This window comes from Sapientia aquatica (genome assembly GCF_004358105.1).
GTDB classification, from domain to species: domain Bacteria; phylum Pseudomonadota; class Gammaproteobacteria; order Burkholderiales; family Burkholderiaceae_D; genus Solimicrobium; species Solimicrobium aquaticum.
Map to the genome: position 1 here is coordinate 57,672 of NZ_SMYL01000003.1, position 115,343 is coordinate 173,014.

At 47.3% G+C, this 115,343-nt stretch carries 95 protein-coding genes (1 of these 95 only partly in view); 49 read left to right on the plus strand and 46 right to left on the minus strand.

Annotation, left to right across the window (positions count from 1 at the left end; translation table 11 throughout):
* Positions 1 to 460: 460 nt before the first annotated feature.
* The 7 genes from E2I14_RS08020 to E2I14_RS08050 are packed head-to-tail and all read right to left on the minus strand — an operon-like array spanning position 461 to position 8,372.
* Positions 461 to 769, minus strand: coding sequence for an ArsR/SmtB family transcription factor (locus E2I14_RS08020; RefSeq protein WP_133327268.1), 309 nt, complete (start codon positions 767 to 769; stop codon positions 461 to 463).
* A gap of 34 nt (positions 770 to 803) precedes the next feature.
* Positions 804 to 1,136, minus strand: a complete 333-nt coding sequence (locus E2I14_RS08025) for a rhodanese-like domain-containing protein (protein ID WP_206105603.1) — start codon at positions 1,134 to 1,136, stop codon at positions 804 to 806.
* Between the two features lie 18 nt (positions 1,137 to 1,154).
* Complete coding sequence (locus E2I14_RS08030) at positions 1,155 to 2,426, minus strand: NAD(P)/FAD-dependent oxidoreductase (protein WP_133327270.1); 1,272 nt, start codon at positions 2,424 to 2,426, stop codon at positions 1,155 to 1,157.
* A gap of 30 nt (positions 2,427 to 2,456) precedes the next feature.
* A complete protein-coding gene (locus tag E2I14_RS08035) occupies positions 2,457 to 3,842 on the minus strand; it encodes a TolC family protein (RefSeq protein ID WP_133327272.1) in 1,386 nt (461 codons plus the stop codon).
* A gap of 47 nt (positions 3,843 to 3,889) precedes the next feature.
* Positions 3,890 to 4,099, minus strand: a complete 210-nt coding sequence (locus E2I14_RS08040; protein ID WP_133327274.1) for a YgaP family membrane protein — start codon at positions 4,097 to 4,099, stop codon at positions 3,890 to 3,892.
* On the minus strand, positions 4,096 to 7,323 hold the full coding sequence (locus E2I14_RS08045; protein WP_133327276.1) for an efflux RND transporter permease subunit: 3,228 nt from the start codon (positions 7,321 to 7,323) through the stop codon (positions 4,096 to 4,098). Before E2I14_RS08045 ends, E2I14_RS08040 begins: the two co-directional genes overlap by 4 nt.
* Positions 7,320 to 8,372, minus strand: coding sequence for an efflux RND transporter periplasmic adaptor subunit (locus E2I14_RS08050; RefSeq protein ID WP_133327278.1), 1,053 nt, complete (start codon positions 8,370 to 8,372; stop codon positions 7,320 to 7,322). Before E2I14_RS08050 ends, E2I14_RS08045 begins: the two co-directional genes overlap by 4 nt.
* Positions 8,373 to 8,532: 160 nt before the next feature.
* On the opposite strand from E2I14_RS08050, the gene E2I14_RS08055 reads away from it, so the two are divergent.
* The 4 genes from E2I14_RS08055 to E2I14_RS08070 all read left to right on the plus strand — a co-directional run bounded on the left by E2I14_RS08055 (position 8,533) and on the right by E2I14_RS08070 (position 12,455).
* Positions 8,533 to 8,886: an ArsR/SmtB family transcription factor gene (locus E2I14_RS08055; RefSeq protein WP_133327281.1), complete on the plus strand. Its 354-nt coding sequence runs from the start codon at positions 8,533 to 8,535 to the stop codon at positions 8,884 to 8,886.
* 24 nt (positions 8,887 to 8,910) lie between these two features.
* A complete protein-coding gene (locus E2I14_RS08060) occupies positions 8,911 to 9,102 on the plus strand; it encodes a YgaP family membrane protein (RefSeq protein ID WP_133327283.1) in 192 nt (63 codons plus the stop codon).
* 102 nt (positions 9,103 to 9,204) lie between these two features.
* Positions 9,205 to 9,831 (plus strand): class I SAM-dependent methyltransferase, encoded by a 627-nt coding sequence (locus E2I14_RS08065; protein ID WP_133327285.1) that lies wholly within the window; start codon positions 9,205 to 9,207, stop codon positions 9,829 to 9,831.
* A gap of 290 nt (positions 9,832 to 10,121) precedes the next feature.
* A complete protein-coding gene (locus E2I14_RS08070) occupies positions 10,122 to 12,455 on the plus strand; it encodes a methyl-accepting chemotaxis protein (protein WP_133327287.1) in 2,334 nt (777 codons plus the stop codon).
* Between the two features lie 28 nt (positions 12,456 to 12,483).
* Here the strand turns inward: E2I14_RS08070 and E2I14_RS08075 are convergent, their stop codons facing one another.
* The 9 genes from E2I14_RS08075 to cydP form a co-directional block, all read right to left on the minus strand.
* A complete protein-coding gene (locus E2I14_RS08075; protein WP_133327289.1) occupies positions 12,484 to 12,879 on the minus strand; it encodes a rhodanese-like domain-containing protein in 396 nt (131 codons plus the stop codon).
* Positions 12,880 to 12,964: 85 nt separating this feature from the next.
* On the minus strand, positions 12,965 to 13,327 hold the full coding sequence (locus tag E2I14_RS08080) for a carboxymuconolactone decarboxylase family protein (RefSeq protein ID WP_133327291.1): 363 nt from the start codon (positions 13,325 to 13,327) through the stop codon (positions 12,965 to 12,967).
* Positions 13,328 to 13,424: 97 nt separating this feature from the next.
* Positions 13,425 to 13,805: a rhodanese-like domain-containing protein gene (locus tag E2I14_RS08085; protein WP_133327293.1), complete on the minus strand. Its 381-nt coding sequence runs from the start codon at positions 13,803 to 13,805 to the stop codon at positions 13,425 to 13,427.
* Between the two features lie 115 nt (positions 13,806 to 13,920).
* A complete protein-coding gene (locus E2I14_RS08090; protein ID WP_133327295.1) occupies positions 13,921 to 14,565 on the minus strand; it encodes an MBL fold metallo-hydrolase in 645 nt (214 codons plus the stop codon).
* A gap of 5 nt (positions 14,566 to 14,570) precedes the next feature.
* Complete coding sequence (locus E2I14_RS08095; RefSeq protein ID WP_227544660.1) at positions 14,571 to 14,855, minus strand: cyd operon YbgE family protein; 285 nt, start codon at positions 14,853 to 14,855, stop codon at positions 14,571 to 14,573.
* On the minus strand, positions 14,852 to 14,974 hold the full coding sequence (cydX, locus tag E2I14_RS08100) for a cytochrome bd-I oxidase subunit CydX (RefSeq protein WP_133327297.1): 123 nt from the start codon (positions 14,972 to 14,974) through the stop codon (positions 14,852 to 14,854). Before cydX ends, E2I14_RS08095 begins: the two co-directional genes overlap by 4 nt.
* A gap of 23 nt (positions 14,975 to 14,997) precedes the next feature.
* Positions 14,998 to 16,134 (minus strand): cytochrome d ubiquinol oxidase subunit II, encoded by a 1,137-nt coding sequence (cydB, locus tag E2I14_RS08105; RefSeq protein ID WP_133327299.1) that lies wholly within the window; start codon positions 16,132 to 16,134, stop codon positions 14,998 to 15,000.
* Positions 16,131 to 17,714: a cytochrome ubiquinol oxidase subunit I gene (locus E2I14_RS08110; protein ID WP_133327301.1), complete on the minus strand. Its 1,584-nt coding sequence runs from the start codon at positions 17,712 to 17,714 to the stop codon at positions 16,131 to 16,133. Before E2I14_RS08110 ends, cydB begins: the two co-directional genes overlap by 4 nt.
* Positions 17,711 to 17,911 (minus strand): cytochrome oxidase putative small subunit CydP, encoded by a 201-nt coding sequence (gene cydP, locus E2I14_RS19965; protein WP_133327303.1) that lies wholly within the window; start codon positions 17,909 to 17,911, stop codon positions 17,711 to 17,713. Before cydP ends, E2I14_RS08110 begins: the two co-directional genes overlap by 4 nt.
* 159 nt (positions 17,912 to 18,070) lie before the next feature.
* Here cydP and E2I14_RS08120 point away from each other — a divergent pair, with 159 nt between their 5' ends.
* From E2I14_RS08120 to E2I14_RS08130, 3 genes are all read left to right on the plus strand, one after another.
* Entirely contained in the window at positions 18,071 to 19,390 is a 1,320-nt protein-coding gene (locus E2I14_RS08120) for a sigma-54 interaction domain-containing protein (RefSeq protein WP_133327305.1), read from the plus strand.
* A gap of 377 nt (positions 19,391 to 19,767) precedes the next feature.
* A complete protein-coding gene (locus E2I14_RS08125; RefSeq protein ID WP_165967793.1) occupies positions 19,768 to 20,793 on the plus strand; it encodes a catalase family peroxidase in 1,026 nt (341 codons plus the stop codon).
* 312 nt (positions 20,794 to 21,105) lie between these two features.
* On the plus strand, positions 21,106 to 21,294 hold the full coding sequence (locus E2I14_RS08130) for a hypothetical protein (RefSeq protein ID WP_133327309.1): 189 nt from the start codon (positions 21,106 to 21,108) through the stop codon (positions 21,292 to 21,294).
* Between the two features lie 305 nt (positions 21,295 to 21,599).
* On the opposite strand, the gene E2I14_RS08135 is transcribed toward E2I14_RS08130, so the two are convergent.
* The 4 genes from E2I14_RS08135 to E2I14_RS08155 form a co-directional block, all read right to left on the minus strand.
* Positions 21,600 to 22,442: a hypothetical protein gene (locus E2I14_RS08135; protein WP_133327311.1), complete on the minus strand. Its 843-nt coding sequence runs from the start codon at positions 22,440 to 22,442 to the stop codon at positions 21,600 to 21,602.
* A 119-nt stretch (positions 22,443 to 22,561) separates the two neighbouring features.
* On the minus strand, positions 22,562 to 23,470 hold the full coding sequence (locus E2I14_RS08140) for a hypothetical protein (RefSeq protein WP_133327313.1): 909 nt from the start codon (positions 23,468 to 23,470) through the stop codon (positions 22,562 to 22,564).
* Between the two features lie 453 nt (positions 23,471 to 23,923).
* Positions 23,924 to 24,427 (minus strand): hypothetical protein, encoded by a 504-nt coding sequence (locus E2I14_RS08150; protein ID WP_133327317.1) that lies wholly within the window; start codon positions 24,425 to 24,427, stop codon positions 23,924 to 23,926.
* Between the two features lie 130 nt (positions 24,428 to 24,557).
* Entirely contained in the window at positions 24,558 to 25,604 is a 1,047-nt protein-coding gene (locus tag E2I14_RS08155) for a site-specific integrase (protein WP_133327319.1), read from the minus strand.
* Positions 25,605 to 26,312: 708 nt separating this feature from the next.
* On the opposite strand from E2I14_RS08155, the gene E2I14_RS08160 reads away from it, so the two are divergent.
* The 4 genes from E2I14_RS08160 to E2I14_RS08175 are packed head-to-tail and all read left to right on the plus strand — an operon-like array spanning position 26,313 to position 34,259.
* Positions 26,313 to 28,667 (plus strand): type I restriction-modification system subunit M, encoded by a 2,355-nt coding sequence (locus E2I14_RS08160; RefSeq protein WP_133327321.1) that lies wholly within the window; start codon positions 26,313 to 26,315, stop codon positions 28,665 to 28,667.
* Positions 28,664 to 29,683, plus strand: a complete 1,020-nt coding sequence (locus tag E2I14_RS08165; protein WP_133327323.1) for a PDDEXK nuclease domain-containing protein — start codon at positions 28,664 to 28,666, stop codon at positions 29,681 to 29,683. Before E2I14_RS08160 ends, E2I14_RS08165 begins: the two co-directional genes overlap by 4 nt.
* Positions 29,680 to 30,996 carry a restriction endonuclease subunit S gene (locus E2I14_RS08170; RefSeq protein WP_133327325.1) on the plus strand — a complete coding sequence of 439 codons (1,317 nt, stop codon included), beginning with the start codon at positions 29,680 to 29,682 and terminating at the stop codon, positions 30,994 to 30,996. The genes E2I14_RS08165 and E2I14_RS08170 overlap by 4 nt, the downstream gene beginning before the upstream one ends.
* On the plus strand, positions 30,993 to 34,259 hold the full coding sequence (locus tag E2I14_RS08175; protein ID WP_133327327.1) for a type I restriction endonuclease subunit R: 3,267 nt from the start codon (positions 30,993 to 30,995) through the stop codon (positions 34,257 to 34,259). Before E2I14_RS08170 ends, E2I14_RS08175 begins: the two co-directional genes overlap by 4 nt.
* A 399-nt stretch (positions 34,260 to 34,658) precedes the next feature.
* On the opposite strand, the gene E2I14_RS08180 is transcribed toward E2I14_RS08175, so the two are convergent.
* From E2I14_RS08180 to E2I14_RS08190, 3 genes are read right to left on the minus strand one after another with little or no spacing between them, the layout of a single operon-like run.
* Positions 34,659 to 35,528 (minus strand): transporter substrate-binding domain-containing protein, encoded by an 870-nt coding sequence (locus tag E2I14_RS08180; RefSeq protein ID WP_133327329.1) that lies wholly within the window; start codon positions 35,526 to 35,528, stop codon positions 34,659 to 34,661.
* A 45-nt stretch (positions 35,529 to 35,573) separates the two neighbouring features.
* Complete coding sequence (locus tag E2I14_RS08185) at positions 35,574 to 37,619, minus strand: methyl-accepting chemotaxis protein (protein WP_133327331.1); 2,046 nt, start codon at positions 37,617 to 37,619, stop codon at positions 35,574 to 35,576.
* Between the two features lie 39 nt (positions 37,620 to 37,658).
* Positions 37,659 to 38,105, minus strand: a complete 447-nt coding sequence (locus tag E2I14_RS08190) for a response regulator (protein WP_133327333.1) — start codon at positions 38,103 to 38,105, stop codon at positions 37,659 to 37,661.
* A gap of 570 nt (positions 38,106 to 38,675) precedes the next feature.
* Here E2I14_RS08190 and E2I14_RS08195 point away from each other — a divergent pair.
* Together E2I14_RS08195 and E2I14_RS08200 are read left to right on the plus strand one after the other, a co-directional pair.
* Positions 38,676 to 40,724 (plus strand): SPFH domain-containing protein, encoded by a 2,049-nt coding sequence (locus E2I14_RS08195; RefSeq protein WP_133327335.1) that lies wholly within the window; start codon positions 38,676 to 38,678, stop codon positions 40,722 to 40,724.
* 262 nt (positions 40,725 to 40,986) lie between these two features.
* Positions 40,987 to 41,379: a response regulator gene (locus E2I14_RS08200; RefSeq protein WP_133327337.1), complete on the plus strand. Its 393-nt coding sequence runs from the start codon at positions 40,987 to 40,989 to the stop codon at positions 41,377 to 41,379.
* 27 nt (positions 41,380 to 41,406) lie between these two features.
* Here E2I14_RS08200 and E2I14_RS08205 read toward each other — a convergent pair whose 3' ends face one another.
* From E2I14_RS08205 to E2I14_RS08215, 3 genes are read right to left on the minus strand one after another with little or no spacing between them, the layout of a single operon-like run.
* The gene (locus E2I14_RS08205; RefSeq protein WP_133327339.1) at positions 41,407 to 43,353 is read right to left on the minus strand and encodes a methyl-accepting chemotaxis protein; all 1,947 of its coding nucleotides are present in this window, start codon (positions 43,351 to 43,353) and stop codon (positions 41,407 to 41,409) included.
* An 8-nt stretch (positions 43,354 to 43,361) separates the two neighbouring features.
* On the minus strand, positions 43,362 to 43,760 hold the full coding sequence (locus E2I14_RS08210) for a c-type cytochrome (protein WP_206105604.1): 399 nt from the start codon (positions 43,758 to 43,760) through the stop codon (positions 43,362 to 43,364).
* A complete protein-coding gene (locus E2I14_RS08215) occupies positions 43,757 to 44,092 on the minus strand; it encodes a cupredoxin domain-containing protein (RefSeq protein WP_227544662.1) in 336 nt (111 codons plus the stop codon). Before E2I14_RS08215 ends, E2I14_RS08210 begins: the two co-directional genes overlap by 4 nt.
* Positions 44,093 to 44,289: 197 nt before the next feature.
* Between E2I14_RS08215 and E2I14_RS08220 the strand changes: the two genes are divergently transcribed.
* Genes E2I14_RS08220 through E2I14_RS08230 form a run of 3 tightly spaced genes read left to right on the plus strand, consistent with a single transcriptional unit; the run spans position 44,290 to position 46,972 of the window.
* Positions 44,290 to 45,366 carry a cytochrome-c peroxidase gene (locus E2I14_RS08220; RefSeq protein WP_133327341.1) on the plus strand — a complete coding sequence of 359 codons (1,077 nt, stop codon included), beginning with the start codon at positions 44,290 to 44,292 and terminating at the stop codon, positions 45,364 to 45,366.
* A gap of 2 nt (positions 45,367 to 45,368) precedes the next feature.
* Entirely contained in the window at positions 45,369 to 46,241 is an 873-nt protein-coding gene (msrP, locus tag E2I14_RS08225; RefSeq protein WP_406675701.1) for a protein-methionine-sulfoxide reductase catalytic subunit MsrP, read from the plus strand.
* Positions 46,241 to 46,972 (plus strand): protein-methionine-sulfoxide reductase heme-binding subunit MsrQ, encoded by a 732-nt coding sequence (locus E2I14_RS08230; protein WP_133327345.1) that lies wholly within the window; start codon positions 46,241 to 46,243, stop codon positions 46,970 to 46,972. Before msrP ends, E2I14_RS08230 begins: the two co-directional genes overlap by 1 nt.
* A 28-nt stretch (positions 46,973 to 47,000) precedes the next feature.
* On the opposite strand, the gene E2I14_RS08235 is transcribed toward E2I14_RS08230, so the two are convergent.
* The 9 genes from E2I14_RS08235 to E2I14_RS19650 form a co-directional block, all read right to left on the minus strand.
* Positions 47,001 to 48,050: an ABC transporter ATP-binding protein gene (locus E2I14_RS08235; protein ID WP_133327347.1), complete on the minus strand. Its 1,050-nt coding sequence runs from the start codon at positions 48,048 to 48,050 to the stop codon at positions 47,001 to 47,003.
* Position 48,051: 1 nt separating this feature from the next.
* Positions 48,052 to 49,413: a GH1 family beta-glucosidase gene (locus tag E2I14_RS08240; protein WP_133327349.1), complete on the minus strand. Its 1,362-nt coding sequence runs from the start codon at positions 49,411 to 49,413 to the stop codon at positions 48,052 to 48,054.
* 25 nt (positions 49,414 to 49,438) lie between these two features.
* Entirely contained in the window at positions 49,439 to 50,263 is an 825-nt protein-coding gene (locus E2I14_RS08245) for a carbohydrate ABC transporter permease (protein WP_133327351.1), read from the minus strand.
* Between the two features lie 2 nt (positions 50,264 to 50,265).
* Entirely contained in the window at positions 50,266 to 51,231 is a 966-nt protein-coding gene (locus E2I14_RS08250) for a carbohydrate ABC transporter permease (RefSeq protein ID WP_165967795.1), read from the minus strand.
* Positions 51,228 to 52,535 carry an ABC transporter substrate-binding protein gene (locus E2I14_RS08255; protein WP_133327353.1) on the minus strand — a complete coding sequence of 436 codons (1,308 nt, stop codon included), beginning with the start codon at positions 52,533 to 52,535 and terminating at the stop codon, positions 51,228 to 51,230. Before E2I14_RS08255 ends, E2I14_RS08250 begins: the two co-directional genes overlap by 4 nt.
* 384 nt (positions 52,536 to 52,919) lie before the next feature.
* Entirely contained in the window at positions 52,920 to 54,509 is a 1,590-nt protein-coding gene (locus E2I14_RS08260) for a GMC family oxidoreductase (RefSeq protein ID WP_133327789.1), read from the minus strand.
* A 54-nt stretch (positions 54,510 to 54,563) separates the two neighbouring features.
* Positions 54,564 to 55,334 carry an SDR family oxidoreductase gene (locus E2I14_RS08265; protein WP_133327355.1) on the minus strand — a complete coding sequence of 257 codons (771 nt, stop codon included), beginning with the start codon at positions 55,332 to 55,334 and terminating at the stop codon, positions 54,564 to 54,566.
* The gene (locus E2I14_RS19645; protein WP_227544664.1) at positions 55,331 to 56,257 is read right to left on the minus strand and encodes an alpha/beta hydrolase; all 927 of its coding nucleotides are present in this window, start codon (positions 56,255 to 56,257) and stop codon (positions 55,331 to 55,333) included. The genes E2I14_RS08265 and E2I14_RS19645 overlap by 4 nt, the downstream gene beginning before the upstream one ends.
* On the minus strand, positions 56,254 to 57,792 hold the full coding sequence (locus E2I14_RS19650; RefSeq protein WP_227544666.1) for a flavin-containing monooxygenase: 1,539 nt from the start codon (positions 57,790 to 57,792) through the stop codon (positions 56,254 to 56,256). Before E2I14_RS19650 ends, E2I14_RS19645 begins: the two co-directional genes overlap by 4 nt.
* A gap of 185 nt (positions 57,793 to 57,977) precedes the next feature.
* Here E2I14_RS19650 and E2I14_RS08275 point away from each other — a divergent pair, with 185 nt between their 5' ends.
* From E2I14_RS08275 to E2I14_RS08325, 11 genes are all read left to right on the plus strand, one after another.
* Complete coding sequence (locus tag E2I14_RS08275) at positions 57,978 to 59,003, plus strand: AraC family transcriptional regulator (RefSeq protein ID WP_133327357.1); 1,026 nt, start codon at positions 57,978 to 57,980, stop codon at positions 59,001 to 59,003.
* 261 nt (positions 59,004 to 59,264) lie between these two features.
* A complete protein-coding gene (locus tag E2I14_RS08280) occupies positions 59,265 to 61,547 on the plus strand; it encodes a putative bifunctional diguanylate cyclase/phosphodiesterase (RefSeq protein ID WP_133327359.1) in 2,283 nt (760 codons plus the stop codon).
* Between the two features lie 525 nt (positions 61,548 to 62,072).
* The gene (gene pulA / locus E2I14_RS08285; RefSeq protein WP_133327361.1) at positions 62,073 to 65,381 is read left to right on the plus strand and encodes a pullulanase-type alpha-1,6-glucosidase; all 3,309 of its coding nucleotides are present in this window, start codon (positions 62,073 to 62,075) and stop codon (positions 65,379 to 65,381) included.
* 154 nt (positions 65,382 to 65,535) lie between these two features.
* Positions 65,536 to 65,721 carry a hypothetical protein gene (locus E2I14_RS08290; protein ID WP_133327363.1) on the plus strand — a complete coding sequence of 62 codons (186 nt, stop codon included), beginning with the start codon at positions 65,536 to 65,538 and terminating at the stop codon, positions 65,719 to 65,721.
* A 450-nt stretch (positions 65,722 to 66,171) separates the two neighbouring features.
* The gene (locus E2I14_RS08295; RefSeq protein WP_133327365.1) at positions 66,172 to 67,317 is read left to right on the plus strand and encodes a hypothetical protein; all 1,146 of its coding nucleotides are present in this window, start codon (positions 66,172 to 66,174) and stop codon (positions 67,315 to 67,317) included.
* Between the two features lie 91 nt (positions 67,318 to 67,408).
* A complete protein-coding gene (locus E2I14_RS08300; RefSeq protein WP_133327367.1) occupies positions 67,409 to 68,269 on the plus strand; it encodes an ATP-binding cassette domain-containing protein in 861 nt (286 codons plus the stop codon).
* On the plus strand, positions 68,266 to 69,093 hold the full coding sequence (locus E2I14_RS08305; RefSeq protein WP_133327369.1) for a hypothetical protein: 828 nt from the start codon (positions 68,266 to 68,268) through the stop codon (positions 69,091 to 69,093). The genes E2I14_RS08300 and E2I14_RS08305 overlap by 4 nt, the downstream gene beginning before the upstream one ends.
* Complete coding sequence (locus E2I14_RS08310) at positions 69,090 to 69,863, plus strand: hypothetical protein (RefSeq protein ID WP_133327371.1); 774 nt, start codon at positions 69,090 to 69,092, stop codon at positions 69,861 to 69,863. Before E2I14_RS08305 ends, E2I14_RS08310 begins: the two co-directional genes overlap by 4 nt.
* A 53-nt stretch (positions 69,864 to 69,916) precedes the next feature.
* Positions 69,917 to 70,447 carry a DUF1453 family protein gene (locus tag E2I14_RS08315; protein WP_133327373.1) on the plus strand — a complete coding sequence of 177 codons (531 nt, stop codon included), beginning with the start codon at positions 69,917 to 69,919 and terminating at the stop codon, positions 70,445 to 70,447.
* A gap of 290 nt (positions 70,448 to 70,737) precedes the next feature.
* Positions 70,738 to 71,313: a peroxiredoxin gene (locus E2I14_RS08320; RefSeq protein ID WP_133327375.1), complete on the plus strand. Its 576-nt coding sequence runs from the start codon at positions 70,738 to 70,740 to the stop codon at positions 71,311 to 71,313.
* Between the two features lie 92 nt (positions 71,314 to 71,405).
* Positions 71,406 to 71,822, plus strand: coding sequence for a BLUF domain-containing protein (locus E2I14_RS08325; RefSeq protein WP_133327377.1), 417 nt, complete (start codon positions 71,406 to 71,408; stop codon positions 71,820 to 71,822).
* A gap of 127 nt (positions 71,823 to 71,949) precedes the next feature.
* Here the strand turns inward: E2I14_RS08325 and E2I14_RS08330 are convergent, their stop codons facing one another.
* The 3 genes from E2I14_RS08330 to E2I14_RS08340 form a co-directional block, all read right to left on the minus strand.
* Positions 71,950 to 74,142 (minus strand): TonB-dependent siderophore receptor, encoded by a 2,193-nt coding sequence (locus tag E2I14_RS08330; protein ID WP_133327379.1) that lies wholly within the window; start codon positions 74,140 to 74,142, stop codon positions 71,950 to 71,952.
* A 450-nt stretch (positions 74,143 to 74,592) separates the two neighbouring features.
* Positions 74,593 to 75,813, minus strand: coding sequence for a saccharopine dehydrogenase family protein (locus E2I14_RS08335; protein WP_133327381.1), 1,221 nt, complete (start codon positions 75,811 to 75,813; stop codon positions 74,593 to 74,595).
* Positions 75,814 to 75,949: 136 nt separating this feature from the next.
* The gene (locus tag E2I14_RS08340; protein ID WP_133327383.1) at positions 75,950 to 77,011 is read right to left on the minus strand and encodes a proline iminopeptidase-family hydrolase; all 1,062 of its coding nucleotides are present in this window, start codon (positions 77,009 to 77,011) and stop codon (positions 75,950 to 75,952) included.
* Positions 77,012 to 77,354: 343 nt separating this feature from the next.
* Between E2I14_RS08340 and E2I14_RS08345 the strand changes: the two genes are divergently transcribed.
* Entirely contained in the window at positions 77,355 to 78,623 is a 1,269-nt protein-coding gene (locus E2I14_RS08345) for an EAL and HDOD domain-containing protein (RefSeq protein WP_133327385.1), read from the plus strand.
* Positions 78,624 to 78,673: 50 nt separating this feature from the next.
* Here the strand turns inward: E2I14_RS08345 and E2I14_RS08350 are convergent, their stop codons facing one another.
* The 8 genes from E2I14_RS08350 to E2I14_RS08385 form a co-directional block, all read right to left on the minus strand.
* Positions 78,674 to 80,971 (minus strand): ATP-binding protein, encoded by a 2,298-nt coding sequence (locus tag E2I14_RS08350; protein WP_133327387.1) that lies wholly within the window; start codon positions 80,969 to 80,971, stop codon positions 78,674 to 78,676.
* A 450-nt stretch (positions 80,972 to 81,421) separates the two neighbouring features.
* On the minus strand, positions 81,422 to 83,677 hold the full coding sequence (locus tag E2I14_RS08355) for a putative bifunctional diguanylate cyclase/phosphodiesterase (protein ID WP_133327389.1): 2,256 nt from the start codon (positions 83,675 to 83,677) through the stop codon (positions 81,422 to 81,424).
* 714 nt (positions 83,678 to 84,391) lie between these two features.
* The gene (locus tag E2I14_RS08360) at positions 84,392 to 84,802 is read right to left on the minus strand and encodes an ExbD/TolR family protein (protein ID WP_133327391.1); all 411 of its coding nucleotides are present in this window, start codon (positions 84,800 to 84,802) and stop codon (positions 84,392 to 84,394) included.
* Complete coding sequence (locus E2I14_RS08365; RefSeq protein ID WP_133327393.1) at positions 84,802 to 85,539, minus strand: MotA/TolQ/ExbB proton channel family protein; 738 nt, start codon at positions 85,537 to 85,539, stop codon at positions 84,802 to 84,804. The genes E2I14_RS08360 and E2I14_RS08365 overlap by 1 nt, the downstream gene beginning before the upstream one ends.
* A 99-nt stretch (positions 85,540 to 85,638) precedes the next feature.
* On the minus strand, positions 85,639 to 86,418 hold the full coding sequence (locus E2I14_RS08370) for an energy transducer TonB (protein WP_133327395.1): 780 nt from the start codon (positions 86,416 to 86,418) through the stop codon (positions 85,639 to 85,641).
* 259 nt (positions 86,419 to 86,677) lie between these two features.
* Positions 86,678 to 89,494, minus strand: coding sequence for a TonB-dependent receptor (locus tag E2I14_RS08375; RefSeq protein ID WP_133327397.1), 2,817 nt, complete (start codon positions 89,492 to 89,494; stop codon positions 86,678 to 86,680).
* Positions 89,495 to 89,951: 457 nt separating this feature from the next.
* A complete protein-coding gene (locus E2I14_RS08380) occupies positions 89,952 to 90,878 on the minus strand; it encodes a cytochrome b/b6 domain-containing protein (protein ID WP_133327399.1) in 927 nt (308 codons plus the stop codon).
* 132 nt (positions 90,879 to 91,010) lie between these two features.
* Positions 91,011 to 91,550 carry a rhodanese-like domain-containing protein gene (locus E2I14_RS08385; RefSeq protein ID WP_227544668.1) on the minus strand — a complete coding sequence of 180 codons (540 nt, stop codon included), beginning with the start codon at positions 91,548 to 91,550 and terminating at the stop codon, positions 91,011 to 91,013.
* A 788-nt stretch (positions 91,551 to 92,338) separates the two neighbouring features.
* Here E2I14_RS08385 and E2I14_RS08390 point away from each other — a divergent pair.
* From E2I14_RS08390 to E2I14_RS08490, 21 genes are all read left to right on the plus strand, one after another.
* Positions 92,339 to 94,678 carry a DUF1549 and DUF1553 domain-containing protein gene (locus E2I14_RS08390; RefSeq protein ID WP_206105605.1) on the plus strand — a complete coding sequence of 780 codons (2,340 nt, stop codon included), beginning with the start codon at positions 92,339 to 92,341 and terminating at the stop codon, positions 94,676 to 94,678.
* Between the two features lie 30 nt (positions 94,679 to 94,708).
* A complete protein-coding gene (locus E2I14_RS08395) occupies positions 94,709 to 96,154 on the plus strand; it encodes a DUF1501 domain-containing protein (RefSeq protein WP_133327401.1) in 1,446 nt (481 codons plus the stop codon).
* A gap of 108 nt (positions 96,155 to 96,262) precedes the next feature.
* Positions 96,263 to 96,652, plus strand: coding sequence for a hypothetical protein (locus tag E2I14_RS08400; protein WP_133327403.1), 390 nt, complete (start codon positions 96,263 to 96,265; stop codon positions 96,650 to 96,652).
* 69 nt (positions 96,653 to 96,721) lie between these two features.
* Positions 96,722 to 97,360, plus strand: coding sequence for a c-type cytochrome (locus E2I14_RS08405; RefSeq protein ID WP_227544669.1), 639 nt, complete (start codon positions 96,722 to 96,724; stop codon positions 97,358 to 97,360).
* A 34-nt stretch (positions 97,361 to 97,394) separates the two neighbouring features.
* Positions 97,395 to 97,988, plus strand: a complete 594-nt coding sequence (locus E2I14_RS08410) for a peroxiredoxin (protein WP_206105606.1) — start codon at positions 97,395 to 97,397, stop codon at positions 97,986 to 97,988.
* Positions 97,989 to 98,067: 79 nt separating this feature from the next.
* Complete coding sequence (locus E2I14_RS08415; RefSeq protein WP_133327405.1) at positions 98,068 to 98,958, plus strand: dienelactone hydrolase family protein; 891 nt, start codon at positions 98,068 to 98,070, stop codon at positions 98,956 to 98,958.
* Positions 98,959 to 99,053: 95 nt separating this feature from the next.
* Entirely contained in the window at positions 99,054 to 99,533 is a 480-nt protein-coding gene (locus E2I14_RS08420) for a c-type cytochrome (protein WP_133327407.1), read from the plus strand.
* Positions 99,534 to 99,679: 146 nt separating this feature from the next.
* Positions 99,680 to 100,456, plus strand: a complete 777-nt coding sequence (locus E2I14_RS08425) for a lectin (RefSeq protein WP_227544670.1) — start codon at positions 99,680 to 99,682, stop codon at positions 100,454 to 100,456.
* Between the two features lie 509 nt (positions 100,457 to 100,965).
* Positions 100,966 to 102,129 (plus strand): sigma-54 interaction domain-containing protein, encoded by a 1,164-nt coding sequence (locus E2I14_RS08430; protein ID WP_133327409.1) that lies wholly within the window; start codon positions 100,966 to 100,968, stop codon positions 102,127 to 102,129.
* Positions 102,130 to 102,405: 276 nt separating this feature from the next.
* Positions 102,406 to 103,413 carry a sulfate ABC transporter substrate-binding protein gene (locus tag E2I14_RS08435; RefSeq protein WP_133327411.1) on the plus strand — a complete coding sequence of 336 codons (1,008 nt, stop codon included), beginning with the start codon at positions 102,406 to 102,408 and terminating at the stop codon, positions 103,411 to 103,413.
* Positions 103,414 to 103,651: 238 nt separating this feature from the next.
* On the plus strand, positions 103,652 to 104,509 hold the full coding sequence (cysT, locus tag E2I14_RS08440) for a sulfate ABC transporter permease subunit CysT (protein WP_133327413.1): 858 nt from the start codon (positions 103,652 to 103,654) through the stop codon (positions 104,507 to 104,509).
* A complete protein-coding gene (cysW, locus tag E2I14_RS08445) occupies positions 104,510 to 105,421 on the plus strand; it encodes a sulfate ABC transporter permease subunit CysW (RefSeq protein WP_133327415.1) in 912 nt (303 codons plus the stop codon).
* A 2-nt stretch (positions 105,422 to 105,423) separates the two neighbouring features.
* Positions 105,424 to 106,494 (plus strand): sulfate/molybdate ABC transporter ATP-binding protein, encoded by a 1,071-nt coding sequence (locus tag E2I14_RS08450; protein WP_133327417.1) that lies wholly within the window; start codon positions 105,424 to 105,426, stop codon positions 106,492 to 106,494.
* Positions 106,495 to 106,864: 370 nt separating this feature from the next.
* The gene (locus E2I14_RS08455) at positions 106,865 to 107,401 is read left to right on the plus strand and encodes a rhodanese-like domain-containing protein (protein ID WP_133327419.1); all 537 of its coding nucleotides are present in this window, start codon (positions 106,865 to 106,867) and stop codon (positions 107,399 to 107,401) included.
* 18 nt (positions 107,402 to 107,419) lie between these two features.
* The gene (epsC, locus tag E2I14_RS08460) at positions 107,420 to 108,376 is read left to right on the plus strand and encodes a serine O-acetyltransferase EpsC (protein WP_133327421.1); all 957 of its coding nucleotides are present in this window, start codon (positions 107,420 to 107,422) and stop codon (positions 108,374 to 108,376) included.
* A gap of 173 nt (positions 108,377 to 108,549) precedes the next feature.
* Positions 108,550 to 109,479 (plus strand): family 2A encapsulin nanocompartment shell protein, encoded by a 930-nt coding sequence (locus E2I14_RS08465; protein ID WP_133327423.1) that lies wholly within the window; start codon positions 108,550 to 108,552, stop codon positions 109,477 to 109,479.
* Positions 109,454 to 111,295 carry a family 2A encapsulin nanocompartment cargo protein cysteine desulfurase gene (locus E2I14_RS08470; RefSeq protein ID WP_133327425.1) on the plus strand — a complete coding sequence of 614 codons (1,842 nt, stop codon included), beginning with the start codon at positions 109,454 to 109,456 and terminating at the stop codon, positions 111,293 to 111,295. Before E2I14_RS08465 ends, E2I14_RS08470 begins: the two co-directional genes overlap by 26 nt.
* A 210-nt stretch (positions 111,296 to 111,505) precedes the next feature.
* Positions 111,506 to 112,696 (plus strand): NupC/NupG family nucleoside CNT transporter, encoded by a 1,191-nt coding sequence (locus E2I14_RS08475; protein WP_133327427.1) that lies wholly within the window; start codon positions 111,506 to 111,508, stop codon positions 112,694 to 112,696.
* A 219-nt stretch (positions 112,697 to 112,915) separates the two neighbouring features.
* Entirely contained in the window at positions 112,916 to 113,539 is a 624-nt protein-coding gene (locus tag E2I14_RS08480) for a PEP-CTERM sorting domain-containing protein (RefSeq protein ID WP_133327429.1), read from the plus strand.
* Between the two features lie 742 nt (positions 113,540 to 114,281).
* Positions 114,282 to 115,199: an SAM hydrolase/SAM-dependent halogenase family protein gene (locus E2I14_RS08485; RefSeq protein WP_133327431.1), complete on the plus strand. Its 918-nt coding sequence runs from the start codon at positions 114,282 to 114,284 to the stop codon at positions 115,197 to 115,199.
* Positions 115,200 to 115,271: 72 nt separating this feature from the next.
* Positions 115,272 to 115,343: the 5' end (the start) of a TonB-dependent receptor plug domain-containing protein gene (locus tag E2I14_RS08490; RefSeq protein WP_133327433.1), read on the plus strand. 2,334 nt of this gene lie beyond the right edge of the window; the window shows 72 of its 2,406 coding nt (coding positions 1–72); it begins with the start codon at positions 115,272 to 115,274; its stop codon lies off the right edge, out of view.

Consider the following 115,343-nt stretch of genomic DNA (forward strand, 5'->3'; position numbering starts at 1 on the left):
GGGGCGTGCCTTACGCTATTCGGCTGGACGCCGAATTTAACTTGATTTTTTGCCTTCGACACTCCGTGTCTCCGCTTCCATCTTCGATGTCATTGGGGTGTGCCGCTAAAGCGCGGCTAAAATCCTTTTTGCCCCTGCCGTTCGGCTGGGTCGCTGCGGGCTGCGCCTTCGCTCAAAAACGATTTTAGCCGCGCTTCGCGGGCACACGGGCTTCGCCCCCAAATCCAACCGTGCCGTGGGCGGCACTATTTCCCGTAGGCGGGAAATTTGAATTCGGCTCCCCCCAGCCCAGCTTGTCCAATTTGTTTTCTTTGTGCGATAAATCGCACTCGAAAAAAATAGGCGAGCTGGGTGCAGCTGCCGCTGCACTTTGCGTCCTCCGGCGTAAAGCACAAATGAAGTGGACTAAATTTATTCCCGCCGAATTAAACAATATCACCCTTGGGTAACTTTATTTTTATCAGATTAACCCTGTGTTAAAAATAGACCTTATTACTGCAATCAGAAATTGATCTTCGACGCTATAGTAGATGTTCTTTCCTTCACGCCGAGTTGACACAAAATTAGCTCCACGCAATACTGATAACTGTTGCGATAACGTCGGCTGATGAATATCCAAAACTTCCTCTAACTCACTAACGCAAAATTCCCCAGTCAATAGCTGCACCAATATTATCAATCGATCTTCGTTCCCTAAAAGACGAAGCAATTGTGCAATCTTTGCGCTATTTTTTTTCATTCGATTGATATTAATCGGCACGGTCGACATACGATTTTCTCAAAATTAAATTCAACATAGCAACTCAATTGTTATTAATAGCAATAGCCAATCGCTGAGATAATACAAATAAGCCACCCCCATTGATCACGTTGCTATAGCCTAATCGAAGTAATGTATTCTTTGCCGAGGCAGATCGCATCCCACTTTGGCAATAAACAATAATAGGGCTCGCCTTGTCAGGAACTAAGTTAGCAATTGTCATGCTGATTTGATCCAACGGAATTGAAATGGCACCTTGCAAGCGACCAGTGTTGAACTCCAACGATGATCTAACGTCGATCAATATGGCATTGGCAGGCAGATTTTGGTTTGGCTTATCGGATAAAAAATGGCATATGGTTCTAACGATGCTCATCGCAATCCCTCCTTTATATTAACGATCAAGTCGCTCTATTCCCAACATTTTCAAAACGTATTTTTCGTAAATTGGCTCAGATGTACCGTTTTTCATTTTGTACATAAAATACTTTTCGAACGCGACCTTGGCGGTATGTACCCATTTTCCTTTTTTGAACCAGTTCACATTGCGGGGAGGGATTTGTGGGAGAGCAACAAAGGCAACACCGGTATCACCGAGGTCAGCGAGGCAAATTGCATTCCAACTTCCTTTAGCGGTGGCAACTTCACCTTTTAGATCAGATGCGATGTTGTGTACTAAAGCAGTGACCATCGTTTCAATCATGTAGCCTGTCTTGGGTGCACCGGTTGGAACCGGCGTAACCTCGATCGGAGGAATGGCGATACACACACCGGCAGAGTAAATATTTTTATATTTTTTACTACGCTGCTGATCGTCCACAATCACGAAACCGCGCGGGTTGCATAAGCCATCAACTGCGGCGACTGGATCAACACCTTTGAACGCCGGCAACATCATGCTGTATTTAAACGGTAGTTCATGCTCTTTTTTTACATTACCGTTATCGTCTAATTCGGTGACAAACATTTTGTCTTTTTCAACGCGTGTTACTTTGGCGTTAGTAATCCACTTAATGTCATTGTTGCGCAATTCGCTCTCAAGCATTGACCTCGAATCGCCTACTCCACCGAGGCCCATATGCCCAATATAAGGCTCACTGGTGATATATGTCATAGGAACTTTATTGCGAATTTTGCGGCGGCGTAAATCGGTATTTACAATAAATGAAAATTCATACGCCGGCCCAAAGCAGGAGGCAAAGGGCATGGCACCTATAATTACCGGACCGGGATCTTTGATTAACTCTTGATATGCGGTGTAAGCGGTTTCTGCGTGATCAATTGAGCAGATCGAGTGCGTGAAGCCAGACGGACCCGCTCCGGGGACTTCATCAAAAGCTAACTTTGGTCCCGTAGTAATCACTAAATAATCGTAAAAAATCTGGCGCCCGTCTGCTAAATCTACCGAGGATTGTTCGGCATTTATACGAGCAACTGGCTGCGCAATAAAATCGATATTCTTTTTTTCCAAATATGGACGAATCGGAAAAGTAATCGCCTCGCGCTCGCGCCAGCCGACCGCCACCCATGGATTTGAGGGAACAAATTGAAAATAATCTACGGCATTAATCACCGTGATCGTATGGCTTTTATCCAACAGATTTCGTAATTCATAAGCTGCCGGCATTCCACCTGTACCAGCGCCAAGAATAATAATGTGTGCCATGTTGCGTCTCCCTTTTTTAAGTTTTGTCTATTATTTTGTAACTTGTTGAGTCAATACTCGGTTCATTACTTGCAAGGTACTATCATCCAAACTGCCATTTAACTGTGCCAGTTTGAGTCGATTCATTGCTACGGCGATTTGCGCTTGCACGACCGCTAACTCCGAACTTGTGGCGTCATTTTCTGCATTGAGAAGTTCTAAGGTTGTGCGATCACCTTCAGAGTGTCCTAAACGGGTAGCATCAAGTCGTGCCATGCTCGCTTTGTAGGCCTGAATTAAGGCGGCAACCCGGCTTTCTCCAACGGTAATACCTAGCCAAGCAGCGCGTGTTTGCAACAGCAATTGTTGACGCAATAGCTCGCCCTCAGATTTAGCTTTGTCGATTAAATGAACTGACTCGGTATATTTGGAACTACGAATGCCACCAGTAAATAAAGGAATGGTGAGCTGAATTCCGATCATGCGATTGTTCGCGGAATTTTCAGCCGGTCCGAAATCACCGTTACCATGAACCTTGTCGTAGCCCGTCTGAGCAACGACGTCAATTGTTGGGGTTGCATAGAGGCGGTGTTTTTCTGCTTCCTCTTTCGCACTGCTGAGCTTGGTTTCTTGAATTAATAATGCAGGATTATTCTGCGTCGTTTCATCGAGGCTTTTTTCTATTGAAGGCAAAGCGATCGAGTTGGTATTGTTTGGCAAAACGATCAATGCCAAGTCCTGCGAACTAATGCCAGTTAAGTCAGCAAACGTAGATTGCTTAATCTGCACATCCATTTCTGCCGCCATAATTTGGGCTTTAATAGTTTCGACACGTGCTTGCGCTTCAAATGTATCGGTCACTGGAATGCTGCCGAGTTTAAAACTATCTTTGGTTTGATTGAATGCTAGCTCAACAGCTACTTGCTGTTGCTTTAGAAGCCGCAGGGTTTCATTGGCGATGGTTAAATCAAAATAGCGTTCGGCGACACGCAAGGCCAATTGTTGTTTGGCCTCTTTCCAGGCTATTTCAGCCATATCAGCAGATAAATCTAGCTGCCGTGTTTGACTTAGCAAAGCGCGATTTAAAACGGGTTGCCGGGCGACCAAGGCATATTGTTCCGCTTTACCGTTGTTGATCGAGGTATCAAATGCCACCCCGTTGGTTTGAGTGAAGCCTGGAGCGGAAAACTGCGCTCCGCTTGTCTTAGTTGCACTATCTTGAACCCCAACTCCCGCCGTCAGTTTCACCGTAGGTAACCACATTCCGCGCGATTGATCACGGTGCGTCATCGTTGCTTCGTAACTAGCTTGCGCGGCTGCAAATTCAGGATCATGTAGTTGCGCCGCTTGCCACGCTTGCACTAAATCCGTTGCAAAAGAAAATGGTGCGATTAGCACAAAGGCCAAAGCGGGAATAACGGAAGTAAGGAGTTTCATAATCTACTTTTTTTAAAATAGGGGTAACGACTTTACTAATTTAGTGACTAGTTGCCAGAACGCAGACCAAGCTTGCGCAGAATGGATTCCATCAAACACCATTTGGTCAATCCGCTCTGCAGCAAATTGATTCCGACAAATCCGGTGAAGGCTAACCACCATTGACTAACAAATAGCGGACTACCTGGGATGCCTAGTGCTAACGAAAGTAAAATAAATGTGCCCGCGATTACGCGCACTAATTGCCATGAGCTCATGCTGTTTCTCCTTTGTTGGTAATAAAATCAATCCGATTTCGGTAAGCCATAAAATAAAGTAGTGGAATAATGAGTAGCGTCAGCAGCGTTGAGACCAGAATTCCAAAAATTAAGGAGATGGCCAGGCCATTAAAAATTGGATCGTCTAAAATGAAGAAGGCACCAAGCATTGCCGCCAGACCAGTCAAAACAATCGGCTGAGCACGGGTGATCGCTGACTGAACTACGGCCCGCTTTAATTCGACTCCTGAACGTACTTGTAGATTAATGAAATCGACTAATAGGATTGAATTGCGGACAATAATCCCGGCCAGTGCGATCATTCCAATCATGCTTGTGGCCGTATATTGCGCGCCCAACAAAGCATGTCCTGGCATGACACCTATGATAGTTAGTGGGATCGGGGCCATAATAATTAACGGTGTCAGGTACGAACCAAATTGGGCCACCACCAATAAGTAAATTAAGATTAAACCCACACCATATGCCATCCCCATGTCACGGAACGTGTCATAGGTAATTTGTGATTCACCATCCCATTTAATGGAATAGCCACGATAGGGATCAGTCGGTTGGTGGATAAAATACTCGGTTAGTGTGCCACCATTGGGTGTGTTTATCGCATTAATGTCGCGGCGCATTGAGAACATGCCATACAGAGGACTATCGATTTTCCCCGCCATATCGGCTACAACATAGTTCACCGGTAAGAGGTCTTTGTGGTAAATCGGTTGTTCACGCGTACTGTCGGTGAGCGTAACTAACTCACGAATTGGTACAAGCTTGCCGGTACCGCTGCGCGCCGATAATTGCAATAGTGCATTCAAATCTCCTTGAAGTTCTGAAGGTAACTGCAAAATTGCGGCGGCTGGATATTTACTCTCATCATGCAAATAGGTGACCGATTCACCGGATAAGCCAGCACGCAAGGTCATCACAATTTCTTGTTGCGAAACACCAAGTAACGCGGCTTTCCGTCGATCAACAATCAACATTGTTTTTGGGGCTGCCGTAATACTGCTGTCGTCGACATCCACCACTCCGGCGGTTTTATTGAAAACCGCTCGCACGGATTTGGCAACTTGAATTCGCCCTTCTGCTTCTGGTCCATAGATTTCAGCCACTATCGGCGCCAATACTGGCGGACCTGGGGGCACTTCTACAATCTTAACGTTCGCATCAAAGCGCTTTCCAATTATCTGCAAAGCTGGGCGCAAACGAGTAGCGATTACATGACTTTGGTCGCTACGATGATGCTTATCGACTAGGTTGACTTGAATATCACCGACCTCACCGCCACTACGCAAATAATATTGGCGAACTAAGCCATTAAAATTAATGGGTGCAGCGGTTCCCGCATAAGCTTGGTAATCAACGACCTCAGGAACAGTCGTTAAATAGGCGCCCATTTCGTGCAGTACGGCAGCAGTCTTTTCAGCCGGTGTGCCAGCTGGCATATCCACAATAATTTGGAATTCCGATTTATTGTCGAACGGAAGCATTTTCAATAAAACCAAACCAGTTGCTGGTAAAAGCAATGAGATAGCTATTAACCCTGCAATACCTAAGCCCAAAAAGCCACGATTGCGCTTTCCATGAACGTCAGCTAAAAACGGTTTAAAAAGAGTTTCAAATAAAGGTGCTAAGCGAGCAGAAAATCCGTGCGGTTTGTCGCTAACATGATGCTCACTTTTATCCTTCATCCAAATACGCGCTAGCCAAGGAGTGACTGCGAAGGCAATCGCGAGCGACAACAACATCCCCATGCTGGCATTGATTGGAATTGGGCTCATGTATGGTCCCATCAGGCCTGATACAAATGCCATTGGTAACAGAGCAGCGATAACGGTTAAAGTCGCCAGGATGGTTGGCCCCCCGACTTCGTCTACTGCCCCGGGAATAATTTCTCTCAGTGATTTATTGGGCGATAGACCTTGATGACGGTGAATGTTTTCGACGACGACGATAGCGTCATCCACCAAAATACCGATCGAAAAAATTAGGGCGAAAAGTGAAACACGATTAAGCGTAAAGCCCCAGGCCCATGAGGCGAATAGAGTCACCGTTAAGGTAAGAATTACCGCTGCACCGACAATAGCCGCCTCACGCAAACCAAGCGCAAAAAATACTAGCACCACAACCGATAATGTTGCAAATAATAATTTTTGAATCAGCTTTTGCGCTTTGTCGTTGGCAGCATTTCCGTAGTTACGAGTTTCCGCAACAAGAACATCCGATGGAATGACCGTATTTTTTAATTCGGTCACGCGGTGCATGATCGCGTTGGCCACGTCGATTGCATTCTCGCCAGACTTTTTCGTAATCGCGATGGTAACCGCTGGGTATTCCCCTCCATCTTTTCCGGCAATGCCCTGCCATACATAGCGCGCCATAGGTAATGGGCCATCACGAACGGTAGCGACATCTTGCAAAAAGACAGGTTTGCCTTGCCGAACCGCCACAACTAGCTCACCTAATTCTGATGCGTTTTTGAGATACGGTCCTGCTTCAACGGCAATCGCTCGATTACCCTGCAGCAGATCACCAATCGGCATACCTAGATTGCTGGAGGACAACGCGTTGCGCAAATCGCTAACGGTAACACCCGAACCTTGCATTCGAGCGGGATCTAGTTCAATCAAAATACCTCGACCAGGCCCACCTATGGTGCTCACATCGCGCGTTCCGGGAACACGTTTAAGATCGGTTTCAACACTGTGGGCAACTCGCTCCAAGTCGTACGAACCAGTTTGATTATTTTTGCTAAATAAGGTCAGGCTCACAATGGGCACATCATCAATGCCTTTCGGCTTGACCAAAGGAGCTAAAACTCCCAACCCTTTTGGCAACCAATCTGCATTTGAATTGACACTGTCATATAGACGGACAAGCGCCTCAGTTCGCGCTACCCCAACCTTAAATTGCACTGTCATGATCACAATACCGGGACGTGACATCGACGTGACGTGCTCGACACCTGCAATTTGGGATAGCACTTGCTCCGCAGGGGTTGCGACCATTTGCTCAACATCGCGCGACGACGCACCGGGAAAGGGAATTAATACATTTGCCATCGTCACGTTAATTTGCGGCTCTTCTTCGCGCGGAGTCACAAGTACCGCAAAAACGCCTAGCAATAGTGCTGCTAGTGCCAATAATGGCGTAATTCGGGCCGTTTGGAAAAAGGCGGCGATACGTCCCGAGACACCTAATCGAGCATTCATCTTGCCTCCTTCGCCGCTGCTTGTGCATCAGTGGCTATGCGGTCGCCGGCGCTGATGCCGGATAAGATCTCAATCGTATCGCGCTGCGCTTTGCCAAGACGAACTTGCCGCAATAATGGTTTGTTATTTGCATCGATAACATACACGCCAGTCATTTCAGCGCGACGAACCACAGCGCTGGCAGGAATACTTAACTGGCCGGACATGCCTACAACATTTTTTGGAATTGGCAGCCAAACTCGAGCAAACATGCCTGGAGTTACCTCTTTCAAGGTGTGGGGTAAATCAATTCGAACTTGGGTCGAGTGAGTGCCTGCATCAACCGTTGGCAAAATTTGTAATTCAGTGCGCGCTAACCATTGGTGACCATTACTCAGATTGGGGAATTCAAGAGTAAACGACTGATTTGGCGCATAACTCCCAATACTAGCTTGTGGAATAGAGGCTGTCACACGCAGCGAGGAAGGGTCGTACAACGTCACCAACGGCTTACCTGGCAATGCCATGTCGCCCAATGCGATCGGAACGTCGGACACAATGCCCGCATAGGGTGCTTTGATCACATAGAAGTCGGATTGAATATGGGCAATACTTGCTTGAGCAATTTGGGCACTCAGTTGCGCCGATGTCGCGTGAAACTGGGCTTCAGCTCGCTCCATAGCTGATTGACTAATATAATTTTTTTCAAAAAGATGACGTTGGCGTTGATAGTCTTTACTCGCTAAATCTAACGCTGTTCGCGCTGCCGCAGTCTCAGCCTGGCTCGCAACAGCGGCTTGCGCGGCGGAACGCGCATCAATGCGCGCCAACAATTGCCCCTCTTTGACCGTATCACCGGTCTTCACTGCAAGATCAACAACCGCTCCCGAAACCTGAGAGCTAATCACAGTCTGGCGAATTGCTTCAACCACCCCGTCGTAACTGGCTGCATTTGCCTGTCCATTAGCCTGAACCACGATAGTGGCTAATTTGGTATCAGCCACAGCATTACCGGACATGTGCAATAGAGCGGCTAACATCACCGCACTTAATTGAGCTGAGCTTCGCATCCGTCTTCTCCCAAGATTAAATATTTTTAGCAAGTTGCTTGAATAAGCTTCATTATGTAACTAATCAATTAAATATGCAAGTACCTAAATAATTAAATATGTGGACATTCAGTGTATCCTTGCCCATAATCTGCAAGTTATATGTTTTAAAGAGAGAGTTATGGAAGGCTTAACAAAAGATGCGCTAGATCAAGTTGCCGCCTATTTTTTGGCGTTGTCGGAACCCACACGCCTAAACATTTTGAGTTTTTTGCGCGAAGGCGAAAAAAATGTGGGCGAATTGGCAAATCTATGCGACTACACTTCGGCGAATATTTCGCGTCATTTGGCTATTCTGAGCAAGCATGGTCTAGTTGCGCGCGAAAATCGCGGCACGAGCGTGTACTACCGCATCGCCGATGAATCGGTCTACACGCTGTGTGATCTAGTTTGTGGCAGTTTGGTACGTCAATTTGAAGAGCAAGCCTTAACTCAAAAAGCATTTGCACGCAGCAGCAGTTCGAGTAAAAAGTAGTTCGTCATTTAAAGGGAGAACAACATGAAAGCAAACGTAGGAACCATTGATCGTGCCATCCGTATCGTTTTTGGACTCAGTTTAATTCTAGCGACCGTATCAGGAATGATCGGTATCTGGGGCTGGATTGGGATCGTTCCATTGGCAACCGGCACCTTCCGGTTCTGCCCCGCGTATCTACCGTTTGGATTAAGCACTTGTAAGATGAAGCAATAAGTTTGAGCGAACATTTAATCAAAAAGCCTAAGCAACGGCGTTATCCCATTTCGGCGATAGCGCCGTTTTTATATCTCCACAGCAGTTAACCGAGGTAACCCCATGAACCCTAACGCAGCGCAAGAAGCAGAACAATTTTGGAACGAACGCTTTGATGTTGATGAATTTATCTTCGGAAAAGACCCGAATTTGTTTCTGGTCGAATCGACCAAAAAATACGCGACTGGTGGCAGCCGAGTTCTGTGTGTTGCCGATGGTGAGGGAAGAAATAGTGTTTGGCTGGCTCAACAAGGGATGCAAGTTGATGCGTTCGATGTATCGGCGGTCGCCATTAAAAAGGCCAAGAAATTTGCAAGCGACAACCAAGTTGATATCGCTTTCCATCACAGCGATTGCGATAGTTATCCTTGGCAGCCCAATCAGTATGACGCTATCGCAGCAATATTTATCCAGTTCGCGGACCCTGAACTAAGAGCCAGGCTATTCGACAACATGATCAATGGACTAAAACCCGGTGGACTACTTATCGTCCAAGGGTACACTCCCAAGCAGCTAGAATACAAAACCGGAGGCCCCGGACAGCTCTCGCATCTCTATACCGAAGAATTAATGACCGAATTATTAGCCGGGATGAACATACTCGAGATACGTTCCTATGAAACCGAACTAAAAGAAGGGGCGCGGCATTTGGGCATGTCTGCTCTAATCGGCGTGGTAGCAAAAAAATAATAACTATTACGGGCTCTTGCTCTCTGAACTATGAAACGCTCAGGAGACTGGATGGCGCTTTTTTTCGCTAACTGAGTACTCAATTTTAAATCAGCCGCAATGACGTCCCTCGCAATGAGCGGATTTTAGTACTTAATCGAAACTTTGCGTCACAATTAGTATATTCACGCTAGCTATTTTGTTTCTATCGCCTAATCTGAAATAGTCAACCACTTTAAAAACTTACGCCGTCACTAGCTAAATGTTTGGTCGATCCACGTTAGTTCAATTGATACCGCTGGGATAGGTTCATGAAAAAAATTATTGCACGACTGCTTAATCTGCCCATTTGGAACCCCAGCATCAAGGTGATGCAAGGGATTTACTTCCCAACTAAATCTCTGTTAATCGCAGTTGCTTTCATTCTTCCACTTATTTGGTTACTGACGATATTTTTTAGCTCGAAGTGCCAAGACCTCAATACAGTTCAACAAGAGTTGAATGGAGTACGGTATGCAACCGTAATCTATCCAGCCCTTGATTCAGCCGGCATTTGGCGCTACCAAGCCCGAAATGCAGCGTTAGGTGAAACAGATGCTCAAGTCGCGGAAGCCCGACAAAATTTTGAAAAAAAATTCAAAACTCTTGAAGATGTCGATGCCGAATTAGGTAATTTAATTGGCACCACTCAGAGGCTAAATGACGTCCGAGCGGCATTAAAATCCGCACAATCAGCGCAAGGAAATCCTAACGAAATATTTGCAACGATGACCAATCTCACTACCAGTCTACTGGCGGTATTAGATCAATGCATTGATGGATCAGGGTTAATACTTGACCCAGAGCTGCCTTCATACTACCTGGTTAGCGCTACATTGATGCACGACTCGGAGATTATTCGAAGCACAGCCGAGCTGCGGGGATTAGGATATGCTGCAATTAAACTTGAACAACTAACGCCTGATATCTCAGCACGAATCCAACAGCGTCTGGCTGTCATCGACAATGAGCAAGCGCTTGCGATACACGACTTAAACAAAGTACAAAAGGCCGAACCAGCATATTCGAATGCACTAGCGTTCTCCGCAGCAGAGAGTACTAAAAATTTTGAAGGCCTTGTTCGTACAACATTCCCAATCGGTGTAGCCGACATTAAAGGAGATAGGAAGACTTATTTAGACAACGCGAACCAGGCTATGCACGCCCAATTTGCACAGGTTTCAACTAATCTTGGTGTACTAGAAAAAATGTTAAGCGAGCGTCGCGCCGGCATCATGCAAGATCTTTGGAAAACAGTTTTGATTGTTTTGATTGGACTATTTTTCGCCTTCTATCTATTCATTGGCTTCTATTGTTCAATGATGGCTGCACTAAAAAATCTACGCCAACATCTCATTCGTATTTCGATGGGGGATTTAAGAGCGGACATTGGGATTATTGGGAATGACGAAATATCTTCACTATTAAAAGAAGTAGGGAAAATGCAGAGATCGCTTGGAGAAACGGTCAAGCAAGTTCAAGAAGCCAGTGACATGATCGTTCATTCAAGCTTGGAAATGGCGCAAGGCACTCAAGATCTATCAGCCCGCACGGAGGCAGCCGCGGCTGCGCTAGAAGAAACCGCCGCATCATTAGAGGAAACGACCTCTACAGTTCAAATCACAGCGGACTCAGTCAAACAAGCCTCCGAAATCGCAGTTGAAAATGCACAAACTGCCGAACGGGGTGGCTCTGTGATGCTGGATGTAATAGAAACTATGGAAGGGATTCAAGTTTCGTCTCAAAAGATTAGCGACATTATCGGCGTAATTGATGGGATCGCTTTCCAAACTAATATTTTGGCATTAAATGCGGCGGTTGAAGCTGCGCGCGCGGGGGAGCAAGGTCGCGGATTCGCAGTCGTGGCTACTGAAGTTAGAGCTCTCGCGGGGCGAAGCGCAGATGCCGCAAAGGAGATCAAATTACTCATCACAAGCAGCACCGACCAAATCAAATCAGGTACAGGAATTGTGAGAAAGGCGGGCGACGCAATGAGAGAGATTGTAGAAAACGCGGAAAAAATTAAACATCTCCTCGATGATGTCGCCAACGGCGCAAGAGAACAAAGCATGGGTATCAACCAAATCGGTAATGCGGTACAAGAATTGGACCAAAATACTCAAGCAAATGCGACCTTAGTCGAACAGACTGCAGAAGTCGCGACAGCACAATGCCAAATGGCAGTGCGTATGGCGGCTCATGTAGATGAATTCCGTATAACTGGGGCAGCTAAAGCGGGAGCAATCGTTGAGGGGATTGATGTTGATTCAATCATTGATGCGCACCGCCAATGGAAGGTGAAACTGCGCGATGCGATTGAAAATAATGAGACAGTTGATGCAAAAACGTTAGCTCGTGATAACTGTTGTGCACTTGGAAAATGGATTTATTCGGACGGACAGCGTTTTGGCGAGCGCGGATTATTTCAAGAACTCGTTGTTAAACACGCGAATTTTCACCATGTGGCGGGCCAAGTAGGTGAGCTAATTAACGATAAAAAATACGCTCAGGCAGAAGATGCTCTTGATTCCGGGACATCCTTTTCAAGAGCTACGAGCGAAGTAGTGCTCGTACTCTCAACTGCTAAGCGCCTCGGATTTACCTAATATCTGTCCATACAGCATCTGGTTGAGGTCATTTTTTTACAACATCAAAACCCGCTTTTTCCCAAGCGACCATCCCGCCAGTTACGCTGGTAGCTTGGGGGAAACCAGCTTCTCTTAGTGCCTTTACAGCCACTTGGGAACGTTTTCCGGAATGGCAAATGACCACGATAGGTTGATCTTTGAATTTGGCAATTTCATTCATACGGGCGCCTAACCGATCCAATGGAATTAGCGTCGAACGAGGCGCATGAATTTCGTCGTATTCAGATTGCTCCCTAACATCCAAGAATAACGTCCCCTTAACAACCATTTTGTTTGCCTGAGCTACTTCAATCACTGCAGTTGAACCTAACTCTGCGGCATTGAGCATCGATGCCGAAAAAATCGCTACTAGGATTGCAATAAATACGAATTTAATTTTCATGAAAATATTTTTCTAAAGAATAAAGTAAATAAATGACTACAAGGCTAACAGCGGCTGCAGGCTAAATCTTGATTGGGACAAATCACTATTCCACAACAGGATTAGAAAACTCATTGAATGCGGCCAATGCATTCGCAGAATACATCAACGAAGGTCCACCTCCCATATAAACCGCCATCCCTAACGCTTCTTCTAGCTCGATTTTAGTCACGCCAAGTCCGACTAACGCCTTTACATGGAAGCCAATGCACGCATCACAATGGGCGGCAACACCCAATGTAAGTGCAATAAGTTCTTTCGTTTTTTTATCCAGCGCGCCATCCGCCGTCGCAGCCCGCGCCATTTCACTAAAGCCCTTCATGACATCGGGAATATCCTTGCGCAGCTCGGCGAGATTTTTTGATACTGATTGAGTTAATTCTTGATAATTAGGAATAGCTGTTGACATAATTTATTTACTCACAGTGTGGATTTAAATTGGAAGTTATAAGTAAAGGAAATATTTTATTCAGACTTTACTTGGCAAACGTTTTACTGATCCGACCTCATTCAAATGCGATAATTTCGGGCTTTACGACAGCTCTTCCCGACTCTACCCACGCATCAATGCCGCCAGCGATTGAACTAACTTTGAGATATCCCATTTCCTGTAACGCTAATGCACAGAGTGCTGCGCGGCCGCCAGATTTGCAATACAAAACAATATTGAGATCACGCGTGCCGAATTCTGGTGTGGCACTAAGTTTAAATTCAAGCAAGCCGCGTGGAATATGAACAGCACCAGCTATATGGCCGTTAAGAAATTCATCTTTTTCGCGAACATCAATCAAAATGTCGGCTCTGAGGATGTCTGATTGCGCTAAATCGAGTGGGATTTCTTGGATATGAGATTTGGCAGCGGTTACAAGATCGTGGGCAGTTTTCATATAGGGCTTATGTAAGTTGAGGTTGAATGAATTAACATCTGTTTTTGGATATATCAAAAAATGATCCAGTCTTGATATTCAATTTGGTATATCCGCCATATCAGTAAGGATTAGATTACATCGCTAGATCAATATTACTTTTATCGGAAACGCGCGCTAAAAATATATCGCGCGTAGCACCTGAAAACCAAGGATGCCAAAGCCGTTGTTCAAGCACAGAACTGAGAAATCTCGCCTGCTTTGTGTGTCCGCTGAATAGCAGCACTTCGGACGGTAAAGTGAAAATCTTCTGATTTACACTATTCCATAAGTGGTCCGCAGAGATTGGCCGGGGCTGATGCGGACAACTATCAACCGTTAATACATCGCCACAAAATAATCGATCTCGCCACAAAAAACTTCGACAATTTAAGGTGTGACCTGGCGTTTTTATGATCCTAAGATGTTCATCACCAAAAGTTAGCAAGTCAGTGTCCAGCCGATTCAATCTTTGACCGCCGCCGTCACCAACAGACCCGTATGCAGCTAACACTGCCGAGTTGACAGAGGGTTCATTATGTGATGACTCGTCCTCTAGCAGTCCATGATCATGGCTAAATAGAATCGCGCTCAAGCGGAGTCGTTGATCTTTCAGAATCGCGCGTGTCACGGCCACATCATCAATCCGTGGATCAATTAACACCGCTTCATTACGTGTGGCATCACCAAGTAAGTAGCTGGTGAAGCCACTTGCTTGGTTATGAAGGACTCGAAAATACATAGTATCTACAGAAAAAGTTTTAGTAGCCCGGCAACTAATAATCCCACCAAGCAAGCCCAAAACGAAAGTAGCCAACGCGCCACTATATTCTTTGGTACAAAACCAACACCATAAACAAATCCTGCGCTCATCGACCAAAAAACCAGCGTCGCCAATCCATGATCGACCTTACCCGATGTCGTCATCAACAACGGCGGATAAGCGGTGCCACCGACCATAATACTTAGCGCAATTAGCAAGCACAGGATCTGCATACCAAGCGCGCCACGGCTTGTTGACTGGGCTTTCATAATCCAGCATCGTCCTGATGACCATCACGTCGAGCCGCTTCGTTTTCGCCCCACATGGCGTTCAATACAGCAAGCAGCAGTGCAAAACCGACACCTAAAATCCAAGCGAAATACCACATATTTTTACTCCTTCTGCGTACCGTTAATAAGCACTGTGCTCGTTAGCTTTAATCTGCTCGATAGTGACCTTGCCACGCATAACGCGATAAGCCCATGATGTATAGAAAATAATTAGCGGCATAAAGATCAACGTCGCCCAAAACATGATACCCAAGGTAAGGTGACTCGATACGCTATCCCACACCGTCAAACTGGCATTTGGCATGCTAGAGGACGGCATTAAAAATGGGAACATTGACGCGCCAGCTGTACCGATAACACCCAACAAAGCGAGCGATGATGTGACGAATCCGATTAATGCCCGACGCGCCAACAGCAAAACAGTCGTCAATAATGCGCCTGCAATGGCTAATAGAGGCAAAATCCACAACAACGGCTGCAAGCGATAATTGTTCATCCATGCGCCCGATTCATGGACTACGGTTTTACTCATTGGGTCCGACAATGCCGCAGTATCGATCAAAGAGCTGATACGATACCCAGGAATAACTTGCAACCAAACACCCGCAGCAATGAACGCAACGATCATTATCACGGCTGCCCCAATGGCACCCTTGATCGCACGTTGTTGAACCGCGCCCTCAGTGCGGTGCGCCAAATAGGTACCGCCCTGCATTGTGATCATCGCACTGCTTACAACACCAGCAAGCAGGGCAAACGGATTAAGTAATTGCCAGAATGTTCCTGTGTAGGTCGAAGCCATGTAATTATCGAATTGAAACGGAACACCTTCCAATAAATTACCGAAAGCCACACCAAAAATAAATGGAGGAACCGCACCACCAACAAATAGGCCCCAATCCCACACGCTACGCCAAGTTGGATTATGGATTTTGCTACGATAGTCAAATCCGACCGGCCGTAAAAATAACGCCCACAAAACGGCCAATAATGCCCAATAAAATCCACTAAATGCGGTGGCATATACCAACGGCCACGCGGCAAAAATCGCACCGCCACCAGTAATAAACCAAACTTGGTTTCCTTCCCAATGCGGGCCCACTGTGTTGAGCACGACCCGGCGTTCTAAATCGGTTTTACCCACGAAAGGTAACAAAGTCCCCACGCCCATATCGTGTCCATCCATGATCGCAAAGCCGATCAATAAGACACCGACTAATACCCACCAAATAATCTTAAGTGTTGGATAGTCAATCATTTTGCCGCTCCTAAAAGATTGTCTGCACCATGTGTTGTTTCAAACTGATATCGCCCTGTTCCCAAACTACCCGGTCCTTGGCGTGCAAACTTCACCATCAAATACATTTCCACGATCAATAACACGGTGTAAAAGGTGACGAATCCGGCAAGCGATCCATACAAACTATTGACGCTCAATGTGGATACACTTAAATGCGTTGGTAACACACCATAAATCGTCCAAGGCTGACGACCATACTCGGCCACAAACCAACCTAATTCGCAGGCAATCCACGGCGCCGGTAGCATCCAAAGCGCCCATTTGAGCAACCAAGGACTTTTTTCTTTGCTGGCTTTAATCGTGCTAAAAAAGGCAATTCCAAATAGAGCCAACATCGCAAAGCCAAGACCAACCATAATTCGGAAGCCCCAGAACATTGGTGTCACACGCGGTATCGTGTCATTCACGGCGCGGTCAATTAATTCTGGCGTTACTTGATCCATGTCACTGACATACCTTTTGAGAAGCAAACCAAAACCAAGATCGTTTTTGTTGACATTGAATATGGCTAACGCTTGCTCGTCATGGCGATTTTTTCTCAATGCTTCCAGAGCTTTAACCGCGACGATACCGCGCAGCACCCGTTCATGATTTTTGATTTTAATGTCGTGGATGCCGGGAATCTGTTTGCTTACCGAGCGCGTTCCGATCAGACCCATTACCCAAGGGACTTCCACTTCCCAGTTATTTTTTTGTTCGGCTTCGTTAATATCGGCAATCAGTGTTAATCCAGCCGGTGCTGGCTTGGTTTCCCACATCGCTTCGATCGCGGCCATTTTGGTTTGCTGCGCTTCACCGACGGTGTAACCGGATTCGTCACCAAGCACGATCACACTCAACGCAGACGCTAGGCCAAACGCCGCAGCAACGCCGAAACTGCGCTTCGCAAATTCAACATCGCGCTTGCGCAATAAATACCAACTCGAAATCGATAAAACAAACATCGAGCCAGTCAAGTAACCTGCGGAGACAGTATGCACAAACTTAGCTTGTGCATCAGGGTTAAAAACAACCGCCCAAAAATCGACCATCTCCATACGCATGGTGAGATAACTAAACTCAGAGCCAACCGGGTTCTGCATCCAACCATTAGCAATCAAAATCCATAACGCTGATAAGTTAGTTCCAACGGCCATTAACATAGTAACCAACAGATGTTTTGGTTTGCTTAAGCGACTCCAACCAAAAAAGAACAATCCAATTAAGGTAGATTCTAAAAAGAACGCCATCAGGCCTTCAATCGCAAGCGGTGCGCCAAAAATATCACCGACATAATGCGAGTAATAGGCCCAGTTAGTTCCAAACTGAAATTCCAGCGTGATACCAGTAGTGACGCCTAAGGCAAAGTTAATACCGAATAATTTCCCCCAAAATTGGGTCATATCGCGCCAAATTACTTTGCCCGTCATTACATAGACGCTTTCCATGATCAGCAGCAGCCAAACCATGCCAATCGTAAGAGGGACAAACAGGAAATGGTATAAGGCAGTAGCGGCAAACTGTAGCCGCGAAAGATCAACCAATTGTTCTGAAATCACTTCGATACTCCTTGAGAATTTGCGGGGACACCAATGTGTGTAGCCATGAAATCAGCATTAACCACAACGCTACTATCACGAATAAAAAACCACCATAAACCCACCAACACAATGAGCTTAATTAGCACGGCGATGGCTAAATGGAGAAAAAGGGAACGAGGTTTATGGGTCATGACTTTTCTGATTGCATGTTTCATGCCAAGGGACGCCTGAAAGAAAAGTGATTTAAATTCAGTTACCTAGAAGAAATTTGAAACGAGTTACGCCAACTTCATGGAATGTTCTATGCCAAATTGGCAGAAGCTGCCATAATGGCAGTCAGTAAATCGTGTCATATCTTAGTTGGATACTTACTTATGTCCCATGCTATACCCGAACTCATCTCCTATCTAGAAGAATTAGCCGAGCCGCATATCCTGTTCGACGATCAGTACCGAATCATCGCCGCCAATGCCGCCTACCAGCGTCAGTTTGGGCAGCACTTCTCCGTAATCGGACGAACATGCTATGACGTTTCACATCACTTTAGCGCGCCTTGCGATCAATCAGGGGAAGTTTGCCCTATAGCACAAGCCCGCAGCTCAGGCCACCGCGAGCGAGTCTTGCATGTGCATCACACGCCAAAAGGCGAAAGCTACGTAAATATTGAGTTAGTTCCAATTAAAAATGAGCAAGGTCAGCAGGTCTATTTTGTCGAAAAAATGGAACCGCTGCGAGTTAAGCAAGGTAACCATTTGCGCCAAGGGTTGATTGGACGTTCACCTGATTTTTTACATATGCTTGAAATGGTGGCGCGAGTTGGTCCATCGACTGCCAACGTTTTATTGCTTGGAGAATCCGGCACCGGAAAAGAACTAGTAGCACAAGCGCTGCACGACGCCAGCGAAAGGGCTAAAGCACCTTTTGTGGTAGTGGAATGCGCCAGTCTGACCGAGACATTATTTGAGAGTGAATTATTTGGTCACGAACGTGGAGCATTCACTGGTGCCAATGCAACCCGAATTGGACTGGTTGAATCAGCCAGCGGCGGAACACTATTTTTAGACGAGGTTGGCGATATTCCACTGCCAATGCAAGTGAAATTATTGCGTATGTTAGAGAGCGGCACCTACCGCCGCGTCGGCAGTACTGAGCTACGCCGTACCGATGTGCGCTTTGTATCGGCAACCCATCGCGATTTACAAGCCATGGTCGCAGATGGCTTATTTCGCGAAGATCTGTATTACCGACTATGTACATTCCCAATTCAACTCCCGCCTCTCCGGCATCGAGCAGAGGATATAAAGCTGCTTGCAATTGCTTTACTTGAGAGGGTCGCGCCACAGCGACAATTAACTTTATCCGACGAAGCCCTACAGTATTTAAGTGCCTATTCCTTTCCTGGTAACGTCAGAGAATTACGCAATATCATGGAGCGCGCAGCACTGCTTTGCGACGGCCTATTAATCGAGCGATCTCATGTTGAGCGTTCTGTAGCGTCTAACCCAATCAAACGAATACAAACACTGACCTCACCGTCACCGAGCGACACGGAAGATAGATCCTTGCGCGAAATCGAACGTAATGAGTTACGCACTCAACTTGAAACTCACACCGGAAGCCGAGCCGAATTAGCAAAAAAATTAGGAATTAGTGAACGGTCTCTGTATCGGAAATTGCGGGCACTAGATAAATAAAATCACCCCTATTTAGGATGGAAATCTGATCAGATAAATATCCTCCTCTCGGCCACTACAGCATAAAGAGTAATGTGTGCCAAAAATAACTTCGATGAAATTCGAAATATAACTCAGCTTTTAAATGTGATTAATCAATCTAAGCTTAGACTGATTATTTTGTGCTGAGGCTTTGTACAACAAAATCAACGCTATGATTTTATCGACCCGACTGCGGTTACATCGCTGGCATTCATCCGCACTAACTTCCCCAACCCCCAAAAGCAATGAGTTTCCCCAGTTTTGGTAGAATGAATTTCCTTAATTTTCTTGAGTGCTCCATTCCTATGAACTCTATTCATTACGGTTTTCTTAGCCCTAAAGCAGCTTGTAAGGGCATGAACAGGCATCATCCTGCCAATCAGTTTGTGCAACGCACCAAAACATTGCTGGCAAGCGTACTCATTACAGTTAGTACCGTAGTTCCAGCGCAAGAGCAAAATACAGATCAAACGCCCCTTCCGGTAGCTCTGGTTAATCAACTCAATAAACTCTCTAGTGGCCCGCATGATGGATTTCGGGCTAACCACGCTAAAGGCGTAATGGTAACCGGCACATTTACACCTGCTGCTAGCGCCTCATCTATTAGCCGCGCACCGCATTTCTTGCACCCAGTACCTGTCACGGTGAGGTTCTCCAACGGTACTGGTGTGCCTACCTTGCCGGATGCATCGCCCAAAGCCAGCCCGCATGGAATGGCAATTCGATTTGACCTAGGAGATGGGGCTTCGACCGATATTGTCAGTATTTCAGCAAGCGCTTTTCCTGTAGCGACTCCCGAAGACTTCTTGGCCATGTTGACCGCTGTTGGGGCTAGTGGTACTGACGCGGCGAAGCCAACTCCCATCGAGAAGTTCTTGGCTAGCCATCCAGCTGCGTTGAAATTTGTAACAACTCCACGCCCAGCGCCAGAAAGTTTTGCGACGCTACCTTTTTATGGGATCAACGCATTTAAATTTACTAACAGCAAAGGAGAAAGTAATTTCATTCGCTACCGCATCGTTCCCGCAGCAGGTATGCATTCATTGACGGATGAAGCAAGCGCCAAAATGAGCCCAAATTATCTGATGGAAGAATTGCCGTCTCGAATTAACATCGCACCAGTAAGCTTCACCGTATTTGCTCAGCTTGCAAACGCCAATGACAACATTGTCGATCCAACCGTATCTTGGTCGGAGTCTAACCCTTTAGTCCAACTTGGGACCATCACGCTAACTAAGGCCATTACTGATCAGGTTCCTGAGCAGCGAAAAATTCTCTTTAATCCTGTTTCTTTGCCCGATGGAATTGAACCCTCAGCCGACCCAATTCTCGCTATACGTTTCCCAACCTATGCCGTAAGTTATGGGCAACGTGCTCAGTGAACAGACTGACCCATCTGTGTCTGCCCCCCACTTCTCTCTTATCGAGATTTGGGGGGTGAGTTGGTGTATTCTGTGAAGAACGGAGCGCTCCTATCGGCACGATTCACGTCAAATTCAAGGAGCTGCCATCAGTCAACTTAACGCGTCGATCCGACTAATACTGACTTCAAAATAATTACAAATCTAAATCTGAAATATCTGCGCAGTTCACAAACAATGTGTCCGATCAAGATCTAAATGTGAACTATAGTTTAAAAAGGATGCTGGTTGAATGTGGGAATTTTGGCCTAGAAGCGGAAAGTGGACTTTAATATGAAAAAATTAACTCAGTCGAAAGAAGATAAGATTGCTTTGATTGAATTAGCGGCGTTTCTTAATCAATCCAGAGATTTGCTAGTTGATCTGTCGAGTTTATTGCAAGATGTGCTCTGCGAGCTGGATTCAGATGAGAAGTTGCGCGCTGAAAACTTATCTTCAGAACTCGTTAAGAAGCTGCGTTAAAGTTTAGGCCGGAAAACCCCGGACGAAATCTAATGTGTGTGACAGGGAACAAATTTATTATCTTATTTTTTGCGCCTACCAAGCACAACTAGGAAGAAATTCAACAACCCTTATTCGATTTTGCTCGGCCAAAGCCCTAAGAAGCGGTGTCATTTTTCGAATAATCCAACATTTTTAGCACTTACGAAATCGAGTAGCGAACTATAGGAAATTTTGCAGATCCATTGGCCGATAGAATGATGCAACAATAACCGACATAGCCGTCTTCACCTTTCCTCATGCGTGCAACTAATTAATTTTGCCAATTATTGATTTACCTCTTCAACGGCAAATTGTTCACAGGCTTGCATGATGCTAGTAAGGTCACCCAGCAAATTTTCTTCTTGCATAAAAAATACCTTATCAAGGAGCCAATCAGGAATGACCTCCAACTTATTAGTGTCTTTTACCCACCTATTTTGGTCATTTTTTATATAACTATGAATATGACGACCGCCCTTCATGGCATCAATGTAATTAGTTTTGATAACATTTGATCGGACAAAAAAATAATAGTAATGGAACTCACCCGCAACCAGAGATTGAATAATTGCGGACAATGTTTCATCTAAGATTCGCCCAAATTTCTGGGAGTATTCGATTTCAACGGCGATTTTAAAAATATTTTTATGAATCCAGAGTGCATCTGGAATTTTCGTTCCCTTAACGTGTCGGGTCGCCATTTGGGCTTGGGACAGGTATTTAACTCCAAATTTCTGGATTGCTAATAAGCTCAATTTTTGAACAGAGAAATCGTGCTCAAATTTTGTCTGGCTAATTTTTTGAGGTGATAAATATTTATTATAGTCAATAAAATTGGGGGAATAGGAAGTTGCCAAATCCAACCCTGCTTGAGAAAGTGTGTAAAAGAATCTCGGCCAGCCAGATACTGTTTTATTTTCAATCAATAATCCTTTTTTTATCATCTGTTTTGGCAACGAATTGTTCTGCTGATGTGCCACATTCTTAATTATCTCCGCACTTACCACCCCATGGCAAAGTGCCCATTTACAAACTCTGAGTAATTTTTTCCTATGTCTTTCAACCGGCGACTCAGCATTCAAGTATTTTTTTGCAATTGGCATGCGCTTTTTTGTAATCGGTATCATTATTTTCCATTCTAAAAAATATTAGTTTATAAAATTGAGATTTGAAATAGTTTGTTGATTTCATCCGTCTATAGGACTAGTCGAAAGTTAATGCTACTTTCCAACTAGTCCGTAAATTTCTACTCAAGATTTTTCTTGCCTAGCGCATTTTTCATTTTGGAAATGTGAGCTTGGGCAACTGCCTTAGATGTTGGTGAATCAGCGCTCAGTTTTCCAATTTGCTGCTTCATCTCTGCGTCGCGTTGATCCTTTGACATTGCCACATCGATTGCCTTTATAACTGCGGACACGTAGGGAGCTAAATGTCCTGCTGCTGGGGTAAGTGAAGCAGCGACACCTTCAACCCGCGCAACTCCAAATTTGGCGATGAGGCTTTTAAGTCTCGCGATATCACCGTCGGTCCAAATTTCGACACCGTGCTCAATAGTCTCATCGCCGCGACGTCGGCGTGATTGAGTCAAATGGCTATAAGGTGTAGCAGCATTTTGGAGATTTCCATCCTGCTGCTTCTCTTTTTCTATACCCTTACAGTTCATTGAATACCTTACCGTCCGATTGTTCGAGTCTCGCGGTTGTCGACTATCGGCATCACCGACAGGCGGAAAACCAGCAACTCGGCTTTGCTCCTTTCGTTTTTTTGTCAATGATTGTTCAATTGCCCAAAGTTTAGGATCAGCCAAAACCCACCTAGTCCCAACTACATGCCCGGCTCGATAACACTTGGAATCCCGCGCATTTAACGCCGCAGCCTCCTTATCCGAAAGTCGAATCGGTTCAACCCTCAAACCTCCCACGCCTTCCAATTCTTTTCGGTAGGTCGACAGCAAGTGCTTCCCCGTTTTTGTAAACTCAGCTATGTGGGATGGACGAGCTCCCCAATTATCTGGTAGGTCCATAATCAAAACAAACAAACCTTTGGCTCCCAGAGAAATGCGATCATCGCGCAAAACGGCGCGAATATTTCGCATGCGGTGCATGGCCTTTTTGGGTAGCTCAATTACAAGTGGAATATGTGCTTGTTCGCTCATGATTCTCTCTCTCTCAATTTTGCCTTCGCAGGTTCATGCTTTCGAGGGCGGCCCGTTTTCCGTTTTAAACCGCATTGATCGTTTGAGGCGATTGGTAATCTTTTTGTGGTTGAGCATTGGCGTTGATCGGATATCCAACGCTCGACCTCTGCTTTATCGTAAAGCCAATTCCTTCCTATTTTTACCCCGCATTGGGGCAATTTTTGTGGATTTCGGCATCGCCACGACCTGATAGTGGCGACCTTTAATTGCATTCTTGTTGCTAGCCCCTCATCGTTGAGGTCCGGTTGATCTGGTTGATTCGCGACAAGCCCAGTAGTAACTGATTTAGTCGAAATTAAATGGCGCATTTGCATTCCTCTAAAATGGAAAAATGCAGGTTTTTTTTTAGGTTTTCAGGCTGTCAAAATGCGAGCAAGTTGACTGTAGTGGCTCCTGCCGCCGCTTCGCGCCTTAGCGCAGAACGACAGGGATAGGGGAAAGACGAGGGGAAAGAGAGATATGAGAAATGCCGCCAAGGGCAGAGAACAAAACTTCACGAGCAATGAATGCTCTGGAAAACGACAACTTTATTGCAAATTTAAATTTACTACATATAAAACGAAAAGTTTGCCTTATCGAAAAACTGAGCAAATCGGAAATTTCGTAAAAACTATTCAGGCGAATTTCACTCTTTTTTTGGGCAACCAGTGAATCCTGACCCAAGCAAAATATTGACCATCCCAAAGTGACCGACATCAGCAATACAAATACGCCGCAAAGGCCATCAATTTTAAACGCCCATAAGGCAAACATGATTGATGCAAACAAGATTGTTCGCCCAACTTTTTGATGTCGATCACCAGCTTCTATACACGCGTTCTTTCCACCACTTAGAAGACGAGCGAACCACTGCGCGAAGGTTTCAAACCTCGCTGGCATGCGTGAATTCACTAAATTTTTACCTGATATTTTCATGATTAAAAGGTAGCACGATTGCAGTGAATATATGTGAATTTATCGTGAACACATGGAATATTGTTGCTAAAAATCAACATATTTCGTAATTGTTGGATTAAATAATCGAATTACGGTTACTGAATATTGCCTAATTGGGAAAAGCTGCCATTTTTTCTGCAAGTTTTGACGCTTGTAAATGTGTATACCTTTTGAGCATTTGAAGCGTTTTATGGCCAGATACAGCAGCAAGTTCCAAAACATTAAAATCTCCGCGCTCAGCAAGCCGGGAAATCGCTTCATGTCGTAAATCATGAAAAGTATAATTACTAATCCCAGCGCGATCGCAAGCATATTGAAACGCCCTATACAGAGTTTGCCGCTCGACCTTCAAGACTAAACCATCACTTTTTATACCCGTCGATAAAGCATTTAATGTATCCAAAGCAAGCGGCGAAAGAGGAACCGCTCGGGGTTCCTCATTCTTAAGTTTTTTTGAATCCAACAGCATTGCAATGCTATGTTTTTTATTGATGTCACTCCAACTCAAGCTTAAAAGTTCACCTTGCCGCATTGAAGTCTCTAGCGCCAACGAAACTGCTGGCCATAACCAAAGGTTTCTAGAGTTTTTGCATTCGGTTTCCAATTTAGCCCACTCTTCATTTGTTAATCGCCTATCCCGCCCAGATGGCTCAGATGGCTTCCGAATTTTATCAACCGGATTTCCCCTCGGTAAGGTAATTCCTTTCTCATTCTGAGCAAAACCAAGCAATTTACTTATCATGTAAAGTTCTTTTCGAACTGTACCCTCATTCACCTTAACTCTGGTTGAACTACCTCTAAGACGTAGGTCACGATAACTGGCAATTAATTTCTGATCGATCGCTGCTAAGCTATATTTACCTAGTACCTCATTTATTCTGTCTAGCTGGAAACGCCAAGCCTCTTTATTGTCTGGCCTTGAACGATAATGAAGAGGAGCAAAATCAATTTTAAAATCTTCAATTACGTTACCCAGTGTGATATGTTCTGATGCATTTGAAGACTGAAACATGCCCCGCCGCATATCGGCTTCAACCGACCTCCCCCAATCCTGCGCTTCAGTCTTTGTACGAAAAGTACGACTTTCATCCGGATAACCTTTTTTCCGCACAATTGCTTGCCAATAGCCGCTTGCACGTTGTCGAACTGTCGCCATAATTATCCCCAAGTGTGACCGTTTTGTGCCCAAAAATGAAAAAATCTTTCAAAACTATGCCACAACCCATATTTTAAGCCAACTAATTTACTAAATTAACGCGCCTGGAAAGCGTGTGTAGGTTCATAGCCTACCGGGGGTTCGAATCCCCCTTTCTCCGCCACGAACAACGTTGAAACCCGCACGGCTTATGGCTTTGCGGGTTTTTTTCTTTTTCGGAAGGTCGCCACCGAAGTTTCTAATTTGAAACAAAAACACAATATCTTTACTGTGCCCAAATCAATTTAACCAAGCAATTACAACTTGCACGAGTTATTCTGCAACGAACGCCAATACAGCTTTAGATTCAATCTGCTCTGATTTACGAAGCAAAACTAATTCACTAATTCAATACTCTTGGATTACCATAATCGCGACCGCTCTCGTCACGTCCATTCTTGCCAGCGTCGTCCCAACCTTCATAACGAAATGATTTCTTAATAATAAGCACAAAGTGACCGGATATTAATTTATTCAAATGCAATCAATTGAACGAATTTAAAAATATTTCCGAAATCATTTATTGCTGAGTAGCCATTTTTATTGAGAAAAAACACGTCAAAACGTTGTCAATGGAGTAATATGCAACTCGTATTATTGCTATTGAGAACTCATCTTAATCCATAGCGCACTGCCTGCATAATGCTTACTTGCTTATAGAAATAACCAATGACCCAAACACCTAACAACCTCGCTTCCGATTCCTGGGCAATCGCCGACCTACTTCGCGGTGATTTTAGACAAAGCCAATATGGCCGAATTATTTTACCGTTCTGCTTGTTGCGTCGTCTTGAATGCGTATTGGAAGCTAGCAAAGAGGCCGTACTTGCTGAACAGCAAAAAGTTCAAGACATGAATTTGCCGGAAGAAGCGCAAGAAAAATTATTACTACGTGCCACCGGTGGACTATCGTTTTTTAACACATCAAAAATGGACTTGAGCAAGTTGGGCGAGTCCGGTATCAAAGCGAACTTAGAAACCTATATCCAAAGTTTCTCCAAAGATGCCCGTGAAATTTTTGATTACTTTAACTTCGCCGAATTTATCGGTCAGTTAAATGACGCTAATCTGTTATACAAAGTCGTGCAGAAAGTACGCACCATTGATCTGAGTCCAACGGCTGTCTCTAACCATGATATGGGCCTGGTGTTTGAAGAACTCATTCGTCGATTCGCTGAGGGTTCTAATGAAACCGCGGGTGAACACTTTACCCCACGCGATATCGTGCGTTTGACAACAGCACTAGTATTTATGGAAGACGATGAAGCGCTGACCAAGCCCGGGATCATACGCACCATTTATGATCCAACAGCGGGAACTGGCGGGTTTCTATCTTCGGGGATGGAATATGTGCATGAACTCAATCCGAAAAGCGTCATGCGCGCCTACGGGCAAGAGCTAAACCCTGAAAGCTACGCAATTTGCAAAGCCGATATGCTCATTAAAGGCCAAGATGTGAGCAATATTAAGCTAGGTAATACGCTCTCCAACGACCAACTATATTCAACCGAGTTTGATTACATGCTTTCTAATCCGCCGTTTGGTGTTGATTGGAAAAAAATTGAACAAGAAATTATTGATGAACATAACCATAAAGGTTTTGATGGTCGTTTTGGCCCCGGTTTGCCACGAGTTTCAGATGGATCGTTGCTATTCCTTTTGCACCTGATTCGTAAAATGCGCGACCCGTCCAAGGGTGGTGCGCGTATTGGGATTATTTTGAATGGCTCTCCATTGTTTACCGGCGGCGCAGGTTCAGGCGAATCTGAAATCCGTCGTTATATTTTGGAAGCCGATTTGCTGGAAGCCATTGTCGCCCTGCCGACAGACATGTTTTATAACACTGGCATTTCTACTTACATCTGGATTCTTTCCAATAAAAAGGCCAAAGAACGTAAAGGACAAGTGCTATTGATCAATGGCGTCAATTTATGTGGAAAAATGCGCAAATCGTTGGGCAGCAAACGGAATGTGATGGATGAAGAAGACATCGCCACTATCACCCGTTGCTTTGGCAATTATGAAATCATCGATGCACGTGAACTGGATAAGCCAACCGAACAAAAAAGTAACCGTGGGAGACAATCTGCCAACCCAAAAACAGAACCCACCAAAACTTTCGCAGCCAAAATATTTAAATCACATGAATTCGGGTACCGCCGCATCACCATAGAGCGCCCGTTGCGCCTGTCCTACCAATTCAGCGATGAACGTTTAGCTACCTTGCGTTTTGAATCTGGTGCACTCAACGCGGTGATGAAATGGGCCTATGCCGAATACTGCAATGGCAGTGTCGCCTGGAGCGATACAGCCGACTGCCCGCATTATGGCGATTTAAGTGCCCATCAGGATGAAATCCGCCGTTATATCAAATTGCATTTTTCTGACCTCAAAGAAAAGCAAATTAAAGATTTACTTGAGCGCAGCACTTGGACAACACAAAAAACCATCTTGCTCAAAGCGCGCCAACTGCAACAGAGCATCGGCACAGAACAACAAAACGACATGAATGATTTTGACGATGTGTTGGCCACAGCCGTCAAAGCGCAGCAGATCACGTTAGATGCCAAAGAGAAAAAAGCTATCGGCGATGCGGTAAGCTGGAAAAATCCTGAGGCCGAAAAAATCATCAAAAAAATCCACAAAGCCAAAGCCGATCCGATCTATGGCCTGTTTGATGGCAGCAAAGAGAGCAACGGCGCACACAAAGGCAAAGTAATCGAATACAAAGCCGATGGCGATCTGCGTGATTTTGAAAACGTCGCGCTCGACCCAAGCAAAACCGTCAACGCCATTAACGAAGCCTATTTCAACAAAGAAGTGCTGCCGCATGTGCCCGATGCGTGGATCGATGCCAGCAAAAAAGACAACAAAGACCAGCAGATTGGCATCGTCGGCTATGAGATACCGTTTAACCGGCATTTTTACCAATACCAACCACCGCGCGATTTAGCCGAGATTGACGCCGATCTGGATGCTGTCAGTGCAGAAATTATGAAGCTGCTGCAAGAGGTGCATTCATGAAAAAAACAACCGTAACAAAAACAGATCCGCCTGATTTCTCTGAAGTCGTCCATCTGATATCGGCAGCGCGGCAACATGCTTACCAAGCCGTCAACACCACCTTGATTGAGCTGTATTGGCAAGTCGGCGCTTACATCAGCAATAAAATCAAGGCGGCAGAATGGGGTGATGGCGTGGTGAACGCCTTAGCTCAGCATCTGGCAATTACCCAGCCGAATTTAAAAGGCTTTACACGCCCTAATCTGTTTCGTATGCGCCAGTTTTACGAAACCTACCAAGATGACCAAATTGTCTCAGCACTGCTGAGACAATTACCGTGGACGCACAATCTGACCATTCTTAGCCGCAGCAAACATCCTGAAGAGCGCGAGTTCTATATCAAGATGTCCATTAAAGAGAAATGGTCCAGTCGTGAACTCGAACGCCAGTTTAAGACGGCATTGTTTGAGCGCATGGTGCTAAACCCGGCAAAAGTGTCAGCAGTGCTGACACAAACTCATCCTGAGGCGTTAAGCGTCTTTAAAGACAGTTATGTCGTCGATTTTTTAAATCTGCAAGAACATCATAGCGAAGCCGATTTGCATCACAGTCTGTTAGCTAAATTAAAGCATTTTTTGTTAGAACTCGGTCGCGATTTTTGTTTTGTCGGCAGTGAATTTCCTATTCAGGTCGGCACGCAGGATTTTGCGCTGGATCTGCTATTTTTTCATCGTGGCTTAAATGCCTTGGTCGCCATTGAACTGAAGGTAGATCGGTTTGAGCCAGAGCATTTAGGTAAACTCAATTTTTATCTGGAAGCGCTGGACCGTGATCACCGCAAACCGCATGAAAATCCTTCCATCGGTGTACTGCTGTGTGCCAGCAAAAATGATGAAGTGGTGGAATATGCCTTAAGCCGTACCTTGTCACCCGCGATGATTGCCGAGTACCAAACGCAACTGCCGGATAAGAAATTATTGCAGGCGAAATTGCATGAGTTTTATATGCTGAATCTAGCGCAGGGGGAAGGGGAATGAGTCGGTATAAAGCGTATGCGGAATATAAGGATTCTGGGGTTGAACTGTTAGAGAAAATTCCTTTAGAGTGGAATGCGACAAGAATTAAATTTATTTCAACATTGAATTCATCTAAAGCTGAACTAAGAAATTTAACTCCGGAAACTGAAGTCACATTTTTACCAATGGAAGCAATTGGTGAGCAGGGGTTATTAGATACATCTAGAACAAAACGACTTGGTGATGTGCTTGATGGTTATACATATATCGGAGAGGGAGATGTTTGCATTGCAAAGATAACGCCTTGTTTTGAAAATGGAAAAGGGGCTGTTGTAACAGGTTTGCGTAATGGGATCGCATTTGCAACTACTGAGGTAATTCCTCTTCGATGTCACTTAAAGACGGATTCCAAATTTTTATATTACATATTAACTTCCGCACCGTTTAATAAAAATGCTGAAGGTTCTATGTATGGTGCGGGAGGACAAAAAAGAGTCTCCGATAATTTTGTGGCAAATTATCATGTAGCAATGCCGCCTGAAGCAATACGACCAAAAATCGCAAAATTCCTCGATCATGAAACCGCCAAGATTGATGCGCTGATTGAAAAACAGCAGGAACTCATTAAGCTGCTAAAAGAAAAACGTCAGGCAGTGATTAGTCATGCCGTGACCAAAGGCTTAAACCCCAACGCACCCATGCGCCACTCAGGAGTTGAGTGGTTAGGCGAAGTACCAGTACATTGGAAAGTCAGTCCAATAAAGTGGTACGCGAGCATCAAAAGCGGCGAGAATTTGCCAGTGAATGAAATTGAATCCATTAAAGATGAAAACTTTTTTTACCCGGTATATGGCGGCAATGGCATTTGGGGATACTCGAAGGAGTTTAATCTTAAAAATGCGGCAATCATAATAGGTAGGGTTGGAGCGCTCTGTGGCAATGTCCATGCAGTTAAAGATTTATCTTGGATCAGCGATAATGCGCTTATATTGAACCTTAATATTTCAGTTTTGAGCCTTGATTATATTGCCTTATGTCTGGGGGCTAGAGACCTAAATAGATTAGCGGATAAAAATGCTCAACCATTGATTACTGGAACCAAAGTTATGAACGAATGTGTTCCGATTCCACCAATTGATGAGCAACATCAAATTGAAGGCCGTATTAGCGCAATGATGAAGCAATTTGAAATGCTATCTATTCAAGCCGAATCTGGCATAGCTTTACTCCAAGAACGCCGCACAGCCCTAATTTCCGCCGCCGTCACCGGAAAAATCGATGTCCGTGATTGGCAACCTTCCAGCACTTCAACCCAACCCAAAGCCGCCGCATGAGTACAATTTCTGGTCAAGATAAAGCGAAAGAATTCGCCTTTCAACACGACATGATTCAACAGTTGTTAGCCAATGGTTGGTTACTGGGTCAGCCTGATAAATACAACCGTGAACTGGCCTTGTATCCAGAGGATGTACTGGGTTTTATTCAAGACACGCAAGACGAGCAATGGCAACAGTTTTGCGTTTTGTATCCTAACGATCCAGAACAAAAATTCTTAGAACGCGTTGCCAGCCAACTCAATAAATCTGATCCCAATGCAGCTAATAAAGAGATGCGCACTTTTGGCACCTTGGGCGTGTTGCGGCATGAGATTCGTGATCGCGGTACGCGCTTTAGTTTGTGCCAATTTAAACCTGAGCATGATCTCAATCCCGACACCTTGGCGCGTTATAAACAGAACCGTTTGCGCGTTGTGCCAGAGCTGGTCTACAGCCCGTGGGCGACCGAGGTGCATTTGGCAGAAACCGGCAGCAAGGCTAAAAACTGGCGGATTGATCTGGTGTTGTTTGTCAACGGCTTGCCGGTGGCGACCTTGGAATTGAAATCCGAATTTAAACAGGCGGTGCATAACGCGATGAAGCAATACCGCACTACCCGCTTGCCAGTTGATCCGATTACTAAAAAATCAGAACCCTTACTCACCTTTAAACGCGGTGCGCTGGTGCATTTTGCTGTAAGCCAGTATGAAGTGTATATGGCGACCCGATTGGAAGGTGACGATACTTTCTTTTTGCCTTTCAACAAAGGAACAGCCGAAGGTGGCGCGGGCAACGATGCGCCTGCTGATGTGAATCAATACGCCACCGATTATTTATGGAATGAAGTGCTCTCGCCTGCTAACTTGCTCAATATTTTGGCGCGCTTTGTACATTTGCAGATTGAAGAAAAAGAAGATTGGCAAGGTCGCAAATTTAAGAAAGAAAGCCTGATTTTTCCGCGTTATCACCAATGGGATGTGGTGAATAAATTAGTCGATGCAGCACGCACCGAAGGCGCAGGTCATAAGTATTTAATCCAACATAGCGCTGGATCAGGTAAATCCAATTCTATCGCTTGGGCAGCGCATCAATTATCGTCGCTGTATGACGCGCAAGGTAACAAGCAATTTCATTCGGTGATTGTGGTGACCGACCGCACCGTATTGGATGCGCAGTTACAAGACACGATTGCTCAATTTGAACACACCGATGGCGTGGTCGGTCGGATTAATAATCAAGAAGGCGATGGCTCTAAATCCGAGAAGCTCGCTAAAGCGCTAGAAAATTCGCAGCCAATTATTATTGTGACGATTCAAACCTTCCCGTTTGTGTTGAAAGCGATTGAAAACAGCGTGAGCTTAAAAGAACGCAATTATGTGGTGATTGCCGATGAGGCGCATTCCTCACAAACCGGTTCTACTGCCAGACAGTTGAAAGAAGTGTTGATGGTGGAAGGCAGTGACGGTGAGGATGAAGAACTTAGCACCGACGATATACTGGATGCAGCAGTCGCATCGCGCCGCGCTTCTAAAAATCTTAGTTATCTGGCTTTTACCGCTACGCCAAAAACAAAAACCCTAGAGTTATTTGGTCGCCTACCCCATCCTGATGAGCAACCATCCAAAACCAATAAACCTGCCGCCTTCCATGTGTACAGCATGCGTCAGGCGATTGAAGAAGGTTTTATTTTGGATGTATTGAAAAACTACACCAATTACAAAGTCGCTTATAACTTGGCGATGAAGATGAAGGACGCCGACCAGGAAGTAGAAAGTAAAAAGGCGAAGGTCAAACTCAATCAATGGGTTAGGCTGCACGACTACAACATAAGCCAAAAAGTACAAGTCATTGTCGAGCACTTTAAAACACATATTATGGGCCTCTTAGGTGGTCAAGCGAAGGCAATGGTCGTGACCAGTTCACGCAAAGAAGCGGTGCGTTATAAGCTGGCTTTTGATAAATACATTACTGAGCAAGGCTATCAAAAAATTCATGCGATGGTGGCGTTTTCGGGTGAAGTTGAATTTACCGATAAGGACCCGAATTCCGAAGCGCAGCTAGGTCAAAAATTCACTGAGACCAATATGAACCCGAAGTTGTTGGGGCGCGATATGCGTAAGGCTTTTGATACCGACGACTATCAGGTAATGATCGTGGCCAATAAATTTCAGACTGGCTTTGATCAACCCAAACTATGCGCGATGTATGTGGATAAAAAGCTTGGCGGTGTGGAATGCGTCCAAACTTTATCACGTTTAAATCGCACCTATCCAGGCAAAGCCGAAACGGGCACGTTCATCCTCGACTTCTTTAATGACCCTCAAGAGATTTTGGCTTCGTTCCAACCGTATTACCAAACAGCGGAGTTGGCTGACGTTTCTGATCCTGATTTAATCTTTGATTTGTCCGATAAATTGCGGGCTTCCGGGATATTCAATTGGAATGAAGTTGATCAGTTTTGCGATGCCTTTTATGTTAAGAGTAAGAGTAACGCTGCACTAGCCAATATTTGCAAACCTGCTGTGGAGCGCTGGCAAAAGCGCTATAAATTGGCGGTGGAAGCGTATAAGCAAACGAGGGAAATTTTTGAACGCACCAAGAAAACGAATGATGCGGTGTTGATTGCCAACGCGGATAACAGTTTTAAAGAGTGCAAAAAAGCAAAAGATGCATTGGAAATATTCAAAAAAGATTTGGGCACCTTTGTACGCTTTTATGAATTCATGTCGCAGATTGTGGATTACAACGATAAAGACTTAGAAAAGCTGAGTCTGTATTCGCGCAATCTACGCCCGATGCTACGCGAAACTATTCTGGATGAAGATGACATTGATTTAAACAGCATAGTCTTGAGTCACTACCGCTTATCAAAGCTCTATCAACAGCATTTGGTACTGAGACAAGATGCGGAAGATGATCAATTGGAACCCGGCGATGCAGTTGGTACGGCAAAGGCGAAGGATAAAAAAGTAGAATTTTTATCCCAAATTGTTTATCGGCTAAATGAATTGTTCGTTACTGATAATTTGACCGACAGTGACATGGTGAATTACGCCAATACGATTAGCGATAAAGTCCGTGAAAATAATATCGTGATGCAGCAATTGGCCAACAATAGCCCAGAGCAAGCGATGCTCGGTGACTTTTCTAAGGCAGTTGACGATGCGATTCTCGATAGCAGTGATGCACATCGAAATCAGATGATGCAGTTGTTATCTGATCCAAGAAAAGCTGCTGGCTTTGCTAAGATTGTTTTTGATATTTTGCGTGTAACCAAATAGGTCTTTTCAAAATCCAAGAACTCACCTGCGTTTGCGGTCGATTTTATAAATCGAATTGCAGCGCTTTTCAAAAACCACTCTGTATTTTTCCCTGTTGCAGGGAAAGTTGGCTAGAGACCGGTTCGCTGCGAGCTGCCCCCGCCAAGAACTGCTGCGTTTTAGAAGCACCTCCGAAATCGCAAATCAAAGAGCCCTGAAGGTCAATCAGCTAGATTGACCTTCAGGGCTCTTTTTCATTTCCGCTGACCAGATTAAAGCGCAAGCTGAAATCGGCACATTGGCTGTAAAAGTATTAATTCACGCGGAAGCTAAATACATTTAGCGGTGAATTAACACTTCACCGTATTTGACACTTCGCCCTAACTGATGGGCGTGTAAGGAATGCGATTCGGTGACTCGTTAGAACGCATACGGGGAGCGCGGATTGATCCAATATTTTGGCTCGACTTCAAACTCTTCTTTTGTGATGTGAAAATTTCGCAATAAAATCACGCGTCGCTTTTCTAATTTTAAGTCTTTCAGACCGGCGAATTCTGGGTGGTTTAGAAATAGGGTTTTGTACGATCCATCCGCGTAGGCTTTCTTCAAACCCGATTCGATTAAGTCGTGCAATTTTTGATTATCTCTATGAACAAAGAAAAAATAATCGTAGTAGGGATAGACCAGCACAATGTGATTTTCGATCACTAGATCGGGATTTTCTTTCACCGACTGGTTCCAGTAATTGTGAATATTACCGGCCCCAAAGGGAACATAATCAACGCGCGCGGCTTGGGTCATTTTAAACAGCGATTCAAACGTTCCTACGGTGCTGATCGGCAAATCATTTTCGTGCCACGCGGCGGCAATTGGCCAGCCCACGCCAAGGCCCGCTTGCAGATTTTTGAGGCCAGCGACATCATTGACCAGTGCAAATGCATTCTGCTTGTCGGCACGAATTAAGGGGATTCTGTAGCCCAATAAGCCGCGTGAAATCGGAATCATGACGGGCAATAAGTCGGTTTCTGATTGGGAGGAATTGCCCAACCAAGCGACGTCGACATTTTTATTCATAATCTCAACCACCGCCCGAGCATCCGTCATCGGGTAGGGAGATTTCACCAACTCAAACGGCGTGCCAGACTTTTCTAATGCGAGTTTAAGTACCGCAAAACTAAATTGCAGTGCAGGATCACGGCCCTGTAAGTTGGCGTACACAATTCTTATCGGGGCGGCCGAGACGCAAACTAGGTGCGATAACAATAAAATGGCGAAGATGAATTTTTTCATTTCCAATATCGTCGTTGATTAAGCAATGCTAAAAAAACCAATACGTTAGGCTACCCTAAAATTAGCAATCTCACGTTGAAGCGTATCGGCCTGTTGGGTTAAGGCGCCGGACGCGGCGGACGTTTCTTCGACCAACGCCGCATTCTGTTGAGTTTGCTCATCAAGTGATTGAATGGATTGACCGACTTGCCCAACTCCTGCGGCTTGCTCGTTGGCCGAATTGGCAATATCGCTCAAGAACAAATTGATTTGCTTCGCATTTGTCACCATGGTCTGCATCGTAATGCCGGCTTGCTCGACGATGGATGTGCCACTGGCGATTTGATCGACGCTATTTGAAATCAGCGCTTTGATTTCTCGCGCAGCATCGGCGCTACGATGGGCTAAGCTTCTAACTTCGCTGGCAACCACCGCAAATCCACGGCCCGATTCGCCCGCTCTGGCGGCTTCGACCGCAGCGTTTAAGGCCAAGATGTTCGTTTGAAACGCAATACCGTCGATGAGGCTAATGATGTCGCTAATTTTGGCCGAAGAGGCATCGATCGATTGCATGGTTTGCACAACGGTACCAATGACTTTGCCGCCATCCTCGGCAACTTTGGCGTTTTCAGCGGCAAAGCTGGCGGCTAATTTCGATTTTTCTGCTGTATTACCAACTGTTGAGCCAATTTCTTCCATCGCCGCAGCCTGTTCCTCTAATGCGGCTGCCGCTGCTTCCGTACGAGCCGATAGATCAAAACTGGCGGCAGAGATTTCACTACTGGTATTGTGCAGCGCTCGGGCGGAATGCCGCACTGTGCGAATCAAGGCGTGCAAGGCATCATAAGTCTCGCGCAGATCGAGAATGAGATCAGCGGTTTCATCTTTGCCGCGCGGGATATCAGGCGCTTTACGCAAATCGCCTTCTGCAACTTCTTTTAAGTGCTTGCTGATTAAACGGAATCCTCCGTTGGTCACCAAATAGAAACTATAAAAACAATAGGCTGCTAATGCGATGCCGACGAAAATCACTGCCGAAATCCAATACAAGCTCGACATCATGCCGTTAATTCGGATAAGCAAGAGATCATCCAACGAATCGATGAGGCGCTTTGCCAGTTCATATTGTCCTTGGATGGTGCTGTTTGCCCCAGCCAAATAGGAGGATTGCGAATCCGAGCCATAGACCTGATTATCAATCACAGTTTTTCGCGCTAATGCAAAAAACGCCGTCGATGCTTCCAAGGTTGGCGCAGCATTAATTTTGGCAGGCAGTGAAGGATCTTCTTTGGAGGCTTTGGCTAAACCGTCGCGCAGCGCCGCAAACTGAAACTCGGCAATCGGAATCATCTCGCTTAAGCTGTGTTGCTCCTGAGTGGTGATTGCTTCCGCCTTGAGCACCTTCAAACCCATGCCACGCAATTTGCCGGTGTTTTCAACAATATCCGGAATGCGATCAAACGCCGCATCCATTAAATAAAAGCTGGAGATATCAGGATCTAGAGTTAGGTTAGACGAATCGGTGACTTTGCTTAGCAAGGCTATTAAGGCCGCGACGTGGTCGGAATGAGCTTTGAAAGCGGCGCTGCCAGTAGCCGCGGTTGCTTTGTTATAGGCCGATTGCACTTCGGCATACGCGGTGCTGGTATCAAGCTCCGCGCCTAAGCGTTTATCGACTTCTGATAGTCGTGCTTGCGCGACCTTTAACTTTTCATTGACCTCAGCAAGAGTGCTGGGCGCAGTGCCGGTCGCAGCAAGTGCCACAGAATCTCGTCGAAGTTGCTGGGCCAGATCAATGACAGGGAAAATCTCTTTGTTGTATTCGACACCGAGGCGTTCTTTAGTCGAAAAATGAATTTGATCCAGCATGCTGCTGTAGTAGACCCAAGAAACCAACAGCATCGGTATTAAAAACATGCATGAAATGACAAATACTTTAGACCTAAATCGAAGGTTTTCGAATACACCGACTCCCAAGGCCCAAATTGGATTTTTATAAAACACATTTTTGGACGCTCGAACGCCAGCGGGAGCGGCAAGAAATTGTTGTAATTCTGGGCTAATTGCGCCCTGTGCAGACGCGTTATTTAACTTGGCTAACTCTGTAGACATCAATCTTCCTCGGTAAAATTAGACGCCACAAAGACTCATCTAACTGCGTTTAACTTGATACAAAACTCGCTTAATTTCAGCATCTAATGCAGCCAAGTTGATAGGCTTTTGTACATATCCGTCGGCCCCCGCCTGTTTTAACCTAGACACATCATTCGGCTCGGCGTGACCGGTCAGCATAATAATTGGCTGGTGCCGGGCGCTTGATTTTTCTTGTGCGCGAATCAATGCCAGCGCTTGGAGCCCGTCCATCACCGGCATCATCACGTCCATCAACACGACATCAAATGAACGCTGCGCCATGCACGCTAGCGCCTTGCTCCCATCCTCCACAACCACGCCGGAGTACCCTAATGCGTTCAACATCGTGATCGCAACGCGTTGCATCAGGTAATCGTCGTCAACGACTAGTAACGACAAGGAAGTGTGCGCGCTTGTTGGATTATTCATGTCGATAAGTATGGGATGTGCAAACGATTTCACCATGCACACTTTACTTCAATATAGGAGATGAATCTTGGAAAATCCAAGAAAAAAGGGAAGATGCTGAAAAAGGCCGCAGAAGCCAGCAAAAAAACAGGACAAGTCAGGAATTGATTGAATTATTGCCATAAATTCAAATGGTAGTACTTTGAGCAACTCCACAATCTGGCGCCACCATTTGACCAATTAGCGGTAAGCCTAACAATCAGTGCGATATTTCGTCATAAGTCGCCCCCTGCCTCATGCGCTGAATAATCGGTATCGCGTATTCACGCCAAAATCTGATTAATCGCTGTACCAATTTCGCACCGTTCATCCAAATCGTTAAAGGTGGTCTTTTGTGCAAACCAATCGCTGACTGCATTCACTTTTCTCGATTAATGCAATTCAACAAGCGCATCGCTCCCGTTGTAGCTACTTGGACCAATGCCTAAAACCGGGTGGTAAAACCGCGCACCAATTACCGTTGCAGCCGCTATTGCCCAAGTCGATGATGATGACCGCAGTGAGCCACTGGAGCCGCTGCTGGGAGTTACCTGCCCGACAGGTAAAAATAATGGAAAGAAGGTTGGTATGGAATTCTTCGATAGCATCTCTAGTCATCTTGGCTTGATTAGCGCCATCGCGATTCTGTTGATCGCTTTGGTGTTTTGGAAATCCGTTTTGCATTTGTTTGGGGTCATCATGATTCCCGACGATTCGCTAGGAACTGTGACTAAGAAATTTGTTTTATTTGGCTCAAATCGCCGCATGCCAGATGGCCAAATTATTGCACTTGAGGGTGAGGCTGGATTTCAAGCCGACACCTTGCCACCGGGATTACACATTGGCTTATGGCCTTGGCAGTATGCGGTTGAGTTGATTAAGTTTCAGACTATTCCGCAAGGTAAAGTCGGCGTGGTGCAAGCCTGCGATGGCAAACCTTTACAAAAAGGTCGCATTATTGCTGACGATTGCGACTGTAATTTGTATCAAGATGCGCGTGCATTTTTAAAAAATGGCGGTCAACGTGGTCCACAAATGCGCATTATTCCGCCCGGCACTTATCGGATTAATCCATTGTTATTTACGATTAAAACTATGGATGCGTTTGAAGTTCCTTCGGGCAAATTAGGCGTGGTGGAATCGCGCGATGGCGCTGCTTTAGGCACTGGTCGAGTTATCGCCAAGGGCGTCGATTGCGATTCGTATCAAGACCCCAAAGCGTTCTTTGAACACGGCGGACAACGTGGCCCTCAATCCAAAGTCGTGCCACCTGGGATTTACTACATCAATCCAGTTTTATTTGATGTGCAATGCGTCTCAGTGGTCGATATTCCGGACAACAAAGTCGGCGTTGTGACGACTAGCGAAGGTCGCTCCTTAGCACAAGGTGAAATCGCTGGTGAATTAATCGAAGGCCACAGCATGTATCAAGACGCCGATGCGTTCTTAAAAAATGGTGGTTACAAAGGTCTGCAAGAGCAAGTGTTATTAGCGGGTCGCTATTTTATTAACCCACGCTTTGCAACGGTAGAAATTGTGGAAATGTCGATGGTTCCCATTGCTAATGTCGGTGTGGTCATCGCCTACGTCGGTCGCGAAGGCCAAGACGTCACCGGCGACGGTTTTAAACACGGCAATCTGGTCACGCCCGGCGAAAAAGGCGTGTGGGTGACACCGCTTGATCCGGGTAAATATCCCATCAATCCGTACACCCATAAATTGGTGACTGTACCAACCGCTAATGTGGTCTTGAACTGGGCGACCGGCAAAACAGAAGCACATAAATTGGACGCCAATTTATCGACTATCACGGTGCGCTCGGCCGATGGATTTAAGTTTAATTTGGACGTCTCGCAAATTATTCATATTCCGAGCAAAGATGCGCCAAAAGTGATTGCCCGATTTGGCGATATGAGCGCACTAGTCACGCAAGTATTGGAGCCAACCATTGGTAACTATTTCCGCAATGCGGCGCAAGGTAGCGACATTATCGATTTCTTAAAAAATCGCACCAAACGGCAGGACGAAGCACGCTTAGCCATTTCGGCAGCCTTGGTTGAATACAATGTCGGCGCAGTCGATACCTTGATTGGCGACATCGTGCCACCAGAAGATTTAATGCGCACCTTGACTGATCGTAAAATCGCCGAGCAAGAACGGGTGACATACGAAACCCAACGCGAGGCACAAGGTGTGCGCCAAGCTTTGGAGCAAGCAACGGCCTTAGCCAATACACAGGCGCACGTGGTGGATGCAGAACGTCGGGTGCAAATTGCTGAATTTGATGCCCAAGCAGCGGTGAAATCGGCGGAAGGTAATGCTAAATCGAAAACGATTAACGCCGAAGCCGACGCCACCGTGTTGCGCACTGTCGGTGAAGCCGAAGGCGCGAAAATTTTGGCCGTCGGCGGGTCTGAAGCGCAAGTCATTCAACAAAAAGTGGATGCGATGGATGCAGGTAACTATGCGGTGGTGCAAGTGGCCGACGCATTAGCCAAAGGCGGCATCAAAATCGTCCCCGACATTGTCGCCGGTGGTAACGGTGAAGGTGGAATGGGTGGTGGATTGATTAGCGTATTATTGGGTAATTTGGTACGGGATCAAATGAACGGTTCTGCCACACGCAGCAATAATTAATCACCGCATGGTAAAAGAGAAGCGTCGCACATTAATTTGTGCGGCGCTTTTTTTTATGCCTTAACAACGTTAAGTACAACGTCATCGCTCAAACGAGAAAAACCCAGAACCGGCAACTCTAGTCAGCCTTTTTCCTTAAACAGTTAGCAAATACCAACCGTAATCTGCCTTTAAAAAAATCATGCAAAATTTTTCGACAAGTTCCTATAATGAATCGTAAGGAAGCCTGTTCGCACTGACCTACTTCGCATCATCCTTAATTATGAAAAACACATTAACCATTTTAATCGTCGATGACAGTGAAATAATCCGTGAGCTGCTCAAGTTGACCCTACAGAAATTAGGGCACAACGGTGTCATGGTCAACAATGGCGAGGAAGCATTGCGCTGTTTAGATGAGCGCGCCTTTGATTTGGTGTTGATGGATGTGACCATGCCGGTGATGGATGGACTCAGCGCATTAAAATTGCTGCGCCAAAAAGAACAACTCTCGAATCAGGTCAATGTACGCCAACCCGTGATTTTAATTACTGGCAATGATCTGCCTAGCGATCTCGAAAAATTCCTGGATGCGGGAGCCGATGGCTTTGTGTCCAAGCCAGTTAATCTGGAAGCACTAAAGAATGAAATCAATAACGTCATGGCGGGTAGATAGCCTTGGCTTGAATTGTAAAGTTTAGATTTAGCGCACTTTAAAATTAGCGATTTCCTGCTCCAACATGCCCGCCTGATTCAATAGCGACTCTGCCGCCGATTTGGTTTTTTCTACCATCTCTAAATTCGATTGCGTTTCCTCGTTCAGACTTTCGATGGCGTTGCTGACCGATTCAACTTGGCGCGATTGCTGCATCGCTGTTGCTGATATTTCGCCTAAAAACTGATTCATCTTATTGGCGTTAGCGACCACTTCTTGCATCGTATTGCCAGCGCGCTCGACTGTACTTGAGCCTTGATTGATGCGCGCAACGCTGGATGAAATCAATTGTTTAATTTCGCCTGCTGCCGCAGCGCTGCGATGCGCAAGATTACGTACTTCGCTCGCCACCACAGCAAAGCCACGACCAGATTCCCCAGCCCGAGCCGCTTCAACCGCAGCATTCAACGCCAAAATATTAGTTTGAAACGCGATGGAATCAATCACGCTAATGATGTCGCCGATTTTGGATGAAGAGGATTGAATTTCGCGCATCGTCTCTACCACTTCACCAATGACCATTCCGCCATGTTCGGCAACATGAGAATTCTCTTTAGAAAATTGTGCGACTGTTTCGGTGCGCTCAGCGGACTGCACTACGTCAGCGGCAATCTGTTTCATCATCGCCAACTGCAATTGCAAAGTCTGGCTGGTTTGCTTGGTTCCCGCGGAGGTGTCGTTGCTGCGCTCCGAAATATAATCGCCGGTTGCCCGCAGTTCTTTCGCGCTATGGCGCACCCGTCGAATCAACGCGTGCAGCGAATCATAGGCCGCGCGCAAGTCGATGAGCACCATCGCCGGTTCATCTTTTCCTCTGGGTGCTTCGGGAAAATAACGCAAGTCGCCCACGGACATTTGGGCTAAGTGCCGACTAATAACTGTTAAACCGTGCTTGGTGACAAAGTAAAACGAAATAAATAAATATCCGGCTAGCAGCAAGCTCGATCCGATCAAAATTAGTACAAAGGTTTGTTGCATGACTAATTGGTTGGCATGTTTTGTTAAGAGATTATCCAATTCCGTTAGCGTTATTTTTTGCAGTTCTGCATAGTCGCCCAAGGCTTTTCGAGTCGCTTTAGTGAAACGCTCTTCATTCCCCGAGACGTCCGCGCCCAAAAAATAATGGCGCGCTAATCCGCGAAATTCTGACGTGCTCGGCAAATCGGCATTGAGCTTGTTTTTGATCGCCTCGCTCCCACTTTTGGCGTTTTGAAGACTGGCTTGAATTTGTGTTTCTAGGTATTCGATTAAAGGCAACCGATCCGAAATTAAGCGTTGTTGCTGCGGATTGATTTCATTGGCTTTTAAAATCTGCTGACTGGCTGCCAAGACGTGCGAAGTTTGGTCGAGAACCAACGGAATATTGTGCAGGCCAACTACCGCCAAATTGTTAGCGACATTATCTGGCTCGTCCAACAAGCCTGACTCGCGGATGATTGTTTGGAGTAAATCTAGTTGACTGGTAACGAACTGAGTATAAATTGCTAGCTCATCGCTTGGGTCGCTACCTGCTTTCGCCGGTGGTGGCAACGCGCTAGGCAATTGATCAAATACCTTAGCGTCAACCGAATTGGTAGCAAATTCTTGACGTAGTTTTTGCAGTTGCTGAAATTTTTCGCCATAAGTCGTCAGGGCGTCATCCCATCCTGTCTGCGCCTGCGATGTTTGCGCGACTTCCACCGCGCGTTCTCTTTGTGCCTCGGTAAGTTCTAGCAAAGGCAAAACGCCTCGCGCGTAGGCCAAACCTAACTTTTCTTTTTTTGTATCCGCTAATTTAACGGCAATATCGTTAAGCAGATAGCCGCTTAATAAAAATATCGGCAACAAGAACACAACCGAAATAGTGATGGCCTTCATGGAGAAGGTCATCTGCATAAACAGGTTAATGCCGGGCTTCCAAATACTGAAGCGGTTTGAATTGTTATTTTCGGCCATAGCTAACTTTATTGTTTGGTGCTTAAGGACCGAACGTAGGAAGTGACGTCATGAATTTGCTCGTCGGTTAATTCCTCACCCCAGGGCGGCATTTTGGGTGAACGCCCCATAAATTCACCACCCTTTTTCACAATCATGCTGATGTATGCGTCGGGCTTATCGGTAGTGCGCAAATTGGCGGGACGCGGATTGTAAAGTTTGGCGGCGCGACCATTTCCATCGGCATTCATTCCGTGGCACGTGACGCAATAGTTAGCAAAGACTAAGCCGCCGCGAAAAATGGCAGCATCTTTACTATCTCTTGGTAATAAAACACCCTGCGGATCTGATGGTGCTGTTTGCGCGATACCGGCGCAACTTGTGATGCAAAAGACCAGACTTAAGGCAGTGCGGCTAATCATTTTCATTTCTCTACCTCGACGGTCATCTTCATATTCGGATGCACTGCACACTCAACTTCAACTGTGCCAGGTTTATCAAACGTGACCGACTTGGAATAGCCTTTTGGGTAGGTTCCTAGATCAAAACTCTTTGCCTCAGAAAGCGAATACACATTGTGTGAGAACGGATCGGTATTGGTAAATTTAACCGTGTCACCTACTTTTACTTTTAACTTTTTAACCGAAAAATTTTTATCTTTTTGGAGCACTTCTTGCTCGGCTGCGAAAGTTAAATCAGATAGCAAAAATAATGTACTGATTAGAACTAAATTTTTAAACATACGATGTGTAAAGCACATGAGAAACTCCTAGGAAAAAAATGAAGGGAGATAGAACACTGAAAGGACAAGTCTGCATTGAATTCATCTGGATTTAGCATATGCTGCAGAAGCCAAGTATTCAAGGCAGTATTGAACTGTGAACTACTAAATCGCGTTAATAAAACATTTCAAAAAAATTGGCTTGGCAGGTATTAATTTAACGTTAGGAGACGGTAATGAATTTCGCAAAAGCAGTTGCTATAATTGTTGGTAATGTCTTGTTAGTTAGTTTTGTTTGGGCAGCAAATCCTGCTCCGATCGTGACCGATACAGATGGTCAAACGATTACTTTAAAAGCGGGCGACCCCAGTCTAAAAAAATGGATATTGCCCAGTACACCACCTGTTCCAGCAGATAATCAGTTAACTGCTGCGCGGATCGAATTAGGTAAAAAACTATTCTTTGACCCAAGATTATCCGGTCACGGAAACATGAGTTGCGCCACTTGCCACAACCCACAATTTGGTTGGTCGGATGGATTAGCGGTTGGTGTTGGTGAAAAGGCCGAGAACCTTGCGCGTGCGACGCCAACGATTATCAATTCCTCGTTCAATATTTTGCAAATGTGGGACGGCCGCAAAAAATCGTTAGAAGAACAAGCGATGGGCCCGATGGAAACCATGGCAGAAATGAATATGGATACCGCCAAATTATTTGTGTGGCTCAATCAATCCGAAGGTTACAAACAATTGTTCGCCGCAGCGTACCCAGGTATGCCAATCAATGCCGATACATTATCGAAAGCCATGGCCAGTTTTGAGCGCACCATCATTAGTAATCACACGCGCTTTGATCAATGGGTAGCGGGTAAAAAAGATGCATTGAAAGAAGATGAAATTAAAGGCTTTGCCTTATTCATTGATCCGAAAAAAGGGAACTGTTCGGCTTGCCACGCTGGACCGAACTTTACCGACAGCAGTTTCCACAATATTGGTTTAGCTTCGTTTGGAAAAGACAATCCCGATCTAGGACGTTATGGCCAAAAGCCATTAGCGTTGATGAAAGGCGCTTTTAAAACGCCAACCACGCGTGAGATATTAAATACAGCGCCGTATTTTCACGATGGATCCGCAAGCACGGTTGAGCAAGTCGTTGAGTTTTATGCCAAAGGTGGTGAAGTTAAAACGAATTTGTCGGCCAATATTCATCCGCTCGATTTAACCAAGCAAGAGAAAGAGCAATTGGTGGCTTTCCTCGGTTCGCTGTCGACTACGCCGCAACCTTTTACTTTGCCTGCCTTACCAAGAAAATGACGGTGGTAATTCACTCTTCTGACATAACAACTGAATCTGCTTTCCTTAAGCGCCGACAATTGATTCAGTCGGCGCTGCTGCTTGGCATACTGCCTGCAGTGCAATCGGTGAGCGCTGAAGTCGAAGCGCCCAATACTATCGAACAGATTAGTCGCTACAACAATTACTACGAGTTTTCTACCAACAAGGAAGTGATTTGGAAATTGGCCGAAGCGTTCAAACCACACCCTTGGACGTTGACGATTGAAGGCGAAGTGCAACGTCCGCGCACCATTGCATTCGACGATTTGTTAAAACAGTTTCCGCAAGAAGAACGCATTTATCGACTACGTTGTGTAGAAGGTTGGGCTATGGTGATTCCTTGGCAGGGTTTTTCTCTCGCCAGTTTGATCAAGACGTGCAATCCTACTTCGCGCGCGAAGTTTGTTGAATTTATTGGTCTAGAACGCCCGACAGAAATGATAGGACAACGCAATAAAATGATGGCGTGGCCCTACACGGAAGGATTACGCATCGACGAAGCACTGCATCCACTGACGTTACTAGTTACCGGCTTGTATGGACACCCGTTACCAAATCAAAACGGCGCGCCACTTCGTCTGGCCGTTCCGTGGAAATACGGCTTCAAAAGCATCAAAGCGATTACCAAAATTCGGCTCGTGGAAGAACAACCTGTCAGCTCGTGGATGCGGTCAGCGCCATCGGAATACGGGTTTTACGCCAATGTAAATCCAGACGTGTCGCATCCACGTTGGTCGCAACGGCGAGAAGTTAGAATTGGCCACGCCAGCAAACAACCTACGCTGTTATTCAATGGGTATGCAGATCAAGTTGCATCCATGTATCAGGGTATGGATTTGGTCAAATATTTTTAATGGGTGCGCTGCGCAATCATTATTCTTACTGGATCAAGCAACACTACGATCTGGTTTGGCGTTGCTGTTTCATTGCGTGTTGCCTACCCGCTTTGTGGCTGCTGGGCGAATGGAGCACGGGCAATTTGGGGATTAATCCCTTAAACCGATTGCTACACTTTTCCGGTACGACCGCGCTAGTGCAGATGTTGGTTACGTTATCTGTCACGCCAAGCCGATGGCTGGCTGTACGTCTATCTATCGTTACGCACCAAGCCTACGGCAAACGTTTATCGGATTGGAATTGGCTGATCAAGCTGCGACGCCAGCTAGGTTTATTCGCCTTTTTTTATGCGCTACTTCACTTAGTGATTTACTTGGCCCTCGATGTCACTTGGGACATGCGGGCGGTTTGGGATGATATTCAAGATCGGCTGTTTATTCTGCTTGGTTTTATTGCCTTCGTCCTGTTAGTGCCGCTAGCGCTCACGGCAAATAATGTTTCAATCCGGTGGCTTGGGTCGAATTGGCGCATCTTGCACCGCTTAAGCTACCCAATTGTGATCTGCGATGTGGCGCATTATTGCTTGCAGATGAAAGCAGGACAAACCTCTGCGTGGCCGTTCGCGCTAGCAACGGCTGTTTTATTAGCTTATCGACTTGCGGCGTGGCTCAGTCAGGAAAAAGATTCTGGTATCGAAGTCGAAGAGCGCGGAGTTGAGGAGCGCGAAGTTGAAGAGCGAAGGGGCTGATTTTTTCACAAAGCAGCGATGTGCAGCATCAGATTAATTTACCCTGCTCATCAAAAGCCAGCACCGCATCTGGGTTGACCTGCACGTTTATCAAGTCGCCCACCTCAACAGGGAGTTGTGCATCGCTTTGCCGTGCTTTTAAAATTTCCTCACAGCCGTTGACTTTGAAATGCACAATCAAGGTATCGCCTAAATATTCTACTAACACCACCTTCGCCGGAACACCTTCTTGCGATGCGACCAATCGGATATTTTCTGGTCGAATACCGACACTAACTGCGCTGCTACTGAGCGAGCCAAACTGATTCCATAACGAGAGTAATTCTGGTGCGCTGGAAGGAGTCGGACGCGCAATGAAATTGATCGTCGGTGAGCCCAAAAACTGAGCCACAAATTTATTGGCAGGACGACGATAAACATCCACCGGTCGGCCAATCTGCTCTACTCGACCCGCATTAAAAATCGCAATTCTGTCACCCATCGTCATTGCTTCAACCTGATCGTGTGTTACATAGATCATGGTCGTTTTTAATTGCTTATGCAGGCGCGACAATTCAATTCGCATGCTCACGCGCAAGGATGCATCCAAGTTAGAGAGTGGTTCATCAAACAAAAATACTTTGGGCTTACGCACAATCGCACGCCCTATCGCAACTCGCTGACGCTGACCGCCAGATAACTCTTTGGGGTAACGGTCGAGCAAATCGCTAATCTGTAAAATATCTGCTGCGTGCGCCACCTGTTCGTCGCGTTGCGCGCGTTTTAGGCCAGCCATTTTGAGTGAAAAACCCATATTTTCTCTCACCGTCATATGCGGATACAGGGCGTAGCTTTGAAACACCATTGCCGCTCCGCGCTCCGATGGATGCATGTCGTTGGAGCGCACACCGTCAATAAAAAGGTCGCCCGAACTAATCGATTCTAGTCCTGCGATCATGCGCAAGGTAGTTGATTTTCCGCAGCCAGAAGGGCCAACAAAAACCATGAATTCACCGTCTTCCACGGAAATATCAATGCCTTTAATAACGTCGTTATTAGCATAACTTTTGCTAATTGCTTTTAATTGAATGTGGCACATATTAGGAATGCTCTTTGCTAGAGTGACGTAAAAAATCTTGGTACCACAAGGCGCTGTCTTTCAGCGTGCGACGTTGCGTTTGGTAATCCACATGCACAATTCCGAAACGCTTTTCATAGCCGCAAGCCCATTCAAAATTGTCAAGCAAACTCCAAACAAGGTAGCCACCCATGTTGACTCCTTGCTGCATCGCTGCATGGATCGCTAACAAATGTTGTTTGAGATAGTCGGTACGTTCTAGATCGTGGATGCGATTATTAATTAGCTGATCTTTAAATGCCGCACCGTTTTCGGTTACAAACATGGTGGGAACTTGGTAGTCCTGATGGATACGCACTAACAGCTCGGTTAAACCTGCGGGATAGATTTCCCAGCCCATGTCAGTAACCGGCTTGCCGTTACTTTTAGCATCCCAAGGCTGCTCCGCGCTAATTATGGTGCGGGAATAGTAATTGATTCCCAAGAAATCAATCGGCGCTGCGATCAAGTCTAAGTCACCTTGCAGCACCGTTGGCGCATCAGCACCCAAATGGCTCCACACGTCGGCTGGATAGGACTTTTTAAATAGCGGGTCCATGTACCAACGCAATAATTTGCCATCTTCTAAACGCGCTTTGGCGTGATCTTCCGCACTCGCCGTCACGGCGTGCATGGGCGATAAATTAAGTGCGATTCCAAGCGGATAGGCAGCCCCAGCAGCACGCAATGCGCGTACTGCTAGACCATGGCTGAGTAATAAATGATGCGATGCTTGCGCTGCGATAGCGCGGTCTTTCATCCCGGGAGCAAAGATGCCCAGCTCATTACCCAACGTCGCCATAACCCACGGTTCGTTATGAGTAACAAGAGAAGCAATCCGATCACCAAAGCGCGCGTGTATCAATTGAGCGTATTCCACAAATCGTTCAACGGTTTCACGATTAGCCCAGCCGCCCTGATGTTGAAGCGCGGCAGGTAAATCCCAGTGATTTAATGTTACATAAGGCTTGATACCGCGTTTTAGCAAACCGTCAAACAGCCTGTCATAAAATGCCAATCCCGCTTCATTCCACTGACCCGCACCCGTTGGGCGCACCCGCGGCCAAGAGATCGAAAAACGGTACGCATCGACGTTTAACTGCTCGATCAAATCCAGATCGGTTTCCAATAAATGATAGTGGTCACAAGCAACATCGCCATTGCTGCCGTCTGAGATCGCCTTCGGTATCTGACAGAACTCATCCCAAATTGACGGGCCTTTACCGTCTAGCTTGGCTGCACCTTCAATTTGAAAAGCGCTGGTCGCAACGCCCCACACAAAGTCGGATGGAAAATGGTCTTTGGCAAGACTGACCGAAGAGTTAGGCAAAGAATGGTTCGGCATAAATAATTAAAAATAGCGTAACGCGCTATTTAACTGCACCAGCAGTTAAACCAGAAATTAACTGGCGCGAGGAAATAATAAATAAAATCAAGAGCGGAATCGTTGCAATTGCAGAACCCACCATCAGCGCGCCCCACTCGGTATTCACCGGACTTTGCAACTTACGCAATGCCAGCGGCAGCGTCGCGATTTCCGCCGAGCGCATGACGATTAATGGACTAATAAAATTATTCCATGACGCGATAAAAGTGACTAAGCCTAACGTCCCCAAAGCTGGTCTAAGTAGGGGCAGCACGATATGGCGATAGATTCCCAGCTCAGAGCAACCATCCATGCGCGCGGCTTCAATTAAGTCTTTGGGGATTGAGGTCGAAATAAATTGGCGCATCAAAAAAATTCCAAAAGCACTGGCCGCACTCGGGATATAAAGCGCGCGCGGCTGATCAATCCAACCGAGCGCATCGATAATCATAAACGTCGGAATCATGGTCATAAAAGACGGCAACAACATGGTTCCCATGACAAAACCGAAGAGCTGATTTTTCCAGCGAAAGCGGAACATCGCAAACGCATAGCCGCCCATCGAGCAAAAGATCAGCGTCAAAAAAGTCGAAAGCAAGGCCACATACAAACTCCAACCTAGACTGCTCCAGAATGGAATATGTTGCTGCATGATGTGCAGATTGAGAAAGAAATCATCACCAAAAAAGGTCGGCGGAGGCAGGCTAAAAATCTCCGTGCGCGAATGGGTAGAGAACACAAACATGAAATAAAACGGCGTGAGCATAATGAACGCGCCGATCAGCACCAATACATTAATTAGGTATTTTGTGACTTTCAGGTTGTTCATGCTTAGCCCTCTTCCCTAGTCGAACGACGTTCACGGAAGACCCAGTTAGTGGCATAAGTCAGCGCAGCAATAATGACAAACAAAATCCACGACATTGCGCTCGCCGCACCGAAATCGTTAAAGTCAAACGCCATCCGATACAAATAAATCGCGCTCGTCATCCCAGCTTGATCCGATCCACCATTGCCGTTGGTGAGGATAAAAGGCTCTTCAAATAATTGCAGTCCACCGATCAACGACAGCGTCACACCAAAATAAATCATCGGACGCAAGCTCGGTAACGTGATGTGCCAAAACTTTTGCATGCGGGTCGCGCCATCCATCGTAGCAGCTTCGTACAACTCCGCTGGGATGGTTTGCAGCGCTGCCAAATACAGAACAATATTAAACCCCAGATAACGCCAAAAAATAATCATGGCAATTGCGGGTTGCAAATGCTCTGGATTGCTTATCCAATCAATATTTTGTTGCGGGAAATATGAGCCGATTAAGGGCATGCTCGCTAATTTATGCAGGCCTTGATTAATCATTCCGTAGTCGCTCGAAAACAAGGTGCCAAACATCATGGCAATCGCGACTGTAGAGGTAATGTAAGGAACAAAATAAACGCCCACCACCAAATTACGCAGCCGCCCGAAAGAATGATGAATAAAACAGGCCAGCGGAATGGCGATTACGTGTTGCGGAATGCCAGACACCAAGGTCATCCAAACCGTATTTTTAAACGATTTCCAAAACCATTCGTCGGATAAGGCAAACGTGAAATTACTTAAACCCACGTATTGCATGGCCGACAGACCAGCGGTTGGTTCCCAACTTTGAAACGCCAAGAACAGCGAGAACAACATGGGAAACATGCCGAAAATTAAAAACAAAGCGACAAACGGCGTCAAAAAAATAATCGGCGCATAACGCTTAGGCACACGATTTTTTTTCAACCATGTTGTGACGGTAGTGAGCGAACTCATCGGAATGCTCGCTTTTCTAACAAGCGATAGGCATCATCCAAGGCGGCGTTAATATCTTTGCCTTGATCGAGTACTTTATCGAGTTCGGTGTTAATCACTTCCTCAGCAAACTTATCTTGCTTATGTACTGAAATCGCTTGGATGTGCCCTGCTGCTTCGCGCCAAATTAGACGCGCCTTTTGCCCGCCTAAAAAAGGAATCGGCTCATCAAAAAACGGATCGTTGTAAGTCGATAACAGTGCGGGAAAGGCATTTTGTTCTTTGAACGAAGCAAGTTGGATTTGCGGATTTTGGGTTAAAAACTGAATCAACTTCCACGCATTTTGTTTTTGCTGCTCAGGGATATTTTTAGGAATAGCATAAAAGGTCCCGCCAAAGCCGGCCCAACTGTGTTCGGGTAACTGCGCGGCGCGCCACAATCCCGCCGTATTGGGTGCCATCCAATTACCCAAATGTCCCGCCAACCAAGAGCCTGATAGCTGGGTGGCCAGCGTGCCGCGTTTAAAGCTTTCGGTCCATTCAGTGGACCAATGCGTCATTTTTGCGTCCAGATGATTGTCGCGCACTTTTTTGGCGATTTGAAACGCTCGCACAAAGCGCGCCGATTTAACCAAGACGTGCGATTGCGCGTCAAAATACAATCCCTCTCCCGGCTTACAACCCACCCGTATCATGGTATCGGTGACATCCTGCACGTGCGATACCAAGTAAGCGCCAGTGGCTTTTTTGATCTTGATACCGGCCTCAACAAAGCTATCCCACGAGCCGTTTAGTTCGGCTTCGGTCACGTGCGCGCGGGCTAATAAATCAGCCCGATACAGTAATGTGCCCGGTCCAATATCCGACGGAGCGGCAGCAATGGTGCCGGTTTTGCTGGTCGCCTGCGCAATGGCATACGGCACGTACAGCGCTTGATAATTGCGCATGCCATATTGGGGTGCGGCCAAATCTTCTAATCCACCGCCTTGGGCAAACCGACCGAGATAGCCAAACTCTAAGGCCATCACATCCGGCAAATGCGAGCCGGTCAACAACGCTGTCGTCATCGCGGAATGGTGATCGGCGATCTGCAAACTGACGACGTTGACATCAATATCGGGATGGATTTTTTTCCAAGCAGGGATGGCGGCGCGGACGATTTCATCCATGGCTGGAAAAGCGGCAACGGTTAACGCGGGGGACGCTTGAGTGGCATAAGCGGCACTGCATAAGCTAAGGCTAAGCCACAGCACAAGTCCGGCTAGCGCACACGTCGTCGTAATGAGCGGGCCAAACTTGCCACGCCATTGGTTTGTTCCTTGCATCGGGTCTCCGGAACGCAATAGAGTTGTCTCGTTGATTGTATTTGTGGGGCATCGGACCTTGCTGGTCGGAGTGAAAGCGTTTCCAATTGCACATAGTATCAAGCAGGCAGCAAAATTTAAACACTTTCCTCGGATTTATCCTAACCGAATGGATAGAGTTAGTAGCTTAAATAATTTTCATATTAATTTTTCACTACAAACATAGATCAAAAGCCGCCCAATACGCACCAAAGATTAACTCCGTCCGTAACAAAAAAGCCTCCGTAATGGAGGCTTTTCAATCGCGGCAAAAACGGCGTTAGAAGCTAGTTTTTAGTCCTATGCAGTTGTTGTACGCTGCGCTTATTCCGGGGCGACCACAAAAACTCATCACCATCGAAACCACTACGCTGCGCGAATCAAATCGACCGCTTTTTCCGCAATCGCAATAATCGGCGCATTGGTGTTGCCGCCGATGAGCGTTGGCATGATGGAGCCATCGACCACGCGCAAGCCGCTAATGCCGTGCACTTTTAACTGAGCATCAACGACCGCCATTGCATCTGAGCCCATTTTGCAAGTGCCGACTGGGTGATAAACGGTGTCGCTACGTTGGCGCAGAATGTGGCGGATATCGTCGTCGGTATGCACATCGGCGGTGATCACGTCCTTTTGGCGCACGTTGGCTAGGCTAGGCGCGTCTAATAATTTTTTGGTTAGCTTGTAACCTTTGACTAGCGTTTCTAAATCCTCATCCTCTTTTAAAAATCCCACGTCGATCAATGGCGCATCGGACATATTAGCGCTGGCTAAAGTAACTTGACCGCGACTCTTTGGTCGCAATAAACACACATGGCAAGAGTAACCGTGCGCCATATGCAATTTGCGTGCGTGGTCTTCGACCATACTGATCACAAAATGCAGTTGCACGTCTGGTGCGGGCAAGCTTGGATCGGTTTTTAGGAAAGCACCGCCCTCGGCAAAGTTGGTGGCAATTGTTCCGGTACGTGAATTGATGTATTTAATGATCTCGCCAGTCATCTTGACGCTACCACTCAAGGAGATGCCGATTAAGTCCAAACTCTTGGCCTCAAAACCAAAAATGAAATCGGGATGATCTTGCAGATTTTGTCCGACGCCAGGTAAATCGTGCACCAGCGGGATGCCGAGTTTTTGTAATTCAGCAGCAGGGCCAACCCCTGAGACCATCAACAACTGCGGCGAGTTGAACGCACCAGCAGACAGAATTACTTCCTTACGAGCGCGCAGTTCTTGCTTGACGCCGCCTTGGGTAAAGCTAATCCCAACGGCGCGTTTTCCTTCAAACAGAATACGCTCAACCTGCACATCGGTTTGCACATCCAGATTAGACCGTTTACCCATGTGCGGATGCAGATAGGCGCGCGCGGCGCTCCAGCGTTCGCCGTTGTTATGGGTCACTTGATAAATCCCCACGCCCTCTTGCTCTGCACCGTTAAAATCGGTGTTGATTGGGAAGCCGGCTTCTTTGGCGGCATTCAAATAGATTTGTTGAAATGGATTATTACTTTGCAGATTCTGGACATGCAACGGGCCCGCATTGCCGTGGTAACTATCTTTGATGACGGAGTTATTTTCGCTTTTAATAAAATACGGCAGCATGTCGTTGTACGACCAACCGACATTACCCAACTCAGCCCAGTGATCGTAATCAATCCGATGACCGCGGATATATACCATCGCGTTAATCGCGGATGATCCACCTAAACATTTACCACGTGGTTGGTAGCCGCGCCGCCCATTTAATCCCGGTTGGGGCACTGTTTCATAAGCATAGTTATTGATTTTGGTCGGCAGCATCGCGACCGCACCAACTGGGGTTTTGACTACCCAACTATCGCCCTTGCCACCCGCCTCTAGTAAGGCGACCGTGGTCGATGCATTTTCTGTTAAACGCCCTGCAATCACGCTGCCTGCCGAACCACCGCCGATGACGATGTAATCAAATTCTTTCATGCTCATTATTGTCTCCTCATTTTTATCAATAAATACTGTGTCAACAACTGCTTTTCAATAACCCGTTAAGTTTTTTACGATCGGTTTTGCTGCTGAGCCGAATAATCTGCTTAGTAGGTTTAGCGCTACCGCATCCATTCCGACTCGCCAAATGACTTTGTTTCCGTGCGCGGCTTTCCATACCGTTTGCGCGACTTGGTTGGCTTCAATTTTGACGCCTAACTTTTGCACCGAAGCGGCTTTCACGCTCGCATTATTGACCATGGGCGTATTCACGTAAGGAGCAATAATTGCGCTAACTTGGATGCCTAATGGTTCAAACTCGATATTGAGCGCTTCGGTTAAACCTTTGACGAAAAATTTGCTGGCGCTGTACACCGCATGATCGGGCGAGCCATATTCGGCTGAGGTAGAACTCATGTTGACAATATGCGCGTCGGGGGTGTTTTTGAGCAAAGGCAATGCGGCGTCGATACAGTACAGCACACCTTTGATGTTGACGTCCATCATGCGATCAATCAGCAGCGGGTCAATTGAGGAGTGCGGCCCCATTTGCAACAGGCCAGCGCAGTTAAACAGGCAATCCAATTTACCTTGGGTTGCGCTGCTCGCAGCAGCCATTAGCGCACTTGCGCCGTTGCGTGTGCTGATATCGGCTTGGATGGCAACGATCTCGTCACCCAACTCAGTTTGTAATGCCTTGAGCGCAACTTGATTAATATCGGCGGCAATGATTTTCCATCCGTTGGTATAAAACAGCCGAACCGTTGCCAATCCTATGCCTGAGGCCGCGCCAGTGATAAGGATAGTTTTGCTTGTTTTCATGCTGGTAGATGCGAGAGTCCAAATTGCGCCATCGCGCGGATGGCGAGCTTAGCAGAACGTAAATACAGCGTTTGCAGGTGGAACACATGCCACCTTTGCAGATGACATTCCAAGCGACACGATACGCCCGCTTGGTTTAACTTCTGCTCCAGTTGCAAAGAATCGTTGAGCAAAATTTCTTCCTCACCGACTTGAATCAATGTCGGCGGCAAGCCCCTTAGGTCTGCCGTGAGTGGAGAGAATTCCGAACCGCTTGGCGCGTTCAGCCAATTCACTCCTTGTGTCAACCAGCCTTCATTAATCATCGGCTCACCACGGCCACCGAACAGTTGCTCTTGCCGCACTGCTAATCCGTCTGTCACTGGAGAAATCAAGGTCAGGCACGCCGGCTGTGGGATACCGAGTTGTTTCAAACGCAGCGCTAACGCGATTGCCAAAGAGCCACCCGCCGAATCGCCCGCGACGATGATGTTTTGCGGCGCATAACTTTGCCTTAGCAATTCTTGGTAAGCCACCACCGCATCGTCTAACGCGCTGGGATAGGGATGTTCGGGTGCTAAACGGTAATTCAGAATCCAGACCGGCAAGCCACTTTCAAGCGCGAAAAGACTGCACAGGCTGCGATGCGTGAAGTGATTCCCTAAACAAAACGCGCCGCCATGCAGGTACAGAATCACGCTTGTGGCACTGGCATTATGTGAGCTAACGATTTGAATATTAAGTCCATTTACGTCTAGGCTGCGTCGGCTTATACCTAATCGTCCGGGCATCAACAATGACAGCATGTGCACCCAACGGCGTTGTGCTTTAACGCCTAGGCGCGGCCCGATTGCGGATTTAAAGGTGAGTCGTAAAAAGCCGCGCAAAAAGGCAGCTTGACCATTTTCAATGATGCCAGAAGGTGGTTCGATTTTGACTATCATGCTGCTCCTCGCAATGTCACTCCAGATGAAGATGAAAGCCGATACCCCTCCAAACTGCGGCGCTTAGTAATCCAACGGTAGCTAATGGTAAATCCAGGCCAATTAGTGCTGTTATAGCCACGGCCATCGATATACCAACTCTGGCAGCCAGTCCAAACGGTATGCGCTAAATTCTTTTGTACGGTGGTAGCGAAATGCTCATATTCATTGGGCTGCACTTCAATCACGTTGGTCTTGGTTTGCTCCATTTTTTTAATACACCGCATCACGTGAGCAATTTGGCTCTCGATCATAAAGACTATCGAGTTATGTCCAAGATTGGTATTGGGGCCGTACAACATGAAAAAATTGGGAAACTTTGGCACTGTAATCCCAAGGTAGGCTTTAGCACCATCGGCCCAAGCAGTATTGAGATCGATGCCACCAACACCTGTAATGGTCAGAGGAGCTAAGAACTCGGTCGCTGCAAAACCGGTGCCGTAAATCAGCAAATCAACGTCATGCGTTTTACCGTCCTTAGTCTGCACGCCGCTAGGCGTAATGCGGGTGATATTGTCGGTCACGAGTTGGACGTTAGGACGATTGAACGCTTCAAAATAATTACTGGAAAGCAGAATGCGCTTGCAGCCGATTTGATAATCGGGCGTCATTTTTTGGCGCAATGTTGGATCGGCTATTTGGCTAGCAAGGAGACGTCGAAAAGGAATTCCCACCGCGAATTTCATCAAGCCTTTAAAGCGTGTAAAAGCGATGGCGCGCGATTCGTACTGCGTGTAGTAGGCCAAGCGTTGCAACTTCATCAGAATGGGAAATTGGCCAAACAAACGCTTTTTCAATCCGCTGTTGGCGCCATCTGGGCGCGGCATGATGTAAGCCGGGGTGCGCTGAAACACGCTCAGCGATTTCACCCGCTGAGCAATCGCGGGCACGAATTGAATCGCGGATGCGCCGGTGCCAATGACCGCGACCCGCTTATCGCTTAAGTTGATCGAATGATCCCATCGTGCGGAATGGAAGCTAGGTCCATTGAAACTCTCACGCCCTTCGATTTTGGGGAAGGCAGGCTGGCTCAATTGCCCCATTGCTGTGATCAACATACGACTATACAAGACTTGGCCGCTTTTTAATCTGACCTGCCAAATCTGTTCGGACTCGTTAAAGCTGGCGGCGCTGACCTCCGCGCCGAAGTTTATGTGTTGCCGCAATCGGTAACGCTGGGCGCAGTCCTTTAAGTAGGCATAAATTTCGGCTTGCGGGGCAAAAGTTCTGCTCCAATTGGGATTGAGGTAAAACGAAAAAGAATATAAATGCGACGGCACATCACAGGCCGCGCCGGGATAGGTGTTCTCGCGCCACACGCCGCCGACATCGTGCTGCTTTTCCAGAATCACAAAATCATGGATGTTGTGTTTCTTGAGCGCGATTGCCATCCCAAGTCCGGCAAATCCCGTCCCGATGATGATGGCTTTTTTGATGGTTTTTATTGGTGCTGCTTGCTGTAAGGATTGCTCAATACTTTTAGCCGTATGTGTCATTACAATTCGTCTCCTTGAGTCTTATTATGATCTAAGCAAATCCTAGTCCTAAACCTGAATTTGAAAAGTCACCTTTTCGGCAAAATAGTTTTAAGTATTGTTGTATAGAAACCCCGATCTGCGAATGTTGTTTTAGGCCAGATACATTAGAATATAGGCCACCTACAACAAGTTTTTGGCGGCCAATGATGAGCATTTTGGATTTCACCCGCAGTGCAGCAAGTATTGCCCTGCAGGTAGAAATGGGTAAAGAGCATGGCCTAGATTCGCATGAATTGCTGCGAGGCAGCATGGTATCGATCAGCCAGCTTAGTGACCCAAATACTGAAGTTTCGGCCGCCCAAGAAATTCGCGTCACCAAGAATTTACTCAAGCTCTCCAAAGCCAAACCATTACTTGGCCTGCACCTTGGTCAACGCTACAAACCGTCGGTGTACGGCATGTGGGGATTTGGCTTGATTAGCTGCGCCACGCTGGGTGACGCAATGCGCCATGCGATGCGGTTTTTGCCGTTGACGTTTACTTTTTCAACGATTCGCTATCACGATGACGGACAACTAATCCATTTGCAATTCGACGAGACCACTTTTGACGAAGAACTAAAACGATTCCTGCTGCACCGCGATATGGCGGCTGGACTGGCCTTATTCAAAAGCATATTGGGCGATTCTTTCTCTTTGCACCAAGTCACTTTCCGACACAACCTCAGCCAAATTACTCACAAAGCCGAATTCGAAAAAGTATTTGGTGTAGCGCCGGTATTTGGTGCAGACACGAATTCGCTGGTTTTTGAAAATAGTTACCTAGCGCAAAAACTACCCATGGCCTACCCCACCGCCGCCACCATGTGCGATCAATACTGCGCTGAGCTGCTGGAAAAAAGGCGCTCCAAACTCGGAACGACGGCGGTTGTGAATCAATATTTAGGGATGAACTTGTATCAAATTCCCAAACTGGAAGACATGGCGAACTTACTTAACACCAGCGAGCGCACATTAAAGCGCATGCTGGCCAATGAAAACACCTCGTTTCGGCAATTGGTAAAGGATTTCCAATGCTCTGAAGCGATGGATTATCTGACCAACAGCGACTTTAGTATTGCCGACATCGCGCAGAGGTTGGGATTTAGCGATGCGTCGAGTTTTTCGCAATCGTTTAAACGTTGGACGGGCGTGGCGCCGCTTCATTATAAAAACCAGCGCAGCGCGTAAAAAAATATGCCAATAGTGCTAGACAGGCACTCAACTTTTTTACCAATTTGCGCCAACAATACCGATTTAACATCGTAACTATTTAAATAAGATCGCAAACTTTGACCTATAATTGCTGCAAGGAAATTAGGTTATAAATATCTCAGCGAACCCGCAACAACCTCGCTGCAATTAATCGTGGCCGACTACATCAACGTCGCTTTTTTCATTAGGCGACTCGGCTAAGCACGCATATTTCAACCAGAATTGACGCTCTATCCAATGACTCAAACACAATCGCTGCTGTATTTACTGAGCATGTTTATTCCCTTGTTTACTGGGATCGCCATGCTGATTGTCTGGAATTTTGATCGGTCACAAAAATTCGTGCGTGACTTTGCGTTTTCCACACTTGCTACAGCGCTCTTCACACTTGGTTTCCTGACCTACTTACAAAATGTCCCGCCCGTGCGGTTTGGCGCGATGTTGCTCACCGTGTGTTGCGCCACGTTGAATTTGGGATTTTTAATTAGCAGCATGAATCGGCTAGCGCAATTTAAGCTATCGCAAAAGCAGATCATCGGCGGTTCAGCGGTCATTTTTCTTGTGCTGATGTTTCCACCATCGCCCGGCGCATTGCTGGTCAAAAGTAGCTTTGCCCTGATCATCCAAGTAGTTCTTGGCGCTTTTTCGACCGCTCGACTATGGAGAAAAAAATCGGTTGAACGCTATCTTGGCCCGCTCGTCATTTTGCTCGGCTTATCCCAATTAATCGTTATTCTTGGCGTCTTAAAATACATCCACATCCAAGCCTTAGAAGCCGCCCTGATCCGTGTAGTAATTGGCTTTATTTTTCTGTTTTCCGCGCTCCATCGCTCCAAGCGGGAAATAAAAAAAGCGTTTGACCAATTCAAATTAATGACCGAACAATCGCCGCAAGGCGTGCTGGTTTTAAACGACCAAACGGTGCTGTATTCCAACGTCGCGGCGCAAAAAATCTATGGCTGCACAAGTACCGCCGAATTAAATCAGGTTAGCCAAAACGAGCCGAGCAGCCCAATCGATAGCAGCGAATTCCACTATTACTATCAAAAGCTGCAAGAGCAAAAAATGGATACCGCCGTTTGGGGTGAGAAACATAAGCGTGCGGATGGAAAAGTTCTCAGCCTGACTTTTACGGCTTGGCTCATCGAATGGGAACATCAACTTGCGGCGCAGATTCTGATCACGGATGAAACCGACTTAATCAATTCCGCCATGGCCTTGTCGTACCAAGAAACCCATGATGAACTCACGGGCTTAGCTAATCGGCGTATGTTAATTCAACAGCTCCATCGATATTGTTATATGGATGAGCATCACGCCACTTGCATTCTGACCATCTTAAACATCAATCGCTTTAAATTATTTAATCAGGGCCAAGGGCATGTTATCGGCGACCAAGTATTGCTGGAGCTGTCGCGCAAATTAAGCGCAGCAGTCGGTGTTGAGACCGAAGTCATGCGTATCGGCGGCGATGAGTTTGGCTTGATTAATATCAGCGTGTTCGATATCGAAAAACTCAATGCTAAATTGATCGAACTGTGCAAACAGCCCTTGCAAATCGAAGGTCGCCACTATTTTATTAGTCTGGCGATCGGCCAAGCGATGTATCCCGTCAATGCGCGCAATGCCGATGGATTGCTGCGCGCCGCTAACGCCGCCATGCATCAAGCCAAAAAAATTCCCGGCACGTCTATCGTCATGGCCGATGCTAAATTTGAAGAGTCGCTCAGTCGCGCAATGGAGCAGGAACAAGAGTTAAAAAACGCCATTATTAAGCGCGAAATCACGCTTTTCTATCAACCCAAAGTTGACGCACTCACCCACCAATTAATGGGTTTTGAAGCCTTAGCACGCTGGATAAGACCGGGCAAAGGCAATGTCAATCCAGCCGAATTTATCGCGGTGGCGGAAAAAACAGCGTTAATTAATGATTTGGGCAGCATGTTATTAGACGAGGCTTGCAGCCAGATCGCGACGTGGTATCACCAGTTCGGCGATTGCGTTCCGGTCGCCGTCAATGTGTCGCCGATCCAGTTACTAGACCCAAACTTCTCCGAGCTGATTCGGGATGTCATCGCCAAGTTCAATATCCCACCACGGTTGCTCACATTAGAAATTACCGAGAGCGCCGCCATTAATGACCTCGATCAAACCCAGCAGCAAATCAGTCAATTGCAACACATGGGAATCCACGTGGCGATGGACGATTTTGGTACCGGCTATTCATCGCTAAGCATGTTGCGCCGATTGCGGGTGCAGACCTTAAAGATCGACCGCGCGCTGATTGATCCGCTGCCATCACAAGAAGCAACCGCTATCGTGGTTTCTATCTGCCAATTAGCCAAAGCGTTAAACATGCATGTGGTCGCTGAAGGGGTAGAAACCACCGACCAATCGGAAGCCGCCCGCAAAGCGGGATGCCATGAACTCCAAGGCTACTTGTTCGCCAAACCGTTGCGGTACAACGAGGCAGAGGCTTGGTTGGCGCATCGCTTTGATGCACTAATCGATCAGCCTTAAAGGCCAACACGAGAACATCAGCGCCAGCATACGACCGTATATTCACGCACCAACACTCAAAACCGGCCCACTTAACTTGTGCGCCTATCTAGTCGGCGGAGCGCAATAAGCGCTCAATATCCCCGCATCTTTTCACTCTTCTATTCTGCAATCGGCTAAATATCGTCAGCACTCCGATTACAACTCTGGTTGCAGCGACGATCGTCGATGGATACTGAATCAAAACACTCGCGTTTTTAAAGGCAATTTAAAGCGCTTTGGCTCACGCAAAAATATTTACGTACAGCTACATTTTTAAATGTAGTTTAACTACTTTTAAATAATGCCTCATTTTATAAGCAATTGATTTATAGCGATTTAATTAAATTAAATTCTGAATTGTGAAATTTATTTTCAATTTTATGTATACATTTAATTTAGTTTAGCTACATAATAAATTACGAGATTGATTTTTTAGGACTCAGCTCGTCGGCGAATTAGTCGCCAAAAAACAAAAAACACTTATAAAAAAATTCGGAGACAATGATGGCGATTTATTCAAATCAGCAAGGTATTGCTTCGTCCTTTGGCAGCCTATTTGCCACAGTATTTAGGACAAAAATCACACAAAAACGCGTTGCCCTTATCGCGCTAACTTCTTTCACTCTGCTACTTAGCGCCTGCGGAGGCGGAGGTGGTGGCGGAGTAGGAGTATCAAACTCAGGTGGCGGCGTAGTCACGCCCCCACCCGCTCCAGTGGCCGACACCCCGCCTGCTGCTGGCGTAATGCGCGTGCATTTTTATCGTAGCCAAGGCGGTGAAGCGAGTTGGGGCGTCTATTCGTGGCAAGGGCCAAAAGTGCCTTCAAGTGGTTGGCCGGGAAGCCCATTTTTATTCACCACCGCGGATGGCGATGGTTGGGGTAAACACGTCGATATTCCAATGGACACGACCCAAACCCAAATGAATTATCTGATTTCCAGTCCCAATGCAGCGGGAACTGATGCAGCCAAAGATTGCGCCAGTGGGAACAATACGACGGTCAATTTAAACGCCAACCTAGCAACCGCCGGTCAAGAAATTTGGGTGGTATCTGGCGTATGCACAGCCTATTCCACTGAGCCACCTAAACCAGCGGCATTTAATTTCTCCAACGCCCGCGCAGTGTGGCTGACATCGGATACCTTTGTTTGGCCTGGCGCGTCCAGCACAGCGCAATACCAATTGACAACCGCGCTCAACGGCGGACTAACGGTCAGTAGCGCAGGAGTTGTTAGCGGTTACGATGCGCAATATCCACTAACCGTCGTTGCAGCAGGTTTTAGCAGCTTGCCGAGCGCGGTGCAAACAAAGTATCCGCAGTATGCCAGCGCCACCGTATTGAAATTGTCGACCGCATTAACTGCAGCACAAATCGCGACAATAATTACCGGTGAAGTCGCCATTGTCCAATCATCCTCTAGCACCACGGCGACGGACGGCACTCAATTGCAGCTAGCACCCTTACTCGATAGTATTTATTCACCGACTCAGCAGAGTGCAGCACAAACTGCCAACCTTGGCGTGACCTTTGCCGCTGACGTACCCACATTTAGCGTGTGGGCACCAACTGCCAAGTCAGTCACATTAAATATTTATCCTAATGCGACCGCCACCACCGCATCAGCAACACAAACAATGACCTTAAACCCAGCAACTGGAATCTGGAGCTATACCGCACCAAACACCAGCTGGACTAATTCGGCCTATTACACCTATAGCGTAAAAGTCTATTCAATGTATGCTGCCGGTGGCACTGTTGTGACTAACACAGTGGCCGATCCTTATTCAGTCTCCTTGAACGGATTAGACCTCACCAATCCTGGCAACCATCATTCCATGGTGTTGAATTTAGCGGACTCGGTTGCCATGCCAACGGGCTGGAATGGGCAGACATTACCTGCGACACTGGACGGCACTGATAGCGCAATTTATGAATTACATCTGCGCGATTTTTCCGCTAGCGACTCCAGCGTTAGCAGTGCTGCAGCGGGTAAATTTGCAGCCTTTGCTAGCGCAAATAATTCCGGCAATGGGATGATGCATTTGTCGGCCTTGGCGCAAGCGGGTTTAACGCATGTGCATCTATTGCCAGCGTTTGAATTTGCGACGGTCGATCAACTACATTGTTCATCACCAACCATTAGCCCAGCCATCGGCGCGGCGACGAGTGCCGCGACCGCCGTGGTTGCAGCACAAAAGAGCGACTGCTTTAACTGGGGCTACGATCCACTGCTTTATGGCGCGCCGCAGGGAAGCTACTCAAGCAATCCTAACGATGGCACAACCCGAGTGCGTGAATTCCGCGATATGGTTTTAGGCTTACACAGCATCGGTCTGCGCGTAATTATGGACGTGGTTTATAACCACACCACAGCTGCCGGCCAAAATACCAATTCGATCTTAGATCAAATTGTGCCGGGCTATTACTACCGTCTTGGCGCTAGCGGCAATCCGAATACTGCTTCAGGTGCCGGACCGGATTTAGCGACAGAAAATGCGATGACTGAAAAACTGATGATCGACACCCTCGCACGTTGGGCTAGTCAATATAAAGTGGACGGATTTAGGTTTGACATCATGAGTTTGATTCCGAAACAAGTCATGCTCGATACCCAAGCTGCATTGAACCAAGTCGCATTAGCCGACGGTCGCCGCACAGCAAATGGACCTGGCATCTACCTTTATGGCGAAGGCTGGGGCCAATCTGGTTTGAGCTTTGTCAATGCACAACAAGCCAACATGGCTGGAACCGGAATCGGCACCTTTAATGATCGCATTCGTGATGCGGTGCGCGGCGGCAGTCCATTTGATAACAGCAACGGCATGGTGACGCATCAAGGTTTTATCAATGGTCTGTGCTACGACAACAACGATGGGTCAAGCTGTAACACAACGGCAGCAAACTTGACCAGTTGCGCTAGCGGCTCACTGAATCAACAACAATGTTTGTTCATTTTGCAGAACCGGATCAGCGTTGGCTTAGCAGGTAATTTGGCAAGCTTCCCGTTGAACTCAACCACCACTGGCGCGCAAGTCGATTATTTTGGCTCAGCGACCGGCTATACAGGCACTCCGCAAGAAAACATCGCCTATATTTCGGTGCATGACAACGAGACTGTTTTCGACGTCAGCCAATATAAGCATCCAATCGCCACCACGACAGCCGATCGCGCCCGCGCTCAAGTCGTTGGCCTATCGATAGTCGCGTTAGCACAAGGCGTGCCGTTCTTCCATGGCGGCGACGACATGCTGCGCTCTAAATCAATGGACAGCAATAGCTACGATTCGGGTGACTATTTCAATCTGATCAATTGGAGCGGCTCAAACAATAACTGGGCAGTAGGTGCGCCGCCGCAAAATACGGGCAACAATGCGACCAATTTATCGACCATGACACCGTTCCTTAACAACACCGCCTTGAGTCCAGTGAGCGCCGATATTAGCAGCACGACGTTGGCCTTCCAAGATTTCTTAAGAATTCGTAAAGATAGCTCAATGTTCCGCCTTAAAACGGCAGCAGCGATTTCTAGTTGTGTGAGCTTCCCAGATCAAGGCGCACAACAAGCAGGCTTAATCGTGATGAAAATATCCGGCGCATCCGGTTGTGGTGACAGTAAATACAAGAGCATTATCGTGTTATTCAACGCGAATAAAATTGCCCAAAACTTCACATTAAGTGGCGCTGCGGGATTGACGATTAGCCTGCATCCGTTGCAAGCAAACGGAAGCGATGCGAGAGTGAAAACAGCGACGTTTAGCTCAGGAAATTTTTCAGTTCCTGCGCGCACAACCGCGGTTTTTGTGCAAAATTGACGTATTATTTGTGAGCGCGCGGCAGAATTTAAAATCAAGGATTTTAGTTATAAAAATTGATTCAAATTCTGCCGCACACGTTAATTTGATAAAAAATAAGGTGCGCCAACTCTCAAGTTTGGATGATGCTTTAATCAAAAAAAATGGAGACCTCATGACCAGTGAATATTACTCAATCGACCTCGATGACCAACCATCGCCGAAATTCAATCCTGAAGCAATTTGCGACTGTCGAAATTGCTTTCCTGTTTGCCGACTAGTCAAAGAACCGTTAAGTCCAATCGCGCAGCAAATGCGTGACGCCATGACCAAGCACGGTGGTTCGTCGCTACAGGCGTAAGTATTTAAAAGCAATAACGTTTGATTCTCCTCGTTGGAACTTGTGCCGCCTTGATTTTGCAATCCAATCAATGCGGCAATTTCTTTTGGCACCAAGTAGTATTTACGCCGAAGATCTGTTCAAAAAATCACCCGACAGTGCCCACAATCAATCTACCTCAACCAAAATGGCTTATTAATCGCGTAGCGATTAACGTATATTTTTGGCGTAGCTTCCAGCGAAGTATCTAAGAATAACCCAACCGGTGCAGCACAGCACAACTCGACCAAATCCACGCCTCAATTAAAAGTTGCAATAAAGCATCTTTTGCGCGAATATAGATCGGAGCTCGGCTTGTAAATGCCCTATTTAGGGCATAGCCCATTCGCGTAAGATTCGCTAGGATGGCACATTCATCACCAGCTCGACTGTTGCAGCCTTCCTTTTCCCAACCCGCCACACAACATAACTATGAAAACATTGATAGGCAACATCGCATCGCTTTCGCTCGTCACAATTAATTTACTCGGCATCACTTCCGCATATGCGCAAGAAAATATGCAATTGGAAATTGGCCGCTTGCAGGTCTGCAACCCTGCAGACACGACCAAGAATGTCATTGAAATACCAGTGGACGGAAAATACCGTATCGCAGGTGTCAAAGTTGGACTGACCGAACCACTCGTCATTACGCCAATCGAGTTTTCACAGAATCCACCGAGGAGCACATCGGGAAATCGATTTAAATTAGAAAACCGCGATGGTAAATTAGTCGCCCAACTTAATTTCAACGGCGTATCGTGCATTTATCTCGCCGCTCAAGCCCCCGTATTAAAAAACAATATTACGCTGTCGGGAACGCATGTCTCACCGAGTTGGAATTCTGAGGCTGATGGAACCAACGTCGATGGAATTTCATACCGTTACTTCAATTCCATCGACCAAACCTACTACGTCGCTTCCGAAATTGGTAAAACGCTGACCTTTGCTGCACACGATTCGCAAACCGGCTCAAATCTTAACAGCGATCACATCAACAAAATTGACGTCTCAAATCCCAAAATTGTGGGATTAATGGCTTCTGCCTTTCAATCCAACTTAGAGCGTCGCAATCAATACGACAGCGCTGTCATCGATCTAGAAAAACTTAACATAAACGTGAACGAGCTCGATGTCAGCAGTAGCTCGGACGTCACCACACTGATCGGGAAATTGAAGGAAGCGTTACAACCGCCAGCGCACTCACGGCTTCTCTTGGCGCTGCCAAAAAAGGGAAAGGTACAGTTAAAATTTTCCAACCAAGCTTTGATTGGCAATCGATTGGCGGGTCAAGGCTTTTATAGAGATTCAAACGTGGTCGCTACGGGAGATACTGGCCCTGAGACCATCGTTCCCATGACAGCCTTTATCAATTTTCAGGCAGCGCTCATCGATTTTGACTCTGGCAAATTAATTACATCTCAGGCTTACGCCGATGGACGCCTATTTTTTAGCAGTCAATTCCCAATAGTGGACATAACGGACGCGATCGTGGACAAGCAAAAAATCGTTGCTCTCAATACCGCCGTTAATGTCGGCGTAGCCAGCGTAATGAAAGGCATATTTGAAAGTAAATGAGTCCGTTCCAATTTAAACAGTGAACTAGGTAGTATTTGATACATGCCCGCACAAATTTTGAGCATTCCACCAAATTAACAAAGGCGATTGGATGATCCATATTTCTGAACTTGCATTCAACTACGCAAGCAAACCCGTTTACGCCGACTTTTCATTGAAGTTGACACAACCCGGCGTCGTTGGACTATTTGGTCGCAATGGAAGTGGAAAATCAACCTTGCTCAAAATTTTGTCCGGGCTATTATTCCCCGATCATGGCAAGGTTGAAGTGCTGCACTATGAGCCGAAGCGACGTCTACCAGCATTTTTAGAGCAAGTGTATTTCGTTCCCGAAGAATTCCATCTACCCGACATCAAAATCGCCGCGCTGCAAAAGCATCACGCGCCGTTTTATCCAAAGTTTTCGCATCCTGATTTTGTGCGTTATAGCGAGATTTTTGAAATTCCTCAAGACAAAGGCTTTGCCACCATGAGTTTGGGGCAGAAGAAAAAAGCCGTGATCGCCTTTGCCCTCGCCACGCACACACCGTTACTGCTGATGGATGAGCCAACTAACGGACTCGATATTATGGGGCGGGCGCAATTTAAACAAATTATGAGCGGACCGGAACATGCGGACCGCCTTGTATTAATCAGCACGCACCAGGCCCACGATTTAGAAAATCTGATGAACCATGTGCTGTTCGTCGATGGTGGCAAGATCGCACTATCGGCTAGCATGCCGCAATTGCAATCGGCGCTACATTTAGGCATCACGGACGATTTCAGCCAAACAGAGGGCTGCATTTATCACGAAGCATTGGGTAATCAATGGGCTTACGTCGCCGCTAACCACCACAACCACGCGGGGAAAATTAATTTGGAATTGCTCTACAAGGCGCTCAGTATTAACAAGCAAGGCGTACTGGATGCGATGTCAAAAAATCAGCCGCCAGTGGAGAAATCAGCATGAGTAATTTTTTTAATGCCGCCCGATTTATTCGTTTGATTCAAGCGCATCTGACCGAAAATAGACGCGAATATGTGGGATTTGCTGCGGTGATGTGCATTCTCGATGTGGTATTCATTCTCATCAATTTAAACACTTCAGGAACGTCCTATTTTGCATTTCAATTCACTTCCCAAATGGGTTGGTACGGATTTGGCCTTGCTGCGAGCAGTCTCATCTTTGCGGCACGCCACTTCAGACAATTAGCTAAACCAGGTGCGGCCATTACTCACTTAATGCGACCAGCGTCTCAGTTTGAAAAATGTTTGTTAGCGTTTGTATTCATTGGCGTTCTATTCCCGCTGGCTTATACCTTGTTTTATACATTACTGAATTATCCCGCTGTGCAACTTGCTCAACATCGGTATGTCGCGCCCTCGGTATGCAGCACTTGCCCCGTCCAACTAGCGCCGGATTTTAGGTTTTATTTACCATTTATCTCCAAACTAAGATCATTCAATGGGGCTATCCAACATAGTAGGGACATTCGATTTACGATCCAATTTTTGTTGATACTCTGGTCAGTTCAAGCACTGATTGTCGGCGGAGTGGTGTATTTCAAAAAGTCGCCGTTTTTGCGTACATTTTTAGCCCTATTCTTTTTGTGTATCGGATTATCCATCACCACCGCAACCTGGCAAACCAATGTGTTTTGGTCAACCGTCTATGGTGACTCGGGCGCCTATTCATTGTTTGAAATAATCTTATCAATACTGCGCTGGTTGCTGTTGCCGCTCATCCTTTGGATTGGGGTGTATTTCCATGTCAAAGAACGCGAGGTGGCATGATGAAATATCTCTTTAATCGGATCGGAGTTTGGATTTTTATCGCGGCTTTAGGTTTGTACCTCGGAAGTGGAATGCTGCTGGAGAAGCTCCATCACGATCGGCTGGAAGCAGCCAAGAACGCCCATGTTCAAGCAGAGCAATTGAATATTGGCTCGACTAAGTCCGCCGTGATAAAAGGCGTTATAAATAAGTTCAGCCAACTTCCGCTCCAAATTTATATTGCCTCACCGTCGAATCAATCTGAAATCCAAAATAACAATCTCAATGTCACGGTCGAGCAAAAAATAATCGGCGACACCTTAACCATTTCGATCAATCAATCTAATACAGAAGCCTATATGAACTTGCAACCTATCAAAATTATGCTTCCTAAGGGGATCGAAAAACTCGATGTGAGCGGTGTAAATAGAATCGAAATGGAAAATAGATTTTCAGCACCGGAGTTGGATTTTGGCCTAACAGTTTTAGACTGTGTTCCTAATATTAAGCTCGACAACTTATCGCTGCATCGCTTCAACATCAACAGCAAATGTCTACTCGAACCGAATAAAGAACTATTGGTTGACGAACCATTTAACCGACATATCGCCAACAACATTCAATTTGGCGAAAATATAACACTCCATGAAATGAATGCCAATCTAACCGCTGGCCATTTGTCGGTGGACGCTAGCTTTTCTTCAGACTTGACCACGCTTACCCTGAGCGACGCCGTTACCGTTAACGCGCACAGTCGGTTTCTAAGGAACACGCATTTTCTTGAGCAATAAATACTGACCTTGCAAGCAAAATAAATTCGCCTCAACCTTTACCGAGGAAAAACATGGCACTAACACCCCAAACCTACATCATGTTTGCGTTCATTCCGCTGATTTTATGGCGCATGTATTCCCGTATCCGGCGCATGGTGGGGCGACAAAAGCTAATCGCTTGGCGTCAAAACGTGACCGTGTGTTTATTTCCGCTGCTGGTTATGTTGATGGCCTTCGTCTCACTTTCCAATCCCTATGCGCTATTGGCATTAGCTGGTGGGTTGGCTGTCGGAACAGGTTTAGGCATCTTCGGACACCGCACTACCAAGTTCGAACACACGCACGAAGGTTTGTTTTACACGCCAAATTCGCATCTTGGCATCGGCCTATCGTTGCTATTGGTCGGACGTATTTTGTACCGCTTTATTGAAGTCGGTATGGCGGGAACGGGTGGTGCAACTCCACCACCTTCGCCCATCCCGACCGCGCCGACATTGCTGCTATTTGGTATGCTCGCTGGGTATTACGTCACCTATGCAATTGGGCTCATTATTTGGCGGCGGCGTGCGGCTAAAGAGAAACTGGTTCAACTTGATTCCTAAGCATCTCAGGGAAACTCATCGGATACTCACCACACCTATTTACCCTCGGTAAATAGGTCATCGGCTTCGCTCTCGAATCAAAACGCGGTTCAAAAAACGGGTCAAAAAAAATCTACCGCAGTGCTTGGCACCTAGTTTTTAGCAACAAGGTAAAATGCATCTGCAGTACGCAATTCATCCGTCTTATCTAACACGCTCACCCTCGTAAATTTATCCGCTATCGCCTTAAGTTGATATCGACTCAATCGCTGGCGTTTAAGTACATTTTTCAAAAATTAATGGAGATAACAATGAAACGTATTTTATTGACTGGTCTTTTAGTAAGCTTATTTTCGCTGTCAGCGTTTGCCGCACTTAAAGAAGGCGATAACGCGCCAGACTTCAGCGCACAAGCTTCCTTGAACGGCAAAGCATTTACTTTTTCTCTGCAATCAGCATTGAAAAAAGGCCCGGTGGTGGTGTACTTTTACCCCTCCGCGTACACCGGCGGTTGCAATATTCAAGCCCATACTTTTGCGGTCAATCAGGATAAATTTGCCGCTGCTGGCGTGACCATTATTGGTGTTTCCTTGGATAGCATTGAGCGCTTAAATACCTTCTCTGCTGATCCCGAATATTGCGCAGGTAAGTTCCCTGTAGCCTCGGACGTCGATGGCAAAATTTCTAAATCATTTGATTTATCCATCAAAGAAATCCCCGCTGGCGTGAAAGATTCACGCGGCATGGATATCGGTCACAACATCACCGAACGCACGACCTTCATCATCGCTAGCGATGGAAAAATTGCGGCAAGCGTGGGTGGCGTATCGCCAGAAGAAAACGTCAACAAAGCACTCGCCTTGGCGCAGAAAATCGCTATGCATTAATCATTCTTTAGCTTAATGCATGACAATCAATGCCGTCGGCTTGGTGCAAGTTGATGCAATTAATATGGTTAGATTGAGAAGGTAGTTTCAGCATGATGATTCGATTAGTTTACGCCAGCCGAGCGGTCAATCTTGGGCCGGGCGATGTAAAAGATATTTTGGCCAGTTCGCGCCGCAACAACCAGCAATTGGCGGTGACCGGCGCGCTCAGTTTGACCAATGGTATTTTCTTGCAATGCCTTGAAGGTGATCGGGCGGCGGTCAATGCGCTGTACCATCACATTTTGAAAGACAAGCGCCACAACAAACCCGAAGTACTGGCGTTGGAAGAGATCACCCAACGCCAATTTACCTCGTGGAATATGGGCTTGGTCGCCTCCACGATGGAAAATGCAGCGCTGTTTTTAAAGTACTCCTCGACCGCGGAATTTGATCCTTATCAGATGTCGGCAGCAGCGTTGAAAGAGTTTTTTGTCGAAGTCGCTAACAGCACGCGCTGGCTTACTTAGTAAATTTACTTTACAGTTTAGACGCGGTTTTGAAACTCGTTCTTGCCACAACAATTGAGCCAGCAGAGATGCTGGCTCAATTGTTTGAGGCGAAGGATTAATACTTACTTAGCGTGTATTTTCAGTTTTAATATTTCCAATTTAGCGAAACCTTAGCGCTCAACGGTTCGGCGTAATGGGAGGAAAATCCCGATAAGCTTATGTAGCGCTTTTTGTTGGTCACGTTGTTGATATTGAAGTTCAAACTGACATGTTTATTGATGTCATAACTGGCCATCAAATTCAACAAAGCATACGCCGGAATCTCGATTCTGCGGGTGGCAGAATAGTTTTTATAAATATCGCTCTGCCAATTAACGCTCGCGCCGATTTTCAACTTCTCAAATTGTGGGAGCTGATAGGTCGTCGCTAAGTGAAATGATTGACGTGGAATATAGGTTCGCGTTTGCTCACCGTTGGAGTCTTTGATGGTCATTGTTGTATAGCCCGAATTAACCTGCCAACCACGTGCCACTTCGCCCGACAAATCAATTTCCAAACCTTGGGAATGTCCGTCTTTGCCGACGTAATAGCTTTCGCCACGAATCTTGCCAGCTTCCTCGGCGACGTTGTTTTGTTCCACTCTAAACAGCGCGCCGGATGCGTTGAGTTTGCGGTTAAAAAACTCGCCCTTTACACCTAGCTCGTAGCTTTTACCTTTGACCGGCTCCAATGCATGGCCGTTAATGTCTTTGGCAATCTGCGGGTTGAAAATGCTGGTGTAACTACCGTAGGCCGAAATGGTTTTTGACAGGTCGTACACCAAACCAATATAGGGCGAGGTTTGGCTGGTTTCGATTTTGTGGATGGAGCCATAATCGACGCCGTCATAATTTACCCGAGTGTAATTCGCACCCAGTAGCAATTTCGCGTCATCAGACAAATTCAGACGGGTTGCGCCATACAAGCTGGTGCGCTGTTCGGTGTAGTTGGCGAAGTCAGTTGAATCAATTTTGGTCGGCTTGGAATATTCCCCTGCGAAGGCCACCGATTCGCTTAACAGCGTTCTAATCGGTGCGGCAAACTGGGTTAAAGTCACATAATGCGAACGCCCTGAATTCACACCAAAATCTAAATCGTGTTGACGACCACCGATTACATATTTTCCGCTGAGATTGGTATCAAAGAATGTTTGCCCTTCGTCCGACCTAAACAGCCGCTGGTTAGGCCGCAAACCCAAACCGGTTATCTTATCGGCTGATCCGGCGGCCATGAACAGTTCGGCTTCGGTTCCGAGTTGGTTACGGCCCAAGGTAGTTTTCCAGATCCAATCCTTATTAAAATTGTGTTTAAGTTCGGCAAAGCTGCGGTTTTGTAGTGCATCCCAATGCGACCATTTAGCCGCCGTATTGGTGTGTATGCTGTAATCGGTTGGCGTGTCATCGCTATAGAACAAGGGAATGCCGGACCAAATAGTGCCGGTCGGGCTGGTTTTTTGGTAGCTGTGACCAACTGTGAGCAGCGTACCTTTACCCAAGTCGGCTTCGATTACACCGTAGAGCGAACCATTATTGTTGTGGTAGCGATCCAAATAGGAATCGGCATCCTTCTTCGCTACGACCGCTCGCGCCCGCACCGTCCCCGCCGCGTTTAATGGACCAGACACATCGACATCGAAGCGGCGCGCATTCCACGAACCATAAGAAATACCGCCCGAGGTATGGAAATCAGCCGTGGGACGCTTACGCACATAATTAACTGTTGCCGAAGGATTGCCCGTCGAGTTAATCAAACCACTTGCGCCCCGCAATACATCGATCCGATCAATCATGCCGGTATCCATGTCGCCATGCAGAATGTTTGAATTGAGCGGCATACCGATTCCGTCGAACTGGAAATTAATGATGTTAAATCCGCGCGCGGTGTACATATTGCGCTCGGTTTCCATTTTCTCGACCGTTACGCCGTTGGTGTTAGAGAGCACTTGATTGAGCGTATCGAGCTTGAAATCGTCCATCTGTTCGCGCGTGACCGTGGTTAGCGACTGCGGCGTTTCACGCGGCGATAAGTCCAGCTTGGTAGCGGTGCTGCTGTGCTTGATCGCGTAACCGCTGGGCATATCTGCGGCGCTGCCAGAGACCACCACTTGGTGCACGGCAGCGTCGGGATTGGCACTGGCATTAGCAATCACATCAGCATGGTGTTCAGCATGGGCTAACCGAGGCAGTACTGCGGATAATGCCAATAGCAAGCCCAGATTGATGGGGCGCAATGTAAAGGAAGATGGAGCGTGAAGACGCGCTGGGTTAGGTCGGTAGTGGGTATTGGTGAATTTTTTCATCGGGTATTTTTCGATCAATCAAGTAGGGGGAAAACCTGAAACATAACTTTTTGCTACGAGTTATGAGGATCGAAATATAAATGAGAACAATTCTCATTTCAATGATTATTTATGGTATTTTTTATAATTATTTAAGCGAATTTAGTTCACACTTGTTAAATAAAATAATTTGGAAAGTGAACTGAAAACTACTCAAGGAACAGAGCAAGGAAGAGAACAAGAAACGCGACGTATAGCCGATTTCAGTCAGGTATTTCGGTGCGAAGAAACATCGCGTCGCAGAGCAGGGAAAACAAAACAGGCGCGGCAGACTGCCGAGCTTAGGCAAGAAATCAAAACAAATAACAAGGTGAAAAAATGCGCTGACACGGCCATACCACATCAGCGCATCAACGCATCCACTGCTTCAACGCAACCAACTTAGATCACTGACCTAAGTCAGCGCACAATTCAATGCTCGATCGAAAACGTCAAGCCCGCCTTGGCTTCCAAGCGCTGCACTAACGCACTTCCCAGCGCGCTGCCTGGCGTCCAAACGCCACCACCGGTTGTGGTGTGATCGACATCGTTGATCAAACATAAGGCGCTCTCAGTAATCATTTTGCAGGTCGAGCCATAACCCGGATCACGGTCGCCTTTTACCGTGGCGCTGAGCCGCTCACCGTGTGCGGTTTCACCGATAAAGACCACTTCATAGCGTCCGGCTTCCCGCGCAGCGCGGTCAGGGCCTTCGCCCGGTTTGGGCAAGGCAAACTTGCGCAACAAGAATCGGGTGGGCGCAAATCCTAATAAGATATTTTGCATGCGCGACGAGCGTGCTAGACGCTTGGCGCGCTTCTCGCCGTTTTCGCCATCGCCCGTTAACATGCGTTCGTCGTACACAAAATCCTTGCCCCAAATGTGTCCGAGCAATGCGTTGGTGCGGTGAATGTTTTTGGTGTTGATGATGGCCATTACAAAAGGCCCGGTCCACGATTTAGCCCAATCATCGTACTTTGCCGATTCGCCTTCGGGTTGCTTTGGGCCTTTGAAACCGGGCGTTAGCGCAAATGGATTAACCATTGTTTTGGCCAACTCAGGTTCGCGCCCGATGCGTTCAATGGTGGCTAGTGCGCTGGCTAAAGTTCCGCCCGACATCGCGCCTTTCATCACGCGCACACGGCCATGAACACGGCTCAGCGGTTGAGCAAAACGGCTAATCGCACGCTCTTGCAAATACACGACACCCAAGTCAAATGGAATCGAATCAAACCCGCAAGAAAACACAATCCGCGCCCCGCTGGCTCTGGCAGGTGCTTCCAATTCTGGAATCATCTTAGCCATCCAACCGGGTTCACCGCACAAATCCACATAATCAGTTCCCGCCGCTGCACAAGCGCGAACCAAGTCTTCACCATAAAGCTGATAAGGCCCGACGGTGGTGATGACGACTTTGGTACGCGCCACCAAGTTAGCCAACGCGGCGGCATCGGTGGCATCCACGGTAATCAAGGGCAGCTCGGTCGGCGCGCCGATTAAATCACGCACTTGCGCTAACTTAGACGCGCTGCGCCCAGCCATCGCCCAAATAACTTCGCCGCTAGCGCCATAGGTGGAAGTGATATATTCAGCGACCAATCGACCGGTGAAGCCCGTCGCGCCAAACACGATGACATCAAACTCTTTTTTCATGGTTGATTCGAGCCTTTCTTTGTTTAATTATTTTGTACTGCGGCTCACCAATGACCGCTTGGATCATTGGTGCTGGGATTAGTAATTTTTAGAAGCGGAGTTAGAAACTGAGTAGAAAACTAATTTGGAAACTGCCTTAGAACTTACCCGTGTCCACATCGCGAATAAAGCGCAACAAGCCTTCAAAATAGATTTTCTGATCGTCGTACATCGCCATGTGCGTGCCGTTTGGACAGTACAGATTTCGGCCATGTTTCATTTTAGTCGCCATCATTTTCATGTAGTCCGGGTCCATCGTGTCGTAACGTGCGCCGATTGTTAAGGTTGGGACTGTGATTTTGCCTAGGTCAGCGGTTCTATCCCATTTTTCCAAAATCGCATTATGCGCGCCCAGCTCGCTCGGGCCTTGCATCGGCACATAGACTTTTTTATTGATGTGACCAAAAGCGCGTGTGACTGGCTCTGGCCATTGATCGGGTGGCATTCTTAAGACGTGCTCGACGTAGAAATTCTTCATTAGCAATTCGTCGTAGCGTGGGTCAGCGTATTTACCGTCTTTTTCCATTTGCAGAATTTCGGCTAACGCGTTTTTATCCATCTGCGGCATCAACACCGTTTCCGCATAATGATTGTAGTCAGGGATGCTGGAAACCATATTGGAGATAATCAAACCTTTCAGGTTTTGCTGGTATTTCAGCGCGTATTCCATCGCCAATAAACCGCCCCACGAATGACCCAATAAATAGAAATTTTTATTATTTAATCCCAAGGCTTTACGCACTTGTTCCACTTCTTCCACATAGCGCGGCAGGCTGTTAATAAGCGCTGGATCATCCGGCTGATCGCTGTAGGCCGAGCCTAGCTGATCGTAGTAATAATATTCGATGCTCGCACCCGGAAAGTAGCTGTCGAACGCCTCAAAATATTCGTGCGTTGCGCCCGGACCGCCGTGCAGTAACAACACCTTAATCGTTGGATTATTGCCGACCCGCTTAGTCCAGACTTTGAAGTCACCTTTTTCGGTATGCACGGTAATCATGCGCACGCCGCCGCTCAAGATGTCGCTGCGATTGCTGGAATCAAAGTAAGCGTGGTTCGGCTTGCTCGAGCTTGTTGCATTATCAGCAAAAGCAGGCGCGGTCGCCCCAACGGCCGAACATAGCGCTAGTGAAGCAACTAAGCAGTTGAATAATTTCATTCCTATCTCCTTCGTTTTTATTGGTCATTGTTGAAACGTTGCATAGTGTCGCTCCACGGTGGGATTGCACCAAACGTGGGCTTGCTGGTATTTATTTAATTTTCCACTTAATTCGCGACGTAGTTACGGACTTAACTTTGCCGCTCAAAGGTACACCGACTGGTGTGCAAAATCACAAATTGTTTGGAAAATTTGTCCTAAACTGCACAATTAATGCACCGCGATTTAACCATAGTTTCACCGAAGATGCTTATTTGCAACATCAACCCATAGGGAAATCATTCTGAACTGGCTGACCGATTTCCACGCTTGATTAACCGCCCTGCCCCACCGATAAGACGATATGAGCACACAACCAGTTAGCGACACCAACGAAGCCGTGGATTTTTTTATCGCGCGCCAGCCCATCTTAGACACTCGCCAAAAACTGTACGCTTACGAATTACTATTTCGGCGCGCGTCCGTCGATTCCGCCAACGTCACCAACGATATCGGCGCGACCGCCACCGTTATTGCCCATGCCTCAAAACTTGGGCTAGTCAATGTGATCGGCTCACTTCCCGGATTTATCAACGTTGATGCGCAAGTATTGATGAGCGATTTCATACAGTTTCTGCCCTGCGATAACGTCTTTTTAGAAATACTAGAGACTGTAAAAATCACCGATCAACTCGTCGCCCGCATCCAAGAACTCAAAGCCGCTGGCTACCGTTTTGTGCTGGACGATGTCATTGAAGATTCGGAAGGCTTGCGTCGCTTATTGCCCTTAATCGACATGATCAAAATTGACCTAGTGGCAATCGACCGCAAAAACTTGGTGCCGCTGTTTAAAGCGCTCAAAGTCTATAACAAAAAAATGCTAATCGAAAAAGTGGAAACGCTGGCCGATTTCGCCCTGTGCTACGACTTAGGCTTTGATTTATTTCAAGGCTATTTTTTCTCCAAGCCTAAAATCCTAACCGGCAAAAAACTCCATACCGCGCCGCTTAATGTGCTCAACATCTTCAACATGCTCATCACCGACGCCGACATAAACGAAGTCGAAGCAGCGATCAAAAAAGATGCCGGCTTAGCGCTCAACTTAATCCGCTTGGTCAACACCGCCGCCTTTATGACCAAGCAACGCATCGCCACCATCAAGCAAGCCATTGCGGTATTGGGCCGCCGCCAATTGCAGCGCTGGCTGCAAATCTTAATGTATGCCGGCGCCGACAATGCCGACAGCCTGATGTCGCCGTTATTGGCACTGGCAAGTTCGCGCGGGCGACTCATGGAATTGATGGCGCAGAAAATCACACCCGACAATCAACTGGCATCGGACACCGCCTTCACCGTCGGGATTATGTCCTTGATCAATGTGCTATTTGATACGCCTATGGTGCAAATATTGGCGCAGATTTCGGTATCCGATGAGATCAAAAAAGCGCTAATTAATCGCACCGGACGCTACGGCGACATGCTGCAACTCGTCATCGATCTGGAATGCATGAGCAATGATGATCCTATGCCCAATCTGAAAATCGACAACATCGACATCGCGCTAGATGATCTTAGGACAATGCAATGCCAAGCGTTTGAATTCAGTAATGTCGTTACGCTCGATGCGGGCTAAATTGTGCTCAATCGTGCTAACTCCTGCAGCCGCATCACAGTTGCAACGACTCAAATTTGAAACGGTGCGTTGCGGGGGAAAGTTAAGATAAAGCTAGAACCAACATTGAGTGTTGATTCCACTTTTAAATCACCACTCAACACCGAGGTCGCAATTCGGTGCGAAATCGACAAACCCAAACCAGATCCGCCTTGACCCAATTTGGTGGTGAAGAACGGATCAAAAATATGCGCCAGCGTCGAGGGCGACATGCCAACGCCATCGTCGTGCACGGTCAACATCACACTCTGTTCAGTGATGACAGAGCTAATGGTGACCACACCGGCATCGCGTCCAGCAAAGCCGTGAAAAAAAGCATTTTGAATTAAGTTGGTCAGAATTTGACCTAGCGGCCCGGGGTAGCTATGACAAGCAATACCGTTCGGCACATTATTCTCAACCTTGCCTACCGCTTTTTTAAACTTGGGCAGCATAGTCTGCAAGTTGTCGTTGATGACTTCGGCCAAATCAAACTTGCGCCGCTGTTCCGACGTTTGATCGACCGCCACTTGTTTAAAGCTAGCAATCATATCGGCAGCGCGTTTGGAAGAGCGGGTAATCAAGCTCGACATCTCGGTTCCCGACTCCAGAAATTCTTCAAAGGCCGTGCGCTTAAAGCTACCAGCGTGTACTTTTTCTATCGTGTTCTCAAACATTTTTTCTAAGCTGGTCGCCGCTAACAGCGCGTTGCCTAATGGCGTATTTAATTCGTGCGACAACCCCGCCACCATCGAGCCAAGCGAGGCTAATTTTTCGGCTTGAATCAAATCATCTTGGGTGCGTCGCACGACCTCCAGCGCTTTCGATAATTCAGCGGTGCGCTCTTCGACTAATTCAGCCAAATGCATCTTTTGGTGTTCCAACGCATCGCGCGCTAAGCGGCGTTCGGTGACGTCGTAAAAATTAACCACGATTTGTACTACATTGCCCTGCAAATCTTTTTCTGGAAACGCGCTCACCAAGACCCAAATCACCGAATTAATATCGGGCCGATTAATCCCCATAACATGTTCACTCAAAGGCAATCCGGTAGTGATCACACGCACCACCGGATAATCCGATAGCGCAAGCGGCATCGTGGCTTCATCCAAAAAATACCAAGCAGGATCAATGGCTTCCTTGCCTTGCATTTGGCCTTCGGTCAAACCGAGTAATTCTGAAGCACGGGCATTACTAAACAAGATTTTGGAATCGGGCGCGTGCACCACGATGCCGGTTTGGAGTTTTTGCAGTAAGTTTCTCTGTCGGCCTTCCAACGCGATAAGTTCGTGGTTTTGCGCTTGTTGATCGGCCAGTGAATTTTCTAGCCGCTTAAAAGTTTCGCGCTGTTTGGCATCACCCCGCGCCAGTTGACGCAGCATGAAACCCAACGACAGCAATAGCACCAGCGCGGCCATGCTGGTGTTCATCGCTTCACGTTTCCACGCAGTCAGAATGACGTTTTTATCTAAGCCGACCGTTACGTAAAAGGGAAAATTGGTTAAAACTCGAAACGCGCCCAACCTATCCAATCCATCCTGAAACGACACATAGTTGACCACGCCTTGTTTTTCACCCGCATCGATACGGGTTCTGTGCGGCTCGGTTGAAGTTTGGTTTAACGAGAGTTGCGGATCACTCGATTTGGGCTGCTCCACAATCAGTCGATGCAACGGCAAGCTGCGTAGTGAAATATTATTGCGCGCACTATCCAAGGTACCGGAGAACACTTTTTGTACGTTATCGAAATCAATTAACGCCGAAACCATGCCATTAAACTTGCCGTCCGGCGCACGCAAAGGCAGCGCAAAAGCCATTGTTTTACGTCCATCGTAGCGCGCGATAATGATGTCGGAAAATATCAACGAAGTAGAAGGCGAATCGCGCAGTGTCTGAAAATGCGGGCGGTCAGAAATATTGACCTGATCGATGGGTGCAGTCGTGACGATCATGTCGCCATTAGCATCAATTATCCAAAAGCTATCGATTTCGGTGAAGCTGTTTCTTAATAACTGCAAGTTACGCTTCCACATCTGGCGCTTGGTTTGGCTCCATGTTGCAAAAGCCATATCGCCTGACAACTGCGTTTGCATGACCGACAAATTGCTTTGGACGTGACGCAAGGTCTTGTCCAATTCGGAATCAAGCACCCACGCTAAATTCGTCGCACTGTCATAACCTTCGGTAATGGCTTGATCGTAGCTTTGCTTGAGCTGCGCAGCCAGCAAGGCCAAGATAGCAAGCGCAATCAGCAAAAACCGCTTCACATAGCGATCAACAGAGCCGAATAATTTAGTTATCAATGCGACAGGGTTGCTATCACCGAACATAGGTTCACCAAAAGTGCGTTCACTAAAGTAGATAAATCAAGGCATCAGCGCGACGCCGTTGCTGACATCGAAGTTGCGAAGCTGGTGTTAATTCGTTAAGTCATTTGGTGCAAATTTATGAGACTTCCCTTACTGGCGCAGCGGCTGTGCCTATCCGCTTTTGTCGGTGCTTTGATCCATTATTAATGCGTCACCGTAATGAATGTGTGCGCAGAGTGTAAATCTATTTTCATGCTTTTGTTTAAACACCCTAAGAATGTACTTTAATTTAGCATTTGAGTTCGAACTGTCAAGGATAGATCGGTCCGCAACCAAGGCAAACTAGCCGCCAAGCATATAGCTTCACGCGGCACACTTTTAGCAAAACGGAATGTCAATTTTTAGCTCGCTGCTGGTCGTTGAAGTGCTAATTTGATCGCATGGGAACGCTCGAAACAGGTCAACGGAGCGTCAATCAAGTTGAAAAAAAGTATCGCTAGGAGCGGGCTTACCAAACAAGTAGCCCTGCAAATAATCACACTCTTCCGCAATCAGTATCCGGCTTTGCGCGCTGGTTTCGACGCCTTCGGCCACGACTTTAAGCCCTAGACTATGTCCCATCGCGATGATGGCCCTAACCAAGGAATGGCTGCGGTCGTCTATTTCTAGTCCTGATATAAAACTGCGATCAATTTTTACGGTGGTGAGATTAAATTTTGAAAGATAGCTTAGTGATGAATAACCGGTACCAAAATCATCCAAGGACAAGCCAAAACCCGCCTCATACAATCGTTTTAACAGGGATGAAAGCTCGCCTTGATCGTTGGCGAATAATGTTTCCGTTAATTCCAATTCGATTTGATTGGTTTGCACGGTATGTGCTTCGAGGGTCGTGAACAGTAGCTGCTCAAACTCGCGACTGACAAACTGTTTGACCGACACATTAATACTAATTACCGGTGCGTTAACATCCAATTTTTTCCAACGACTTGCTTGCTCAACTGCCTCCTTTAGCACCCACGAACCGATGTCAATAATTAACTCGGACTGTTCTGCTAGCGGGATAAAAATCGCGGGTGAAACCCATCCCAAGACTGGACTATTCCAACGGATTAAGGCCTCCACTTTAACGAGCTCAGAGTTTTTGGCGTCGATGATTGGTTGGTAATACAGTTGTAGCTCGTTATTGGCAATGGCATTTCTGAGCAGCGATTCCATGCGCAGCGTTTCGACTAGGCGCGCATCCATGCCCGAATTAAAAAAGCCCCACTCACCCTTACGCGACAACTTAGTTTCACGCAGCGCGGCTTCAGCGTGTTGTAACAGCATTTGGGGATTCTGCGCGGAGTCGGACAGCGCAATACCAATGCTGACAAACATCTTAAAATTAATATCGCCTTGCCGTATCTCGCGCTTTAACAAGCCGCAAATTTTTTTGGCGGTGCTTTCAATTTCAAGAATTCCCGTTCTGTTTGGCAGGTCGGTCATCACCAGCACAAATTGAGCACCTGACAGCCGACCTAATAAATATCTTGGCAGCTTTTGCGTCGTCAGAATTTGCCCGATCTCGTGGATGACTGCATTGCCTTGTTCGTAGCCCAAGATTTCATTGACCGTTTTAAACCGGTCAATGTCGATCAACAACGCCGCGGCGATAGTTCCTTCGCGCTCAGCCTCCCACAGCACTTGCTGGAGTTGTTGTTCAATCAGTAGGCGATTCGGTAGTCCAGTAATCGCATCTGTCGTGACTAATTTGATGCGCTCTTCTTCTGCTTTTTTGCGCTCCGACAAATCGCGGATTTGCGCCAAGACGATGAGGTTACCCAGATCAACAAAAGTAGATAAGGTGATTTCGCTGGAAAAGGTCGTTCCCGCTGCTGTTGTCACCTCTTGCTCGACCACGATTGGTGCCGACATAGGCCGAGCAGATACAACGGAATTAATATGCAGCGCTAGTTTTTGCCACTCCATGTTGTCACTTGCAAGCAGAGCGACATGCTTTCCACCAATGAGTTTGGTGGGCGTATCGAAGCCAAATAATTTCGCAAAGGATTGATTACAAAACGTGGTCACGCCATCAGGTCGAAATGCGATGACTGGATCGGGCAGCCAATTGATGACTTGATTTAAGCGATTGAAGGTTTGGCGCACAACGACATAAACCAAAACTAAGCCGAGCAGAACGCTGCTCATCGAATTAATAGCAACCGTGAGCGTGGGTTGATGCGAAGTGGAGAACGAGGGCATATCGGTAAAAAACAGCAACAACGCCATGCCCCGAAATAAAAATACCAAGCCCACCAAGGGCAAATGCAAACGGCGCGTAAATTGATAAGCAGAGGAGAAATACAGCAAAATCATCGTGCTCACCACGAGCATCCGCCCCGCAAGTTGGTCTATCCCAAAACCGACTACGCCAACAACAAACGCAATACAAAACGTGTTGAGTATTAAACGACGATGGCTTGCGCTACGACCTTGTAAAAACTCATTAGCGCCATAAAATGTCGCGAGAAAGTAGCTGGTTAGAAGCAGGGAAATGGCACCAAAAATAGGAGTCTGGTGAAGCTGGAAATAAAATCCGCTGAAGGAGGCAATGGACAACGAAAAATGCGATAAACCCCACAGCAATGCCGCTCGATTTAGCCGATCACCCACCCACACCAACACGAAGGTCAGTCCGAGGATAAATACCACGATGGGGGCGATTAAATATAACTCGATCATTTGATCCCGAATCAGTAAGGACTGCTTAGCGCTAAAACGCGAATGGATCTGACAAAAACGAGAAGGCAAAAAGGGGCTGCTATTGGATTGCTATTGGATTGCTATCGGCTTGCTATCCAACTACGACCGAAGTGACTATTAATATCGTCTAGATAACAAAAGGCAGCACAATCAAGCCAAGTCATTGCAGGCAAATAGTCATCTAAAAGTCAGGTTAATTTAAAAATTAGTTTCCGCAACCTTTAAATTTGTTACCACAATGGCCCTCGTTACCGGTTTGCTGAACGTCCTGCGCTAATTGATTTGCGACCCGCAGCTCACCAATACAGCGCACTAGGCTAAATTCGCTTAAGCATGGAATGACCCGAGTTGGACTTGAAACAATGGGCAACCGGAAGAATGCGAGAATTGTCGCCTAAATCGTTAAAAATCTCGTCCAAAAATAATTCACAAAATGGTAAGCGAAATAATTCTATTTTGCAATTTTTATAGATTGGCCTTGGCAGAACGCTCAAGTACGGGATAAGGCGCGAGTTTAGGCTCAAGTTTAGGTTTACATTCCGGTGTGAATACAGACAACGACCAAGCTTCAACTTGGGCTACCAAACGCATGTGGCGCGGGGATCGAGAAAATACCAACATAAAAATGCCCTCACTAAACGAGCTAAGGGCATTATGTACTTACACAAAAAATTGGATGACGAGTTGAGCGAATTAACCACCCGGTAACGTCAATACCGACAATTTAGTCACACCCGCGGTTTGGATCGTCGCCAACACCTTAGCCACGGCGCGATACGGTATGCCTTCATCGGCTTGCAAACTCAGCGCCAAATCGGGATTTGCGCTAATCAATTGCTTCAATTCCGGCGCTAAGGTTTCCAAACTGACTTCACGCTTATCGATAAACAACTTACTGGCCGCATCGATACTCACCGTGACCGGTTTCACATCGGATGGCGGTGCGGTCGTGGTGGTTTTTGGCAAATTAATATGTACCGCATTGTTGAGTAGCGGCGCCGTTAGGATGAAGGTCACCAGCAGCACCAACATCACATCCACTAGCGGGGTGATGTTGATTTCGCTAACGACGTCATTACTATCTCGTCCAGTCGCGAAGGCCATTATGCGTATACTCCTTGTGGATTAGCTGGGTTGCCTTGATGCGGCGCTGTACCTTTGGCGGCCTCGTGTTTGGCAACTGGCTTGGCTACGCGGAAGCTATTTTTCTGCGCCAAATTAACGAAGTCGGTGGCGTAGTTATCCAATTCTGCCGCCGTCACTTTCAAACGACGCACGTAGAAGTTGTAAGCCAACACCGCTGGAATGGCGACTGCAATACCAACCCCGGTGGCAACCAATGCTTCACCAATCGGCCCAGCAACCACATCGACGCTGGCTGAGGCATTTTTACCAATCGCGCTCAAGGCGTGAATAATTCCGAACACCGTGCCAAACAAACCAACAAACGGTGCGGTGCTGCCGATGGACGCCAACACGGCCAAACCGCTTTCTAGCGATTGGTATTCTTTCTGAATTTGCTGGCGCAGATGACGTTCCAATAATTCTTGGCGATCCCAGCTATGCTCCAAATCGCTTGATGCACCGCTCCCTTCGCTAACATGCAAGGCCTCAAAACCTATGCTGGCTAAACGTGATTTAGGGCTGGCATCGTTAGCTAAAGACGTTGCTGCGTCGAGTGAGCTGGCACTCCAAAATTGCTTCGTGAACTGACGATCACGTTTGGCTAAACGATAATGCTGTACGCCTTTGATAATGATCAGCACCCAAGTGATGATGGAGAAAATACCCAATAAATATAAGGCGCCAGAAACAATGGAATTTAAATAAAGGTCGGTCATGATGGGCAATCTATAAAAAGTTAAAAATTAAAAATAATGAAATGTAGGAAGTAAGCAGTAAAAACTAAGTAGCAAGTACCAAGAAGCACGCTAGATGTATTACGAAATCTTAAAATTGACGGGCACTTTCACCCAACCATCAATCGGCGTGTTGCCGCGCTTTGCTGGATCAAATAACCATGACGCCACCGTTTTAACCGCGCTGTCATCGAGAATCCGCTCGCCGCTGGTTTTAAACACGGTGACTTCATCGGCGCGACCGGAAGCCAACACATGCACATTCAAAATCACGCGACCTTGTATGCGCTTGAGCAATGCTTGCGGTGGATAAGTCGCTGCAGGATTATTCAAATATCCTGCGAAGCCGCGTGGCTCCGTCACAGGCTCCGGTGCTGGCGCAGGCGCGGCGGCAACGACGGGCGGCGGCGCTGGGGCAACTTGCACCGCATCGGGCGATGGCGTGTTATCAATTGGCACATTGCTGCGCACCACTGGAATATTCGGAGCGAGCTTCGCTGGTGCTGGCTGCGGTTTTACTTTTTCTATCGGTTTGGGCGGCTCTGGCGGCGGCGGAGGCGGCGGCGCGAGTTCGATCTCAACCGGTGCTGGTTTGGCGCTGATTGGCTCGACCTGACCTTCGCGGTTAAACGAATTCAGAATAACGATATGCAGAATTACGGTTGCAACGACCAACGCGCTGATCGCGCCTTTGTTGCCCTTGCTAATGCTGCTATTGCGTTCGCGTATCGATTCAATCGCGGCTTGCTGCTGCGCTGCTTGTAGCTGCGGATCGACCAATTTATTAACAGGACGAGCAACCCGCCGTGACGGATTTCTGCGTGGTGAACTAGCAAAACTTTCAAATGTTAGAGCTGACATGATTGCGCCTTTCTTGAGTTACTGTATTACCTACTCAGCATAAAGCGTGCCAATTGCTGCACAGCGGTATTTACCTATAGAGACCATTTTTTAGACGCTGAATGGCTCTGCCGAGCATGTCGAAATCTCGACAAAACTGCTGCGAAATCAACAGTTGGATTTTTGGCTAAGTGTTGAAATCAACCCAGCTCCACAATAAAAAAAGCCCTCAATAAGGTGTTATTGAGGGCTGTGCGGCAATGCTAATAACTACATCGGTTTATTGATGTCCTTTAAAGACGATACCAACCCAACGTGGATTTGCTGGTGTATAGCTATTCCATGTTTGCGACAGTGGAACGCTATTTCCAAAGGCGTTCTTAACAATCAAACTAACATCAAATGTTTGTTTAGGATTGCTCACACCAACGCCTAAATCGGTGATCGTATTGCCACCTATCCAAGCATAATCGGACAACGCCGTATCCGAGTTATATCGGCTAACGTAAGTCGAACTTGCCGAGCCGTGCAAGACATTGTCATTAGCCAAGCGGGTGTGATAATCAACGCTGAGGTTAAGCGAGATTTTTGACGCGCCCGGCAACGTTTTACCACTAACATCTTGATACGGCGAAGCGCCTGGATAGCCATTTTCTGCCGGCTGCGCTGAGTTCGGGAAGCTCTTATAGAAAGCATCGTTATACGCGCCCGTTGCGCGGATATTGAAATGCTCAAAGCCCGAATAAGTAGCATCTAATTCCAAGCCGGTTGAGATCACTTTATTGACGTTACCGGTAGCCGTTGCGTAAGCAAATTGGCCGTTATTCTGCACCAACGTCGTATAGGTATCGACTACCCGAACCGCCTGCTGGTAATCGCGAATCGTGGTGTAGTACAAGTCCGCATTCAAAGCCAAGGTTTTGTTTAGCAATAATGATTTAAAGCCCAACTCAAAAGAGGTAGTGCGCTCTGGTTTAACCAAATCAGAAACACCATTGACGAACTGCGAGATTCCCGCTTTTTGACCATACTGGCCGCTGACATAGGCCGTTAATGTTTCATCAAATTTGTACGCCGGACTGATGTTTAGAGTTGGTGCGTTGCCTACGTAAGATTGAGCGCTGCCATCCGCGAAGATCACACCAGCCTGCGAAGCGCGAATGTTTTTAGCATCCGCAACTTGTTGCTGTTGTGCCGCCGTTAAGCTCTTATAAGCGGCACCCGCTACGGCAGTTGGTTTCACCCCAAAATATTGCGTCGCTACCGAATCCGCTAACGCTAACTGCGCCGCCGAATTGGTCGCCGCCAAGGCGCCGGTTGCGCTGGATGCGAAGCCACCTAATTGCACTCCGTTGACCGCCACGGGATTGAGTGAGGCCCCGAAACCATTATCGATAATGCCAGCACTACCTTCATTTTCACGACGATCATGAGTTAAACGAGCGCCAGTGGTGAGAGTCAGGTTATCGGTGAAATGCCAGTTCGCTTGTCCGAAGATTGCCGCACTTTGGTTATTAATATTTTGAATGCCTGCTGGCGAGTTAGCCTGCATTGATAAACGATCCAAAGAATTCACCAGCAACAGTTGACCAGCGGCGGTCGCGTCAAGTCGATTGTATTGCGCCGTGCTAGCGAAATAAGCACCCGCGTCGCTACCCCAGATTTTTTGGTAATCCGCATACAAATGCGTTTTCAATAAATAGGCGCCAGCGGTGTAATCAACAAAGCCACCGATATCGGAACTGAAGCGCAATTCTTGCGAGAGTTGTTTGTAATCGTTGTTAAAACCACCGGAATTTGGATTGATATCAAACGGCGTTCCTTCATCGTTGACCGCGTTGAAGTGGTAGCTCTTATAGGCAGTAATCGATGTTACGGTGTTTTTTCCAACTGCCCAGTTCAATTCCCCCACGATGCCTTTACTACCCGTGACTTGTCCCAATCCATTATTTAAATTGACCAAGTTCGTTCCTGCGCCATTTAAATAATTGCCGGCATAGCTGTAATTTGGTTCGTTCGTAAACCAACTGCGTCCCAACCGTGTTTGCGCATCGGTGGTAAGCGGATTTGGCGCGCCGTTCGCATAGAACAAAGGTGTTTGGGTGTATATGGTTCGACCGTTTTGTGTTTCGCTAGCATTGGGCTGTACATCAACAGCCAAGCGAGCATTGAAGTCTTGATTCGGCTTATACAAAAACTGCACTCGCCCTGACAGTCGATCAGTATTGGTAAAAGTCTGGTCACGATCATAGGCATTCACCAAATCACCCGCGCCCTTATCCGCTGAGAACGATCCGCGCCAAGCCAGGACGTCATCAATAATTGGACCACCTGCTGCCAATGTCGCGATCACCGTTCCCAACTGACCGAATGTAAGCGAGTAATCAGTGCTGGGGGTAAACGATGGACGCACAGTCGAAATATTAACCACACCAATGTTGGCGCTCTTGCCGCCTAGCGAACCTTGCGGGCCGCGCAAAACTTCTAAGGTGTCAACGTCGGTAAAATCATAGGCCGAGGTCAACGCGTTATAGGCATAGCTCACGCCATCCACGGTGACGCCAACACTTGGGTCTTGCGCTTCGGTCGTACCGATTTTACCGATACCGCGAATCGACAAACTGGCGGTTCGTTGATTACCAGTATTCCACTGCACGTTTGAGGCGCGCTTTAAAATCGAGCCGATGCTAAATGCATTTAATTCAGCCAAGTCAGAACCCGACACAACAGAAATAGAAGTCGGCACATCCTGAACGGCGACTAAGCGTGATGTACCAGATACCGTGATTTCACCTAAGGTTTGCGATTCTTCTTCTTTTGCAGCGTCCTTCTTAGGTTCAGGCGCACTTACTTGAGATGCCGCCGGAGTATTCGTAGTTGCTCCCAACTGGGTAGCAATAATCTGCTTTAATCGCGCAATTTCAGCTTGCAATTGCTCAACCGTCGGCGTTGCTGACGTTGCTGAACTAGTGGCTTGATCAGCGGCATATACTGAACCGGACGCGGCGATAAAAAGACCTGCAACAAGCGCAGCGAGTGGTCGCAAATTGCTCGGTACGGACTCATGTTTCTGTCGAACGTTAAACGCATTACTCATGTAGATTTCCCCCTGATTATTGGAATTAAAATCTACCTTAATGCAAGTTGCATACCAGCCATTTGATGAGTAACTAGTTGCGAAATAAATTGGAAGATATTTTTTGTAATTACCTAGGAAAAAACGGGATTTTAAAAATGCGATTTTGAATTAAGCGCCGATTTTTCCAGCAAAAGTCGAGATGAGTAGATTGTTGAAATCGACGCTTTCGCAACACCTACTTGCGCCATAGTTGCAGCAACTGTTCAGAATTCAACAGTTCGGCATTGGTGTTAAACCAGCTAGGCCGTTTAATTTTGAGCGGTGAGCATTTAAAGAAAAATTGAATCAGCTTTCGCCAATAAAAAAGCCGCGCATATCAACGATATGACGCGGCAGTTTTTTTGGATATTTCAATCAATCAGTGCATGAATTAGCGCTTATCAACAGCGCCCGCTCTTACTTCAGCAAGAGCGCATCACCAAGCAGCGGGGGCTTTCGTCGGTGGCGCAGTGGTGTTTTTTGGTTCAGCCGTAACTGGCGCGGCTTCGGGCTTCTCAGACAGCGCAGGCGATGTGTCAGCCGCCTTGTCAGCCGCCGTGTCAGCCGATTTGGTCGCAGCTTCATTTGGCGCAGCCGCTTGATGTTTAAACCAAGAACTCGGCGATAAATCACGTGGCGATAATCCACTCACAGCATAAACAACTGCTAAGGAAAAAATCAACGCAACAGCCAATGCAATCGGCCCACCTTGAGTCGCTGATTTACCATCATCGACTTCCTTCCAACCGGTCACCATAGGTTTAACTAAATTATTTTTTTTGATCAGAACATAAAAAGCGATCGCCAAAATATGGAGCGCTAAAATTGCGAAAATTCCATATGAAATAATTTGATGAAAAGCAGTTAAACGATTGGAGGTGGCTTCTTCAACCAGATTAAAAAGCGGCCCCGTAAAATCAATATCATCGTTGGCGAACAATCCCGTCGCCGCTTGTGCAGCGAGTATTCCCAACAACGCGAACACCGATAGAGCACCCAATGGATTATGACCAACGCCATGCCACTTGCCTTTGAAATAACGACGTAATGCAGACCAAGTCGGCGCGAAATGAGCAAAGCGTGCGTAGCTCGAACCGATCACGCCCCAGACCAATCGGAAGCTCAGCAAGCCCACTATCGTTAAACCCGCTTTGCCGTGCACGCCTATCCATTGCGCGCCGATTTCGCCCGTGATAAGCGCAACAGTTACGGCAACAACTAAAGCCCAATGAAAAATCCGAATTGGTAAATCCCATAAACGTATCCGCTTTAAAGGCGATGTGGAAATTAAGCTGATCGGTGGCGAGTCGTGAGCGGCGCTGTCGATGGGCGCAGGTTTCTCAGCGAGATTAGACTTTTGCATAATTCAATCAATAACGTGGCGTAAAAATTTGAATTTGCCCCTCACCGTAGTAATCGTGGAGGGGCAATTCCTCAGTTCGTTTCTTCAGAATTCTAACTGAGTTCGGCAGACAGATTAAAACCGGTCGCCAGTTTAGTTCTTAGCAGCAGGTGCTGCAGTAGTAGCTGACGCTGCTACCGTAGTGGTCGCAGAACCATTCGCCGCGGCGCGTGGCGGCGGTGCGACCACTTTAATGATGGCTTTACCGCCTTGCGCTTCGTAGTCTTCCGAACCCGATGCGCCCGCTACTTTATAGCCCTTAGCAGCCAAAATATCGCCAACCGCGCCGGCGCGATGCGCATGATTGGAGACAGTAATAATGGTGCGATCTTTAGGAATATAGGCCAAATATTTTTCCACTTCGCTTGCTTGGATATTTAAATACACTGGAAAACTTCCTTTAGCCGTCAACTCATCTGGACGACGCACATCGATGACTAATAGTTTTTCTGGCTTAGCCAATAGCGTATCAATTTCAGCGCTAGTGAGTCGTTTGACTTGGTATTTCCAAACATCTTCAACCGGAGCTTTAGCGCCAGCGGTCGCAGGAGCGGTTTGCTGGGCGACGGCAACGGTAGCGCTCAGACTGAGAATAATGGCAGCGAGTGTAGTAAGTGATTTTTTGTTGTTCATGACGACGACTTTCGAATTGGTTAGGTGTTCTAAAAAATTTGACGGTGTTCGGAATTAATTTACCCGCAAGATCGGTGCACGACAAAAGATCACCATGCGCGGGAGTGACCAAGTCCCGCGCATGATTCTCCTTCACGCTATGTTTCGGGCTTGCGCCCGAGTTACCACCCTCTTTCGCTCTGCTAGGCCGACTTGGAACAGCACCAGCATTACACCCATCAGAGCAACCATCGTGCCAACTCCCTGCTGGGGACGTAACTCCCCACGCCTGCCGCACGGAGATTACTGCCCAAAGCTAGTTTTGTTGGCCAAATGAATACGCCAAAGCCTGGACAAATGCGGTTGAAAATCCAACAGCGATGTTGACTACTCAACATAGCTTGTCCGTCAAGTGTTGAGCGAACAGCAGAAAATTAAATCGATTTAAAGGCTGATTTAACGCTCAAAAAACCTTGCTCAATTCGTACCAAATTAGACGCCAAATAGCCCGCTCTAGCAGGGAAAACCTCATCCAAGTCACATGATCAACTTCCCAAGCCGATGGTCGATTTAATGGGTTTTCTTAGCCAAATCGTGCTCAAAAACAGGCTGGCACGATAGTTGCCAATAGGGGTGTAGATTTAATTGTGATGCAGCTTATTCATATGTGGCGATCTGACCAAGCGTCATGCAAGCCATCTACGCAGTGTCAGAACAAACGTTCAGAACAAACAAACTGAGTGGATACCAAATTTTTATTTCAGGGATAGAAAAATGAAGCAACTTTTCACAGATTCAGGGGAGCACAGATGAAAACTAACACTCTTTACCTCGCTGTATTGGTCATGATTGCGGCAACCGTCACGGCCGTCGCGGACGATAAAAAGCTGATTGCGGACGACACCAAAGTCACGCCAGCAACTCAGGCATCAGCGAGCGCTGCGAGCAAATCGTGGGCTTATTTACCGATCACCAATCCAACCGAACCTAGTGTCAAACAAAAGAATTGGGTGCGCACCCCAATTGACGCATTTATCTTGGCTAAGCTGGAAGAGAAAAATCTCAAGCCATCAGCCGACGCTGATCGCGGCACGTATATTCGGCGCGCCACCTTAGATGCCTGGGGAATTTTGCCTAGTCCAGAAGAAGTCAAAGCCTTCCAAAACGATAAGTCGCCACAAGCCTATGAAAAGCTCGTTGATCGCCTGCTTGCTTCACCCCATTTTGGCGAGCGTCAAGGTCGTCGTTGGCTGGATTTGGCGCGCTATGCCGATAGCGGTGGGTTCCAAAATGACGTCACGCGCCCAAACAACTGGCGTTATCGCGACTATGTAATCAAAGCCTTTAACGAAGACAAACCGTTTGATCGCTTCATCCAAGAGCAAATCGCGGGCGACGAATTATTTCCTACCGATCAGGAAGCAAAAATCGCTACCGGCTTCTTAGCGGGCTATCCAGATAACCCTAACTCACGCGACTTAGTTCAGCGTAAGTACGAAATCGCCACGGACATGACCGATTTGGTCGGCGAAACGTTCTTAGCTGCGACGATCGGTTGCGCGCGCTGCCACAATCACAAAGCGGATAAGGTAAGTCAAAAGGAATATTTCCAACTACAAGCCTTCTTTGCCAACACCAGCGTGGATGAAAAAGTTCCGCTTGCCAAAGGAAGCGAAACACTGTGGGATGAGAAATACCAAAAACAGCAAGCCGCCTATCGTGAAGCGACCAAAGATATTCGCGCTAAACAAAAAGCGATCTTGGATAGCATCCGTGATGTGGCATACAAATATCATAAAGAGCGTTATTTAACCGACAGCCGCGAAGCGATCTTTAAACCAGAAAGCGAATGGACGCCGCTAGATCGTTGGGTGAACTTCCGTCTTAAATCGGTCACAACCGACGCCGACATCGTCGCCTTTTTGAAGCTTTCTGCGGAAGATAAAGATAGCGCTGAATTCAATGCGGACAATATCCCGAAGTGGAAAGAGTACGAAAAACTAACTGCTGAGTTGAAAAAATTCGACAAGCTCAAACCAGCGAGCGGATCGAATCAAATCACCACGTTGACGGAGTTAAATCATCCCGATTCACCAGCAACCAATATTCGCTTTGGTGGTATTCATGAGCGCCCAACTGACGAAGTGCAGCCAGCTACGCCGGCTTTATGGGCCGGTCCAAAAGTAGAGATCAAACCGACCGAAACATCATCTGGTCGGCGCTCTGCCTTGGCAGCGTGGATTGCAAGTCCAGAAAACCCATTAACCGCTCGGGTCTTGGTCAATCGCGTTTGGGCGCAGTACTTTGCCACGGGAATTGTTAGTACCGTTTCTGATTTCGGACGTGCGGGCCAAAAGCCGACTAATCCAGAGTTACTCGACTACTTAGCCAGCAATTTCATCAAACAAGGTTGGAGCGTTAAAAAATTAGAACGCGAAATTTTGTTATCCAGCGTCTATCGCCAATCGTCGGAAGAGCGCAAAGATGCCTTGAAAGTTGATCCGGATAACAAGCTGTTAGCGGTATATCCACGCAAGCGTTTAGAAGCCGAAGAAATCCGCGATTCCCTATTGTTTGCGTCAGGTGAAATCGTGGACATAGTCGGTGGACCTGCCGTGTTCCCGCAAGTGCCTAGCAATTTAGGCGCCGGAAATTTGTGGCAAGAACCGTCCGACCCTAGCGATTTAAAACGCCGCAGCATCTACACCTTTGTACGCCGCAGTGTGCCATATCCATTAACTCAAACGTTTGATCCGGCTGATCCGTCGCACGCTCATGCTAAACGCGATGTAACCACCACGCCGCTGCAAGCATTGACTTTATTTAATAGCGATGTGGTGTTTGGTTGGTCGCAAGCGTTGGCTGGTCGGGTGATCCGCGAAGCAGGCAATAACGAGACAGCCCAGTTAAACAAACTGTACGAAGTCTTGTTTGCCCGTGAACCGAACAAAGCCGAAGCAGCGTTATTAAAACAATTCTTAAACAGCGATGAAAAACTAATTGAAGGCAAAGCAAGCAATGGCAAATTTGAAGTCGCCTTGCCAACCGGATTGACGGCAAAAACGCCGATCAATCCAATTCGTGCCGCCGCTTTTGTTGATTTGGTTCATACCGTCGCAAACTCCAACGATTTTGCTTATCGCTTTTAATCTTACAGATACAGAAAAGGAAACATCATTATGTGCACACATACCCGTCGCGACTTTCTACTGAAATCAGGTTTGGGTTTAGGCAGCGCCGCATTGAGCGGATTCTTACCGGGTGGCGGATTTTTATCGTTCGCCACCGCTGGCGAAATTTACGATCCCTTAGCGCCCAAAGCGCCTAACTTTCCTGCCAAAATCAAATCAGTGATTTGGTTACATATGGACGGCGCGCCAAGCACCTTGGACTTGTTTGACTACAAGCCAACCTTGGTCAAATTAAACGGTCAAGAAGCACCAGCGTCATTTTTAAAAGGCATCAAAACCAGCACCCAAGGTGGGGTCGGTAAATTGTATGCCTCGAACCGCACATGGAAACAATATGGCGAAAGCGGTGCGTGGTTCTCGGACTTAGTGCCGAATATCGCGCAACACGCGGACAAAATCACCTTCATTAAATCCAGCGTTACGGTTGGTGCAACACACGATATTTCGATCTTAAAACTCAATACCGGCGCATTGACTCCAGGTCGCCCTTCTTTAGGTGCGTGGGTCAGCTATGCCTTGGGCACGGCCAACCCGGATTTGCCACCGTATGTGGTACTGTACAACGGCAAAAATGAACCACGCGCAGGTTCGGTGAACTGGAACTCGGGCTTCTTACCGGCGGTGTATCAAGGTACGGCGTTCCGTCCCGGCCCATCACCGATTCTGTACTTAGATCGTCCAGAATTGACCGCAGCCACCCAACAACGCGCGTCCTTAGATTTATTGAAAAAGCTCAATGCACAAGGCGAATCGCGTTATCCGTCGGATACCGAATTAAAAGCCCGCGTGCGTTCCTACGAGTTAGCCGACCGTATGCAAGTTGCGGCACCTGAAGCAGTCGATTTATCCAAAGAATCGGAAGCGACCAAAGCGCAATACGGTTTAAACGATCCGGGCAGCGCGTCCTACGGCACGACCTTGCTGCGTGCACGGCGCTTGGTCGAACGCGGTGTTCGCTTCATCCAAGTCGTTTCTGGTCAGCCTGACGGTCAAACCGAAGTCAACAACTGGGATGCGCACAGCAAGCTGGAACAAAACCACGGCACGATGGCGAAGATGGTGGATAAGCCGATCGCTGGTTTGTTAGCCGATTTAAAAGAACGCGGTTTGCTCGACACCACCTTAGTGGTGTGGACCTCTGAGTTCGGGCGTACTTCCTACGGCCAAAGCGGTAATGGACGTGATCATAATCCGTGGGGTTACACCCAATGGATGGCGGGCGGCGGTTTAAAAGCGGGCTTTACCTACGGCGCAACCGATGAAATCGGCTTGCAAGTGGCCGACAAAGATTTAGCCGTGGATACCTACGACATCCACGCGACAGTGCTGCAATTGCTGGGTTTAGATCACTTGAAGACGACTTTCTTAAACAACGGTCGTTCAGAACGTCCGACGGTGGTCTATGGCAAAGTCATTAAGGAAATCTTGACCTAACTTGGTACCGTTTTATTCAGCGCTTCTGCCTGCGCTTGCACAGTCGGGCAGAAGTATTTTTTAATCGATTTAAGCTTTCCTAAAGCGCACCAAAAAAACAAGATTCTCATGCGTAAAGTAACCGTATTATTCATTGCCGTTGCCAGCTTGGCAGCGACAATCAGTTTTGCAGCAATTGAAACAACGAGCTTAAGCACTGATTTGATGCAGTCGATTGAAGACACCAACAAAAGTTTGTCGTCCAATATTTCGCTCAATGATGTGGCCGCATCGACTGCCGACGCCAAAGAATTAACCACCATGTTTGCCCAAGTTGAAACGTATTTTGTGCAAAAAGGTGATGCGCCAGATGCGGTCGAATTGGCGCAAAAAAGTAAAAATTTGACGATAGAAATCGCGCAAGCTGTGGCCGCCAAAGATTTTGAAAAAGCGACCAATGCGGCGACAAATGTGTCAAGAAACTGCCGCACTTGCCATACATTTTATAAAAAGGAGTAGGCGATTTTTTGGGATTTTAAACGCTGCATCAAAAGGGCTGGCTGGGCGGGGGTGGCATTGGTAGTTACTGTGGCAGTTCATGCTGGCGATGTTGAGGTAAAAAAGAATTCGTCCAACGCCAAAAGGCCGAGGCTCGAACTAGAAATCAAAGGCGATCCAGTCGCAGGAAAGGCAAAGCTTGAGGCCGAACGCTGTTTGGAATGCCACGATCAACAAGGGAGTGAACTTAGCCAAGGAGCGATCAACAAATTTGCCACCTTGTCGGGTCAACAGGCGGATTACATCATCAAGCAGGTGCATGATTTTCGGGAAGGAAAGCGGCGCTACGATTTTATGGCCATGATGGCAAAAAGTTTAACTGAGCAAGACTTAGTCGATATCGCCACGTATTTTGGTAGTCAGCCCAAAATGCAAAACGACAAGGGTGGAGAAAATAGTCGAGCAAGTTTGCTCTACGACGCAGGTGACGCGACACGCAATATCGCTGCCTGCACCAGTTGTCACGGAAAAAACGGCGAAGGGCAAAAGATTGGGAATATTATTTACCCTGCTATTGCCGGTCAGCAGTGGAATTACCTCGATCAACAACTACGCAATTGGCGCAGCGGCGAACGTAATAACAGCGTGGGAAACGTCATGAATAATGCCGCAAAATTATTGACCGACGAAGAGATTGATTTGCTATCGCACTATATTTCTGGCTTGTGATGCAACACCAAACCAATTTAACGAAAGAATAAATATGAAACGTCATCTGAAAAATACCTTAGTCGCTGGCTTAATTTCTGCAGTGTTCGCCCTGCCCGCTTTGGCCGCACTCAAAGAGGGCGACGCCGCGCCAGATTTCAGCACGCAAGCGTCTATCGCAGGCAAAGCATTTGCTTTCTCATTACAAGACGCTCTAAAAAAAGGCCCAACGGTGGTGTATTTTTATCCATCGGCTTACACCGGCGGTTGCAATATCCAAGCACATACGTTTGCGGTGAACTTAGATAAATTCACCCAAGCTGGCGTGAGTGTGGTGGGCGTGTCGCTCGACAGTATTGAACGCCTCAATGCGTTTTCGGCTGATCCAGACTATTGCGGCGGCAAATTCCCCGTGGCCTCCGACGTCGGCGGCAACATCGCGAAATCGTATGACTTAGCCATACGCCAAATCGCGGCTGGCCGCAAAGACACACGCGGCGTTGACATCGATCATGACGCTACAGAGCGCACCACGTTTGTGATTACACCGGATGGCAAAATTGTGGCTACTATTGGTGGCGTGTCGCCAATTGATAACGTCAACAAGGCTCTAGAAATTGCCCAAAGCTTAGCGGCACGTACACACTAATTAATCATCATTTAAGCCTTTCTTACAAAGCAATTCTTACGCAGCTAGACCTAGACCACCTAACTAAAAGGACATGACCATGACCCGCAAAACCGCCCAAGATTTCGATCCAGAGGTATTGAAGCTCTTTGATAAATACGTGCACGGTCAATTAAGTCGCCGTGGTTTTTTGCAATCGGCCGCTAAGTTTGCTTTTGGCGCGGTCACAGCGGAAGTATTGCTTGATTCGTTAAGCCCGCAGTTCGCGCAAGCGCAGCAAATTTCACCAACGGATGCACGCATTAAAACCAGCTATGTGGAATATCCATCACCCGATGGTTACGGCACATTGCGCGGCTATTTGGCGCAACCAGTAAACGCCAAAGGTAAGCTGCCGACCGTTTTGGTGATTCATGAAAATCGCGGCTTAAATCCCCATATCGAGGATATTGCGCGTCGCTTGGCGTTGGATAACTTCATCGCCTTTGCACCGGATGCGCTGTTCCCATTGGGCGGTTATCCGGGTAATGAAGACAAAGCGCGTGAGCTATTTCCTAAACTTGATCAAACAAAAACCCGTCAAGATTTCATCACCGCTGCCAATGTTTTGCGCACGCTACCCGAAGGTAATGGCAAGGTCGGCGCGGTCGGCTTTTGCTACGGGGGTGGCGTGGTGAACTATCTGGCTACCAAGCTGCCGTATTTATCTGTTGGTGTGCCGTTTTACGGCTCCAATCCGGAGTTGGCCGACGTTCCCAGCATCAAGGCAACGCTATTAATTCAACATGCTGGCAATGACGAACGATTATTGGCGGCGTGGCCGAAATATAACGATGCATTGACCGCGGCTGGCATTAAATTTACCGCCAATATTTATCCCAAAGTTGAGCATGGATTCAATAACGATACAACGCCACGATACGATCAAGCAGCAGCGAAGTTGGCATGGGGTCGGACGATCGATTTGTTCAACCAGCATTTGCGTGCTTAGTAAGTCGTTGCACGAATTATTGGCGTCTAGTTTTTTGTCGTCGCATCAGCCCATTTATTCGGGTGTTTTTAACCTTTAACCCTCAAGGAAATTGCATGAAAAATCGTGTTAAACAATTCGTAGCACCAACCTTAATCGTGGCCTTGTTCAGTGCTGCTGGCTTAGTCATGGCGCAGCAAGCACCGAAACCAGAAACCCTGATCAAGGTGCGTCAATCGGCTTTTCAAGTCGTGGCGTGGAATAGCACTCGTATCAAAGCATCGTTAGAAGGCACTTACAACAAAGAGGACGTCATCAAATCCGCCAACGCAATTGCAGCGATTGCTAATTCGGGCTTGGGTTCTTTGTTCGCCGCAGGTACTGAAACTGGCAAAGGCTGGCATGAGACTTCGGCTAAAGCGGAAGTATTTTCCAACGGCGCACGCTTTGCTGAATTGGGCGCCAACTTTGGTAAAGAAGCGAATGAGTTGGCATCGGTTGCCCTCAGTGGCGACGCTAATCTGGTTAAAAATCAATATGGCAAACTCACTAGCACCTGCAAAGCTTGCCACAACGATTTCAAAAGCAAAGACTGATGAATTAACTTAGTGGGGTTGGATTCGTCTTGGGTCACAGAACGCACTTTGACGTGACCTAAGGCGACTTTAATTCTCACTGGCTTTCTCTTCTTATTTGTCCAATTACCTCCTTAACTACTTCACTAACTCTAGTAGGACTACCGATGTCGACTTCACAATCTCAATTAGGCGTATTACTCGTGGGCGCTGTTGCCATTGCCGTTATCTCTCTCAATACGCTGGCGCAAACAGGGGCGCAGACTGCTCCAACACCTGCCGCTGCTGCCCCAACCGCTCCAGCCGCTCCAGCCGCTCCAGTTCAGGGTGCGCGCTCCACCGATCCGGCAAAGCCATTTAGCTTTTTCGTTACCAGCGAAGGCGTTGGTAATGGCGCCAATCTGGGCGGCTTGGCGGGCGCTGATGCACATTGCCAACGGTTGGCTACGGCAGTCAATGCAGGCAATAAAACATGGCACGCCTATTTAAGCACTCAAGCAACGGACGGCACGCCAGCGGTCAACGCACGTGATCGCATCGGTTCAGGACCTTGGTTTAATACCCGCGGCGGCTTGATCGCAAAAGACTTAGCCCAATTAAATGGCGACACAGTGGAATTAGCACGAGCCGGTAACGCCATCAGCCGCGCTACTGCATTCACGGAAAAGAATGAACCGGTAAAAGGCTATGGCGAAACACCAAACCAACACGACATTATCACCGGCTCCACGCCCGACGGTCGCGCGTTTGCCGATGCAGCCGACCACACCTGCAAAAACTACACCAGCAATAGCGCCGATGGCTCAGTGCAATTAGGTCACTTTGACCGCACTGGTGGCAACAGCATCTCCTGGAATTCCGCGCATCCTAGCCGTGGCTGCGGTCAACCGAATTTGGTGGCCACTGGTGGCGCAGGTTTGTTGTACTGCTTTGCGACGAACTAATTCACCGAGCACAGTTAGCTTAAATTCGTAACACCAGCTCCCAACGACGCTGCAACCCATCCCAGCTTACCAGCTATCTAGCGCAAGAGAACCCGCCAAAAGCACGAGTCTCTTGCGCTACGCCACAAATCGTTATGTGGTTTACGCATAACTTTTACCGAAATCATTCGTTCGCAATCAGGCTGATGCCAATTATCCTTTGCATCACTAATTCAAAAAAGAATTGACCCACATAGTCACTGCGCTGGTTTTATCAGAAAGCTAGTGCTTGTTAAGGAAGCTTGGTTCCAGTTCGCCATAGCTAGAATCGAGCTTCCTTAATTTGTTGTGCGTCTGTCCGATGAATGATGAATTGCTGGCCCGTACAAATAAGAAAGTAAATGATGAAGTTGAGTCCACACATGTGTTGCTGCTGCTGTTGTTAAGCCAGACATTGGTTTTGGTTTCTGCTTGTCTTTTATTTTTAACGTTGCATTGCCCCTCTTTTTATCAATTTACTGGATGACGCTGTGAACAAACTGTTGACCTTTCCCCATACGTCGGATCTGACGACGTCGATACGCGCCAAAGCACTGTTATTCCATGATCCGCGTTCGTCGAATTTGCTTGAGCAAGTCGAACGCATTGCACGCACCGACGCTTCGGCCTTAATCATCGGCGAAACCGGCACCGGCAAAGAATTAATTGCGCGCCATATTCATAACACCAGCGGCCGCAGCGGCCCATTTATCGCAGTCAATTGCGGCGCATTTAGTGAATCGTTAATCGACGCCGAATTATTCGGCCACGAGACGGGCGCATTTACAGGCGCATCGCAAGCGCGTGCCGGATGGTTTGAAGCGGCAAATGGCGGGACGATTTTTCTCGATGAAATTGGTGATTTATCGCTAGCGCTGCAAGTCAAATTGCTACGTGTTTTGCAAGAGCGCCAAGTGGTGCGCCTAGGTTCGCGTCGCCCGATTAGTTTAGATGTGCGCTTGGTTGCCGCGACCAACGTCGATTTGCAAAAAGCGATTTTATCTGACCGCTTCCGCGCTGATTTGTATTACCGCTTGAGCGTGGCAACCATCAATATGCCGCCGCTGTGCGACAGGCCGGGCGACATCCTGCCGCTGGCGCGGCACTTCGTAGAAATGTACAGCCACAAGATGCATTTAAAAGATATTTCCATCGCTGAAGACGCGCAAGAATCGCTGCTCAGCTATGAGTGGCCGGGCAATATTCGCGAGCTGGAAAACGTGATTCACTTCGCTTTAATTGTCTGCCAAGGCAATCGCATCCGTGCGGAAGATTTGAAATTGGTCGGCGCATTGCATCGCAATCGGATTCAAGTTGAGGATCAAGCGGCCAGCAAATCTGCGCCTCCCAACCAAGTCAAACCGACTAATGAAGCACCAAAGCTTGAAACCTTGCACCGCCGCTTAGATGCCTTACTGGGGGAATTCATCAGCGCGGGTGAGCCAGAATTATTTGACTCGATTGAAGGTTCGTTAATCCGCACTGTCTTCAAGTCCTGTAACCAAAACCAAGTTCACACCGCCAAGGTTTTGGGCATCAGTCGCAACATTCTGCGAACGCATTTAAAACGCTTTGGCATTATCGGCTTTGATGTCAATGCCGCCAGCGTCGCCAATATCGGCAGCGCAGAATCGTCGGTGTCGAGGATAGCCTGACCTGCTGTTGCGCTAGTTCGCTTGTCCGATTTTTTTGACGAGCGTAGCTGGCGGCAGGTTTTAATTTTGACCAAATACCGAAAAAAACAACGCGATCAATTCGTAGTCATTACGATAATTTACTGTCAATTTGATCAACTATCTCAACCAATTTATCGCCGCCAATTTCAACCAATTGGCATAAGTAAATAAAAAAGTAATCGTTTCATTTAGCTTCACTTGATTTTATTCTCGGGCTCACTTTGCCTAAGTTTCGTCTTTACAACAAGGAAAAACATGTCAGTCAAATCTATTTTTAAAGCGCTCGCCGTACTCGCGCTAACAGCAAACCTAGCACATTCCGCCGATATCACCTTACTCAACGTATCGTACGATCCTACACGCGAACTGTACGAAGATTTCAATAAAGATTTCGCCAAGAATTGGAAAGATAAAACTGGCGACAACGTCAAGATCAAACAATCCCACGGTGGCTCAGGTAAGCAAGCCCGCGCGGTGATTGATGGCTTGGATGCTGACGTGGTCACACTCGCGTTAGCGTATGACATCAACGAGATTTCCGACCACGGTTTGATCGCCAAAAACTGGCAGTCACGCTTGCCCTTAGCAAGTTCGCCCTACACTTCAACCATCGTGTTCTTGGTGCGTAAGGGTAATCCAAAAGGCATTAAAGATTGGGCTGACATTGTCAAACCGGGTGTCTCTATCATCACACCGAATCCAAAAACATCGGGCGGCGCACGTTGGAACTATTTAGCAGCCTGGGGCTATGCATTAAAACAAAGCGGTGGCAATGAAGCCAAAGCCAAAGAATTCATTAGCCAACTCTATAAAAACGTTCCTGTATTAGATTCTGGCGCACGCGGCGCAACGACTACTTTTGTTGAACGCGGCATTGGCGACGTTTTGCTGGCTTGGGAAAACGAAGCGTTCTTAGCCGTCAAAGAACTTGGCCCAGACAAGGTACAAATCGTTGTACCGTCGGTTAGCGTGTTAGCTGAACCACCTGTTGCTGTCGTCGATAAAGTGGTTGATAAACGCGGCACTCGCAAAGTGGCTGAAGCGTACTTGAATTATTTATACAGCGATGCCGGTCAAGAAATCGCGGCCAAAAACTACTATCGCCCAACGTCAGCGGCTATCGCTAAAAAGTATGAAAACCAATTCCCTAAAATCAACCTATTCAAAATTGGCGAAGTAGCAGGCGATTGGACTCAAGCGCAAAAAGTGCATTTTGCCGATGGCGGTGTCTTTGACCAGATTTATCAACCAGGCAAAAAATAATCCGCGATAGCGCACTAATAAGGTTATCTAAGTTTCTACCATTTGGGGCGTCGTAGCTAGACGCCTTCTTTTTTGGGTGGTGAATTGTGCTAGGTGCTTGGGTGGTTAGCTGCAAAAATCGCCCAACAACAGCCCTTATTAGAAGAATTTCATATATCAATATTCAGAAAAATTCGCATTCTTTATAAGTAAAAAGTGCAATCATTTCGTTCTTTAGTTGAATTGGTACTATAAGCCCATGTCTAGCCCCGCCGTTGTGAATAAAAAGGATCCGTTCCGAGTAATGCCAGGCTTCAATCTGTCGTTAGGCTTTACGATTTTTTATCTCGCTCTCATCGTTTTAATTCCGCTCTCGGCGGTGTTTCTCAAAACTTTCACCATGACGTGGCCGGCATTTTGGGATGCAGTGACATCCGACCGCGTGATGGCCTCGTATCGCTTGAGCTTTGGCGCTTCCCTGATCGGTGCTTCACTCAACGTGGTATTCGGTGGGATTGTGGCGTGGGTTTTGGTGCGCTATCAATTTCCGGGCAAAAAAGTGATTGATGCCTTAGTCGATTTGCCGTTTGCCTTGCCGACTGCGGTCGCAGGGATTGCGCTAACGTCGCTGTATTCCAGCAATGGCTGGTTTGGGCGTTACTTGGAACCGATGGGCATCAAAGTCGCGTTCACTCCACTCGGCGTCATCATCGCATTGACATTTATCGGCTTGCCTTTTGTAGTGCGCACGGTGCAACCGGTATTGGAAGACGCCGAACGCGAGCTCGAAGAGGCCGCCGCGAGTTTAGGTGCCAACAACTGGCAAACCTTTACCCGCATTATTTTCCCCACCATTTTGCCTGCGTTGTTGACTGGTTTTGCCTTGGCCTTTGCGCGCGCAACCGGTGAATACGGCTCAGTCATTTTTATCGCTGGCAATATGCCTATGGTGTCCGAAATCACCCCGCTGTTCATCATTACCAAGCTTGAGCAATACGATTATGCGGGTGCGACGGCGATCGCGGTAGTGATGCTAACGGTGTCGTTTATTTTGCTGTTATTGATTAACTTATTACAGGCTTGGGCGCGCAAGCGTGGTCAGTCGGAGAAAAATTAAATGTCAGCCGCGCCTACTTCCTCCTCCCTACTCGTGTCCGCCACTGAGCCGGTTTATGTGCCCAAAGCGCTGGTTGAACCGCTCTGGATACGCATTCTGTTAGGCACGATTGCCTTACTGTTTTTAACGCTATTTTTGTTTGTGCCGCTGGCCGCCGTATTTACCGAAGCCTTAAAAAAAGGCTGGGGCGTGTATCTCGCTGCTATTACCGAAGACGACGCCGTTTCGGCCATTAAACTCACCTTAATCTCAGCCTCCATCGCCGTGCCGCTCAACCTAGTATTTGGCGTGGCAGCGGCGTGGGCGATTGCCAAATTTGAGTTCCGCGGCAAGAGTATTTTGCTCACCTTGATTGATTTACCGTTCTCGGTCTCACCGATTATCTCGGGCTTAATCTACGTGCTTATTTTTGGCGCGCAAGGCTGGATCGGACCGTGGCTGCGCGATCACGATATCAAGATTTTATTTGCCGTTCCTGGCATTGTGCTAGCCACCATTTTTGTGACCTTCCCGTTCGTGGCGCGCGAACTCATTCCGCTCATGCAAGCGCAAGGCAGCGAGGAAGAAGAAGCGGCGTTGGTCTTGGGTGCATCGGGCTGGAAAACCTTCTGGCATGTGACCTTACCCAATATCAAATGGGGTCTGCTGTATGGCGTGATCTTATGTAATGCGCGCGCCATGGGGGAATTCGGCGCGGTGTCGGTAGTGTCAGGCCATATCCGCGGCGAGACCAATACGATTCCCTTGCAGGTTGAAATTCTCTATAACGAATACAACTTCACCGCCGCCTTTGCGGTCGCGTCGCTCTTAGCATTGCTGGCCATCGTCACGCTAGCGTTGAAATCGTTCATCGCATGGCGACTACGTGAGACCATCTCCGAGCAACCCAATCAACACCATCTGGAGCAGTAATTGTGAGTATCGAAGTCAACAATATCAATAAGCGTTTTGGCCAGTTTGTGGCGCTCGATAATGTGTCGCTGAATTTTCCGAGCGGCGAACTGACCGCTTTGCTAGGGCCTTCTGGCTGTGGTAAAACGACGCTCTTGCGCATCATCGCCGGGCTCGAACATACCGACACTGGCCAAGTTTTATTAGACGGCGACGATGCGTCAGCCAGCCATGTCCGAGAACGCCAAGTCGGCTTCGTGTTCCAGCATTACGCCTTGTTTAAACACATGACCGTGTTTGAAAACATCGCCTTTGGTCTGCGGGTTAAATCACGCGCAACGCGCCCATCGGAAAAAGAGATTCAAGAAAAAGTGCATCGCCTGCTCGACTTAGTGCAATTGGATTGGCTGCACGATCGTTATCCACCACAACTCTCGGGTGGACAGCGGCAACGGATTGCTTTGGCACGCGCCTTAGCTGCCGATCCGCGCGTGTTGTTGCTTGATGAACCGTTTGGCGCATTGGACGCCAAGGTGCGTAAAGAGCTGCGCCGTTGGCTGCGTCGTCTGCACGACGAATTGCACGTCACCAGCATCTTCGTCACCCACGATCAAGAAGAAGCCTTGGAAGTAGCCGATCGGGTGGTGTTGATGAACAAAGGCAAGGTCGAGCAAATCGGTTCTCCTGCCGAGGTCTACAATCATCCCGCATCACCGTTTGTGTATGGCTTTTTAGGTAGCGTTAATATTTTTGAAGGTAACTTACATGCAGGCGTGTTCGATCTAGCGGGAACCCGCTTTGACGTTGCAGGGCACGATGATGCGCAAAACGCTAAAGGTCTGGCCTACGTCCGACCGCATGATATCGACGTCACCCGTTACGTTACTGGCCAAACCGGCATCACAGCGCAGCTCAATCGGGTGCATGCAATTGGACCGCTGGCGCAATTGGAACTGCAACGCACCGATAGCAGCGAGATTATCGAAGTCACTTTATCGAGCGAACGCTACCGCGAACTGGAGTTAAAAGAAGGTGAAATCATCCTAGCGCGACCAAGTAAATTGCGCGTCTTCGCAGATGGTGCGGTGAAGTAAATTAGCGGCTATTGGTAAAGTCCAACGCCGAGAAATTGGCGCAAAAAAATCCACCGACTGTTCTGATTCAAGTCTTCCTATGAATTAGAACAGTCGGTGGATTTTTTAGTTAACTCTGCGAACATATCCGCATGGCCACATCCACAGCACAGTCTCTGGTAGGAACAAGCGAACTAGCTTATGAATTCTTTTGAGCAATTTATACGGTTAAATAAAAGTAACTTACCGATTTCACCCGACGAAAACCCAATCCATATCTGAAAAACACATAAGCATCTAATAATTAATTCGTTTTCTGTTGGTTGGGAATTCGATAAATTGAGTCTCCATTCATTATTTCTGCACCGACCATGTGCAGCGAAAGAGCTGTATGAGCGAATCCACCCAATTCTCGCCTAATTCCTCGTTTCAAGAATCTGGCCATTTCGCGTCTGATCCCGCGTCCCAAACCGCATCACACGCTGACCAAGACCTGCTAGACCAAGCGCGTCAACAAGGTCAAGCGCAACAATTGCCGTTTGCTGGCACCGTAACGCCCATCCAAGCTTGGCAGCTAGTGCAAGACGGTGTTGCTCAGTTGGTGGATGTGCGTACCGCTGAAGAACGCAAATTTGTCGGCGAAGTGCCGAACTCATGGCATGTGGCTTGGATGACCGGTTTATCGATGAACCGCAACCCGCGCTTTGTCAAAGAGTTTGAAGTCAAACTCAAAGACAAGAATGTCGTCGCCCTGCTGCTATGCCGCAGCGGTAAGCGCTCATCGGCAGCGGCCGAAGCCCTGACCAAAGCAGGCTTCACCAATATTTTTAATATTGAAGGTGGCTTCGAAGGCGACATCAACGACGACAAGCAACGCGGTTCGCTCGGCGGCTGGCGCTTTCATTCATTACCTTGGATTCAAGATTAAAAGGATGCACCCTGTTTTATGACTAACTCAAACCCGCCATCGAAAGTGAAATCGCCTCTTTTTGAGATCAGTCATATCGTGGAAGAATTGGCTGCGGTGCGCAAACATTGGCGTCACATGCATCACCGCTCCACCGAACCGGGCGGGCGTGAATTGCCGTCACCGGACGCGCTGAAAAAAATCATGAGCGACCTGCGCGCAGTACTTTTCCCGATGCGCTTAGGGCCGCCGGAATTGCGCCAAGAAACTGAAAATTTTTTTGTAGGGCATACGCTCGATGCAGTACTGCATTCGTTGCTCACGCAAGTGCGCTTGGAGTTGAGCTATGTTGAGCGCAGCCATCCGACGGACGGCATTTCGTTTGAAGATCAGTCATTCAAAATCGTACGCGACTTCTCACAGTCGTTACCAAACTTACGCAGCTTACTCGACAGCGACGTGATTGCGGCCTATCGCGGCGACCCTGCAGCGCGCAGCGTGGACGAAGTATTGCTGTGCTATCCCGGCGTGCAAGCGATGATTTATCACCGCATCGCGCATCAGCTCTATGTATTGGGGGCGACGCTGTTAGCGCGCATCGTGTCTGAGATTTCTCATGCTGAAACTGGTATTGATATCCATCCCGGCGCACAGATTGGTTCAGGCTTTTTTATTGATCACGGCACCGGTGTCGTGATCGGTGAAACCACCATTATCGGCAAACGTGTACGGATTTACCAAGCCGTTACGCTCGGCTCCAAAACCTTCCCTACAGATGGCGACGGCGAAGTCCAAAAAGGCATTGCCCGCCATCCTATCGTTGAAGACGATGTTGTGATCTACGCTGGCGCGACCGTACTTGGCAGAGTAACCATTGGCCAAGGAGCCGTCATTGGTGGAAACGTCTGGATTACGTCGAATGTTGCTCCGGGCAGTCATGTAAGTCAGGCAACCTTGCGTAAGGGAGTGAATTTGAATGAGCCGGTTCTTTCCTGATTTTGATCCAGATTACATAGTAAAATCTACGCAGTCGTGCCATTCTTTGACCAAGCCTTGTTGGCGTTGCGCGCTATTGATGACCTGCTCCAACCAGAATTGCTAACTACTTTCGCTTTACCTGTCGCACCACCGCTACACCCTTTTTCACCCACCACACTTTGGAGTTTTGTATGTCCGAAAAATCAGTCAGTAATCTGGCGCTAGGCGACGATGCCGCGCGCCAACTAGCTAACGCCACCAAAACCGTTCCGCAACTATCGACTATCTCACCGCGTTGGTTGGTGCATTTTCTGCAATGGCTGCCAGTCGAAGCGGGTATTTATCGCGTTAATCAAGTTAAAAACCCACACGATGTGTTGGTGGCTTGCTCCAAAAAAGACGAATCCGAATTGCCACAGACTTTTGTCGATTACGAAGCGCAACCACGTGAATATTTCCTCAACTCGGTCGCTACCGTTTTAGATATTCACACTCGCGTCTCCGATTTGTACAGCAGCCCACACGACCAAATCAAAGAACAATTGCGCTTGACAGTTGAGACCATCAAAGAACGTCAAGAAAGTGAATTGATCAACAACGCTGATTACGGTCTGCTCGCAAACGTGCATGACGATCAACGCATCTCGACATTAACTGGCGCACCAACGCCCGACGATTTGGATGACTTGCTCACTAAAGTGTGGAAAGAGCCCGGCTTCTTTTTAGCGCATCCCTTGGCGATTGCGGCTTTTGGTCGCGAATGCACCCGCCGTGGCGTTCCACCACCAACGGTTAGCCTATTCGGTTCGCAATTCTTAACCTGGCGCGGTGTACCGCTCATCCCATCCGATAAATTACCGATCGAAGATGGTAAAACCAAGATTATCTTGCTGCGAGTGGGCGAAAAACGCCAAGGCGTAGTTGGCTTGTTCCAACCGGGTTTAGCTGGCGAACAAAGCCCAGGCTTGTCAGTACGTTTCATGGGAATTAACCGCAACGCGATTACCTCTTATCTGATTTCTTTATATTGCTCGCTGGCTGTGCTCACCCCTGATGCATTGGCCGTATTAGAAGACGTTGAGATCGGTAAATACCATGACTACCCAGACACCTACAAATAATGCAGGACAGTTGACGGGTAAGGCCGATGAATCCTCGATTTTGAATCGATTAGCGTCAGAATTCTTCGCCTTAGCACCAGCGCTGTCAGCAGGCACTCAGCGACCGCAATGGATTGATGCTGCGCCTAGCGCCGCTTCAGCACCATCGGCGCAAGCACCATTTGCTGCGCCAGCTATTGCGGCAGTTGGGCCAGTTGCGTCAGTCAGCTCAGCCGCACCACACGGTTCGGCGGCGTCCTTGCCCTTGGATGTGACTTCTCGCGGCAAACCGTCGGTTGGTACTAACTCGGTGCCAAGCTCGTTTTATTTTGTCGATGAAGGCGCGCAAGCTCCACGTCCATCCAGCAATAACTTGGACGATCTCGCCAAACAAGCTCGACCAGAGCAGTGGATGAATCACACCACGCATGGCGCGGCTTTGCCCGGTCAAGATCAGGGACAGTTTCAGATTCAGCGCTTGATCAATGAATTAGCGTTTCCAAGTGGTGCCGGTTCCGCGCCACAAGCTAGTTCGGCGTCGCCGTTTTATTTCCAAAATTTTGATGACCGCTATTGGGATAAAAAGCCTGCTGAAAAAGAACTGAAACCGCAACCAACTCCGCTAGAAGTCAATGGCGTGCGACGTGATTTTCCGATTCTGGCCGAGCGCGTCAACGGCCGGCAACTAGTTTGGTTTGACAATGCGGCGACCACGCAAAAACCGCAGGCGGTGATCGATCGTTTGGCGTATTTCTATGCACACGAGAATTCCAATATTCATCGTGCCGCACACGAATTAGCCGCGCGCGCCACCGATGCCTATGAAGCTGCGCGAAATAAAGTGCGCGACTTTTTAGGCGCAGGATCAAGCGAGGAAATCATCTTTGTGCGTGGCGCGACCGAAGGCATTAATCTGATTGCCCAAACCTTTGGCAAAAAGTTTATCGGCCCCGGCGACGAAATCATCGTGTCCCAGTTAGAGCACCACGCCAACATCGTGCCGTGGCAGCAGTTAGCGGCAGAAAAAGGGGCGAAGATTCGGGTGATTCCAGTTGACGATACTGGGCAAATTGTCCTCGACCAATATGCTCAACTCATCAATGATCGCACCAAAATTGTCGCGGTGACACACGTATCGAACGCACTCGGAACAGTGACGCCGATCAAGCAAATCATCGACATTGCGCACCGCTCCGGCGTGAAAGTCATGGTCGATGGCGCGCAAGCAGTGTCGCATCTGCGGGTAAACGTGCAAGCCTTGGATGCTGACTTCTACGTGTTCTCTGGACACAAAGTTTTCGGCCCAACCGGTATCGGCGCAGTATATGGCAAAAAGGCTATCCTCGATCAACTTCCGCCGTGGCAAGGTGGCGGCAATATGATCAAAGATGTGACCTTTGAACACACCGAATTCCAACCACCTCCTTCGCGGTTTGAAGCAGGTACCGGCAATATTGCCGATGCGGTTGGTTTGGGTGCCGCGATTGATTACGTGCAAAAGCTAGGTTTAGAAAATATTGCGGCGGTCGAACATGGCTTGCTGGAATACGCCACCCAAGGTTTAAAGAGCATTCCGGGTGTACGTCTAATCGGCACAGCGCATGACAAGGCCAGCGTGGCGTCGTTTGTCTTGCACGGCTACAGCACCGAAGAAGTCGGTAAAGCATTAAATGAAGAAGGAATCGCAGTACGTTCTGGACATCATTGCGCCCAACCGATTTTGCGTCGTTTCGGTGTCGAAGCGACGGTTCGTCCTTCGTTTGCGTTCTATAACACTTGCGAAGAAATTGATCGGATGTTGGCAGTAGTTCGTAAATTGGCGACGACTCGGCGCTAACCCGCGCTAGTTGGATGGTATCGCAAGGGCGCTCATTCGTGGGCGCCCTTTTTCTATTCAACGAATGAATTACTCGACGGATAAAAGAACGCCGCCATAAATTCACCGCCAAACAACATATTCACCAATCAAACCAGTGTTTATCACATTCCCTTGCCTTAATTAACCTTCACCCAATAGAATTGCAGGTCAACTTTTTGGGAACGCGCCGTGAAAATTCTTATTGGTATCGTTAGCGTATTGATCATTCTTTTGATGGCCTATGCAGTCAGCTATGATCGCAAGCACATCAAAATCAAACCGCTGGTCTGGCTTCTGAGCCTGCAGCTCATCTTCGCCTATGCCATGCTCAATTCCAATATCGGGCAAGTCATTATTAATGGCATTGTTGCGGGCTTTGATAAGTTATTAAAATTTGCCGGCGTTGGGATTCATTTTGTGTTCGGTGGCATCATCAATGACAACAGCTTTTCGTTTTTCTTTAACGTCTTGATGCCCATCGTTTTTATCTCGGCCTTGATCGGTATCCTGCAATATTGGAAAGTGCTCAATTGGATTATTCGCGCCATTGGATTCTTGCTATCCAAAGTCAACGGCATGGGCAAACTGGAATCGTATAACGCGGTCGGCTCGGCTATTTTGGGTCAGTCGGAAGTTTTTATCTCGCTCAAAAAGCAAATTCCCCATCTGTCGCAACAGCGCTTGTACACCATCTGCACCGCGGCCATGTCCACGGTGTCCGCCGCCATCATCGCCGCCTACATGCAATTAATCGAACCGCGCTTTGTGGTCTGTGCGGTGGTGCTTAATCTGTTTGGCTCGTTCATCATTGCATCCTTAATCAATCCGTATGAAGTCAACGCCGCAGATGATGTGTTAGACATCGAAGAAGAACAGCAAAGTTTTTTTGAAATGCTGGGTGAATACATTCTCGACGGCTTCAAAATTGCCGTGATCGTGGCCGCGATGCTGATGGGCTTTATCGCACTCATTGACATGGTCAACGCTATTTTTACCAGCTTATTCGGCATCAGTTTTCAGCATTTCTTGGGCTATCTGTTTGCCCCCTTAGCATTCTTAGTCGGCATCCCGTGGCATGACGCGGTAGGCGCTGGCACCATCATGGCAACTAAAGTCATCACCAACGAATTCGTCGCCATGCAAGAATTAAAAAGCAGCCTGCAGAGCGGCGCCAATTTGTTCGACGAACGCAGCCTCGGTATCGTGTCGGTGTTCTTGGTTTCGTTCGCCAATTTTGGTTCTATCGGCATCATCTGCGGAACGATTAAAGCGCTGGATGTACGCCAAGGAAACGTAGTGGCGCGGTTTGGATTTCGATTGCTATACGGCGCGTCGCTGGTGAGTTTTTTGAGTGCGACTGTGGTGGGATTGATGTTGTAACGATTACGCCAAAAAAGACCAACCTCGTTAAGTCTCGTTAATGCGTCTTGATTTTAGTGTCGGAAATTTTTACAGCTTTCGTCATATCTATCAAAAAATAGGAAACTTTCGTTAAGAATCAATTGCATAGGTTTGTGGCATTGAACTTGCTTGGGTGAGGCAAGTTCAAAAATTTAGGCAAATCAATATTTGCCCCACCTAACCTTACAGGCATTGATTATGAAAAATATCTCAGTAGCGAAAACAGAAGCAATTTTGGGCGGGCTGATTTTAGCCGCGTCGGCGTCGCTCGCAAACGCAACAGCGATTACTTCCCTCGCCGACGGCACTCCGGTTGTTATGCCAGCTAGTAACCTCTTTACTGCAGGTCCAGTTGTTGAACCAGGTTATACATACACTTCATCCAATTCGCGTTCGGTTTTTGGATACACCTTTGGATACGGACTGAACAATAACGGAGCATGGAACTCTGGACTCGGTTCGCCCTACCTTGGCTTAAATACGAGCGAAGGTTGGTCACTGATCACATTTGACGCTCCAGTGTCGTCCGTTTTAGCGTTTGTAAACTACGCCAATCGAACCGGCACACCAACAATTTCTGTGTTCGATGCGGACAATAATTTGATTGAAAGTACGGTCTTAAACTTTTCGACCACGGGTAACAATCAAGGCTTTAATTACGGCTTCACAGAGTCAGCCAACATTATTAAATCGATCGAGTTCAGTAACGCCTTCATCGTCGCGACTAATATTCAAACCGAGGTGCCTGAACCAAGCACATTGGCCTTATTCGGCTTAGCAATCGCTGCATTAGTTGCTCGTCTGCGCCGCAATCGCGTTTAATTTTTTGCAGTGAAATTCGACCTTTGCGCCAAGCGTAGAGCTTAGTCGTCCGCCGGACAATCGTTCGGCGGGTCACACTTCCCACCTGCATTCGTTATCCTTAATCCGAAGTTCAAACACTGGCTAGCATCATTAGAATTGTCTCGAGTATTCAAACTACGTCGCATCAATCCTGAAGTGGTAAAAATCTGCCCCAAACTTGTCCTAAACCGCGTTTGCGTAATCCCACAGTTTAGGCAATCATGCACACCAAGTTCAATCGTCATCAATCCAACAAACACCTAAGTAAACATGCGCAATCATGCGTTTAATAGGATCACTGCGCCGAATTAAAATGGTAGTTCTCAACCTTTGATACGATTCGTGCCAAAACCTCGAAAAACCACTGATTTACTTATTGAATTTTTAACTCATTGATTTTCCTATATATATATTAAAAATCCGTCTTATTGGGATTTCACAAACGGTTATAAAATGGCGATTCTTCGCTAACTTGTGCGATGGCTGAAAATCCAGCTAGTGCAGTCGAATTTTTATAACTAGAATAATTTTCACTGCATAGTGATTCGGCCCAGCGCCACCAAGCGAGCCAATCCGATTTGATTCACGAGGAAACTAGCAGGCCAATTTTTCTGTCCTCACGCGCAATGTATTAACTTATTTACTATTTCAGTTATCAACTCACATATCAAATCAATTGTTTATTCGTTTTTTAAACCTTTTTAATGCACTCACAGATCCTATGAATATTTTAAAAAAATTAATCTTAATCGCTTCCTTAATTGGTGCCGTCGGTTTAGCCCAAGCCCGCACTCCATTGGTCTTGATGACCGATTTTGGTCAAGGCGACGGTGCGGTGTCGGCTATGCGTGGTGTGGCGTTTGGTGTTGATCCGCAGTTGAACGTATCGGATTTAACCCATCAAATTCCGACCTACGATATTTGGATTGCCGCGTACCGTTTGTACCAAACAGTGAACTACTGGCCAGAAGGCAGCGTGTTTGTGACGGTGGTCGATCCGGGTGTTGGTACCAAGCGTAAATCGGTCGTATTGAAAACCAAAAACGGTCGTTATTACGTTGGTCCGAATAACGGGATCTACACTTTAATCGCTGAGCGCGACGGCATTGCTGAGATGCGTGAGATTGATGAGAAAGTTAATCGTTTGCAGGGTTCGGAAGATAGCTACACCTTCCACGGTCGTGATGTGTATGTGTATACCGGTGCGCGTTTAGCGTCGGGCGCGATCACGTTTGATCAAGTTGGCCCAGTATTGGACCCAGCCAGTTTAGTCAAAATCAGCTACCAACAAGCGGATAAATCCGACAACACATTACGCGGCAACATCCCTGTGTTGGATGTCAATTACGGAAACGTTTGGACCAATATTTCCAAATCGTTGCTCGATCAATTGAATGTCAAACCGGGCGACAATCTTAAAGTCCGTTTGTACAACAAAGACAAAAAGGTAGCGACTGTGATTGCACCGTTTGAAACCTCGTTCGGCGAAGTGGCCGTGGGCAAACCATTGGCTTATGTGAATAGCTTGTTGAATTTTTCTTTAGCATTGAACCAAGGCGACTTTGCTAAGAAATACCATATCCAATCCGGTGCTGATTGGCATATTGAGATCGAAAAACTCGAATCGACCAAAAAATAATCACGCAAACAACAAAGGATGACTTATTCAGTCATCCTTTTTTAAAAAATCAAAAACTAAAAAAGGGAAACCATGTTCACTAAAAAAAATAACATCCTCGCTCAGTCGCTCGCGTTAGCGGGTTTTGCGTTCCTCTGTGCACCG

Coding starts and splice junctions, on each gene's coding strand:
- E2I14_RS08020 (WP_133327268.1), bottom strand. CDS start 769: ATGTCGACCGTGCCGATTAATATCAATCGAATGAAAAAAAATAGCGCA.
- E2I14_RS08025 (WP_206105603.1), bottom strand. CDS start 1,136: ATGAGCATCGTTAGAACCATATGCCATTTTTTATCCGATAAGCCAAAC.
- E2I14_RS08030 (WP_133327270.1), bottom strand. CDS start 2,426: ATGGCACACATTATTATTCTTGGCGCTGGTACAGGTGGAATGCCGGCA.
- E2I14_RS08035 (WP_133327272.1), bottom strand. CDS start 3,842: ATGAAACTCCTTACTTCCGTTATTCCCGCTTTGGCCTTTGTGCTAATC.
- E2I14_RS08040 (WP_133327274.1), bottom strand. CDS start 4,099: ATGAGCTCATGGCAATTAGTGCGCGTAATCGCGGGCACATTTATTTTA.
- E2I14_RS08045 (WP_133327276.1), bottom strand. CDS start 7,323: ATGAATGCTCGATTAGGTGTCTCGGGACGTATCGCCGCCTTTTTCCAA.
- E2I14_RS08050 (WP_133327278.1), bottom strand. CDS start 8,372: ATGCGAAGCTCAGCTCAATTAAGTGCGGTGATGTTAGCCGCTCTATTG.
- E2I14_RS08055 (WP_133327281.1), top strand. CDS start 8,533: ATGGAAGGCTTAACAAAAGATGCGCTAGATCAAGTTGCCGCCTATTTT.
- E2I14_RS08060 (WP_133327283.1), top strand. CDS start 8,911: ATGAAAGCAAACGTAGGAACCATTGATCGTGCCATCCGTATCGTTTTT.
- E2I14_RS08065 (WP_133327285.1), top strand. CDS start 9,205: ATGAACCCTAACGCAGCGCAAGAAGCAGAACAATTTTGGAACGAACGC.
- E2I14_RS08070 (WP_133327287.1), top strand. CDS start 10,122: ATGAAAAAAATTATTGCACGACTGCTTAATCTGCCCATTTGGAACCCC.
- E2I14_RS08075 (WP_133327289.1), bottom strand. CDS start 12,879: ATGAAAATTAAATTCGTATTTATTGCAATCCTAGTAGCGATTTTTTCG.
- E2I14_RS08080 (WP_133327291.1), bottom strand. CDS start 13,327: ATGTCAACAGCTATTCCTAATTATCAAGAATTAACTCAATCAGTATCA.
- E2I14_RS08085 (WP_133327293.1), bottom strand. CDS start 13,805: ATGAAAACTGCCCACGATCTTGTAACCGCTGCCAAATCTCATATCCAA.
- E2I14_RS08090 (WP_133327295.1), bottom strand. CDS start 14,565: ATGTATTTTCGAGTCCTTCATAACCAAGCAAGTGGCTTCACCAGCTAC.
- E2I14_RS08095 (WP_227544660.1), bottom strand. CDS start 14,855: ATGAAAGCCCAGTCAACAAGCCGTGGCGCGCTTGGTATGCAGATCCTG.
- cydX (WP_133327297.1), bottom strand. CDS start 14,974: ATGTGGTATTTCGCTTGGATTTTAGGTGTCGGTTTTGCACTGCTGCTT.
- cydB (WP_133327299.1), bottom strand. CDS start 16,134: ATGATTGACTATCCAACACTTAAGATTATTTGGTGGGTATTAGTCGGT.
- cydP (WP_133327303.1), bottom strand. CDS start 17,911: ATGAAACATGCAATCAGAAAAGTCATGACCCATAAACCTCGTTCCCTT.
- E2I14_RS08120 (WP_133327305.1), top strand. CDS start 18,071: ATGTCCCATGCTATACCCGAACTCATCTCCTATCTAGAAGAATTAGCC.
- E2I14_RS08125 (WP_165967793.1), top strand. CDS start 19,768: ATGAACAGGCATCATCCTGCCAATCAGTTTGTGCAACGCACCAAAACA.
- E2I14_RS08130 (WP_133327309.1), top strand. CDS start 21,106: ATGAAAAAATTAACTCAGTCGAAAGAAGATAAGATTGCTTTGATTGAA.
- E2I14_RS08135 (WP_133327311.1), bottom strand. CDS start 22,442: ATGATACCGATTACAAAAAAGCGCATGCCAATTGCAAAAAAATACTTG.
- E2I14_RS08140 (WP_133327313.1), bottom strand. CDS start 23,470: ATGAGCGAACAAGCACATATTCCACTTGTAATTGAGCTACCCAAAAAG.
- E2I14_RS08150 (WP_133327317.1), bottom strand. CDS start 24,427: ATGAAAATATCAGGTAAAAATTTAGTGAATTCACGCATGCCAGCGAGG.
- E2I14_RS08155 (WP_133327319.1), bottom strand. CDS start 25,604: ATGGCGACAGTTCGACAACGTGCAAGCGGCTATTGGCAAGCAATTGTG.
- E2I14_RS08160 (WP_133327321.1), top strand. CDS start 26,313: ATGACCCAAACACCTAACAACCTCGCTTCCGATTCCTGGGCAATCGCC.
- E2I14_RS08165 (WP_133327323.1), top strand. CDS start 28,664: ATGAAAAAAACAACCGTAACAAAAACAGATCCGCCTGATTTCTCTGAA.
- E2I14_RS08170 (WP_133327325.1), top strand. CDS start 29,680: ATGAGTCGGTATAAAGCGTATGCGGAATATAAGGATTCTGGGGTTGAA.
- E2I14_RS08175 (WP_133327327.1), top strand. CDS start 30,993: ATGAGTACAATTTCTGGTCAAGATAAAGCGAAAGAATTCGCCTTTCAA.
- E2I14_RS08180 (WP_133327329.1), bottom strand. CDS start 35,528: ATGAAAAAATTCATCTTCGCCATTTTATTGTTATCGCACCTAGTTTGC.
- E2I14_RS08185 (WP_133327331.1), bottom strand. CDS start 37,619: ATGTCTACAGAGTTAGCCAAGTTAAATAACGCGTCTGCACAGGGCGCA.
- E2I14_RS08190 (WP_133327333.1), bottom strand. CDS start 38,105: ATGGTGAAATCGTTTGCACATCCCATACTTATCGACATGAATAATCCA.
- E2I14_RS08195 (WP_133327335.1), top strand. CDS start 38,676: ATGGAATTCTTCGATAGCATCTCTAGTCATCTTGGCTTGATTAGCGCC.
- E2I14_RS08200 (WP_133327337.1), top strand. CDS start 40,987: ATGAAAAACACATTAACCATTTTAATCGTCGATGACAGTGAAATAATC.
- E2I14_RS08205 (WP_133327339.1), bottom strand. CDS start 43,353: ATGGCCGAAAATAACAATTCAAACCGCTTCAGTATTTGGAAGCCCGGC.
- E2I14_RS08210 (WP_206105604.1), bottom strand. CDS start 43,760: ATGAAAATGATTAGCCGCACTGCCTTAAGTCTGGTCTTTTGCATCACA.
- E2I14_RS08215 (WP_227544662.1), bottom strand. CDS start 44,092: ATGTGCTTTACACATCGTATGTTTAAAAATTTAGTTCTAATCAGTACA.
- E2I14_RS08220 (WP_133327341.1), top strand. CDS start 44,290: ATGAATTTCGCAAAAGCAGTTGCTATAATTGTTGGTAATGTCTTGTTA.
- E2I14_RS08230 (WP_133327345.1), top strand. CDS start 46,241: ATGGGTGCGCTGCGCAATCATTATTCTTACTGGATCAAGCAACACTAC.
- E2I14_RS08235 (WP_133327347.1), bottom strand. CDS start 48,050: ATGTGCCACATTCAATTAAAAGCAATTAGCAAAAGTTATGCTAATAAC.
- E2I14_RS08240 (WP_133327349.1), bottom strand. CDS start 49,413: ATGCCGAACCATTCTTTGCCTAACTCTTCGGTCAGTCTTGCCAAAGAC.
- E2I14_RS08245 (WP_133327351.1), bottom strand. CDS start 50,263: ATGAACAACCTGAAAGTCACAAAATACCTAATTAATGTATTGGTGCTG.
- E2I14_RS08250 (WP_165967795.1), bottom strand. CDS start 51,231: ATGAGTTCGCTCACTACCGTCACAACATGGTTGAAAAAAAATCGTGTG.
- E2I14_RS08255 (WP_133327353.1), bottom strand. CDS start 52,535: ATGCAAGGAACAAACCAATGGCGTGGCAAGTTTGGCCCGCTCATTACG.
- E2I14_RS08260 (WP_133327789.1), bottom strand. CDS start 54,509: ATGAAAGAATTTGATTACATCGTCATCGGCGGTGGTTCGGCAGGCAGC.
- E2I14_RS08265 (WP_133327355.1), bottom strand. CDS start 55,334: ATGAAAACAAGCAAAACTATCCTTATCACTGGCGCGGCCTCAGGCATA.
- E2I14_RS19645 (WP_227544664.1), bottom strand. CDS start 56,257: ATGATAGTCAAAATCGAACCACCTTCTGGCATCATTGAAAATGGTCAA.
- E2I14_RS19650 (WP_227544666.1), bottom strand. CDS start 57,792: ATGACACATACGGCTAAAAGTATTGAGCAATCCTTACAGCAAGCAGCA.
- E2I14_RS08275 (WP_133327357.1), top strand. CDS start 57,978: ATGATGAGCATTTTGGATTTCACCCGCAGTGCAGCAAGTATTGCCCTG.
- E2I14_RS08280 (WP_133327359.1), top strand. CDS start 59,265: ATGACTCAAACACAATCGCTGCTGTATTTACTGAGCATGTTTATTCCC.
- pulA (WP_133327361.1), top strand. CDS start 62,073: ATGGCGATTTATTCAAATCAGCAAGGTATTGCTTCGTCCTTTGGCAGC.
- E2I14_RS08290 (WP_133327363.1), top strand. CDS start 65,536: ATGACCAGTGAATATTACTCAATCGACCTCGATGACCAACCATCGCCG.
- E2I14_RS08295 (WP_133327365.1), top strand. CDS start 66,172: ATGAAAACATTGATAGGCAACATCGCATCGCTTTCGCTCGTCACAATT.
- E2I14_RS08300 (WP_133327367.1), top strand. CDS start 67,409: ATGATCCATATTTCTGAACTTGCATTCAACTACGCAAGCAAACCCGTT.
- E2I14_RS08305 (WP_133327369.1), top strand. CDS start 68,266: ATGAGTAATTTTTTTAATGCCGCCCGATTTATTCGTTTGATTCAAGCG.
- E2I14_RS08310 (WP_133327371.1), top strand. CDS start 69,090: ATGATGAAATATCTCTTTAATCGGATCGGAGTTTGGATTTTTATCGCG.
- E2I14_RS08315 (WP_133327373.1), top strand. CDS start 69,917: ATGGCACTAACACCCCAAACCTACATCATGTTTGCGTTCATTCCGCTG.
- E2I14_RS08320 (WP_133327375.1), top strand. CDS start 70,738: ATGAAACGTATTTTATTGACTGGTCTTTTAGTAAGCTTATTTTCGCTG.
- E2I14_RS08325 (WP_133327377.1), top strand. CDS start 71,406: ATGATGATTCGATTAGTTTACGCCAGCCGAGCGGTCAATCTTGGGCCG.
- E2I14_RS08330 (WP_133327379.1), bottom strand. CDS start 74,142: ATGAAAAAATTCACCAATACCCACTACCGACCTAACCCAGCGCGTCTT.
- E2I14_RS08335 (WP_133327381.1), bottom strand. CDS start 75,813: ATGAAAAAAGAGTTTGATGTCATCGTGTTTGGCGCGACGGGCTTCACC.
- E2I14_RS08340 (WP_133327383.1), bottom strand. CDS start 77,011: ATGAAATTATTCAACTGCTTAGTTGCTTCACTAGCGCTATGTTCGGCC.
- E2I14_RS08345 (WP_133327385.1), top strand. CDS start 77,355: ATGAGCACACAACCAGTTAGCGACACCAACGAAGCCGTGGATTTTTTT.
- E2I14_RS08350 (WP_133327387.1), bottom strand. CDS start 80,971: ATGTTCGGTGATAGCAACCCTGTCGCATTGATAACTAAATTATTCGGC.
- E2I14_RS08355 (WP_133327389.1), bottom strand. CDS start 83,677: ATGATCGAGTTATATTTAATCGCCCCCATCGTGGTATTTATCCTCGGA.
- E2I14_RS08360 (WP_133327391.1), bottom strand. CDS start 84,802: ATGGCCTTCGCGACTGGACGAGATAGTAATGACGTCGTTAGCGAAATC.
- E2I14_RS08365 (WP_133327393.1), bottom strand. CDS start 85,539: ATGACCGACCTTTATTTAAATTCCATTGTTTCTGGCGCCTTATATTTA.
- E2I14_RS08370 (WP_133327395.1), bottom strand. CDS start 86,418: ATGTCAGCTCTAACATTTGAAAGTTTTGCTAGTTCACCACGCAGAAAT.
- E2I14_RS08375 (WP_133327397.1), bottom strand. CDS start 89,494: ATGAGTAATGCGTTTAACGTTCGACAGAAACATGAGTCCGTACCGAGC.
- E2I14_RS08380 (WP_133327399.1), bottom strand. CDS start 90,878: ATGCAAAAGTCTAATCTCGCTGAGAAACCTGCGCCCATCGACAGCGCC.
- E2I14_RS08385 (WP_227544668.1), bottom strand. CDS start 91,550: ATGAACAACAAAAAATCACTTACTACACTCGCTGCCATTATTCTCAGT.
- E2I14_RS08390 (WP_206105605.1), top strand. CDS start 92,339: ATGAAAACTAACACTCTTTACCTCGCTGTATTGGTCATGATTGCGGCA.
- E2I14_RS08395 (WP_133327401.1), top strand. CDS start 94,709: ATGTGCACACATACCCGTCGCGACTTTCTACTGAAATCAGGTTTGGGT.
- E2I14_RS08400 (WP_133327403.1), top strand. CDS start 96,263: ATGCGTAAAGTAACCGTATTATTCATTGCCGTTGCCAGCTTGGCAGCG.
- E2I14_RS08410 (WP_206105606.1), top strand. CDS start 97,395: ATGAAACGTCATCTGAAAAATACCTTAGTCGCTGGCTTAATTTCTGCA.
- E2I14_RS08415 (WP_133327405.1), top strand. CDS start 98,068: ATGACCCGCAAAACCGCCCAAGATTTCGATCCAGAGGTATTGAAGCTC.
- E2I14_RS08420 (WP_133327407.1), top strand. CDS start 99,054: ATGAAAAATCGTGTTAAACAATTCGTAGCACCAACCTTAATCGTGGCC.
- E2I14_RS08425 (WP_227544670.1), top strand. CDS start 99,680: ATGTCGACTTCACAATCTCAATTAGGCGTATTACTCGTGGGCGCTGTT.
- E2I14_RS08435 (WP_133327411.1), top strand. CDS start 102,406: ATGTCAGTCAAATCTATTTTTAAAGCGCTCGCCGTACTCGCGCTAACA.
- cysT (WP_133327413.1), top strand. CDS start 103,652: ATGTCTAGCCCCGCCGTTGTGAATAAAAAGGATCCGTTCCGAGTAATG.
- cysW (WP_133327415.1), top strand. CDS start 104,510: ATGTCAGCCGCGCCTACTTCCTCCTCCCTACTCGTGTCCGCCACTGAG.
- E2I14_RS08455 (WP_133327419.1), top strand. CDS start 106,865: ATGAGCGAATCCACCCAATTCTCGCCTAATTCCTCGTTTCAAGAATCT.
- epsC (WP_133327421.1), top strand. CDS start 107,420: ATGACTAACTCAAACCCGCCATCGAAAGTGAAATCGCCTCTTTTTGAG.
- E2I14_RS08465 (WP_133327423.1), top strand. CDS start 108,550: ATGTCCGAAAAATCAGTCAGTAATCTGGCGCTAGGCGACGATGCCGCG.
- E2I14_RS08470 (WP_133327425.1), top strand. CDS start 109,454: ATGACTACCCAGACACCTACAAATAATGCAGGACAGTTGACGGGTAAG.
- E2I14_RS08480 (WP_133327429.1), top strand. CDS start 112,916: ATGAAAAATATCTCAGTAGCGAAAACAGAAGCAATTTTGGGCGGGCTG.
- E2I14_RS08485 (WP_133327431.1), top strand. CDS start 114,282: ATGAATATTTTAAAAAAATTAATCTTAATCGCTTCCTTAATTGGTGCC.